The following is a 92329-nucleotide window of genomic DNA, read 5'->3' as shown; positions in this document are numbered from 1 at the left end:
TTTAATTATAGGCCAACCCCAAAAAGATAAACCTGATTATGCTAGCCTAATAGCATCAAATTTGATGTATTGGTACTCCAATACAAATTTGCCTACATTTGAGCCAAAGTGTCCAAAAACAGATATCAAAATGCCAAAAACCACTAGCAAATCGCCCCTTTGCCATGTATCATGTGGTAGGTGGATGAAGGCTTCAGGGTACCCTCTAGCAAGTGCTCAAAGGCTTGATAGGTGCGCAAGAGTATCTGCAAGTGTAGCATATAAACTTGTAGAAGAATTAAACAAATATCATGAAGGATTATATAATGAACCATTACAGTGGAATGCACAAAAAGCTGTTGGTATAAATGCGCAATTTGATTGTGTAGATTGCCATACCCATACAATACCTAGCGCACCCAAACTTAAAAGTTAAATTAGATCCACTGTGCTTTTATGTCTAAAATTGGAGTACCAAACACCATGTCGCAATTGTCAATTTTTATGTAATTTTGCCCAACTTCTAAAATTGGCACAGTTGATACCCCTATATGGTTTGGCCTTTTTGGTGAGTGAGTGGCAAACACACCATATTGAGCTTTATCTGGATTATTGTGAGGGGGCGTTGCTAACAAGTTAAAATCGTTGAACTTGTGAAAGTAAAAAATAACCATAATATATTTAAACTCATCTAATCTAAAAAGTCCTTGAGTATACTCATCAAAAATATGCAATATAGCTTTGCGTTTTTTCTTTCATACCAATTTCAAAACTTGATTCTACCCAGCCGATAGGCTTTATATCTAAAACCAGATCTTCAAACATAGCTTTCCTCATAATTTTTTTAATTTGTAAATAAAACTAAGTATTTTTGCAACGGCTTCGTATAATTCTTCTGGTATTTGACTATCAATATTTAGTTTATATAGCTCTTGTGTAAGAGCTGGCTCTTTTTTTATGTAAACGTTGTGCTTTTTAGCTGTTTCTTCTATTATAAATGCAAGGTAGCCTTTTCCTTTTGCAATAACTTTAGGTGCTTTATCTTTTTCTTTTACGTATTTTAGCGCAACTGCCTTTTTTGGCTCATCGTTTTTTGAAGACACCAATACCCCTTAGTGATAAAGTTATCCAAAAGCCTACATTTTTATTTGCTATATACGTATTACCTACTTGCTGTGGAACCGCATTTTGAAAAACATCCAAACCAAAGCCCCAGCAATCACTTGTGTAATAAAAACCTGCCCTTTTTTGTGGAAAATAACTATCAAGTATATCTCTATTTAAACTAATGTAGGTATAAAGCTTCTTTATTGGATAGAAAAAGACAGAATATGTGATACCATTACTTGTAGTATTGAAATCCAAATCTTTTGCTGTAGTATAGCCAATAGAAAAACCAAATGTATTAAAATTAAAGTTTAGGTTATCTGCTGTGTAGGTAAATGTGTGTTTTTGCCATTGGTAATAAGCCTGAGAAGAAAAATTAAAAAAAGGAAATGGTGAAATGCGCGTTTCTTCATAAATTGGACCATTCGAATAAACATATCGTGGAAAAATATAAGTATCTATTGGATCTATAGGTTTTATTGGTGCATTTGCATAATTTGCAAATCTGTATTCTTGAGTAATTTTATTATAAAAAATTTCTCTGTAATCAGCTTCGCCTTTGTCGTTTACTGTCCTTTTAATTATCGTATTTTCAAGCGTTAAATTAAGTGCACTTTTTTGGGGATACGTATTTACAAAATCTGGAAATTCCTGTTTGACCTTTGGTACAAAAGTATAGCTAACTTCTGGTGCAATAATATGCTTATATCTATTACCACTTGATAAATCGTATATTTTAAAAAATGATGTTCTAGCAGTTAAGCTAAGCTTGGGTACAACGCTTGATTGCGAACCAGTTAAGCCATTTGAATAATTAGAAAAAAGATAATGAATTCCAGCTGTTGGTAAAAAATTGACAAAACCTATTTTAAATGGGTAAGAAAAACTTGGCGAGATATCCAAAACATTTCCTCTTAAACCATCCTGTCTGTAATTGTATGAATAAAGTGAAGAAATATCCAATGACAATTTTTTGTAAATGTCTAAATTTGTTGCTCCCATAAATACTTCTGGCAGTTTTTGTAAAGTTTGAGAGTTATTTGGTGCTACTAGATCCTGGTAAAAATAATTATTTACACCTAAAAAGTATGGTCCATTTTGTATTGAGTACATTAGCTTGCTTGTAGTATAGAGGTTACTCGTAAGCTGCATATTGTCATCATTTATAACACGCAAATTGTTCTTGTTGCTTAAATAATGAATATCTGCCTTGAGATCTCCATACTTTTTAAAATCTGCGTTTTGAGTGATATCAAGATTAAGTCTTGTACGCTTTATGTCGCCTGCTGGAGGCGTTGTGTCTTTAAACAATTCTATATCCCATTGACCTTTTATGTTATCTGTCCAATAATATCTATACTGTGTATTTAAACCATAGCCAATTTTGCCATCGTATTGTGATGTAAATGTGGCATCTTGAGATTTATTAATTGCCCAATAATATGGTTGGTAATACTTAAAACCGTTTGTTTTAGAGTAACCAAAACTAGGAAACAAAAAGCCGCTTTTTCTAACAAGAGGTTCTTCTATTGCAGGAAATACAAAAACAGGGACTTTGCCAATATTGAACCACAAAGGATAGCTAAAAACATAATTGTTTTTTACAATATAGGTATTTTTTGCATGTATTGACCATTCGGGTGCATATTTTGTATCAAAAGATAGACACTCTGGGCAATCGCAACCAGTAATTGTTGTATCACTTGCGTAGTAGTGATTTTTATCATCCATAATTATGCGCTTTGCTTTTATGTATAAATGATTTTTTGCAACAAAGCAAACCGCATTATCAGCAAAACCTTTAAAAGTATCAATATTTATGACAGCTTTTGGACCTTTTACCCAATCACCTTCATTATCATAAATTTGTACATTGCCATACAGTTGAACAATGCCGTTTGTTTTATTGTAGATAGCTTCATCTGCTTTTAATACATGGTTATCTTTTTTAATTTCGCAGTTGCCTTTTGCAATATATGTAGTTATGGCTTCATCGTATGTAATATGATCTGCTTTTATAAATGTGGGCTCATCTTTTGCAGCTAATGCTATGTTGAACAGCATCAAAATGCCAGTTAAAACTAAAAAAAACTGCTTCAAAGTGCATAAACCTTGTAAGATATTTTTGGGAATATTTTGTCTCTAAATTCAACTATTTCCAAAAAGGTTTTATCTACAGCTTGTTTTTCTAAAAAATCCAAAAGCAACTCAAAGCGTTTTAGATGCAATTTTGTGCGCTTTATTGCGTAGTCAACCATAGTGCCTGTTTTCATAATAAAAGCCCAATCTGAGCTTTGTGCAAGGAGCAATTCGCGAGCCATTTGATTTAATAAACGCTTTATCTTTTTATCTTTGGTATTTTTATAAAGCGTGGCCTTTTCAACCATCTTTATGCCAGCTTCAAATAAAGGCCTATAAATCCACTCGTTTGAGCCCTCGCACCATACATCCCCATAACCTTTATAGCCCCAGCTTGACTCGCATAAATTACTCATCTGGTTTGTTGGAAACTCTCGCAGGTAATCTTTTGCACTAGTAAATTCTACACCAAATTCTTTTACACTATGCGCTTGCCTAAAAATTTCTTCTAAAAAATTTATACCTTCCCACCACCAGTGACCAAAAAGCTCGCAATCAAACATAGCGTTTACTATAGGTTTTCTATCCATTATACTATTTAGGTATTCAAACTGCTTTTGTCTGTTAAACAAAAAGTTTGCAGCATGAATTTTGACTTTATTTTGAGCCCAAAAAGGATTGTATGGCTCTTTGCTTCCTAAATCTGAAAAGCTCGAGGTTATACGGTAATATTTTAGACCAACAAAACGTCTTTGACCATCTAAATGTAAATAAGGCTTTATGTAATCGTAATCTTCGTCATAACCAATATCTCTATAAAATTCCCTGTAATCGAAATCGCCAGGGTAGCCTTCTTTGGCACTCCAAACCTGCTTTGAAGATTCCGGATCTCTGGCAAAGCATGCAACCAGACTCGGTGTATACATTGGTGCATAAACACCATATTTTGGCATTTCGTCTGCATACATAATACTGTGTGTTTCGCCAAAAAAATACTCAATATCGTTTTTTTGCAAAATTTCTTCAATGCCCCTATAATACCCGCATTCAGCAAGCCAGATACCACTTGGTTTAAAACCAAATGTTTGTTTAAAACTATCAACACCCACTTTGACTTGAGCCTCAACCAATTTTGGTAGTGCCTGCATAAAAGGCAAAAAACCATGCGTTGCATTGCATGTTATAAGCTCTAAATTTCCACTTTCATAAAATTTTTTAAAACCCTTTGTTAAATCAAAATCATACTTTTCTAAAATTTGATGGTTACTTTCAATCCAATTTTCGTACATTAGAATAGTATTATAAAAAGGTGTATTTGCCTTTTTTTGTTTTTCTTTACTAATAAGCTCTTTTAGCTTATATATCCTTTTTTCTAGTTTTCCAATCAAATAACCATCTTTCATCATGCTTGCAAGCGTTGGTGTAATGCTCATTGTTAATTTAAATGGAATATTGTCTTTGCGAAGTCTTTCAAACATAGACAAAAGTGGCATATATGTCTCAAGGCATGCTTCATAAAACCAATCTTCTTCCAAAAAATCTTCAAACTCAGGATGTCTTACAAAAGGCAAATGTGCATGTAAAACTAAATTCAAATAACCACTCATTTTATTACTCCTTGAGATGTTTGAGCTGGCTCTCTAAAATTACCAAAATAAAAATATGTAATTTTTTCTATCTTTACACTACTTTTTTCAAACTTATCGAAAACCTTTGTTGCCATTTTTATTGTTGTATTAGTAGAAATTGAATTATTTGGCATTCTAACAAAATTTGACTGCAAAAGCCTTACAAATTTATTTTCAGAAAAAACTCCCAGTTGCAATACAAAATTAGCAGATGGTATAAGACCATTAATTCTATATCTTCCACAATAATTTCCTACATATATATCTTTATACCAATTAAACTTACCTTCAAAAAAATTATCTATATTTGTAACATCAAATAGCCTTATATAAAGTTTAGAATCATACTTTTTTTCGTATTCCCAAAATGTAAAAATATCTGTAGGGTTTACAGCAAAAGCAATAAATCTTACAGTATTAAAGCATTCTCTTATGGCAGTATCTTCAACCTGTTGCCAATATGTACCACTATAGTATTTAATACTTTCTACGTATTCTTGTTCATTTAATTGAATATTTAAACCATTCATTGCTACCCTCCTATTTAGCTTTAACATACTAAAATTTAATTAAACTGTCAAATAAATACAGATTTTATCCTATCATTGCTTTAATTTTTAAACAAGTTAGAATATTTATAAAAATTGCTTCACAAAAAAACTTGACTTTATAAAAAATTCTTTTAATCTTAAAGTTTGTTTGGAGGTTGTAATGAAAGCAGAAAAAAGAAAAAAAAGTAAATTACCAGTTTTGATTACAATTTTAATAATTTTAGCGCTGATACAAATACTAAGACCTATTGGCAAACCAAAATTAAAGCTTATCATGGCCACTAACCAAACAACTAGCGGCTCACTACAAATAAACTGGCCGCAAAATACTCAGTGTGCGCTTGCAATACAAAACGAAGGATTTATTGATAAAACACCAAATCAATCACCGTTTCCAACAGCAAGTGTAGCAAAAATAATGACAGCATACATCATTCTTAAAGATCATCCGCTCCAATTTGGCCAAAATGGAGAAGCGTTAACCATAACAAAACGCGATGTTGAAGAATACTTAAAAGATAAAGCCGATGGTCAATCCGTAGTAAAAGTCGAAGCTGGTGAAAAATTAAACGAAAGACAAATGCTAGAAGCTTTGCTTTTGCCATCTGCAAATAATATTGCAACTCTGCTTGCAAGGTGGGATGCAGGCAGTGTTGAAAATTTTGTATTAAAAATGAATCAAACAGCAAAAGAACTTGGCATGACAAATACGCATTATGCTGATCCAGCTGGTATTAGTCTAAAGACTCAAAGCAGCGCCTATGACCAGGTTTTGCTGGCACAAAAAGCATTTGAACTGCACACTTTTAGATCAATCGTTGGTATGGCTCAAGCTACTTTGCCTGTTTGCGGCACAGTATATAATGTAAACTATGTCCTTAGAAAAGATGGGATTGTTGGTATAAAAACAGGCTCAATGCCACAAATTGGAGCTAATTTTGTGTTTGCTGCAGATCATTTTGTTAGTTACAAAAAAGTAACTATTATTGGTGCAATATTTGGTGCAAGCGGAAAAGAACCTCTAATGACAGCTTTAAATGGCGCAATAAAAGCTTTAGATAGCCTAAAACCTTACCTTGACTTAAAAGAAATTGTAAAGAAAAATCAGTTAATTGCTACATTGGTTTATCCAAACGGTTTTAAAACAAATTTAATTGCAAAAGATTCTCTTTCATCAATTGTCTGGCCCTCAAAAAATACACATTTACAGATAGTGTTGGACAAAAAACTAAAATTGCCAATTAGCAAAGGTCAAATAGTTGGCAATCTAATTTATAGTGACAAAAAAATACCACTTGTTGCTCAAAGCAGTATAAATAAACCAACACTAATACAGAAACTAACAAGACTATAACAATTTACTCAATCAAAACTAAACCGTACAAAACGCTTTCTGAAAAATCAATTTTTACTAGAGAATCTAACTGTATACCCACAGCATCCAGTGAATAACGTACACTTGATGGCTTTTGACAAACTTTTGTTGTTTCATACGAGCATACAGGACACAAATTGCAATTGCCTGGAAACAATGCATATGCATAAAATTTATTTTGGGAAAAAAAATACTTTTCTTTTTCAAGTAACATTTTAATCATTTCTCTTTTTTCGTGTTCAAACATTGTATTGTCAATGTAGCATTTAATAAATAGTGCCTTTTTGTAGCTTGATATCCATTTGACAGATAAAAAATAATCTGGTGAATTTGGCGGACATGAAGGATTTTTATTATACTGTGGGCAATTTGTACATTTTATAATACTTTTTGGTGAAATTTTAATTTTACTTATTTTAACAAATTTTTCGAAAATGATATGCATTTTAAGATTTTTTTAGAATTTTTGAATAGCTATCTTTTAAATCAACAGTTTTATTAAATATTAAATGGTTTTTTGTTGAATCTGGGTCTTTGCAAAAATAACCAAGTCTTAAAAATTGAAAATTTTCAAAATCTTTTGCTTCAAGTAAAGATTTTTCTGCTTTTGCAAGCTTTATTACAAGTGAATTTGGGTTCAAATTTGATGTAAAATCTTTTTCTTCTTCTGTTTCTTCAGGGTTTTCCTTTAAAAATAGCTTATCGTATATTCTAAGTTCAACATCAAGATAATCTTTTGCATTTACCCAATGAATTGTACCTTTAACCTTTCTAGCATCCAAACTCCAGCCACCTTTGGAGTTTGGATCATAAGTACACCTAACTGTCACTACATTGCCATTTTCGTCTGTTTCGTAACCAGTGCAAACTACATAGTATGCAAATACAAGCCTAACTTCTTGGCCAACTTTTAGCCTATAAAATCCTTTAGGCGGATCTATAGCAAAATCATTTCTTTCAATAAATAGTTCTTTGCTAAAAGAAACTAGCCTTTTGCCATAAGATTCATCTTCTGGATTATTAACTGCCTCAAGGTATTCTACCTTATCATCCGGGTAATTTTCAATTATAAGTTTAATTGGATCTTGCACAACCATAGCGCGTTTTGCTTTTTTGTTCAAATCTTGCCTGGCACAATGCTCAAGTAATGCATAATCTACAATAGAATTGCTTTTTGTTACACCTATTGTTTTTATAAAATCAACTATAGAATCTCTTGTAAATCCGCGTCTTTTTAAACCTTTAATTGTAGGCATTCTAGGATCATCCCACCCATTTACGTAACCATTTTCAACTAAATGCAAAAGTTTTCGCTTGCTCAATACTGTATATGTTAAATTTAGCCTTGCAAACTCAATCTGCCTTGGGTGAAATACACCAAGCTCATCTAAAAACCAATCGTACAAAATTCTGTGATCTTCAAACTCAAGTGTACACAACGAATGCGTAACTTTTTCTATAGAATCTTCCAAACCATGCGCCCAATCATATGTAGGATAAATACACCACTTATCTTTTGTCCTATGATGGGGCGTTTTGATTATGCGATACATAACTGGGTCTCGCATATTTAAATTTGGGTGAGACATGTCAATTTTTGCCCTTAATACGCACTCACCTTCTTTAAATTCTCCATTTTTCATCTTTTCAAATAAATCTAAGTTTTCTTTTACACTTCTATTTCTGTAAGGACTCTCAATACCTGGCTGAGTTAATGTGCCTCTGCTTTGTCTAATTTCTTCTGGGCTTTGGTTGCAAACATATGCTTTGCCTTTCTCAATAAGTTTTTTAGCAAGCTCATACATTTCATCAAAGTAATCTGAAGCATAATAAACTTTATCACCAAAGTCATAACCAAGCCATTTAACATCGTCTATTATGGCGTTTATATAATCAATATTTTCTTTTGTAGGATTTGTATCATCAAAACGCAAATTACATTTGCCACCAAATTTTTTGGCTATTTCAAAGTTAATCACGATAGCTTTGGCATGTCCTATATGCAAATAACCATTTGGTTCTGGAGGAAAACGCGTTTGAACATAATTAAACCTGCCATCCTGCAAGTCTTTTATAATAATTTCTTCTATAAAATTTGAAGCTTCAAATGACTTATCCATACAAACGATTATTCTACAAAATTTAGGCGCAGAAATCAATACAATTAGCGCAAAGGTATTGATTTAAATACATTTGAGTATATAAAACTTGTTAGCATTGCACTTAACACTAGCATGCTAGCGCCTTTTGCATCCAAAATACCAAAACTTTTACCAAATTGCGATACGGCAACAAGCAAAGTCAAAGGGAAAGAAATACCAATTGGTGCTATAAAAATTTCTCTCAATTTAAAATCAGAAAACAGCAAAACAAAGCTGGACATGTATCTTACCAAAACTATCACAATTGCAACCAAACAAGCATCTTTGATCATATTTAAACTCATCATTGCACTTAAGTCAAAAGACAAGCCCACATGAATAAAAAAAATAGGAATCAAAAAGCCATTGCCAATTATGCCAAAACTTGTTTTGATATTTTCATTTTCCTGTAACGATAAAGATAAAATAAGACCACTTATAAAAGCACCAAGGATTGGTTCTATGCCTAATATATCTGATAAAAATACAAAAACTATAAGATTTAAAAAATTTGTTCTGATGCCTGTTTCTGTAGTGTTACCAGTTTTAAGAAAAATTTCGCTCAAATGAGGAAACCACCACAAAAAAAGCCTAAGAAGCCTTAAAAACAAAATAGAAAGTATCACAAATACGGCAAGCTGTGTTAGTTTTATCAAAGATTCTAAACTAAAGCCAAACTTAAAATAAAGGTTAAAAATTATTATAGCAAATAGACTCATAATTTCACCGATACTTCCAAGTATCAGTATCTTTAAACCAAACGGCTTATTAATCATATTATGCTCTTTTAAAACAGGGTACAACAAACCAATAGAAGTAACACTAAATGCCAGTGCATAAATTGCAGGTTTATTCATTTGTTTTGCAATAAAAAAAGCAAAACCGATAACTACAAAAAAATACAAAACAAATGCAAATGCATCTTTTTTTGTAACATTCTTGAGCGTTCTTATATCAAGCTCAAGCCCAGCCATATACATGAGCACAATAAAGCCAAACAATGATAAAAAATTTACAATAGCAGAATCATGCCAATTAATAGGAAACGTATTTTTAATTAAAATTCCATAAAGTATCTCGCCAACCGCAAAAGGTATGTTTATTTTTTTTGATATGAAAGGCATTATAAACATTCCAAATATTATAAGTAACAGTCTAAAAACATCCAGATCGCTCATAATGGCACTGCTAAAGCGCTATTTTTTATTTTTTTTACAATTAAATAAGCTATATGAGGCTTTAAAAAAGATATTTTTGAATTTTTTTTATAATTTAGCACCACAAGATGATTTGGGAAATGCTTTGTAAACTCAATTGTGCCCACAACAGGATTTTTAACCTGCGTTTTAAAATTTATCTTTGTTTTATACACACTTTCAAAATCACGAACCAAAGCGGCAGCTTTCCTAATCTGGATTTTTTCGCTCAAAGTAGACAGGCTATCTGGCATAACATTTAACAGTACTCTATATTCAACATTGAATATTTTTGATAATTCAATTGTGGTCTCAAGAACACCAAGCATATCAAAAGAATTCATTACGGCTATTATGCCTTTGTACGGATATGCACCTTTTGCTATTAAAAATGGCTTTGTGCATTTTTTAAAAATCGATTTCAACTTTAAATTTAAAAAATCGTCAAATTCTGGGAATATATACAAGCCTACATCTTCTTTTAAGGTAAAAATATCTTTCAATTTATCTACAATTGTATCGGGCGTACTAAGCTTTGGGTGATTTAACCTATCTGCTAAAGGAAACTTGTACGAAACAAGCGTAAATTTAGCCGATAAATTTTCTGATAAATACATTGTTTCATTGATTATGCTTTTTGGGCTGTTTTCTAAAGCTATACATTCCTGTCCATACTGTAAGGGAAACTGAGGTATGCCTTTTAGTAAAATATTTGAAATATTTTCAAGTGTTCTTGGGTTTCCTACAAGTATAACCTTATCATTTATCTTAATAACAGAATCGCCATTTGGTATAATTAACTGATCGTCTCTATAGATTGCAGCTACATGCCAACTCTTTGCTTTTAGTTTGCTTAATTTTTTGTCAGTTATGTGAGATTTTGACAAAACGCTAACTTCTATGATCTCGGACTGCCCAAGACCTATATTTATAGCTTTCGAATAATTTCTTTGCAGCCTTCCAATAACAGCCTCAATAGCCATATCGATGGGTTTTATTATTTTAGCATTGTACTGTTTAAACTCTTCCTGACGATCCTCACTGTATGATAAAACTATAATTGGTTTATCTGAGTGGAAATTAAGCCTTATTATTCGACAAACCTCAAGGTTTATATCGCTATCTGTAAATGTTGTAATAACTGCAACAAGATTTTTTAAATCCAACTTTTTCCATGTAAGAATACTGCTTGCATCCGCATGCAAAAACTCACAATCCTCAAATTGTGGTTTCAGTGAGTTGATTTTTATTGGATCTATGTCAATTGCAACTACAGGATATAATTGTGATACAGCTTCAAGTAGTTTTACTTCAAAATACCCCAAACCACATAAAATTACAAAAGGCCTATCCATAAATCTTGACCGGTTTTGGCTTCTTTATTAAAATTGAACAAATAATGGCAAAAACAGGCAATGCTTCAATAATATAAAAAACTGCACTTAATCCAAAATGATCACTAACTACACCAAATAAACTAACACCAATACCACCTGTGCCAATGGCAAAGCCTGCTGCTATACCAGAAGCAAGTGCTTTTTTATGTGGCAAAAATTCTTGAGCAAGCACTACAGTTACAGAAAATGTAGATACCAAAACAAATCCTACCAAAAATGCAAAAATAAATAGTACAGTTTCATTTTTTACATTGTTAAAAATTATATTTAAAACAAACGTCATGATCATAGTTACAAGTAAAGCATTTTTTGTACCAATTCTATCTGCTAGCATACCACCAAATATTGTGCCCACAGCACCACCAGAAAGCAAGCAAAACAACAATATTGAAACAAATGAAGGTTGATCTTTTAAATACATTGCGTATTTAAATGGCAAGTATGACATTAAACCAAAATAAATCCATGTTCTAAACATTATGTATAAGATAAGCAAAAACAAACTTAATCTGTCTATACTAAATTCAAGCGGCAAATTTATACTTTTTTTGTGCGTTTTTTTTGTTTTTTTGCTAAGAAGCAAAATCTGTATCAAAAAAATAATAGGCAAACTTATTACTAAAACACCTAGTGTACCTTTCATATCAAACCTATATATCAAAAAATAAATCAATGGTGGACCAATAGCAAAACCAATATTGCCACCCAATGAGAATATACTCATACCTGTAGCTTTTTTATCACCTGTATAGTTGCTTGCTTCATTAAAAGCCATTGGGTGAAATGCGCTAACTCCAAGCCCGCTTAGTGCAACAAGTAAAAGCAATAAATAAAAATTGCTGGTTAAACCAGAAAACCCAACACCCACGCTTGCAAGTAAAATACCCAAAACTATCAAATATCTCATGTTTTTTTATCGCCTATGTATCCAAAATATACCTGTATTACAGAAGAAAAAACATTTGTAACAAGCAAAATAATACCTGTTTGTGCATAATTTAAAGCAAACTCTTTTTTAAAAAAAGGTAGCATAGCAGGTACTGCGCTTTGATTGATATCAGTTACAATATGGCCAATAGATAGCAAAATCAAAGCAAACCAATTCACACAATGATTATAACAGATTTTTAAAAAAATGCTAATTCATTCTTTATTAGTTTGTTAATTTATGGTATAATTTTTATAATGAAAAGGCTATTTGCCAAAATAAACTATTACATAAAATACAAACTTTTGTTTTGGTTTGTAGTTTTGATTGTTTTAATTGGATTAAGTGGCTACCTTGTATTTTTTGCAATAAGTATTGGCTATTTTAACCTGCAAAAAAATTATATAAAAAGCCAAATAATTGCTCAAGAAAAACAGGCGCTAAATTCACAGCTTCTATACATAAAAAGCGAAATATACAAAAATAAAAACCAAAACCCACAACAAATAATAAATTATCTAAAACAACTAAACTTCAATAAAAATTACCACTTTTATATAAAATATGAAAACCGCATCTTTAATCTTAATACTATACCTAATGGATCTATGATAAAGCAGTCTGTTGATATATTTCCAAATATGCAAGTAATAGGCGCTGTTAAAAAAGGCTATATCAACAAAGTTCTTAATCAAAACTTATCTTATGCAAAGCAGTTGTTTTATAAATTTCTCATTAAAAGTTTTTTAATAGGACTTGTTGTTTTTATTGTATCTTTTGTAATTTTTTACAATATTTTGTCAAAATTTGACAAAAAAATTAAATTGCTTAAAAAATTATCAGAAGAATTTAAAGACTTAACCAATCCTGCTTTGAAAACCTCATGCTCAAGCGACGAAGTAAGCTGTATTATAAATAATTTTTTAGATTACTCAAACAACATAATTAAAATCCAAAAAATTAAAAATGCACTGCTACAATTTGAAGATATAGATCGAATGTATGAAGCTTTTAGAAAATTATTAAAACAAGAGTATAATCTTTTTGATGTTAATATATTTATTGTGGAAAATAACTTAATTAAAAAAACCTATGCCAATAAGATATACTGTGAAAATTGCAAAATTTCATATAACGATATATCACAGTGCAAATGTTTTCAATCTATAAAAAATGGACTGCAAAGCAACATACAATCAGAGTGCTCAAAAGACTATCATATAGTATGTTTGCCATTATTTGATAAATTTTACAAAAACAATACAACTATAATTGTTCAATTAATAGATAAAAAGCCAATAAGTGACTCAAAGGCAATCAAAAAACTATTTGAACAGGTAAAAGATGTAATAGGCTACACACTAACGATAAACATTTTTAAAAACCAAACATACAAAGATCCTCTAACAAATGCATATAACAGGCTATTTCTGGATGAATACCTATCTTTATTATTCAATGAAACACAAAGAAACAACATTAATTTTGCATGTTTGTTTATAGATATTGATAATTTTAAATCTTTAAACGACACATACGGACACAAAACAGGCGATCAATTTTTGAAAGAAATTGCCAAAATAATAAATCAAAACCTAAGAGAAAACGATGTGTGTGTAAGATACGGTGGAGAAGAATTTGTTGTAATATTAAAAAACGTGCCAAAAAATGTTGCTTTTAGCATTGCAAATCGTATTAAAAACAGTGTTGAAGCATTTACTTTAAATGGCATACGAAGAACTATTAGTATTGGTATAGCTTTTTGGCCTGATAGTTGTAAAAATTTTACAGATTGTATAAAAAATGCAGATTATGCAATGTATCAAGCTAAAAAAAGAGGAAAAAACACAGTCGTTGAATTTGAAACTTAAACATTTATTTGGTATATATTTAGGGAGGAAAGAAATGGATAAATTTTTTATTGCAGGACCTTGCGTTATAGAATCTGAAGAAATTGTATTAAAAATTGCCCAAAGGCTAAAACAAATAAGTGAAAGGTTCAACATAGAAATAATTTTTAAAGCTTCATTTGATAAAGCAAACCGCTCAAGTATTGATTCTTACAGAGGTGTTGATATTTTTAAAGGTATGGAAATTCTGGCAAAAGTTAAGAAAACTTTTAATATGAGACTCACGACCGATATACACTTGCCTAACCAGGCAGATATTGTTAAAGATACAGTTGATGTTATACAAATACCGGCTTTTCTATGCAGACAAACAGATCTTTTGGTTGCAGCTGCAAAAACTGGTAAAATTGTAAATATAAAAAAAGGGCAATTCATGGCACCATGGGATATGAAATATGCAGTAGAAAAAGTTAAAATTTCTGGCAATGACAATGTATGGTTAACAGAAAGAGGATCAAGCTTTGGGTATAATAACTTAGTGGTTGATTTTAGAGGTATGCTTATAATGAAAGAGCTTGGTGTACCTGTAATTTACGATGCTACACACTCAATGCAACTACCAGGTGGCGCAAAAAGCAGTCTTGGCACACCACAATATGCACCATTTCTAGCAAAAGCAGCAGCAAGTATTAATGTTGATGGTTTATTTTTTGAAACGCATATAAACCCAAAAGAAGCACTTTCTGATGCTTCAAACATGTTAAGTCTGGATGAATTTGAACATGCCATACCAGAAATATTAGAACACTGGTATATATCAAAAAAATATGAAACTTATTTATAATTATATCGCAAAGCGGTTTATAAAAATTTTTCTACTAGTTTTTATTAGTGCTCTTAGTCTGTTTTATGTAATTGATTTTTTTAATAATCTATCAACAATTATTTCTAATAAAGTAAAACTATCGTTTGCTTTATCTTATTACCTTGCATACACACCAAAAATGGCTTACATTTTGCTTCCTTTTATATTTAGCATAAGCACACTTATAACATTAGGATACATGGCATATACAAACGAAATTTTAGCTATGAAAAATAGTGGCATCAGTACACTTAAAATAGCAAAACCAATTTACACAATAGCTATTTTTTTGGTTTTTTTTATGATTGCGCTAGATAATTTTATTGTCCCATATACATACGATAAAGCCTTGCTTATTAGAGAAATTTATATAGAAAATAAAAATCAGAACCTCTGGGCAAAAGAAGGTGATACTTTTGTAAAAATTAATTCCATTTTTTACAATCAAAAATTGGCAAGCGATATAGAAGCATATATTGTAAGTCCAGATAGTATTAAAAAAGTAATTTTTTCTAATATGGGTAAATTTACTAAATCTGGATTAATCTTGGAAAAACCTACAATCATAGATCTGTCAAAAAGCAGTATTAATTTATCATCTAAGGACAGTTTAAGACTTAGCGAATTTAACTTTATTAGTTTTGTAAAAGGCTTAGAATATCAAACGCCAAACATTATAGAACTCTACAAAAAATACTTAAGCATAAAACACAACCGTTTTTTATATGTCTCAGAAATCGTCTTTAAGATTGTTTACGCATTAAGTATTATTGCAATTTTACCGTGCCTGATATTTATGAGTACAAATATTTCTGCAAGAAAAGACGATTTTGTACGCAAGGTTTTTTTAGGCACACTGTATTCTTTAGCTTTTTTAGGTATATTAATGCTATTTAATGCCATGGCACAGTCTAAAATTATAAACCCAATATTTCCTGTTACAGGTTTTATTTTAATATGGTTTTTCTATTTTTTGAAAAAAGTTTTGGAGAATTAGATGAAGTATATTTATGTAGTCTCTGATGGCACAGGAGAAACTGCTTTAAGATTTGTTAGAGCATTTTTGGTTCATTTTCCAAAATCAGAGATAGTGCTCAGACGTTTTGGCAATGTGAATAGCGCAAAAACAAATGAAATACTAAAAAAAGCCTTAATTGAAAAACCGCTTATTGTGGCAACGATTGCAAACAATGACTTAAGACTTAATATAACAAATATTTTTATGCAAAACAATATTGAAGTAATGGATCTATTTGGTTATTTTATAGAAAAATTTGAAACATTTCTACAGGAAAAAGCTATAAAGGCATCAGGACTCTTACATACTATTAGTGACAAATATTTTGAAAAGATAAAAGCTATAGAATACACTGTAATGCATGATGACAACAAAAGTGCAAAGGATCTTGACAAGGCGGATATTATTTTAATTGGACTCTCAAGAACCAGTAAAACACCACTTAGTATATACCTATCACAAGAAGGCTACAAAGTAGCAAACTTTGCTATAGTTAAGGACGAAAAATTACCAGATGCGCTAAATAGAGTTAATCAGGATAAAATATTTTTTTTAAGCATTAGTCCTCAACGATTGTTTGAGATAAGGCAAGAACGAGCAAAAAAACTCGGTGTTAAATCCTATGCACAAATGTCAAAAATCTACGAAGAAATAGAATACGCAGAAAATTTATACAAAAAACACCCATCGTGGAAAAAAATTGATGTTACAAAAAAGTCTATTGAAGAAGCAGCAAGCGAAATAATAGAATATTTGTCTAAAAAAATTTGATTTTTAAATGCTTTCATTATATAATTAGCTAATTAGGAGGTGAGTTAATGAATATAGGTGAGGTTTCACTAGTTATTATAGCGGTTGTTTATTTAGGTTTTGCTATATCGGGATTGGTTGCTTTAATTTTGGTTAAAAATCAATATAATAAATTACAAAAAAAAATTGATGAGATCAAACAAGAAATTCAACCATTTGTAGCTGATTCAAAAGATATGTTTTATAAAGCAACAGATATGATGAATATGTCAAAAGAAATACTTGTTAGTGTAAAAGAACTGTCAAATAAAGCAAAAGAAACACTTTCTGATATTTTAGATGGTGCAAAAGAAGCTTCAAATTCTGTTAGCAATCTTGTAATTGATACGAATAAGAAAGCAAAAGCTCACATTGAGTATGTATTTGATAGGGTAGAATCGATTGAAGAAAAGTTGGATGAGGTTTATGCATATTTGTTTGGTATAGTAAATTTTGTAAAAAAATTCAAAGGAGATAAAGATGAGTAAAAAATACTTACTGAGTATTGCATTAATTGGGGCTGCTGCAGCAAGTGCAGCAATAATATGGTTTTTGAAATCTGAAAAATCTAATGAAGCTAAAGATAAATTATCAACAATAAAAGATAGAAGTATTGAAACATTAAAACAGCAAAAGGAAAATATTGAAGAAAAAATAGAAAATCTGGCTTCAAAAATAGCCCAAAGCTCAAAAGAATTAATTGAAAAAGGTAAAGATTATATTGATGAAAAGAAGAAATTTTTAATAGAAAATATAGAAGAAGCTCAAAAAGCTATTCAGGAAGAAAAAGAACGCCTAAAAGAAATTAGGGCACGATTAAGAGAAAAACAAGAAGAAGAGGTTATATAAATTTTAATCAATAACCAGCAAAAGACTTACTTTGAGCATATAGCTTTTTTTGCCCTAATTATTGGGTTAGTTTATTTATTATTTTTTAAGGTAGTTTTTTTTACAGTAATTCTTATTTTTTCATACTTTTTAAGTGAAAGCATTTATCCTTTTGTTAAATTTACAAGTCGTATTGGCATCCCTGTGTGGGTTTCGTCACTTTTTGGTATTTTATTTGCATTATCTTTAATTGTGTTTATATTTTCTTTAATTGTACCTGTTTTAATACAACAGATAAACAAACTGGATAAATCTATACCTCAACTTATTGTAAACTTAGAAAATGTATTGAACCATTTGTATTATTCCATTCTAGCACGCTTTGGTTGGAGAAGAGAAATTATAGTTTTTCTAAATAATCTTGTTAGCAATATACAAACTTCTGCGCCAAGTTTTGCTTTGTCATCAATGTTCAGTATTATAAAGGGCTTAACTGCTCTTTCGGCATTAGTAATAACACCAATAATATCTTATTTTATGCTTGTTTCAAGAAACTACTATAGATCAAGTTTGAAAAAGTTTATATATTATGTTTTGGGTCAGCCATATCTAAATGTTTTTATACAAATTTACGAAATGAGTATAGGTTATATAAAAGGACTTTTAATTATAATATTGCTTGTTACAATTCTTACATATATTGGCTTTAAAATAGTTGGATTAGACTATTCCATTATATTTGCTATATTAAGCGGTCTCGCCTACATTGTACCATATATTGGAAGCATAGTAGCAATCATACCTCCACTTTTTCTTGCAATAGCTGTAAACAAAAGCTTACTGCTTACACTTGAAGTAGGAGTGGTTTTTATATCAATACACTTTATTATTGGAAATATCGTTGCACCCCTTATTTTTTCTAAAACAATAAACATAAATCCACTTCTTGCTTTGGTTGCTATAATATTTTTTGGCGAATTATATGGAATATTGGGCATAATATTTGCTATACCCATTACAGGCATTATTATGATTGTATATAAAAATTTTGAACCAATCCTAAAAAATCGAAGGGAACCAAATGATTAATTATAAAGATAGCGGAGTAGATATTGATAAAGGAAATAGGTTTGTAGAAAATATAAAAAAATTGTCAAAAGATTTGCCAAAAGAAGGTTTTATATCAACGATTGGGGGTTTTAGCAGTCTATTTAGCCTAAAACAGTTTGGGTGCGATTCAGTAATTGCAAGTACAACAGACGGTGTTGGCACAAAACTTAAAATTGCTTTTGCTACAAACAAACACGATAGCGTAGGTATTGATTTAGTTGCCATGAATGTTAATGATATAATAACAACAGGCATTATGCCAACTTTTTTTTTGGACTATATAGCATATAGCCACGTGGAAGATAAAGTATTGGAAGATATATTTAAAGGTATAACAGAAGGTTTAAAACAAGCAAATTGTGCTATTGCAGGTGGAGAAACTGCACAGATGCCTTCTATGTATAACGAAGGAGAGTATGATTTAGCGGGTTTTTGCGTGGGTATTGGAAAAAAAGAAGATTTATTTAAAGGTAATGTTAAAGAAGGTGATTGCTTAATAGGCATCGCATCAAGCGGTTTTCATTCAAATGGTTACTCTCTGATAAGAAAAGCGTTCTTTGAAATTGCAAAATATAAACTTGATACAATTGTAAACAATAAAACACTTGGTGAAATTTTGTTAACACCTACGCTTATTTATGTCTCTACTGTTAAACTTATAAAACAATATATAAAAGCTGCAGCGCACATCACAGGTGGGGGCTTTATTGAAAATATACCTCGCTGCCTTCAGGGGCTTGGTTGCGAAATTGACACAAAAACAATAAAAACACAGGAAGAATTTTTATTAGTTGCTGATATTGCAAAACTTTCAAAAGAAGAAATGTATAGGACATTCAATATGGGTGTTGGTTTTGTTGTAGTGGTTGATGAACATAATAAAGATATTGTACTTGAAACTTTACAATATAACAAAATAATAAGTTATCCTATCGGATATGTGGTTAAAGAAGGTGGGGTTTGTTTAAAATAGTTTGCATGTTATCTGGTAGAGGCTCAAATTTTAAAGCAATACTGGATAACATAAAAAATGGGTTTTTAAAAGCACAGATTGTTTGCGTTGTATCAGACAAACAATGTGCAGGTCTTGAAATAGCAAAACAAAATAATATCCAAACGATTTTTTTAGATCCAAAAGGTTTAACAAGAAAAGACTATGCTAAAAAATTAATTGATAACATTTTACCATATGAGCCTGATTTAATCGTGCTTGCTGGCTTTATGCGTATACTAGATGATAGTTTTGTAGATACATTTGAAGGTAAAATTTTAAATATACACCCATCATTATTGCCACTTTTCAAAGGCTTGCACCCACAAAAACAAGCGATAGAAGCTGGTGTTAAAATAAGTGGTGCAACTGTACATTTTGTTACAAATGAACTTGACAGTGGGCCCATTATAATACAAGGTGCAGTTAGTGTGCATGAAAATGATACACCAGAAAGTCTTGCTGATAGAATCTTAAAAGTTGAACACAAAATTTACTCAATGGCAATAAAATTTATTATTGAATCAAAGGTAACCTATATCAAAACACCTCAGGGTTCTAAAGCTCAGTTTAAAGATATTAAACAATCTGAAGATTTTATTATAAACCCTTATTAGAGGAGGCACTGCATGGAATTCGAACCTACAATTGGTTTGGAAGTTCATATACAGCTATTAACAGATAGCAAAATTTTCTGCTCTTGTTCAACAAAATTTGGTTTGCTTCCAAATGAAAATGTGTGTCCCATATGTATGGGTATGCCAGGCGTTTTACCTGTATTAAACAAAAAAGTAGTGGAATTTGCGGTAAAACTTGGTCTTGCTCTAAATTGCAATATAAACAAGTACTCTGTAATGGCAAGAAAAAATTACTTCTACCCAGATTTACCAAAAAATTACCAGATATCGCAATATGAACTGCCAATCTTAACTGGTGGTTATGTTGAGATTGAAGATGAGAATGGCTTTACAAAAATACCTCTTGAGCGTATACACATTGAAGAAGATGCGGGCAAAACAATACACACGCACGACTCAAGCCTCGTAGATTTTAATCGAACGGGCGTGCCTTTGCTTGAAATCGTATCGAAACCAGCCATAAGCACACCAAGACAGGCTTACGAATACTTAAGATCTTTAAGAAGGATTGTTAGATACCTTGGCATTTGTGATGGAAACATGGAAGAGGGTTCGCTAAGATGCGATGCAAACATATCAATTAAGCCCAAAGGTCAAACAGAACTTGGCACAAAAGTAGAAATCAAAAACATGAATTCTTTTAAACATGTCGAAAAAGCCCTTGAGTACGAAATTGAGCGCCAAATCCAAATAGTCATGGATAATAAAGAAATTGTTCAAGAAACCAGGCTTTTTGATGAAAAAACTTTTACAACAAAACCTATGCGCTCAAAAGAAGAAGCTTACGAGTACAGGTATTTTCCTGATCCAGACCTTGTTCCTATTGTTATTGAAGACAATTTTTTGGAGTTGATCAAAAGTGATTTGCCAGAGTTGCCTTTACAAAAATTTAACAGATTTATTAAAACTTACAATATCAAAGAAGAAGACGCAAAAACACTAATTGAGTCAAAAGAACTTGCCGATTTTTACGAAGAAGTTGCAAAAAAATCAAACCCAAAATCTGCCTTAAGCTGGGTTTTAACTGAAACATTAGGCTATTTAAATAAAGATAATAAGGATATTACACAGCTTTTAATAAAGCCCGACGACTTAGCTGAACTAATAAATTTAGTTGAAAATAATGTTATTAGTGGTAAAATAGCAAAAGAGGTCTTTGCAAAAATGTATGAAACTGGCCTTTCGCCAAAAATAATTATAGAAAAAGAAAATTTAACGCTTATTCAAGATACAGGAATTATAGAAAAAGCCCTGGATGAAGCAATAGCCAATAACCCCAAAGCAGTTGAGCAGTACAAAGCTGGAAAGAAAAATACAATAGGTTTTTTTGTAGGTGCTGTAATGAAAGCAACAAAAGGTAAAGCTGACCCCAAGATAGTCAATGAACTTATAATAAAAAAATTAGGTGAAATATGAGAACTATTATCCACTCAGGTCTCGTAATTGACCCCGCAAATAATATCCAAAAGATTGCAGATGTTGTAATAAATAACGATAAAATTGAACTTGTTGGAAATGCAAGCGGCATATCAATAGATAATGAAATTGATGCAAGTGGTCTTGTTGTCTGCCCAGGTTTTGTTGATTTACACACACACTTAAGAGAACCTGGTTTTACAAAAAAAGAAACTATCCAGACAGGTTCACTGGCTGCAGTAGCTGGTGGCTTTACAAGTATTTGCTGTATGCCAAACACAAACCCACCAATAGATAGTGAGCTTGTGGTATCCTACATTAAAAACAAAGCTTTAGAAGCAGGTTTTTGCGATGTTTACCCAATTGGGGCTATAACAAAAAATCAGGAAGGTAAACAGCTTTGCAATTATTTAAGCCTAAAAGATGCCGGTTGTGTTGCTTTTAGCGATGATGGTAAGCCAGTATTTGATCCTAATTTATTATACACTGCTTTGGTTTATACAAAGGATATTGGAACAGTTTTTGCTTTACACGAAGAAGAACTCGCCTTTTCAAAAGATGGCGTAATAAATGATGGCAAAGTAGCTTTTGAACTTGGTCTTAAAGGCATACCAAACATCTCAGAAAGCATCATGATAGCTCGAGATATAGAAATACTAAGATCAGTAAGCCAAGCTCGTTTACATATATGCCATGTTAGTGCAAAAGAATCTATAGAACTAATCAAAAAAGCCAAAAAAGAAGGTTTAAATATAACATTCGAAGTAACACCTCATCATCTTTCGCTAACAGAAGATGAGGTTTACAATTATAATACATACGCTAAAGTCAACCCTCCACTCAGGTCTAAAGAAGATTTAGATATGATTAAAAATGCATTTAAGCAAGATCTTGTAGACGCTATTGCAACAGACCATGCACCGCATGAGCTTGATACAAAAAACGTACCAATTCAAGAAGCAAGCTTTGGTATAAGTGGTCTTGAAACAGCTTTTGGTGTTGTAAATACCTATCTGGTCAAACAAAATATTATAAGCCTGCAAAAAGCTATAGAGCTTTTAACTATTAAACCTGCAAAAGTTTTTGGACTTGATGCAGGTACTCTATCTGAAGGTTCTTTTGCAAATATTGTTTTGCTTGATGTCAATAAACAATGGGTAGTAGATACAAATGAATTTAAATCAAAAGGCAAAAATACACCGTTTAATAATAAAACGCTGGTAGGAAGCGTAGAACAGACCATTTACAAAGGAAAAATTGTATATAGAAGGTGAGTTTTATGTTATTCAAAAAAAAGAAAAAAAACGAAGAAAAATGGATTAAATGTCCATCCTGTGGAGAAACTACCTATATTGATGAACTACAGCGTAATTTTTGGGTGTGCAAATGTGGCTATTATTTTAGGATATCAGCAAAAAATCGCATAAACATAACAGTTGATCCTGGCAGTTTTAAAGAATTTGATGCAAATATAAAAACAAAAGACCCCCTAAACTTTGTTGATCTAAAACCCTATAAAGATAGAATAAACGAAGCAATTGAAAAAACATCCAATAAAGAAGCCGTAATTTGTGGCACATGCACTATCAAAGATAAACCATGCGTAATTGTTGTTATGGATTTTTCTTTCCTAGGTGGCTCTATGGGCTATGCTACAGGTGAAAAAATAGTAAGAGCTATCGAAAAGGCAATAAAGCATAATCTACCGTTGGTTATTATAAGCTCATCTGGCGGAGCAAGAATGCAAGAAGGTATATTATCTTTAATGCAAATGGAACGCACTTCTTTTGCCCTAACAAAACTTGCCGAAAAAGGATTGCCTTATATATCTGTATTAACAGACCCTACAACAGGTGGTGTATCTGCAAGTTTTGCCATGCTTGGGGATATTATTATAGCAGAGCCAAAAGCATTAATCGGTTTTGCAGGTCCACGTGTTATTGAACAAACTATAGGCCACGCCCTGCCAGAAGGTTTTCAAAGATCTGAGTTTTTACTGGAAAAGGGTTTTATAGATATAATATGTGAAAGAAAAGACTTGCCTGACACCATAGCCAAATTTTTAGAATTTTTTTATAATGGACGATGAAACATTAGCTATTGAAAAAATTGACGCACTTAGAGGAATTAGCGAAAAAGAAGAAAGTTTTTATAGACAAAACAAGCAACCCCAGAAAAAACAATCACAAAAGAAAACCTCAAATAAATATAAAAAGCTTTTTTTAAAAAAATTTAAAAAAAATCTTGATAACTTTGAAATCGACCTAATTATAAAAGATGGTAAAAATATACTTAGATTTTATTCTAAAAAAAACCACAAAGAATTTTTTCAAGACTATGATTGTATTTGTGAGATTTTAAATTTTTGTCCAAAAGAAGAAAATCAAATAGGCGTAAATATTGATATTAATGTGTAATGTTTCTTTTTTGCGTATTTAAAAAATTATGGGATAGATTATTCTTAATTGAATCAAACAATAAAGAACTATTTGGTTTTGGTGCAGAAAATATTTTGCAAAAATTTTTAATAGAAAAAAATTATAAAGTGTTTTTCAATCGCATACTAAAAAGTCCTTACAACAAAAATCATTTTTTAGAAATAGATGCAATTTGTTATCATAACAACACAATATTTTGTATAGAAATGAAAAACTATAAAGGAACTGTGTATTATGCAGCAAATTTTAAAAATGATACATTCGATTCTTATAAAGAAAATAAAATTATACAACTAAAAACAGACAAACACTTAAATCAAACATATAAAGAATTACCGAATCCATTATACAAAACAATTCTTTTTACAAAACAGTTAAAGAAATATTTATTGCATTTAGATAATCGTTTTTCAACAATAAAGTTTATAAGTGTTGTTGTGTTTTTAAATTTATCAACTAATATTGATAATATAAGGTCATTTGATGATGGCGTAATATATTTATCTGAGTTAGATAAATTTTTAGATCAAAAATCAGGCAATGAAAAAAATAACTCGTGGGCTGTTCAAATATTAGAACAACTTCCCTCTTTTGACAAAATTATTACAATAAATAACCAGCCAATACAGGGAATTATTAAAAACAATATTATTGCCTGCCATAGACCAAACATAGAACTACAATTAAAAAACATTAAAACAATAAATATAAATCACACACTTACAAGTTGCAAATCTAAATTAAAAATCGAATATGTTGATTTTACAACTCGTGAGTTTGAATGCCAAAAGTTATTTATCAGTCTTGATAAATTTGGAACAATCCAAACACACAGACTATCAAATATTAAAAAAATTATAGTGGGAACACACACACTTAGACCGTTTTAGATTATCTTGGCAAAGCAAATGGTCCTACTACATAACCCCATGGATTTACATGTATTTCGTACTGTTGTTTATTTTTTCCTTCAATTGTAGCATAATAGGCAGTGCCCCTTGGGACCTGAATTTTTTGTATATTTATAATTTTATAATCTTTCATATTATTTGAATCAAGAAATTGTCTTATCATATCTTTTGCTTTTGCTTCGCCAATATTTTGGATCGGATACTGTGCTTGTCCATAACCTTTCATCATTGGACCAGGACACCCACCATAGCCAGAAGGGCCAGCAAACGCAAGACTGCAACTAAATATTACACCACTTATTGTAAGAACTAATTTCTTCATAGTATACCTCCCTGTTTATTTGTTTTTATAGTATAATAATCTATATCTAACAAATCTCAACAAAAATCACTCGTTTTTAAATTCTGGAATAAATTTTGCTAGTATTCGTAGCAGGAGGTAGGCTATGAAGTTTAAACATCTTGGTTTAATTGGTATAGCTTTTATGCTTGCTTCGTGTTCAAGCGCTCAAATTAAAGCTAATTACGAAAAGATGCCTCAATATGTAAAAGATCAACCATCCGTACAAGAAAGTGATAAAACTGCTTTGGGTTCTTTATGGAGTGATAATTCTTCGAGCCTTGTAAGCGACATCAAAGCTTCTCATGTTGGAGATTTAGTAACTGTAATTGTAAGCGAACAAACAGTAAGCAAAAATACTTCTCAAACACAAACAAGTGAATCCTCCTCGACAAATAGTGGTCTTACTACTTTGCTCGGCATGCAAAACCGTATTTTTAGCGCTTTGAATTTAGCAAGTGGTGGTGGCAACAATTTAGCTAATTTTGGTGGCTCAAATAGCTATAAAGGCTCTGGTACAAATCAATCCAGCAATACTCTGACTGCAACAATTGAAGCAAGAATCATAAAAGCATTACCAAACAATAGGTTTTTTATAAGAGGTGAAAAACAGGTATATACAAATGGTGAAGAAAATACAGTTGTATTAACTGGTATAATAAGCAAATATGATATTTCAAGCTCAAACACAATAGATTCCAACTTGATTTCCGATGCCAAGATATACTATAATGGCAAAGGTGTTGTAAGTGATACGCACAATATAGGATGGCTTGCAAAACTATGGCAACTCATAAGACCTTTTTAAAATTTTTGATTATAATAACGGTTATTTTGTATAGTGTAAACTCTTACGCAGCTGAAGTTAGAATTGGTGATATAACAAATGTTAGAGGTGTAAGGCAAAATCAACTTGTTGGATACGGTCTTGTAGTAGGACTTGCTGGAACAGGTGATGGAACAAACGCAAAGTTTACAATACAATCCGTTATTAATATGTTAAAGCGTTTTGACGTAAATTTACCACCAGCTTTAACAGCAAGTCTACAAACAAAAAATATTGCAGCGGTAATGGTAACAGCTAATCTTCCACCATTTATTAAAGAAGGTTCACGTATAAATGTAAATGTAGCTTCGATTGGAGATGCCAAAAGCTTACAAGGTGGCACACTTCTTATGACTCCATTGGTTGGAGCAAATGGTAAAGTTTATGCTGTAGCTCAAGGCCCATTATCTATTGGTGGTTTTAGTTTTGGAACAGCGGGGGGCAACGTAAGGCAAAATTTCCCTACAACAGCTATTATACCAGATGGAGCCATAGTAGAAAGACAGGTTGAAGTCGATTTATCCGGGATGGATAAATTGTATTTTGATTTGAATCATCCGGACTTCACAATGGCAAATCGAATACAGCAGGCAATTAATTCCCACTTTAAACAATATATTGCTCATGCAAATGATTCTGGAAGTGTTGTTGTTGATGTTCCTGATTTATATAAAGGCGATATAGTAGGTTTCGTATCAGCAATAAACCAATTAACAATTCAAAATGAAGTAAAACCAAAAGTAGTTATAGACGAAAGAACAGGTACAGTTGTTATTGGTGGTAATGTAACAGTTAATCCGGTAAGTGTGTCACATGGCAATCTAACCGTAACAATAAGCCCAAACAGGCAAGTTTCACAGCCTCCACCACTTTCAGCCGGTCAAACAACTGTTACACAAAATCCAACAATTACGGTTAATCAAGAACAAAGCCGTTTCTTAAATTTTTACAAAGGTGCAACAGTAAAAGACCTCGTTAATGCTTTAAATAAAGCTGGCGCTACGCCAAATGACATTATTGCTATACTAGAAGCATTAAAACAAGCAGGTAGCCTGAATGCATCACTTGAGGTAATGTAGATGAATGTTGAAAGTATTGGAACAATAAACCAAAACAATAATCATAATTTAGAAAAATTAAAACAATTATCAAAAGATTTTGAGGCAATCTTTATTGAAATGATGTTGAAAACTATGAAAATAGGAGAAGATAGCACACTTGGCAATTCGGCTGAAAATAGTATTTATAGGTCTATGTATCAAAATGCTTTGGCAAATAAACTTGCCGATACAAGTAGTTTTGGAATTGCAAATCTAATTTTCAACTCTTTAAAAAAAGCTATTGAAGAGACAAAATCTCCTAAAATTCAACAACCAATACCTCTTAATCAAAATAACTATATTCCTTTTAAAATAAACCTACCAAAAGACATTAAAGAAATTGTAAAACAGGCTTCTTTAATGTTTAAAGTACCAGAAAAGTTAATACTAAGTGTTATCAAAGCAGAATCAAACTTTAACCCAAAAGCAGTTTCTCCAAAAGGTGCAGCAGGATTGATGCAACTTATGCCCCAAACTGCTCAAAGTCTTGGTGTAACAAATGTATTCGATCCAATACAAAATATTATGGCTGGTACTAAGTACTTAAGTGATTTGATCGCAAATTTAAAGAGCATTCCACTTGCTTTGGCAGCATATAACGCAGGTATTGGCAATGTTAAAAAATTTAACGGAATACCTCCATTTAAAGAAACTGTTCAATATGTTCAAAAGGTAATTTCTTACTATGAAAAAGCTTAAATTTTTATGCTATCATCCGATATTTAGACTAAGGAGGTGAAAAATGAAAATCATAGATGTGCTTGGTTCAAATATAGAGGCTCTAACAAACCAGAACAAAATTCAAAAAAATAAAATTCAACAAAATAACCAAATTGATAGCGATAAAAGAAGTGTATCGCAAGATAGCATCGATATTTCGCAAGTAGCAAAAGTTTTAGCAAACATATCAAATATTGAAACAAACCATCAAAAACGCCTTGAAGCAGTTCAAAAAGCTTATGAAAATGGCACATATAAACCAAACCTTACTGAACTAGCAAAAAACATACTTGAGGAATTAAAAAATGGATAAACAAATTGAGTTATGCATTAATACTATAGTAACTAGCTATGAACGTTTAATAGAGATTTCACGCAAAGAAAGGGCTTGCCTTATTACAGTTGATACAGATGGAATTTTGTCAATTCTTCAAGAAAAAGAAACTTATCTAAATATTATAAATACAAATCTCAATAAACTAAAAGAATTAGGCGTTTCAAAAGCTATTATATCAAAATATGAAAGCAAAATTATTGAAATTTCAAGTAAATTTCTTTACGAAAATAGCATAAATGAGAAAATTGCAAAACAACATTTAGCTTTTTCAACTTCCATGCTAAATTTGTATGCAAGCTTCATGCAATTGAATCAAACATATAATAACAAAGCTTATATACCATACAAATCAAATTTTACAAGGACTATATAAAGATGCCTTCTATTTTTGACGGTCTCTACATTGGAGTAAGTGGACTTAATGTCTCACAAAATGCGCTAAATATAACAGGTAATAATATAGCAAATGCCAATACGCCAGGATATACTAGAGAATCACCAAATATAGTTGAAAAATACCCTCAAATAACTCAAATTGGTGCTTTTGGTTTAGGGGCACAGATTAATTCAATTACATCTGCAAGAAACCAGCTTTTAGACAATACGCTAAATCAACAATTAAATTTACAATCCTACTATCAAACATTAAATGACCAACTTACGCAAGTGCAAAATTTATTCAATGAACAAAACAATACCGGTTTAAATACAGCTCTAAATAATTTTTTTAATTCTTGGCAATCACTTTCTTCAAACCCAGATCTGGCGACAGCACGCCAGCAAGTTATCCAAAGCGGTTTGACACTTTCTCAAACTATTCAATCAACATATAATTCACTACAGCAATTGCAAAATAACCTTTACTCACAAATGACATCATATGTAAATCAAATTAATACTTTAGCTAAAAATATAGCAAATATAAACTACGAAATAAAACTAGCCACTCTTGCACCAAATCAAACTGCAAATACACTTATAGATCAAAGAAATCAGTTAATTCAGCAACTCCAAAAGATTGCAAATGTAAATGTATTTAACACATATGCTCCATCTCAGCAAAACCAAACCCTCTCAACTTCTCAAGAAGATCTTACAATATTAATTGGCGGTTTACCGCTTGTATCTGGAACCACTTATAATAAACTTATAACGAAAACCACTAATGGTCAAAATAACAATGTTTTTTTTCAAGATGCAATTGGAAACCTCACAGATATAACAAACCAGATATCCCAAGGAAGCCTTGGGGCTGTTATACAATTGGCTTCAAAAAAGCTTCCAGATTATATGAATAGTCTAAATACCCTTTCAAACTCTATTATAAACCAAGTAAATATTCTACACTCAGGTGGAAGCGGATTAAGTGCATATACACAAACGCAAAGTACATACGAGCTTAATAGTGCATCAAATTCAATTACCGAATCAGAAGAAGCGGGGGTAAATCTACCTCTAAAGAGTGGGACATTAAGTGTAAATGTCTATGATTCGAATAATAATCTTGTAAATACAGTTTCTATACCAATAACTTCAAATGATAGTTTTGATAATATAAGCAAAAACTTTAATAATATTCTTGGTCAATATGGCATTTCGATGAGTTTATCTGGTATAAATCAAGGCTATGTACAAATTATATCTAACAATGGATATACGTTTTCATTTGCTGGCGATACTTCTAACTTTTTAGCTGCTGTCGGTATAAATACATTTTTTACTGGCACAAACGCTTCAAATATAAGCGTTAATCCGGTAATTGTAAATGATCAAAGCAAAATTGCTGCAGGCAAATCTATGTTGCCTGGTGATAACTCAAATGCTTTGGCTATAGCAAACTTACAAACGCAAAACGTAATGATTTCAAACACGCAAACAATAAACCAATACTACAACGCATTTTTAGGCAAAATTGGCTCTGATGTCCAGGCAAACCAAAACCTTTTAAGTGCCCAAAACGCTCTTGTTACACAAACACAAAACTTAGTATCATCTCAAGAAGGCGTATCATTAGATGAAGAAGCTGCAAATCTAATTAAATACCAGATGGCTTATCAAGCATCTGCACGATTTATAAGTGTAATTGAACAAGTAACGCAATCTTTAATCAATATGGTGCAGTAGGAGTGTGTTATGAGAATAACACAAGATATGCTATATAGCAACTTTTTATCAAATATAAACAATGTAAATACTCAACTGTATAACACACAAACTCAAATGGCCACTGGGAAAAGTGTCAATAACCTATCAGATAACCCAATAGCACTTTCGCAAATTTTAACTATAAGCGATATACAAACACGGTTTGATCAATATAAATCGAATATAAATTATGCAAACTCTTTACTTTCAGCTCAAGATACTGCAACACAAAATATCAGCCAGCTTTTGCAAAATTCTGGTTCTTTGATTATTCAAGCTGCAAATGCTACAAACGACATAGCAAGTAATACTGCTATCGCCCAACAACTCCAGGCAGTAGAAGCAGAAATTAAAAACAGTGCAAATACAATGTTTGGTGGTAACTATTTATTTAGCGGATTTTTGACAAATACAGCACCCGTGCAAAATATTACGCAACAGGCGGCGATTATAAATAATCCTTCAAACAATGCTTTTCAGATTACTACTTCAAAAAACTTTGGAGATTTAAATCAGTTTCAAAGTGGTACTTATACAGTTAATATTACTTCAGGAAAACTCTCAATTACAGATAGTAATGGCAATGTAATATCAATAAGCTCAGACGGCATTGATAGATCAAGCGCAGGCGGCGATGTTCTATCAAATTCTGCAGACATCTCAAACCTTTTACAAACTGGAGGTTGGTTTAATACAGGTAGGGGAATAAAAATTTATATACCAAAAGGCGCAAGTGGAAGTTTTACCTTTTCTTATTCTCCAGGTGGAAACAATGTCTACGTGGGAGATAACAACAATCTAGCTATAGCTTACTCTGACGGTTTAAATACACCAATAACCATTAATGCAAAAGACATGCTCTATATGCAGCATCAAACCCTTCAATCAAACAACTTGCTGCTAAACTCTTCAAATGACCCTGCAACTGCTCAAACAAAACTTGTAGATTTGCACTTGGCAAACGCTTTATCAAATGTAGCTTTACAAACTGGACAAAGGATAGTGCTAACAGGAATAGATCACAACGGTAATATTGTTTCTGGTCCAGCTTTTTTAGTATCTGCTAATGCAACAGTATCTCAACTATTAAATTACATAACTCACCTTAGTACTCAAGAAGTTTTACAAAATAATACAACTTTAACTCTTTCAGATGGTACAATTGCAAATGGTACTACAACTATTAGCCAACTTACAAATGGTAGCGCAATCATAATTAGAGGTTTAAACCATTCTGGAATGAGCACAACAATATCATTTTCTGCTAACACCACAGTTTCTGCAATGCTTACAAGTATCGGTAGAGTATTTAATGTTACAGCTACCATAAATCATGGCATAATACACATTGCTGACAATAAAGTAGGCTCAAGCGTATTAAATATAGCAATACAAACTAAATCAAACTCAATACCAGTATTTGGTCTGTTTAACTCAATAAGCCATGGCATTTCAAATGCATTTTTGGGCACAGTATCTGCATGTATCCAGCACGGCAAAATTGTAATACAAGATCTAAGAGGTGGGACAAGTAAACTTAATTTATCCATTAATGTTGTCAGCTCAGCTAATATATTTGGTGTATTTAACACTATACAGCAAGGCGGTGGTATAGATGTATTTGATGCATTTGACAATGCCCAGGCTGCAATACTTGGGCAAAGTGTAAATCAAATCTCAAAAGCAACTGGCTTTAGTGCGGGATCTACACTTATGCCAACTATTTCTGGCTATTATACAGGTAATAATTCTCAAAATTGGACATTTAGCGTATCTGGTAGCTCAAGTGATATTACAGCTTCCCATACAATTACAATTATGGATTCAAAAAACCAAAATATCGGCAAAATTACAATGGGTGTTGCAAGTGGGATATTTAAAATAACCGTTTTAGACTCAAAAAATAATGCAATTGCTTCTTATGCAACAGCTGCAAATTCAAATGATGCTATTGCAAGCTTTTTAAATACTACACAAATTCAGTTACCAGATGGACTAAATTTAACTTTAGCACCACAAAAAATAAATGGCACCTATGTAACCCCTTTATTAAAAAATGGCGATTCGTTTTCTATTAAACTTACAAACATGCTTCAACAATCAATAACTAATATTCAAGATTCTCTATCTCAAGTAGATGCAAATCGGTCGGTTATTGGTGCCTATGAGCAGCGTATGCAACTTGCGCAAAAGCGCATTGATAATACTTCTTTATCTAATGCTCAAACATTATCCAACCTACAAGATGCAAACTATGCAAAAATAATTAGTGATTATCAAAGAGAAATTACGATTATGCAGGCTTTATTACAAAGTTTTGCTAAAATTAACCAATTAAGTTTGTTTAATTATCTCTAAAAAGTTAGGCTACTTGAAAATAACCATCAATACCTAATTTGTAGGCATAATCAAGTATATTGTTCCATTGAGAATTATTTAGTTTTTTTGATAGTTCTGGATATAAAGAAGCTTTGTATGCAGGAAAATACTGCCTCATTAAAGAAATTGTGGGTTTGTCTATATTGTCTACAATCCAATCCAAAACTTTTTTTGAATTTTCGATATTGTTTGGTAAAACCAAATGTCTTATAATCAGTCCTTTTATAGCTAAATTGTTTTTTAATATTAAAGGACCTTTTGTTTCTTGCATTTTTATAATTGCTCTTGTAGCTACCTTAAAATAATCAGACACACCAGAATACTTGTAAGATAACTCATCATCTGCATATTTTAAATCAGCTAAATAAATATCAACATAATCGTTTAGATATTCAATAACTTCCACTTTATCATAAGAGCTTGTATTGTAACAAACTGGTATGTTAAAACCTTTTTGTCTTGCAATTTCAATAGATTTGCAAATCAAATGAACAAAATGAGAAGGTGTTACCAAATTAATATTGTGAGCTTTTCTATTTTGCAATTCTAAAAAAATATCAGCAAGTGCATATTCATCAATTGTTTTATAAGCGCTTTTTAACTGACTTATTGGATAATTTTGACAAAACACACAGGCCATATTGCAACCTGCAAAAAACACAGTACCACTACCATAATTTCCGCTAATTGGAGGTTCTTCGCCAAAATGTAAATTAAAACTCGCTATTTCAATTTTATTGTTTGTTTTACACAAACCAGTTTCTATATTGCGATTTGTCTTACAGTTTCTTGGGCACAATCTGCAAGAAGTGCCTACAAGTTTTTCAATATCAAGCAAAGCCAAGCCACCTCATGTAATCTTCTATACCAGATTCTATATCGTACTTTGCTACAAAACCCATTTTACTTGCAGATAAATTCATATCAGCCAATGTTTGGTCCTGATAAAATTGAGTGTAGGGATTTTTTATATATTCTGGTTCTAAGTTTGTTTTTAAAACTTTATTTAAAACTTCCACAATTTTATTGAAAGTTGTAGGTTTACCAGTGCCCACATTATAAACACCGGATGGTGCTTCCATAGCTTGCAAGTTTGCCTCAACCACATCTTTAACATAAATCTGGTCTCTAAATTGCTCTCCAAATTCAAATATGCGCGGTCTTTTGCCTTCTTTCATTTGCAAGGCTAACTGATAAATCATACTTGCTGCTTTGCCTTTAAAAGATTCCCTGGGACCATAAACATTAAAGTATCTCAAACCCACACATTCTAAATCATAATTTTCTGCGTATTTTCTTGCTATATTTTCCATTATATACTTTGAAAACGCATATGCATTTTTTGGGTCTCTTTGAGAATTTTCACTCATAGGGATAGTACCCTTTCCATAAACACCAGCACTTGATGCATAAATAACTTTGGCTTGAGAATTTATAGCTAACTCTAGTACATTTCTAAAACCTTCAATATTGCTTCTTAGCATCTCTTTATCGTCTGGATATGTTGTATCAGTATTTGAAGCCTCATGAAAAATATAGTCTGGTTCAAAATCTAAATAATGCTCCCAATCAAAATTTTTAATAGATATATCTGCGACTACAACATCTCCTTCAAAACCTTCAAGATTTTTGTAGACACCTTTGGAAAAATCATCAACAACTGATATATTATCAGCCATTTTTTGAAGTGCAAGAGCTAAATTTGATCCAATAAAGCCAGCACCACCTGTAATTAATATATCCACACATCCCTCCATAAAAAAAGGGAGAGGTTTATTTTAAAAACCCCTCCCTTGCTAGATTTTCGCTAAACCTTAAATTACTTAATTCCTGCCCATTTCTCAAGCATATCTGTAGTAACAGATTTTGGTCTTTCAATTGCATATCCAAGTGCTCTATCCCATACAAGGTTGGCAAGAACACCTAATGCTCTTCCGATACCAAACAATACTGTGTAGAAATCATACTCTACAACACCATAATGCCATTGGATGCAACCAGAATGTGCATCAACATTTGGCCATGGATCCTTTACTTTGCCAAGTGAAGACAAAATCGGTGGAACTACTTCAAAAAGCATTGAAACAACCTGGAAGATTGGGTCATCTGGCATATGCTTAAGTGCAAATTCCCTTTGGGCCATATAGCGTGGGTCTGTTTTTCTTAGAACTGCATGACCGTATCCTGGTATTACCTGACCGCTTGCCAATGTTTCTTCTACGAATTTCTTCAATTCTTCTTTGGTTGGAACCTTTCCACCTAGTTTCTTATCTATGGTTTCTTGTATCCATTTTAATACTTCCTGGTTTGCAAGACCATGCAATGGCCCAGCAAGACCGCACATAGCAGCAGAATATGCATAGTATGCATCAGATAATGCTGATGCCACAAGGTGAGCAGTATGAGCCGAAACATTGCCACTTTCATGATCTGAGTGCAGTATAAAATACAATCTTGCAACATCATCGTATGGTTTATCAATACCCATCATATTAGCAAAATCACCACCTAAATCAAGATCAGGGTTTGATGGTATATGTGTATCACTTTTATATTTCATTCTATATATATATGCACCAAGTGAAGGTAACTTTGCCATCAGATCCATTGCATCTTCAAACATTGGTTCCCACGCTGTGTTTTTGTTAAATTTACCAGCGTTGTAGTATGCTGCAAATTTTGACTCTCTTTGCATTGCTAAAATACCAGCTGCAAACATGGTCATTGGGTGAGTATCCCTTGGCATAGCTTTTAAAGTATCTTTTACATACTCAGGCAAAGCTCTTCTCTTTTTGAACTCTTCTGCTACTTCTTTAACTTCTTTTTCTGTTGGGATATCACCTGTTAACAGTAAATAAAAATGACCTTCAACATAAGGCATCTCTGCACCTGGAACTTTTGGCAATTTTTCTAATACTTCTGGGATTGTGTAACCACGAAATCTAATTCCTTCTTCTGGGTCCAAGTAAGAAATATCAGTTACCAAACACTTAATACCTCTCATCCCACCAATAGCCTGCGAGATAGTAACCTCGTCAATTTTTACATTACCAAACTCTTTGAGAAGCCTAGTAGTGCGTGGTCTGTGCTGAGCGATTTTCTCAGCTAATTTTTCCTTTAAAAAGGACATATCAAACCTCCTTACGTAAAATTTCTAATTAACAATTTACTCTTAATAAATTGTTTGTCAATATGATTCTATCCAAATTTATATGCAACTCCAAAACCACCTCTTGGGTATCTCCAAGTAATATAATCACAGGCTATCCTGCAAGTACCACACTCCACGCATGCATCATAGTTTATAGATAACTTTTGTTCTTCTTCATCATAAGTATAAACACTGGCTGGACACACATATGTACAGGGCCTACCTTGACATTTTTTGCACGCTTCAGGATCACTCACACCTAAATGAGAACCTTCTTCGTCTACATTATAACCTACTAAATATAATTTATCTTCAATTCTCATCCTAATTTCCTCCATAATGTAAACATATCTTTTGCCAAGTTCCAGTAACCAAAATCTTTTTTCAATCTTTCTTTAATAGCTTTAATTTTATCCGGTTTAGAAACACCATCCACATTATAAATATTATACATAGAATCTATAATTAACTGTGGATATTTTGTTAATAGGTATCGTTTTTCTTCAAGAAGATGAGGTAAGTTCCTATACATCTTAAGGTCTTTTAATACAAATGATTCTTCCATTTTTGTTTGATAGGCACTGAGCGATTTAGCACTAAAATCGCCTTTTTCTCTTGCTTCCAGATATGTGCGTGCTGCAAGTTTTCCAGATTCAATTGCAAGGTTTGAACCTTCCCTGTGAACACTGTTAACCAGCATCGCAGCATCGCCTGTTACCATAAATCCATCTGTATAAAGCTTTGGTACAGCGTAATAGCCACCTTCTGGTATCATGTGAGCTAAATACTCTTTTGTTTCTCCACCAGCTATCAATGGCGCAATAGCAGGATGCGTTTTGAATTTTTCAAGCAAATCATTTGGATTTACTTTGTGTTCTATTATATCTTCAATTATAGTTCCAACACCAATGGATACAGAATTTTTATTTGTATATATAAAACCCATCGATTCCATACCTTCAAAATATGGACCTGTGATTTCAATTGTTACACCTTCTGAATCATTTGACACACCAAACCTGTCATTAATTACGTTTTCCGGTAATCCAATAATCTCTTTTACAGCTATTGCAACTTTATTTGGTGTAATTTTTTCTCTTAAACCTAAAGATTTTGCCAAAAATGAATTTACGCCATCTGCCGCTATTACACAATCGCAGTATAAGTCACCATCTGGTCTATCTGTTCTAACACCAACAACTTTACCATTTTCAACAATTGGGTCTTTCACCACAGTTTCATTTATAATTAGAGCACCTGCTTCTTGAACTTTTTGCGCAAACCATTTATCAAATTTTGCCCTAAACACACTAAAACAATTATATGGTTCTTTATTAAATTTTTCACTCCTAATTCCTGTAGAAAATACAGAATCTTCTGAGATTAACCATAATTTTTGTTCTATAATATGCCTTTCAAGTGGCGCTTCTTTGTAAAAATCTGGCATTAAATCATCAAGTGCTTTTCTATAAAAAATTCCACCCATTACATTTTTTGAACCAGGAAATGTACCACGCTCAATAATTGCTACATTAACTTTTGCTTTGGCTAAAACGTACCCTGCAGCCAATCCAGCTGGTCCTGCACCTACTATAACAACATCAAAATCCTTTTTTCTCATATCTACACTCCCTATTTAACCAACTTTTGTTTAAACATTTCTGTCATTTTTGGTAATACTTGTAAACAATCGCCAACTATCCCATATGTAGCCACTTCAAATATCGGCGCTTCTGGATCTGTATTTATTGCTATTATAATATCTGAGGATTTCATGCCAGCAACGTGCTGCACAGCACCAGAAATACCTGCTGCTATATAAATTTTTGGGTGGACAGTCTGACCAGTTTGTCCTACCTGTCTTGATTGTGGTGCCCAACCAGCCTGAACCACTTTTCTTGAAACCGCCCAGGTACCACCAAGAACATTTGCCAGATCTTCGAGCAATTTTAAATTTTCTTTTTTGCCCATACCTTTGCCGCCAGCAACAATTACTTCATAAAAACTCAAATTTACCTTTTCTTCACCTGTTTGGACTTTTTCGATAATTTTCTTTACTATTTTATCTTCTGTAATATCGTATTTCTCTTTTATTATCTCTGGTTTTGTAGGATTTTTTACAGCTTTAAAAACACCTGGTCGCACTGTTGACATTTGGGGTCTGTTATCTGGGCAAAATATTGTTGCCATAAGGTTACCACCAAATGTGGGTCGTGTCATTAAAAGGTTTTTGGTTGAAGGATCAATATCTAAAGCTGTAGTGTCTGCTGTTAAACCTGTTGATAATTTTGTTGCTACAGTACCAGCCAGATCTCTACCAAGTGTAGTGGCTCCCACTAAAGCAACTTCAGGTTTATACTTGTCAATTAAATATACTATTGCATCTCTCCACGGCTCTGTTCTGTACTCTTTCAATGCTGGATTTTCGATTATATAAAACTTTTTTGCTCCATATTCACCAACTTCTTTTGCAAATTGCTCAACTTTATCTCCAACAGTAAATGCACATACTTCGCAACCAAGATCTTTTGCAAGTTCTGCACCTTTGCTTAGCAATTCAAGAGATACTCTCTCAATTTTGCCTTCATTGTGTTCTATAAAAACCCATACATTTTTATATTGTGTTATATCTTGCTTAATCATCTATCCACCCCTTAAACTTTTCCCAACTGCTTAAGCATTGGCTCTATTTTAGCATAAACTGTATTTACAATTTCGTCTAAACTCCCTTCGATCATCTCTCCACGCTCTCTTTTTGGTGGCGTAAATGCCTTTTTAACCTTTGTAGGCGAATTTTTCAAACCGCATTGAGATGCATCTATCGTCGTATTTGAAGAATTAAGCAAAACCACAGGTGTTCTGGCAGCTTTTATAAGGTATGGCAATGGAGCAAACCTTATGTGGTTAAGTGTTTCTTCCGTTGTTATCAAACATGGCATTGGAACTTCAACGGTTTCTGTACCACCTTCAAGCAACCTTACTATTTTCATTTTTCTTGCCTGTGGGTCAACCTCTTTAATTTCAACTGCATATGTAACCAAAGGAACATCAAAGCGTGTTGCTATACCTGGGCCAGTTTGAGCTGTATCTCCATCGATTGCCTGTTTTCCTGCCCAAAATATATCAACCGGACCAACTTCTTGTATCACTTTTTGTGCACCAGCCCATAGTGCATAGCTTGTTGCCAATGTATCGGAACCTGCAAAAACCCTATCACTCAGTAAAAACACATTATCTGCACCCATAGCAAGCGCTTTTTTTAACGCTTCTTCTGCCATTGGAGGGCCCATACACAAAACAGATACACTACCACCAAATTTGTCCTTTATCTGGACTGCTGCTTCAATAGCATGCGTATCAAACGGGTTAATTATAGCTGGTACGCCTTCTCTTATAAGTGTACCGGTTTCATAATCAACCCTAACTTGAGCCGCATCTGGAACTTGCTTAATAAAAACTAATGAATGCACTCAAAACCTCCTTTTTGATTTTGCCATATAGTTATTTTATTTTTATACAAAAATAAAAATATGTCAAGCACAAAGTGGAATATTATCCGATTTTTGTAAACTTTACTCCAATATCGGCTGGTTTTGCAAAATACAACCAGGAAGTAACAATAGAATCAACACCGGTTTTTGCGTATTCTACTACATTGCTGTCGTTAATGCCGCCAGCTACAGCAATTTTTATGGAATTATTAATTTTTCTTAAAGATTCTGTGGCTTGTTTGGTTTTTTCTATATCAAATTTATCAAGTTGTAAAAATTCAATACCAGCTTTTGCCAAATAAATTGCTTCATCAAGATTTTCAACTTCAACACACACCGTTTTATCGTAAGCTTTGCGTTTAATCTCGTCTACTTTGGTAAGTAACTTTTCAAAACCACCCATAAACACGATATGCTCTTTAAAAATCAAAATACTTTCTGATAAACCAAGTCTGTGGACACTTGCTCCACCGCTTAAAATTGCTTTAATTGAAAGTTTTTTTGCAAATGGAAAGGTCTTTCTTGTTGTGGCTACTCTGATACTTGGATTTTGGCTTTTTGCCAATTCTACAAAATTTCTTGTTTTTGTAGCCAAACCACTGGCGTGTTCCATTAAATTGGAACAAATCCTGTAGCAACTCTGTGCATTTTTGAAATTTCCATATGCTGAAAGCAACAATTGACCTTTATTGACAAAACTCCCGGAAGGCACAAGTGTTTCTATCTTTAAATCAAACCTTTTCAATACACTTTTTGCTTCTTCACTTGCACAGACTACCAGATCCTGCCTTGCAATGAACTCTAGTTTACAATCACCATCAATATCTAAAATATCAGTTGTCAAATCGCTGTAGGCTAAATCATCGCTAATTAGTTTGTCTATTTCCTCACACGAAAAATAAATCATTGAAACTCCCAAAATTAAGCTTCAAAACCGTAAGTTTTTAATATTTCTTTTACTTTATTTGATTTCATAAACTCTAAATACTTAAATGCGTCATTTTTATTTTTTGACGATTTAAGTATAACCATTGCCTGGTTTATTGGCAAATATAATTTCTTATCTACAATGCAATAATTACCACTTTTTTCATTTATTACCAATGAAAGTGGCAAAAAAGCCATAGATACACTTTTTGTCTGAGCAAATTGCAACACTTGAAGCGCATCTTTTCCTTGTGCAAACCTTTTTTGAGTCTCGTATAGCAAATGTGAGTTTTCTAAAGCCTGCATTGTTGCCTTGCCATATGGACCAAGCTTTGGGTTAATTATGCCAATATAGCCTTGAAATTTACTTACGTTTTCTAAACAACTTTGTTTGTTTAGTATTTCAAGGTTTGAATATAGGGCAAGCACACCTTTTGCATATACAAAGTATGAGTTTTCTAAAGCAAAACCCTCTTCAATAAGTTTTTTGGGATACATTGTATCTGCCGATATAAAAATATCTGCAGGGTAGCCATTTTTTATCTGTTCAAAAGCTGCCCCAGCGATAATAGGTATTGCTGTAATTTCGATATTTCCATTTTGCTTTTCAAATAACGAATTAATTGTTTTTATGGGTCCTTGCATACTCGGTGTATAGACTATCACAAGCTTTGAAGCAAAACTTACATTACAAAAAAACAAAAAAGCAAAAATAACAAATAAATTATGGCGTAGCATACCCAAATCCTTTAAATATTTCTTTTGCTTGATTTGATTTAATAAAATCTACATACTTTTTAGCCAATTCTTTTTCATTTGAAGATTTTATTACAACCATTGCCTGTTTTATTGGTTTGTATAAATTTTGGTCAACTTCACAATAATGACCTACATTTGATTTAATTACCAAAGCCAATGGTATAAAAGCTATTTGAGCGCTACGCGTTTGAGCAAACTGTTGAGCCTGTGATACATCATTTGCAAAAACTATCTTATGCTTGACTTTATCGTAAATATTGGCAGATTCTAAAGCTTCAATTGAAGCTCTTCCGTAAGGTGCAAGTTTTGGGTTTGCAATTGCAATATGCGATACATTTCCATCAAGACAAGTGTTTATACAATCTTTGTCCAATTTTACATTGCTATTTGTCCAGATTACCAGTTTACCGATAGCATATATGTAATAATCATCGCCAAAACCTTTTTTTACCAGCTCTTGTGGATACTTTGCGTCAGCTGACATAAAAACATCTACAGGGTAACCATTGGTAATCTGCTGATAAGCAGCGCCAGATACAAGTGGTATGGTTACTACTTTAACACCATTATTTAACTTTTCAAACTCTGCATTGATTGGTTTTATTACTTTGTCAAGGTTTGGCGCAATCACAACTTTTAGTTCATTTGCATAAGACATATGAACAAAAAAAATAACAAATAACACAGTAAGTAACTTTTTCATCATACACCTCCTTTTTGATATATAGTATTTTATATAACGTTAATTGTCAAGCAAATATTTTTTAAATATAATATATTAAATTTTAAGCTAACGTAAGACTTGAAAACTAAATAAAACTTTTCAGTCTATCTTTAATAAATTCTTTTGGTATTACACCAGATTTTTTGCCACCTATATCAAAAGTCCTGCAGGCATAATTAACTTCTTTTGGTTTTTGCATTGTATAAATATCAACACCATCAATATATATGGATGGTGATCCCAAAAAATTTACTTCATTAGCTTTTTCAAGTGTTTCCACATCAATTTTTTCAACATTAATACTTAAATTTAATTCTTTTAACGCTTCCATCAAATTGTTATAAGTAGGCTCAGAATTTGGACAACCGCTAAAAAACAAAAATTCTATCTTTTTCATAAGCTCTCCAGTATATTTTTACATGCATGCAAAAAACTCTCAAGACTTTCTTTTAAATTTGTTAAAGATACGATCCAGAGTTTGAGTTCTGCTTTTCCTTTATCTGTTAGCGTGTAGATTTTTTTGTAATTACCTCTACCTTTATCATTAATGTCGCAAGATGAAACAATAAGGTGATCTTTTTCCATAGCGTTTAATGTTTTGTAAATATAGCCAAAGTCACCCACATCTTCATACTTTATACCCATATCCTGGAGTGCTTCTATAATTTTAAAGCCATGCCTGGGTCCTTGAGTTAAAATATACAACATAAATGCCCTCAAAAACCTGGGTGGGCGCTCTGCTGGGTAGTTTTCACACCATCTTTTGATTTTTACTGACGGTTTTGTTTCATTTTCTACATTTTTCATAGCATCATTCTCCTATTAAACGATCAAATTCTTCCTTAGTGATAGGTTTTGATAATAAAAATCCCTGCATGGCATCACAGCCTAATTTTTCTAACATATCAAGTTGCTCTTTATTTTCTATACCTTCTGCTATTGTCTTTATACCTAAATTATGTGATAAATAAATAATTGTTTCAACAATAGATTTTGCTTTTGAATCAAAAAGCATCTTTCTTACAAAAGATATATCTATCTTTATATAATCAAATGGTAGCTCACTCAAATATGACAAAGAAGAGTAACCTGTACCAAAATCATCCAAAGCTAATTTTATATTGTAACTTTTAAGCGAATTCAAAAAAACTTTATAATATGGGAAATCTTCTATAAATGTACGTTCAAGCATTTCAATCACAATCAAAGAAGGGTCAATTGAGTATAAATTTATTATAGAAGCAATTTCATCTATAAATCTTTTTTGTTTAAAACTTATTGGTGAAATGTTTATTGATATAGGTATTTTATTTTTTCTTAAGCTAATACTTTGTGCTATTTCATTTTTTAACCATTCTTCAACATTCAAAATAAGGCCCGTTTCTTCTAAAAAAGGTATAAATTCTAAAGGCGGTATAATTTTATCACCTTTTTTCCATCTCAGCAAACATTCTGCCCCTATGATTTTTTTTGTTTTTGTATCAAAATAAGGCTGATAATATACCAAAAATTCCTTATTAGAAAGTGCTTTTGTTATATTGTACCTAAGTGAGAGTTTTTCTTTTGCACTATCTTCTACTTCCTGTCTGTAAAAACCCAATGCCCCTTCTCCTTTTTCTTTAGCATCGGATACCGCAATTTCTGCTTTTTCCAAAAGTACTTTTGGGTTTTTTGAATCTTTTGGATACAAACTTACACCTGCATTAAAAGAAAGCTTAACTATAGTACCATTTATATTATAATCATCACAGAGAACTTTTATTATGTTTACCATTAAAACTAAACTATCTTCTTCAAATGAAAGATCTTTAAGCAAAACCGCAAATTTATCCGATTCAAGCTTTGCAACTATATCAATTTGCCTTACTATTTTGCCTAACCTTTCTGCTATTTTCTTAAGTAATTCATTGCCAAATTCAAAACCATACGCTTTGTTGATGTTACCAAAATTAATAGGATTTATAATGGCAATTGCTCCGATTTTATTTTCAATTTCTGCACGTTTTATAAATCTTTCAATGTAATCTATAAAAGCCTGACGTTTTGGCAGATTGGTTAAAGCATCAAAATTAGTTAAATAATTGATCTTTTCATAGAGAGTTTTTTCTTTTGATATATCTTTTGCAATACTCACATAGTACTGTATTTGATTATTTTCTATGAACGGTACAATACTAACAAGTGCACTAAAAAATTTTTCATCTTTTGTTTTGTAAGTTATAACATCGGAAAAAATCTTGCCAGAAGTTAATGTTTTATAAAAATTTATTGCAAATTCTTTGCTGTGCGTTTTAGAACTAAAAATAGAATGGTGTTTACCAATGACCTCATCTTTTGTAAAACCTGTAATTTTTTCAACAGCTTCATTTACATATACTAGTCTAAAGTTTCTATCCATAACACCAATTAAATTTTCATTTCTATCTATTGCAAGCATAACAATATCACGCCATCGTTGAGTTTCTATATTGTCCAGCGCATAGTTTATATCCAGTGTAATTTCTTTTAATAATTCGTATATATTTTTGTTGAAAAAGTTTGCTTTGTCAGATAAAGCTACAATAGCACCAATTGATTTATTTTTTTTAATAATAGGTATAGAACAGCATGAGCGCATACCAATTTTTGCAGCTTCAGTATTAAAGGGTCGCAAATCTTTTGTATTTTCATCATTTATTATGTAAACACGTTTATTTTTAACGGATTTAAAAAAGGGAAATCTATGTAGATTAAATTTATCATTATCTTGAGTTTTCAAAATATTGAACTGTTCAGATACAAAATCTAAAAAAACCTGATGGGATGGATTTTCAAAGCTTGAAGCACCTATATAAAAATTGTTGTTTTCATCAGTTAATGCTACATACGCGATTTTAAATTTTGCATACTTGATTAAGATTTCGGTTATTTTATTAAATATTGCTTCTTCTTTTTTTTCATACACAAGCAATTGATTGATTTCGGACAAAGTAGCATATATATTTGACAAATTTTCTATTGTTTGAAGATGCCTTATTTCTTTTGTTATGTCTCTTGAAAGATCAACAAACCGGCTTATTTTGCCATTAACTTTTACAGGAATAATCAAAGAATTAAGATAAAATAGCTCTCCTTTTTTATTTTTATTTACAAAAGTACATGTATAATTCTTTCCATTAAGCAAACTATCCCACATATTTTTATAAAACTTATCGCTGTGATATCCAGATTTAAAAATAGAAGGTTTTTTATTGATTAATTCTTGTAGATCATACCCGGAAATATCACTTACCGCTTTGTTTGCATACTCAATTGTGCCATCAGCAAAAGTAATTAACACCCATTCTGAAGAAGACCATATAGCCTTATCCAGGATGGTTTTGTATTGTTGATCCCTTATTTTCTGGAGCGCAAAACTTATATCAGATTTTATTTCTTCCAATATATCTAAATATTTTTCATTAAATTGGTTAATAATTTTTGAATGTAACAGTAATACATACTCAATACTTTGATTAAACATTATAGGTATTGCGCAAGCTGATAAAATACCGTGTTTTTTAAAGTATTCAATCCAATAATTCATTGATTCATCTAAATTAATATTGGCTACAAGTGTAATCTTGCCTGTTTGTATTGCTTTTGCAACAGTACCTCTACCGTATGGTAAATCCTGGTTTGCTGATATTTTTAAAGCTTTAAAATCTTCTAAAATTGATTCATTTTTAGCATTTAAATATTTTATTATAAAATCTCTATTTTCGTTTATACAACCAACACTTGCAAGCTCAAAATCCAGCTTTTCAACCAAAATTCTGCAAACGCTTTCAAATAACTCTGCTTCATCGTTTACAAAAGTAATTAGTTTATTTATCTCTTTTAGTACAAAATAAAGTTTTTCAATTAATTTTTGATCTGTAATATCAACAAGTGTGCCAAAGGCTACATACTCATTTTTGTATTTAATAGTATTTGCAGATAAATTTACATAAATAATACTTTTGTCTTTTTTTATCATTTTTATTTCGCTATAATTTGAAGAAAATTTCTCTCCACTAAAGCGTCTTTGTAAGATATCGTTTATTTTGTATCTATCTTTTTCTTCATAAAATAAGTCAATGGGGTTAATATTTTTTATTTCATCAAATGTATATCCCAATATATCTAAAGCTCTTTGGTTTACATAAATATAAGAATTTTTACCAAGCATGTAAACACCAACAGGCGATTCATCTGATAATAATCTAAACAAATCAAGTGATTGTTGCAATTGTACTTGCAAATTAAATACATCTGTTAAATTTTCTACAAAACCAATATTTTTATAGGTATTGCCGTCTTTTTCAAGTATATAGACATTGTTTTTTAAATATAAATATGAACCATCTTTTGTAAGAAACCTGTAGGTACAGCTTGTTGATTCATCGGTTTTTAAAGCGGATAATTTTTCTAAAATAGTATGCTTGTCGTCTTCGTGAATTTTGCTAAACCAAAATAATGGATCTGATAGTTCCTCTTTTGTATAGCCCGTTAAGGATTCAACATAAGTATTTTCCAGTAAATCAATGCTTATTATTTCTACATTTTCGCATTTTATACTAACTATTGATTCATAAATAATTATGGGTAACTTTTTAAACAATACATCTTTCATATTTTTGAACTTTTATTACATAACTAAATTTATTATAGCAAATTTATTGAAATGGGCAAATTTTTAAAATTTAGAGTTGCCTTTCAAAATCACCTGATTTGCCACCACTTTTTTTAAGCAGATAAATATCTGTTATTTCAATTGATTTATCTATAGATTTACACATATCGTAAATAGTTAAAGCAGCAATAGAACAGGCACACAAACTTTCCATTTCAACACCCGTTTTTGCTGTTATTTTTGCAGTAGAAATGACTCTTATTGTACAATCTTCGTCGTTTAATTCAAAATCAATGTTTATTTGCTCAATATTTAATGGGTGGCACATCGGTATCAAGTGTGGCGTTTGCTTTGCTCCCATTATGCCTGCTGTACTTGCCACAGACAATACATCTCCTTTTTTAACTGTACCTTCTTTAACTGCAATGTATGCTTGTTTAGATAGTCTAACAATAGCTTGCGCGCTAGCAATTCTAAGCGTTGCCTCTTTGTTTGATACATCTACCATAGTAGGCTTATTTTGCTTATTAAAATGCGTAAATTCCACTTTTTATCCTCCAATATTAGAAAAAGATTGATGGATATTTGTTGTAAGCAATTGATGTTGTTTTGGTTTTTTTGTTATAGACTTTTTTAGTAATTCTTTTATTTGTAATAGATCTTTTTGTTTTAAAACATCTTTAAAATTGATTTTTATATCGTGTCCAAGACACAGTATAAGATTTCCATCAGAAGAAAGTCTAATTCTATTGCAAAAAGCGCAAAAATTGTGAGATAAAGGTGTAATAAAGCCAACGCGTGTATTTTCAATTTCGCAATATTGACTTGGCCCATTTGTTTTATAGCTTGTTTGTCTAAGACTGTGTTTATTTTTAATTATACTTTTTATTTCATCTATGGATACAAAATTTTCTTTAAAATTTTCATTAAAATCCGTTGGCATATATTCTATAAATCTTATCTCGTAATTTCTTGATATAGCAAAATTCAATAAATTTTCTATGCACTCAATATTGTAGGTACGCATAATTACGCTGTTGATTTTCGTATTTGTAAAACCTGCCTTATCAAGTTCATCGAAACCTGACATTACATCGTCTAAATTGCCAAGCCTTGTAACTGATCTAAATTTATCTTTATCAAGCGTATCAAGACTAACCGTAACTCTATTGAGTCCGCTTTCTTTAAGCAATTGTGCATAGTATTTTAGCAAACTACCGTTTGTTGTAAGTGATATATCGCTATAGCCAATATCTTTTAACATCTTGATAAGCCTGTATATGTGCTTTCTAACCAAAGGTTCTCCGCCGGTTAATTTAATTTTTCTAACACCAAGATCATATGCGGCTTTTGCAAACAACACAATTTCTTCATAAGTCAAAATCTCGCTCATATCTTTGAAAGGTACACCTTCAAGCGGCATACAATACACACACCTGTAATTGCATCTGTCTGTAACGGATATCCTTAAGTAATCTATTTTTCTACCAAAAGGATCTATCAACTGTTCCACTTCTTTATCATCTCCAAAAAATGCTCATAATCATTATACAGTACATCCGATATGCTTGTAAAGCCATAAGCACCAATGCCTTTTATGCTATCTATATTGGATAACTTTATGCCACCTATAAGGTATGCTGGCTTTTTGGATAAATCAACCATTTGTTTGGCAAGTTCTGTTCCGATTACCACTGTGTCTTTTGTGCTTGTTTCAAATATTGCCCCAACACCGATATAATCTACAAAATCAACTTCCGGGCTTAAAACTTGCTCTATAGAGTGTGTTGATAAACCAATGATAAAGTTATTAGGCACGATTTTTCTCAAACTTGATGGTGGTATATCATCTTGCCCCACATGAACACCATCTGCGCCAACAATCAAGGCAATATCTACCCTATCATTTACAATCATCAAAACATTGGCCTGTTTTGTAAGACTTCTTATTTGAAAACATTCATTTAGCATTTGCTTGCTTGATAGATTTTTTGCCCTGTATTGAATCATCTGTACGCCAAAATTTAATAGCTTTTTGCATGTGCCTATACTATCTGTTTCAAGCGTTATACCATAGAAACCTTTTGGTAAATCCATAGTGCTACCTCATATAAATTTTTAAATATGTAAGATGCTTTTGTTGTTGATTTATACTTTTTGCCTTCTCCAGTTAATACCAAAATTGGCTCAATATCCGCATTTAAGCCTAGCTCAATATCCGATTCTTTATCACCTATAACATATGAGCCTTCTTTTTTTATATTAAAATCAGCAATTGCTTGATCGATTAAAGCTGTTTTTGGTTTTCTGCAAGCACAATTATCTTCAGGTAAATGCGGGCAATAGTAAAAAGCATCTATCAAATTCGAACAACGTTTGTTTATTATCTCGTGGGTTTTTATTACAAATTCTTCGCTAAAATAACCGCGCGCAATACCTGATTGATTTGTAACTACTATAATTTTATAATGCATCTTGGCAAATAACTCAAGAGCTTTTTTTGTGTAAGGCAAAAGTCTAATATCACTAAAGCGCTTCAAATACCCTGCGTCTTTAATAATTGTACCGTCTCTATCCAAAAAAACTGCTAGGTTTTCCATCTATTGTGCATCCATAAGTATTTTGTTGGCTCTTTTTTTATCCAATCTTCAAATTCTGCGTAAATGCTACACATTATTGTATATACGGCTTGCCTAAATGGCTCATCTTTTGGATATATAGGTTTTTTTATAACTATCTTGTATGTTTTGCCTTCTTCTTTTAAATATGCTGGTAAGATTGGCGTTTTATTTTTGTATGAAAGTATAGCTATGCCTTCTGATGATTTTGCCTTTTTTCCAAAAAAATCCACTTCTAAACCTTTTGAGCCTCCATACTGATCTGCAAGTATTCCAAGTATCTGATTTTTTTTAAGCATATTTAAAAATTCAAAAGTTGAAAGCCTGGATGATACAATATTATTGCCACAAGACTGTCTTAAATTTAAAACAAGCCTGTCAAGAGCCATATTATCAAGTGGTCTTACCATTACATTAATTGATTGCTTTAATACAGCAAAACCACACACAAGCATCTCAAAATTGCCAAAATGGGCAGTTGTAAAAATAACGCCTCTATTATGCGCTAAGGCTTCTTCAAAGTTTTCCAATCCTTCTATTTTAAAATGTTTTTCTATGAATTTTTTATTCCCCAGATATTTAATGTTTATCGCAACCATTTTAGCAAAATAAAGGTAAGTTTTAAAAAGTATATTTTTTGCTTTTGCTCTATCAACACCTAAGGCTAATTCAATATTTTTCAAACCAATTTTTCTTCTGCTTGTCAAAATAAAATACAGCAAAATACTTATAATGCTAAAAAAACAAACTAATATATGATATGGTAAAGCTCTAAATAATCTAAAAATAAATTTCATTTTAAAATAAGCCTTTCATACAAGCTTTCCAATTTATCTATTTTTTTTTCTATCGTCAAATGTTCTGTTGCAAATTTATAAGCATTATTTATCAAATTGCTATCTTTGCCAATATAGGCTTTAATTAAGCCATCTGATAAGCTTTTTTTTGTAGGCTCAACCAAAATTCCTCTGTGGTCTTCGAGTAGTTCTGGTATAGCACCAATATTTGTACCAATAACAGGTACTTTTCTAAAAAATGCTTCTATTATAACATTGGATAGAGCTTCTTTTAAAGATGGCACAACCAGATAATCAAAAGCGCTCATAAAGCGCCCTGCATTTTCAACAAGACCATATATTTTTACTCTGTCTAATATACCAAGCTTTTTGCATTTGTCTAAAAGATTGTGCGTATCTTTACCTATTATTGCAAGTGTGGCATTTAATTTTGAAACAGCAAAAGATTCAAGAAGCAAATCATGGCCTTTGTAGCTTGAATAATTTGCAATAATACCAAATACAAAACCATCTAAACCAAGATATTGCCTTGCAGCTTTTCTATCTATATATTCAAGTGAGTTTTGATCTATGGCGCTATAGATTATATGAATCTTTTTTTTACTTATAAAAATCTTTCTTAGTGAGCGTTCAACTGCCATAGCATTTGCAATATACGCATCAATTTTTGGGTTTAGATATTTGAATAAATTTTGTGGCGTAAAAATAACACCGCGTTGGACAACTAGTTTTTCTTTTTTCTGAAACCCAACAGATTTTAAACCTATTGCATGACCTTTTGGGTGGTGTGTATGAATTATATCAATGTGTTGCTTTTTTAAAAAATCCTTTATGATTTTTGCAGATCTGTTATTATCATCAAAAATTTCTACAATTTCACAATATCCATCAAGATTTTTGTAAACATAAGAATCTTTAATTGTTGCTACAAAAACTCTATGGTTTCTTCTAATGAGCTCTTTAGTATTTAATACAACCTGATTTGCACCACCAGAAAGAGAAAATGCTGGTTCTATTTGCAATATATTCATTTTTTCATTTTCGAAACATGCTCGTGGTGTTTTATAAACTCCACAATGCCTTTGTAGTCATCAATGTGCCTTGTTGGTACACCAAAGTGCCTTTGAGGCTCATCTGTTACAACAAGTATAACATTTTCTATACCACTTTGTACAAGGGGCGTATAGCTAAATTCGCTTCTGTAGACTTCAATTTTTGGTATATCCTCAAGCTTATAGCCTTCTACAAATACATAATCGCAATAATCAAAAAAAGATAAAATCTCTTTGAGCGCTTTTTCTTTATCAACATCTTGAATTAATGCCCATTTATTTTGAGAAGATATAGCAACACAACTTGCCCCAGCCGATTTTAATCTATATGTATCTTTACCCTTGTGGTCTATCTCAAAATCATGCGCATCATGCTTTATAGCTCCTATCAATTTATTTTCTTTTTTAAGCTCAGCTATAATATGCTCTATTAAAGTGGTTTTTCCCGCATTAGAATGTCCAATTACGCCTAACACATAACTCATTTTGAAACCTCCAAAAATCATTATATGAGTTAATAAAGATTAGTCAAACTTTAGCTTTTGCTGTGTTGCTAATGTTAATTACAATGAGATTTTTCTTGCAAATTTGTATTTTTTGTGTATATTACCTTAATCTAAGAGTGACATTTGAGGAGGTTTTAGACAATGTCAAACTTATTGAGCAAAAGCTTTAAAACAGCAGCATTAGCAGTGGTAGTAGCATCAAGCTTAACACTTGCGTCTTGCCAGAAAAAACAGGCAACAAACGCAACTAACACTACAAACACTACCAATGTAACTAATGCAACACACGCAACAGCTGCACCAGCTAATGCAACAAACGCAACAAACGCAACAGCTGCACCAGCTAATGCAACAAACGCAACAAACGCAACAAAATAAGTTGCGTGAAACTTTTTGTGCACAAAAGGTGTCAAGCAGGGCAGCTTTAGGCTGCCTTTTTCTTTTTAATAATAGCTATTGAAAGTAAAATTCCAGTAAAAATTAAATCAAATAAACCAAAAAAGTGTCCAAATTTATCAAAAATAGTTATTTTTTTGTCATCAAATACAATATCAGCCTTTAGTATGCCAAAAGTATAAGGCTTTAAATTTGTTATCATTTTGCCTTGTGGACTAACTATCATACTAAAACCAGTATTAGCACATCGCGCAACATATATATTGTTTTCTACAGCCCTGTAAAAATCATCCCTATAAAACAAATGAAATGTAGGCGTATTGCCAAACCATGCATCATTTGTTATAACTACAAGCAACCTTGCTCCTAAAGTCTTGAAAGTTCTTGCAATATTTTCAAAATCTTCCTCATAGCAAATGATAGCCGCAGTTTTAAGGCCATCAACATCAAATAATGTAAATCTCTTACCATGAGTAAAACTACCAAATTTCGTAACAGTGGGTATAAAGCTTAGATATTTCCTTAGTGGTATAAATTCTGCAAATGGTACAAGCTCGTGTTTATCATAATAGTCGTATTTTCTATTATTAAAAAAAACTGCAGAATTATAATAATTACTGCCCCTTTGGGTTTGGGCGCCAAAAATTATAGGTGTTTTATAATAACCAAGTAGGTTATCAAAATCTTGCGGTTTAAATAAAAATGGATAAGCACTTTCTGGCCAGACTACAAGATCAGCGTTTGTTTTTTTTGTAGCATTTACATAAACATTTAAATTATTAATCAACATAGCATTGTCCCACTTTTGAGATTGTGAAATATTACCCTGAATTAATGCTATGGATTTTTTCATTGAACCATTTTTTGCTGGAAGATTAACAACAAAAAATAAACAAGCAATTACACCTAAAATTATGAGGGCATGCTTTATTTTATTTTTGTACAAATAATATATTGCTACATTAACAAATAAAAGTTTTAACCCCACAAAATAAGAACCAAACCAAGTTGCATCTTTTATAAAAAATGGCATATTGTAAACAAACATACTCACATTTCCAATAGGATCTCCATATAGCACAATGGAACGCAAATATTCGAAAGCTATGTAAAAAACAGGCAAAAGCAAAAAGCTGATATTAAATTTTTTTATTAAATAAAACGGTACTATTGTATATGCCAACTGGTATATACAGACACCAAAATACATAGAAAAAGCTAAAAAAAACGGTACATGATTGTAAACATAAATACCTTTTAATAAACCAATATACAAAAAAAGGAAAAAAGGTAAAAAAGAAATACTGATTATCAAAAAAACATCTAAAAATACTTTTGCGCTTTTTTGTGAATTTAGAGAAATTAAAAGCGGCACAAATGCAAAAAAAGAAATAAAAGAATAATAAAAAGATAGAATAAGCAAAAATGGTGCTAAAATAAAAGCAAAACGCTCTATGTTATTTTTTGACCACATTGAAATTTGTGTCCTGCTAAAAATGCTTCAATTGACATTGCATTCTTACCTTCGGGTTTAATTTGCTCTATACTAATGCTTTTGTTTTTACAAGCTATTATAAGTGAGTTTTTGCTTACTTTCACAACAGTTGCTGGTGTTGCGCTAAGATCGCAAACACTTGCTTTTAATATTTTATAAATTTTTGAATTGTAGTAAAAAAAAGCATCCAGATAACCAGCAAAAGCTTTTACCTTTCTAACTGCAAAACAGGCGTCATCAGTTTCAAAATTTATTAAAGCATCATTTTTGTTAAATTTTTTAGTGTATGATATATTGCCTTTTTGGGGTTTTGGTTTTAATAAACCATCTTTATAAAACTCAATAGCGCAAATAATCATCTGGCTTGCCAGGTAAGAAATTCTATTTGACAGTGTAATATTATTGTCGTCTGGTGTTATTTCAATAATCTTTTGCATTAAACAATCACCTGCATCCAGATCTTTGGTAAGCTTTATTATGCTTATGCCTGTGTATAAATCACCGTTTAAGAGCGCGCTTATGATTGGAGAAGCACCCCTGTATTTTGGTAATATGCTTGGATGTATATTCAAAATGCCGTATTTAAAAGCATCAATGACATTTTGAGGTATTATTTTGCCATAAGAAAACAATATACCCATCTGGCAGTCTTTTATCTGGCTTAAAAAATTATCATCAAACTTTTCTGGTTGAAAAAAATTAAGACCGAGCTCAATTGCCTGTTTTTTGATAGGGCTTTCAATTAGAATTTTGTTACGTTTGCCTTTTTTATCTTTTGTTGTAATAACTGCTTTTACGGAAAAATGCTCATTTATACTTTTTAACGTTTCAATGCCAATATCGCTTGTACCAAAAAAAGCTATATTCATTTATTTTCTTTTAAAAATTTTTTAAATCTTAATTTTTCAACAAAATTAATCCTGTCAACAAACAAAATGCCATTTAAGTGATCTATCTCATGTTGAATAACAACCGACAAAAAATTATCGAACTCAACTTCTTGCACCTGTTCTTTTAAATCAAGGTATTGAACTTTTATATATCGCCTGCGATCGTTTACTTTTCCGTAAAAACCAGGAACACTCAAACAACCTTCATCATGTTCTTCATAAAAACTCTCATATGAAACAATTTTAGGGTTAACCATTGCTATTATGTTACTATTTGCACCAATTGCCCTTTCATCCACTATAATTATTCTTTTTTTTATACCTATTTGAGGTGCTGCAAGACCGATACCATTGTTTTTTAACATGATCCGGCCCATAGAATCAATAAGCTCTAAAATACTATCATCAATCTTGTCAACTGCACTTGAAACTTTTTTTAGCTCTTTATCTGGATAAGTTAATATTTTATAGTCCATAAAACTGTCTCCTTTTTTTAAATTATACTTTTTTGTCTATCTAAGTCAAGAAAACATTTTTAAATAAATAATATATAACAGTTGACTGATATTTAAATTTATGGTATATTTAATTTGACGTTTACGTAAAAAGAGGAGGAACAGAATGTTTGAAACACAATTTACAAAAGATTTTAATGTAGAATACCCTATTATGCAAGGTGGCATGATGTGGATTTCAAAAAAAGAACTTGTTAGCGCTGTATCAAATGCTGGAGGTTTGGGTATACTTTCTGCCCTTAGTTTTGAAACTCCAGAGCTACTTGCAAATGAAATTGAACAAACAAAAAAATTAACCACACGGCCTTTTGGTGTAAATCTTACATTTTTACCCACACTAAAGCCAGTAAATTACGATGCCTACATTGATGCTATAGTCCAAAGTGGTGTAAAAATAGTAGAAACTGCTGGCAGAAACCCTGCTGATTATATTGAAAAATTAAAAAACAATAATGTAAAAATTATACACAAATGTACATCAATTAGACATGCTATAAAAGCACAAAATATAGGCTGTGACTATGTCAGTATTGATGGATTTGAGTGTGCGGGTCACCCTGGTGAAGATGATGTAACTTCTTTAATCTTAATACCAAGAGCAAAAGATGAACTTAATATTCCTATTATAGCTTCAGGCGGTTTTGGCGACGCAAGAGGATTTGTTGCTGCATTATCACTAGGCGCTTGTGCAGTAAACATGGGTACAAGATTTATGATGACTAAAGAAGCACCTGTGCATGAAAACATTAAACAAGCATTACTTAACGCAAAAGAAACCGATACGGTTTTGGTAGAACGTAGTTTAAAAAATACACTGAGAGCTTTCAAAAATAAACACGCTTTAAAAGTTTTAGAATTAGAAAACAATAAAGCTACACTAGAAGAATTAGCTCCATATCTAAGCGGACTAAATGGTAAAAAAATGTTAGAAGAAGGTTCAATTGACAATGCTTTACTTGCATGTGGCCAGGTAATTGGGTTAATAAATGATATACCAACTACAACAGAAGTTATAGTGAATATAATTAACCAGGCAAAGCAAATTATCGAGCAACAAGCCAGACTTATTTAGCCTGGCTTTTTTATCCCTTCATATATGACTTCTATTGGGTGCATAACTTTGGTATCTAAGTTTTCTTTTATTAAAACATCACTAAGCTGCATAGCACACCCAGGACATGGAGTAAAGAGTTTCTTAAAACCTTTTTCTTTAATTTCCTGGGTTTTTGATTTCGGGATTTCACCTGAATCTTTATAATATTTTATGTTAAATGTTCCGCCAAAGCCACAACAACTTTGATTTTCTAAACTTGAAAAGTCTTTTGCTATATTTTTGCTCATAAATTCTTTTAGCATATTGTCTTTTTCTCTTTCATAATGGCATGGTATGTGAAGTGTGGATTTTTCTTCTTCTTGAGGTTCTATGTCTATAGAAAGCACTTCTTTTAAAAACACAACTATATCCATCATAGGAACTTTTGCTTTTCTTTTGGTAATTTTTTGCCCCATATCATTTAAACCATACTGACATGTAGGACAGGCTGTTATTATGTAGCTTGCGTCTTCAATTGAGTCAAACCAATCTAGGTTTTTGTTTACCATCTGTTTGTATAGATCAAGATCTCCCATAGTGGCAGCAGGTATACCACAACATTTATTTGTTTTTGGTACATAAACACTTACACCGTAATAATTCAATACCTCTACTATAGCTTCTCCCCAGTTGGTATAAATGTATGTTATTGCGCACCCTGGATAGAATATTACACGCATTTTTTCTTCTTTTGCTTTATTCAATCCACCATATTTGGAAGTAAAAGGTCTTGATTTTATAGATACTATGTTTCTTTGCGAAAACTCTTTAAATAAGGGCTTGAACACATCTTCTTTAACCTGTTTTGAGCCAAATTTCAAACCAATGTGCATCAAAGGTGCTGTTTTTGCTACAAGAGTAGGTTTCTGCATGATAATTTTAAGCACAGCTTTCTGCCAGTTTGGGAGTTCTTTTATTTTTCGCAATATTGATTTTGCCCTTAAAAATATTTCATCTGTAGATACACCGCTTGGGCAGTACTGTTTGCACCTTGTGCACATTACACAGTAATCTAGATGTTTAAATATCCTTTGTGCTTCTTCTATACGCCCTTCATATATCGCTTCAATTAAGGCAAGCTTGCCTCTTGCTACGGAAGTTTCAATTAAATCTTTATCGTATATGGGACAAACTGATTGGCATGTACCACACTTTGAACATTGCATTATCAAAGGCTCTAGCTCTTTTAGTTCTTTTACTATTTCATCTACTTTATTATCCTTCATAACACGCCTTCTTATAAACTCATTTTGTGAGGATTTAAAATATTTCCTGGGTCAAGCCCAAATTTTAGCTTTTTCATAAAAGCAATTGTGCTTTGTCCCACTTCGCTTTCCAAATACTTTGCCTTGGCTATGCCAATACCGTGTTCACCGCTTAGTGTACCTTCGAGCTTAAGGGTTATTTCAAAGATTTCATCTATGGCTTTTTCTACCCTTTTCATTTCTTCTTTATTGCGCTTATCCGTTAGGATTGTTGGGTGAAGGTTGCCATCACCTGCATGACCAAATGTACCAATAAGCAAATTATACTTTTTGGCTATCTCGCTAATTGCCTGCATCATAGCTGGTACTTTGCTTCTTGGTACCGTTGCATCTTCCAGTATCAATGTAGGATTAAGCCTTGCAAGAGAACTTAGCGCATCACGCCTTGCCTGCCATAAGCTGTCGCGCTCTAAGTCATCCTTTGCTATATAAATCTGGCCGCCTAAAGATTTGCATATATCTGCTACCTTTTTGTACTCATCTTCTACTGCAGCTTCATGTCCGTCTACTTCTATTAAAAGTATTGCTTGAGCGCTTGTTGGAAGGCCCAGGTGGTGGTATTTTTCTACTGTTTGTATGGTAAAGTTGTCCAATATTTCAAGCGTTGCAGGTACAATCTTTGAACTTATAATATCTGAGACAGTTTGAGAAGCTTTTATTAAATCATCGTAAACAACAAGCAGCGTTTTTCTTGATTGAGGTGGCGGTACAAGCTTTAGTATAAACTCAACCATTACACCAAGCGTACCTTCACTGGAAAGCATCAAACCAGGTAGATTGTAGCCTGTTACAAGTTTTACAGGTTTTCCGCCACCTTTTATTAAATTGCCTTCATTATCAAAAAACTTTACACCCATTAAATAGTGGCTTGTTACACCATACTTTAGAGCTCTTAGACCCCCTGAGTTTTCTGCTACATTTCCTCCAAGTGTGGATACCTTTAAGCTTGCAGGGTCTGGCGGATAGAGCAGGCCTTTTTTGGCTACAGCGTCTGCAAGCTTTTGCGTTACTACACCTGCTTGAACTATAGCGTATAAATCATCTGTGTTTATATCAAGTATTTTATTAAAGCCAGTCATTAACATTACACAACCACCACTAACAGGCAATGTCCCTCCGCTTAAGTTTGTGCCACTGCCCCTTACAATCAAAGGTATAGAGTTTTCATTGCAAAGTTTTATAATCTGGCCTATTTGTTCATAATCATTGGGCTTAACCACAATATCGGGCGCTTTTGGCTCTTCTGGAAAAGCATCATAACTGTAGGCCATCGTATCTTCTATTTCACTAAAACAGTTTTGTTTGCCAACAATACGCTCAAACTCTTCAATCAAAACTTTCTGCATAGGCTAGCCCTCCTAAAACCAACTAATAAAAAAACCAAAGGCTTAGACTATTATAGCCTAAGCCGATAAAATTAATATTGTTTTGCGCCTTGAGTTGCTTCTTTTGGCAACAGAGCAAGCAAGATAACAGAAATCAACAAAGACACGCCTACAGTTGCTAATCCATAATAAACATTGCCAGTATGAGATTTTATAAAACCTATTATGTAAGGTGCAAAAAATCCACCTAAATTTCCTATAGAATTTATTACTGCAATCCCAGCTGCAGCTGCTGCTCCTGATAAAAACTTGTTTGGCAGTGCCCAAAATGGTCCAAACGCAGCATATGCTCCAGCCGTAACTATTGATAAGACAATTATTGAGGTAGCAGGTGTTTTTATAAATAACATTGCAAAAATTGCTATAGAACTTACGAGCAAAGGAATTTGAGTATGATAGCGCCACTCTGCTTTTTTATCCGCTGATGAGCCATTAACAACCATCATTATAGCTGCAAATAAAAATGGTATCATAGCTAAAAACCCAACTGTCTGAGCACTATAAGACTTTGACAAACCTTTTATGATTTGTGGCAACCAGAAACTTATTGAATATAATCCCATAATCAGTCCAAAAAAATAAATAAAAGCAAGCAACCACACACGTCCATTTTTCATAGCTTCGCCCACTGTCATTTTTTGTTGTTTGGCTTTTTCTGCTTGCTCTTGAGCTATCTCATTTGTCAGCCAATCTCTTTCTTGTTGAGTTAAAAATTTTGCCTCAGATGGTTTGTTTGGCAAAATAAAGAAAGTTAATATGCCAAATATAACAGCTGGTGCTCCTTCTAATATGAATAGCCATCTCCAGCTTTCAAGCCCAGCCCAATGGACATGATCCAATATGATACCTGATATAGGAGAGCCAATAACACTGGAAAACGCCAAAGCAGTCATAAATAGAGCCACAGCCTGTGCAAGCTCACGCTGTGGGAACCAGTATGTTAAAAACAAAATAACACCAGGAAAAAATCCAGCTTCTGCAAGACCCAATAAAAATCTAGCAATATACAGATGCACTGGTGAATTTACAAAACCAGTTAAAGTAGCAACAAAACCCCAAATTACCAAAATTAATGATATCCAAACCCTTGCGCCAATTTTGTGTAACATTAAATTGCTTGGCACCTGAAATATCAGATAACCTATAAAAAAAATACCAGCAGCAAAACCGAATTGTTCAGCGCTTAATCCAAGATCCTTGTTCATTTTTAAAGCGGCAAAACCTAAATTAACTCTGTCTAAAAAATTAATAACATACAACAAAAACATGTACGGTATTAAAAACCGTTTTACCTTTGAAATAGCACTTTTTGCAACGGCTTCGGCCATACACACCTCCTAAAAATTGGTCTAATAATCAGACCATTGTCTAAAATTATAGTATTTTTTTATTAAATGTCAACTGAATTTTTAAATTATTAACTCATATATTGATCTTATAATTTATGAAAGTTAAAATAAAAACAGAAATAAATTATCATTAAATGTTTTGCTTGTTAAATTTGTCAAGGTAATTTTTAAATTCTTGGTCTATAAAAGAAAGGTGTTTTGACATACTTTGTTTTGCAAGAAAAGGATCATTTTGTAAAATTGCATCTAACACAGCTTTATGTTCAAGTAGCAACTCTCTTTTTGATAAGCCTTTTATTTTTGTGACGTATTCTCTGCCTACTTTTACAGTATCCTTTAGCAGGTTAAAAATCGACATCATCATATGGTAAAGTACAGTGTTTTTTGAAGCTCTAATGATAGATAAATGAAACTCTGCATCTTCGTATTCACCAGAATTTGATTTATTGCTTATTTTTTCTAATTCTAAATAAGCTTCGCTAACACATTTTTTTGACTCTTCATCGGCATTTTTTGCTGCCATCTCAACTGCCCAAACTTCAAGTGTTTTTCTAATTTCCATAAGCTCCCAGGTTAACCTTGGGTCTTTAACAAGTAAATTGTCAATACCCTTTAGTATATCTTCGCCAACAGATTTTACAAATGTGCCATCACCCTGAATACTTTCAATCAAACCTTTTGCTTCTAAAATATTTAACGCTTCTCTAACAGAACTTCTGCTTACTTCAAACATCTTAGCCAAATCACGTTCTGAAGGTAATTTTTCATTAGGTTTTAAAATACCATCTTTTATATAAAGCTCTATTTGATCCACGATTTCTTCTGAGATTTTTTTTTGTCTAATTGGTTTGAAAATCATACCATTATCTAATTTATTCTTTTTTTGTTATACATAATTTACATATTGTTTGAGCCAATTCTTCGGACCTTGACGACAAAGAATAAGATTTATTACTTAAACGCCATTTAAGTCCGTTGAAAATTATACTACCCAAAATGATATCAGCAATAACCTGATTTTGTGGGCAATCATTAATTAATTTAATAATATTTTGCCTATAATCAAATACAATTTTTTGCAATTTTTCTTTTTTTTGAATATCACCAATATGAATTTCATCAGAAAAAACCATTACGGGAAGAACTTCGTTGTTTTCAACCATTTTAAAATGCTCATTTATAAGCTTAAAAATTCTTTCATACAAATTATCTTCTTTTTCTGCTGTTTTTATAATATTATTCAAAAGGATTTCTATATTATCCAGAAAATACAATATTAGTTCGTCTCTATTTTTAAAGTATTTATAAATTGCTGGTTGCGAAACTTGCAATATATCAGCTACCGCTTTTGTTGTTACATTATTAAAACCTTTTTGAGCTGCAATTTTACCTATAGCTTTAAATACTTCATTTTTTCTTTCTTGTTTTGACTTTCTCACATGATTAATTATAAACTTTTTTTAACCTCTTGGCAAATGTTTTTTAATCGCCTTTTAATTTAAATTCCCATTTAATCATCTCATCTTTTACTGATTGAGCATCATTTGCATTTGGTAGCAACGCAAGATAGATGTTCATATGAGAAATTGCTTTTTGATAATCTTGAACTTGAGCATACAACAAAGCTATATCGTGATGTAGATTTGGATTAAATGGATTACTTTCTATCACACTATTTAATTGTTGTATGGATTTATCTAACTTGTTTTCCTGATAATACACTTGAGCGTGTATAACAGTTTTTTTAGAATTTTCATTAAGTTCTACTGATGAGGGGCTTTCTTGAACAATATCGTTAAGCCTATTTTCAATAAAAATCGGTATTTCATGGTTAAAATCAAATTGACTTTCACTTTGAGCCAAAGATACATTTTTAACATCCTGCGCACTAACTTTGGTTTGCCATGCGGGTTGTAGGCTAGAAGTTGGAGTGTTGAAAAAATTTTTAAAGGCTATTGGTGGGTTTTGGGTTTGTGGGTTTTGAGCGTTGGAAGAACTTGATTGAGTGCTACTTTGGATCGCGTGCCATTTGTTTAGCGCATTTTGCTTTTGGAGCATTAGTTTTTTTTGTTCTTCTTCGTAAGCTTTTTGCTTTTGAGCCTGCTCATAATCGTAATCATTGCTTGAAAAATCTCCAATGCCACTAAACAAACCGCTTAGCAGACTGCCAAATATACCTATCGTCATGCTTTGAGAAGGGCTTAGTGCAGGTGCTTTTGGTTTTGTATATGAACTGGGTTTTGGATTAGAGGGTGTAGTTGAGTAGCTTTTGTCAATAGAAGGCGTAGGTGTTGGTATATTGTAGTTGCAGTTTCCACCACTTGATTTGCAAAGTTCTTGGGCTTGCTCCCATGCTCCAGCATATGTTTTGGCAGGTAAAATTAAAAAAATTACTAAAATTATGCAAACAAATAAGTTTTTCATGTTAGTCTTGCCACCTCATGCTTTTTATTGGAAAGTTGTATTTTCTTAATTCATCAATGTTTGTTAAGCCAATTATGCCCATATTGAATGGAAACATTACATAAAGCACATTATCTTTTAAAAATATCATGGAATTTTTTGCTTTTACAAAATCCATAGCTTGAGCATTCTGTATAAAACCTACAGAATCGTTTGTAGTATAAAAAATCCCATAGCCACTGTAAATTATTTGTTCAAAATTTTTATTTGGGTTGGTATAATAAAGTAATCTTTGGCCGTTTTTTACCATATAAATTTTATTTTGCGAGCTAATTAAAATATTGTCTTTATCGCCTGTTGCGCTACTTATGGGCTCCCTTTGAGAGTAAACTTCAAAAAACCCATGTGATGGGCCTTTTTTAAAAATGTAGACTTTGTAAAAATGCGTTTTGTTATCAAAGCCAATAAAATAAAGGGTGTCTTTTAAGCCAGTAAAAAGTTTAGCATCTTTGATTGGAAGACTGGCAAATTTTTCTATTTTAGCTTTTGGTGTATTTTTTGGTTCAAGAAAAATTTTCAGATAACCAAGATAGCCTTTATTTTAAAAAGCCAAGGTTTGATCGCCAAAACATACAAACCCTTTATGTCCACCATCACCCTGGACTATTGAGTTATGGTTTGGAAAAAATACAAATTTTTCCATATAGCCAACTACTGCCTGATTCGTAATGCAAAAGCCAGCGTTTTCTTTTGAAGCAAAATCGATAGGATTTACTACCCAGTACGAGCTAATTGAGCTATTTTTTGGCAAAATAAGAGCAACATTTGGAATAACATAGATTTCATTTGCTAAAACCTGATATAAATCAATATAAAAGAAAACTACAAGACACAAAATAGCTTTTTTGATCATCTAAACCTCGCGGGTATTGGGTTTATTGGTGTATCTGGGCGAACTTCTTCAATAAATTTTTCAATCACTCCAAATTCGTTTTTAGCATCAAGCCACAGCCACTGACCGTTTGGGTTAACTTCTAAAAAATAATAGTCTTTGTCATCATAGAGAAAATCTAACCTTCCAAAATGCAACTTTAATTCATCCATAAACTTAAATATATTTTTTTCAGTATCATCTCTTAGCTTGTGAACTCGCCAATTTTGAGCAGTTTTGTCAACAGAAAGCTCTCTATAGTCAACTGTTTTGCTTAAAAAGTTACTTCTTTCTAACTCAAACGCAAACATTTTATCTCTAATAAACACAACAGTTACATCATATAAAGCTTCAATGTAGTCTTGTATAAACCACGGCTCACTTTCGCTAAGCTCATTTTCTTTTGTTTTTGTTGTATATAAAACTTTGTAATTGTCTTTATCTATTGGTTGCATGGTTAAACTTTTAATTACAATTTCATTGTTAAAGACTTTTGATTTTGCTTTGTATCTAAATTCGTAATCTGCTATTTTAAAGTACTTTTTTGCAATATTTAACTGCACAAACTTACCAATCCTAAAGTCCACCAATGGCTCAATAAGCACAAGTTTTTCATTTAACCATGCCAAATTTACTATTTCTCTTGCAACATACCAAAATTCTTTTTCAATATATTCTTCATAATCTGATAATTTTTCTTGCTTTATCAATAGATCATGTTTTAATGAGGGCTTTCTCCATAAAACCTTTTTAATGTTAGAACTATTCGCAATTCTGCCAACTGGGTCTTTAATTTCAAAACCGCTATTATTTAAAATAATATTGTAATTTTCAAAACAATCTGAGTTAAGTCTAAATAAATTATTCTCTCCAATATAATAAATCAGCATATCAATTGTCGTATCAAATATAGTAGAATAAATTAATAGATTAAAACAAGCCAAGCCCAATAGCTTGGCAATAATTTTAAGTATCTGCTTTGCTTGTAGAACTTTCGCCGTCAAACATTGTTGAGCTTTTTGTGCTCCAATTAATCAAATCAAAATTTGACCCTATAAAACGTCTTTGTTTTTTGAAATTGTAATCGCCCGTTTCTTTAACCAAAGTTTTAACACTAACATTCTCTTTCTGCCTTGCAAAATATTTTAAGGTTTTCATATGAGCCTCCTAATTTATTACTTAAATAAATTGAAATTTAATTCAGGTCAAATTATTTTTTTTATTGTAATTTCAACTTAAATTAATTTTTTTAATCATAAATATATAATATATGGTTAACTATTTTTTTTAAACTTAATTATTAACTTTTATTTTAAATTTTTTTAAAAAAATTTCTTGACACTAAAAATAAATTCTTATATTATTTCAAAAGAGAAATATAAAATTATACAAAGGGGGGATAGAATGAACGGTCAAACTTCAAAAGGTGACGATTTATTAATCAAAACATCAGAAGAGTTTCTTCAAAAAGCTAACTTAAATCCGAAGCTTTATGAAGAATACATTCAGTGGGCCAAAAACGATTGGGAAGGCTTTTGGGATTATTTTGGAAAAAATGAAATTACATGGTTTGAACCTTTCAAAAAAGTATTTGATGATTCAAATGCTCCATTTTATAAATTTTTTGTAGGTGGAAAGTTAAATATTAGCTATAATTGCATAGATAGGCACCTTTCTACATGGAAAAAAAACAGAGCCGCAATCATCTGGGAAAGCGAAATTGGCGAAAGCAAAACAATAACATACAGAGAACTCTATTATCAGGTTAATAAATTTGCAAATGTTTTAAAAACTTTAGGTGTTAAAAAAGGCGATAGGGTTGTTCTTTATATGCCAATGATAGTAGAGCTTCCCATTGCTATGCTTGCATGTGCAAGGATTGGAGCCATACACAGTGTAGTTTTTGGCGGTTTTTCGCCAGCTGCACTAAAAGAGCGCATACTTGATGTAAACGCAAATGTAATAGTAACAGCAGATGGCGGAAGAAGAGGTGGTAGAGCCATACCGCTAAAAGATAGCGTAGACGAAGCAATTAAAGATTTAAAAAACATAAAATATGTGGTCGTTGTAAAACACATAGGCAGAGATGTTTTTATGAAAACGCTCAGGGATTTCTGGTGGAATGACCTCATGAGTGACCCGGATTATGCTAAAAACTATTGCGAACCCGAAGTTATGGACTCTGAAGATCCGTTTTTTTTGCTTTACACTTCAGGATCAACTGGAAAGCCAAAAGGCGTTTTACATACAACTGCTGGTTATTTAATATGGAGAATTCTAACAGCTAAATGGGTATTTGACTTAAAAGACGAAGATACATTCTGGAGTACAGCCGATTTAGGTTGGATATCTGGGCATTCATATACATTGTATGGTCCATTGTCAGTAGGTTCAACAACATTAATTTACGAAGGGATTCCTACTTATCCAGATCCAGGCCAATGGTGGCGCTTAATTGAAAAATATAGTGTAAATGTCCTATACACAGCACCAACTGCCATCAGGGCACTTATGAAATATGGTGAAGATTACCCTAAAAAATACAATTTATCTTCTTTAAGACTTTTAACAACAGGCGGAGAAAGGCTAAATTCTGCTGCCTGGTTGTGGTATTACAAAAATGTAGGTCAAGAAAAATGTCCTATAATAGATGCATATGGCCAAACGGAAACAGCAGGCCACATGCTCTCATCTTTGCCAATAGTACCACAAAAACCTGGTTCTGTAGGTATTCCCGTACCTGGTGCGTTCCCGGAAATTGTTGACGATGAAGGCAATATAATAACTGAACCATACAAAACAGGCAATTTAGTATTTACAAAACCATGGCCATCAATGGTCAGAACACTCTGGCAAAATGACGAATTATACAAAAAAACTTACTGGAGCGCATTTGATGGTAAATATTACTTAACAGGAGATATTGCATACAAAGATGAAGATGGCTATTTCTGGATGGAAGGCAGAATTGATGATGTTGTAAATGTTTCGGCCCATAGAATAGGGTGCGCTGAAATTGAAAATGCACTTACAAGCTATCCAGCCATTGCTGAAGCTGCTGTTGTCGGTGTACCAGATGATGTCACAGGCGAAGCGATTTTTGCATATGTAGTTCTAAAAGAAGGCGTAGATTTAACACATCATGATGAACTTGTCCGAGACATCAGGGATCATGTAGGCAGACAAATTGGACCAATTGCCAAGCCATCAGAAATTGTGTTTGTTGACCAGATGCCAAAAACAAGATCTGGAAAAATCGTTAGAAGGCTTTTAAAAGCCCTTGCAACAGATAAACCCATAACACAAGATATTTCAACTTTAGAAGACACAACAGTAATAGAAAAACTCAAAAAAGCTCTCAAAGAAAGAAACGATTAAGATATATCTGGCTGGCTATTTTGCTAGCCAGATATCTACTCAATCAAATCTTTACAAATTTTTTTCATATTCTTGAAGATTTATTTACACTTTAAATTATACACTTTCAACAAATAAAAAAAGGAGGAAAATATGGCTGAATTTAGCCGCAGAGAAGCAATTGAAATATTTGGGGCAACGCTTGCCACACTTTTAATTAACCCAAAAGTTTATTCAAGCCAGATTGATCAGATAGGACAGCCAATTACATTTGAAAAAACTGACACACCAGGTATAATATTTATAGTAGGCGATGGAATGCCCATTTCTACGCTTACAGCCCTGCAGAGCCTAAGAGATAGCATTAACAAAACAACAACTTTTTATAGTAAGTTTCAAAGCAATGACGCTACAATCGCATATATGGGCACAGAATCTCTAAGCAGTATTGTAACAGACTCAGCACCTGCAAGTGCTGCATGGGCAACTGGCACAAAAACAGTAAATCATTTTTTAAGTGTATTGCCAAATGATAAAATTCTTAAAACAATAGCGGAACTTGCAAAAGAAAATGGCTATGATGTTGGTTTTGTAACAACAACAGGCGTTACACACGCAACGCCTGCTGCATGGTATTCTCATAATAAAGACAGAGATGATGAAGCAAATATTGCGCTTGAAGCTTTAATGTTAAAACCTGCCGTGCTTATGGGTGGTGGGTTAAAGTATTTTAGTAAAGAAGCAAATCCTAAACTAAAAAAAGATACATTGTCAGATTTTAAAAAAGAAGGTTATGCTGTATATACAGATAAAAAGCAACTAAAACAAATCGATTACAACAAGCCAATACTTGGTTTATTTGCAAAATCTCATATTGACCATTACATTGATAGGTTAAATGATAAAAATCTTGAAAGTCAACCTTCTCTTGCTTTAATGAGTGCAATTGCCCTAAAAAAACTACAAATGGCAAAAAAAGGCTTTGTACTGCAAATTGAAGCTGGCAGAATTGACCATGCAAATCATGCAAATGATTGCATGGGCGCGTTAATGGAAACAGCAGAGCTTGACCAAGTTTTAGATGTGGTTGATGAGTATTTAAAAACTAACGCAAAAACGCTTGTTATTGTTACAAGCGACCATGGCACTGGAGGGTTTAATGTATTCGGTACTGGCGCAGATTATAATGACTCAACAGAAGCCTTTTTAAAATATAAACAAGTAAAAGCAAGCATACCCTATATTACAAAAAAAATTGAAAATAAAGGCTTAAAAGAAGTCCAGGACATTGTAGAATACTACACTGGCTTTAAAATTGAACCGTCCGAAGCTCAATTAATAATTGACTCACGAAGCCCAGATTTTACAGGAATTACTGGAAATTATCTGTATAGAGCCTATGATTCATGCGCGCTTGGTGCTGTGCTTGCAAAATGCGCATATCCACTCTCAAAAGATGGAGATCAAACTGGTAAAGCAAATTTGCGCAGGGGTAATGTGTATTTTGTTTCAACAACACACACAGGTGAAGACCAAGTAATTTTATCTTACGGATTCCGCTCAAGGGAGCTAATTGCTTCAAAAAGGATTGAAAACACTGACCTATTTAACGCCATGGCATCTTTTTTAAATATAAAACCCTACAAAAATCCCACTATGACAAAAAAAGAAGCAAAAGCTATTATGCAAGCCTATTACAAAGACTACACATATGAAAAATTAGCTAAAAGCTTTCAATTGCATGTAACTTAAAGATTGGATTTGGTAAATATAGTTTTTGTAATTACTTTGGCTTAAAGCCAAGGAGCAAAATATGAAGGAGACAATAAATAAAATGCTTGATAGTCTAACACATGCATACCAGCCAATAGTAAATATTCATACAGGTAAATCCATAGGTTTTGAAGCACTATTGAGAAACTTTTTAGAAAGTGGTTTTGAAAATATTGATGCGGTATTTAACTATGCATACGCAAACGATAGCTTGTTTACGCTGGATATTAATTTAAGAAAAAAAGCTATACAAAAAATCAAAAACAGCGATATTTTTCAAAATGATACTTTGCTTTTTTATAATCTTGACAATAGAACATTAACTTCAAAAGATTATGAATTTGGAAAAACAATAGAATTCTTGGACGAGCTTAATATATCACCATCAAATATTTGTTTTGAGGTTTCTGAGAAACATTATCTTGAATGTTCTGAATATTTAATCAATCTTTTAAATAATTATAAAAAACAGGGCTTTAGCATATCGATTGACGATTTTGGCGTAAAGTTTTCTGGTTTAGAGTATGTTTATAACTTTGAACCAGATTATGTAAAAATTGACAGATTTTTTATAAGCGATATAAATAAAAATCATAAAAAAAGATTATTTGTAGAGCATATTATAAGCTTGTGCTCAAAACTTGGCATAAAAACCATAGCAGAGGGCATAGAAACACTTGAAGAACTAAAAGAATGTAAAGAAATGGGTTTTAATTTTGCCCAAGGCTATTTTATAGAAAAACCGCAGATTGATCTATCTTCATTAAAATCTGTTTATGAACATATAAATGAGATAAAAAGCACAAGATCGCAAACAGACACAGATCTAATTTTACAAAATTTAAAATCAATAGAACCCATAAACATTAATGAAAGCATAATAAATTGTTTATACAGATTTAAAGACGCTTCCGTAAATTTACTGCCTGTAGTTGACAATAAAATGCGACCCATTGGTGTTATAACAGAAAAAGATCTTAAAAATTACGCTTACTCACCTTATGGAAAAGATTTGTTAACAAATAAAACATACAATAAACCCCTATCTGCGGTTATTACAAAAGCTCCAATCGTATGCGCAACAAGCAAAATAGAAGATATAATTGAAAGTTTTGTACAAACAGGATCTGTTAATACAAAAGAAATACCGCCAGTTTTAGTAGTACAAAATGAAAAATACATAGGTTGTCTTGATGCTGCAACTATAATAAATATTGTCCATAAGTATAATTTGGTACGCGTTTCAAACCAAAATCCGCTTACAAAACTACCTGGTAATAATCCTATAAAAGATTATATACAAGAAGTTATAAACAAATCCAATCAGGCAGCTTTTATTTATTTTGATATAGATAAATTTAAAGTTTACAATGATACGTTTGGTTTCAGACAGGGAGATAGAATTATTTTATTCTTATCAGATATTTTACAAAAAACCTTTTCTCAAAAACATTATTTTGTAGGTCACATTGGGGGCGATGATTTTTTTGTAGGTTGTGATTTATCAAAAATTAGTTTTGAAGAGGTTTTTGAAAAATGCATAAAAGCACAAGATGATTTTAAATATGGCAGCAAGGTGTTCTATCCAAAAGAAATTATTGATCAAGGCTATATCAAAGCAAAAGACAGGGATGGAATTGTTAAAAACTTTGGTTTTGTAAGTGTAAGCTTTGCTATTTTGCACATTGCAAAACAAAGTGGCAACCCAGATGAAGAAAAAATTTCCAAATTGCTTGCTCTTTTAAAAAAACAGGCCAAATCTCTAAGCGCATTTAGTATAGCAACATTGCTTGAGCCAAATATTAATTTATTTGATTTTTACGAATTTAAAAAATCGCATGATTTTAGTATTAAACAAGCTAAGTGAGGTGTAATATGAAAACAATAAATGAGATCTTAAACTACCACAAAGAAATTTTGAAAACAGCCACAGAACAAGAAAAAGGGGCTTTATACAATAGCATTGGTCAAATCTACTACTATAAAGGAAAAATAAAAACAGCTATAAAGTCTTTTAACCTCGCTGTAGAAATTGATAAAAAATACGATTTAAAATCCAATTTAGCCGTAGATTATTTAAACCTCGGTAATGCATATAGGGTTATTGGTGATTTTGAAAAAGCAAAGGAAAAGATAAAAAAAAGGTTTGCATATTGCATTAAATCTTAAAGATGTACACTGGATTGCTTTGGGTTATAAATACTTAGCTTTATATCACCAAGCAAAAGGCAATTTAGATATGTCCAAAGCCTTTTTAGATAAATCAAGTGAATTACTTGCTACAATTGGCGAACTTGCTGTAAAAAGAAAAATCCACAAATACCTTTACTTAGAATAAAATAAAAGAAAGGGCTTCAATAAACCCTTTCTTTTATTAAGGTTTAAAAGCCGTTGTTACTTAAATATTTAAGTATTAAATTTTTTGTAGATTTAGGCAGAGGTATATAGCCTAAGCTTTCAGCTGCTTTGTCGCCATGTTCAAAAGCCCATTTAAAAAATTCTACAGCCTGTTTTTGTTCTGCTTTTTTTGTATTTGGGACAAGCACAAATGTACCAGAAACTATTGGCCATGTTTTTGCTCCGCCTTGGTTTATCAATACTTCACAAAAACCATTTTTTTCCTGCCAGTTAGCTTTTGCTGCAGCCTCTTTAAATGCCGCTACACTTGGCTCTACCCATTTGCCTTCTTTATTTTGCAATACTACGCTTGTTAGGCGATTTTGTAACCAGAATGCATATTCAACATATCCAATTGCACCAGAAATTTGTTTTACATAGTTTGCTACACCCATGTTACCTTTGCCACCTACGCCTACTGGCCAGTTTACAGATAAGCCGTAATGAATTTTTTCATCCCACTCTTTGCTTACCTGGCTTAGCCAATAAGTAAAATTCCAGTTCGTTCCAGAACCATCTGCCCTGTGTACAATGGTTATTGGCAAATTTGGCAATTTTAAGCGGGGGTTATCCTTTTTAATTAGAGGATCATCCCAATTTTTAATCTCACCCATAAAAATTTTGGCTATGGTATTATTTGAAAGTCTAAGTTGATTATCCTTGATACCTGGTATGTTTACAACAACCAAAATTCCGCCTACAAGTGATGGGAATTGTAATAGATTCTTTTCTTTTAATTCATCTGCTTTTAGACACATATCGCTTCCACCAAAAGCAACAACTCCCTGCGTTACCTGTTTAATGCCAGCACCTGATCCTACCCCTTGATAATTCACTTTGTTGCCTGTAGCTTTTTCAAAATCAAAAGCCCACTTAGTATAAACTGGGTAGGGAAATGTCGCGCCTGCTCCATTAATTGACCAGCCTGCTTGCGATACCTTTGCATCAAATAAAATACAACTAACCAAAAATACTGCAAGCATTAGCAGTTTTAACCACCTTTGTGGTTTTAACATAAACACCTCCTACAAAATAATGACTTTTTTGTCATCTTTTTTTATTATGCAATTTTTTTGTTAAATAATCTTCAAGATAATGTTAAATATTTGTAATGTGTTATTTTGATTCGATTAGGAGTGTGTTTTTGCCCATTAGATATTTTTTACCACGCCAATAAACTTTTGTATTAAAAAATGGCACAAACCATATAAAACCTATTATTATGTCTTTTATTGGAGAAAAAAAATAATATATAGATTTTATATCAGAGCTAACTAAGTATCCTGTATAATAATCAAGCATGGCTTTAAAGATAGCTGAACCAACAAATAAATATAAAAAATCTTTTGAAAAACCAGAAATAATAAATCCAACTAAGGCTAAAAAGACAGGGTTTGATAATAGCTCACTCAAGTAATAAAACCTGCCAATTTTATATCTCATCTTTGCCCAGCGCGTGTGTCTGTTTAAAAATTTTTTTGTATCCCAAAACTCATTTACATTATCAACAAAATAATTTGATATTGCTACTTTTTTATTCTTATCAGTTGCAAGTTTTCCAATCATAAAATCTTCTGCTAAATAATCTTTTAAATGCCAGAATCCTCCAGATTCTTCTAAATCTTTTTTTCTAAAAAGAATGGATTTGCCAATTACGCATGGTATATTTGTTTTTGTATTCAAAAAAGCCATACCACAAACTACAAATGTGTTTAATTGAAGATTTTCAAGCAATGATCCAAAAGTAAGTGCTCCTTTTCCTCTAACCAAATTTGTAACAACACTAACTTCATTATTTTTTAAGTATTTTGCCGTTTGTTGAATATAATTTTTATCTACAATCACGTTGCTGTCACTTATGATTACAAAATCATACTTTGAGTTCATATAAGCTTTAAACATATTGTTTATTTTTGGGTTTAATCCTACGCTGGTATCATCTATTACAATTGAAATGTCACAATCTTTGTACTTATCTTTGATTTTTTTTGCAACTTTATATGCAGGATCAGTGCACGATGATAAACAAAAAATTAACTCATATTTTGGGTAATCCAGGCTACAAAAGCTTTCAAGATTACTAAACAAATTATCATCAATTCCCTTTAGTGGTTTAATTATAGAAACACCTTCGGTAAATGAAAATGATAGCTTTTGCTTAACTAAAGAGGCAAGTGCAAGAATTTCTATAAAATATGCAATAAAACCAATAGCAACCAAAACCAAAACCACATAAAGCATTTTCACACCTCCTTACTTTCTAAAAAATTTTATAGCAACTTTTGTATTATCTTTGATGCATTTTTTCACACACTCAATTTCTTTTTTGCAATAAAGCAGCGTGCGCCATGAGTGTATATGTGAAGGTTTATGAAAATCACTATTTGCAACAAAAGGGTACGATTCAAGACTTACCACATTGAACAAGTCTTTGTTGCAACCAATTTCCCATGCATCAATATACTTTGAAAAATATTTTCTATTATTCCAAAGATAAAGCGTTTCTTTGTCTAAACCCAAAACATGATAGGGATGAGCCGCTATTATTAAAGCATTTTGTTTTTTTGCTTCTAAAAATAGTTTTTTATAGCTTAACTCTGGCGGTATATATTTTTTAATATCAATAAGCAAAATATGCGCTGATTTAGCGGCACTTATGTGATTTTTTGTTATTTCAACACCAGGTATAACAAGCATATCATATTTATCCAGAGCCCTTTTTGATTCATACGCTATGTTTTCTAAATAATCTTCAAAGTTTTCTTCGCTTAAGCTTGCATTGATTGTATGTGCAGCCATGCCCATAAGATTTGTTTTATCTACCAGGTGATCTGTAATTGCAATGATATCATGACCTGTCTGGCCATAAATGTCTACAACTTTGCGTAAATTAAGAGATCCGTCTGAATAATTTGTATGAATATGAAAATCGCACAAAAGACTTTCTTCTTTACAATTATCCATCAAACATTCTCCAGTTTTTGACAATGTACGCATAAAAGGATGCAGATAGGGTTGGTTTTCTTTTAAGCGTTTTTTCATCAACTCTAAAAAGTCCAAATTTGGCATTTAAACCTACAAACCATTCATAATTATCAATTAAAGACCAGTAAAAATAACCTTTTATGTTGATCCCATCAGCAATTGCTTCTTTTATTTTTTCAAGATGTGCTCTTATGAACTGAATTTTTTGAAAATCATTATTTGTTGCAATGCCATTTTCTGTTATTATAAGCGGTACTTTCAGTTTTGAAGCATATTTTAAAACCTTTAATATACCTTTTGGATAAATTTCCCAGCCCATATCAGTTATTCCTATACCTTCTTTGTTCTGGTATATAATATCAACAAACTTATTTTTAAAATTAAATGGATTAAATTTTAGAAAAATTCGTGTATAGTAATTTATGCCAAAAAAGTCTAGCTTATCTTTTATGGGTAAATCTATTTCAAAAGATTTTGAAAAAGGTAAATTAATAGATAAATGTCCACTTAAAAAAGCGTTAATTATTGAGAAATTATAAAAATGTTTGGCAACTTTGGTTAGCAACATATCAAATTTATTTTTTCTATATGGTTTAAAGACTGCCATATTGTGGGCTATACCCACATAAGGTTGATCTATGTAAGTGTGTATAATATCGTAAACTTTTGCATGTGATAAAAGTATATTTTTTAGAGCTTTTTGAGCTAATTCTTTGTTTTTAATATTTGGTGGCATACAACCGTCCAAATAACCACCAAGCAATAAAATATACGGTTCATTAAATGTAATCCAGTACTTTACATTTTTTATCGTTTTTACCAATTTCTCAACATAAAAACAAAATTTATCTACACTATTATCATTATGCCATGGATAGTTTTTAATAAACCATACAGGATGCGTAAAATGATGTATTGTAACAAAAGGTTCTATATTGTTTGATAATAATTCATCAATAATTTCCTGATAATGGGCAATACTTGCTACATTAAATATATCCTGACTTGGCTGAATCCTGCTCCACTCAATTGAAAATCTGTATGCATTTACACCAAGCTTTCTTATCAAATGCAAATCCTGCTCATACATAGAATAATGATTTACAGCTTCTGGTTTTTCTTCAAAAAAGCTATCAAAAAGATGCCAATCTGCATAAGGGCTACCTTCTAATTGGAATGCACTTGTTGCAACGCCCCAAAAAAATGTTTTAGGATTTTCTAAAATATAAATGCCACACACTCCTTTTGTCATGAATGGATATCATAGTTATTGTTAAATAATCTTCTGATTTTGGTAAAAAAAATGTAAAAGAAAGATCCTTTGTTTCATTCAGTATGGCCGACTCACTTGCGCTTTTTGGATACATACCCTATTGTCATTCTAAGAAGCGAAAGTGTTGCGGGGAATCTCCCTTGCTTGCTGCTGCCGTCATTGTAAGCACACGAAAGTATGCGAAGAATCCTATTACTTACTGCCCGCCTGTCATTCTGAAGCGTTAGCGAAGAATCTCTACTCTTGAAAATACATATCAAATATTGTGCTAACTTTATCTTGTAGTTTTTTAATTTTAAATTCTAAATTATCTTGTTTTAGCAAAAACTTTAAAACTACCAATTTATCTTTTATGTCATTTGGTATGAGTCTTGTTAAATTAAGTATTTTTGTAAAATATTCGTAGGTAGCTTTTAGAAATCTAACTTCTTTTATATAGGAAATTTTATCAATCATCTCTTCAATGCTTTTTCCAAATTCAAAACAACTATTTTTAACGCATAAGTATTGCAAAATGAATTCTATGTCTACTATACCACCTCTTTCATTTTTTATATCAAAACCTTTATGTTTTTCTATTAATTCTTTCATTTCTCTTATGCTCTTTTTATCAATAAAGCGAGCAAATTCATTAATTGAATCTGTTAAATCACAATCGATATCACTATAAATTATTCTGGCTTTTTGAATGGCAAGCTTTTCCCAATCTTTAGCATATTTTGCCAGGTAACTTTTAAAATAATCAACCTCACTAACAATCAAACCTTTTTCTCCAAACGGCCTCAATCTTAAATCAACACTATAGATTTTATTAAGCTCTCTTACGAGATTTGAAACCTCATAAATTTTTTTATCATCAACGGTTTTTGCAAGAAAAACCAAATCTAAATCACTATTTACAAACAACTCTTCAATACCAAGTTTGCCATATGCCAAAACAATCAAATCTTTTATTTGCAACTTTGTTATTGTGTGTTGTATATACTTTTGTGCAAAAACCGATAGAATTTTTTTATTTTTTTTATCTAAATTGCCGCTTAAAAGTTTTAGAATCAAATTAAACTCTAATCTTTCTTTTTCTTGTTTTGAAAGCTGAATTATTTCTAAAGGCTGGTCTATATAAAAAAACTCGTCAATTAAAAACGGATATTGATTTAATTTTTGATACAACCCAATAGAAAATGCCAAAAGTGCTGTTTGAAAAATAAAATCACTACCAAAAAAAGTATCGTAATAGTTTGGCAATATACTGTTAAAACCTGAAATTACATTTAAAAAAAGTTTACTGTTTAGGCTTTTTGGCATATTTTTTAATTGAAAATAAGCTTTTTCTATAGAATTAGTCAAAAATGTTGGATTGGTTTTAGCAAACTTTGATTTCCTTGCAATATCGCTCAATTGAATAGCTATCTGTTTATAATCGCTAAATTCCTCTTCAAAGAAATCTTCCAAAATTTCCATCGGTGAAAAAATAGGTATATTGTGTGCATAAAAAATTGATTTATAAATTTCATGTACAGAATCTGTTATTTGATTGTATATTCTTAAAAATTCGTCCGCCTTCAAATTAAATTTTTTTGCAAAAATTTCTAGCTCCTCTTTATTTAATGGTAAATCTGCTGTTTGCTTCTCATCTTTTAGCTGTATTTTGTGTTCAACTAATCTTAAAAACAAATAGCAGGCTTTGAGTTTTTTAGCTTGTTTAAGGTATTTTTTAGTGTATAAAATATCCAAAACCTCAAGCGTTGAGCTAGTTTGCAAATCAGTATCCTTACCAGCATATATAAGCTGAAAATATTGGGCTATAAACTCAATTTCCCTAATTCCACCAAGTCCTAATTTTACATTTATTTTTAAAGGATTTATAAGATTATTTTTATAATTGGATAATTTTTCATGTTTGATTTTGTAGCGCATTGAGCGCACTTCTTCAATATAGTTTATATCTATATTTTTAGTATATACGAAAGGTTTTATAACTGAAAAAAACTTATTAGCTGTGTTTTTATCTCCAGCTGAAAATCTAGCTTTAGTTAAGGCAAACTTTTCCCAAACCTGTCCAAAACTAAAATAATAATTTTCATATTCATCAATACTTAATGATAAACTAGAGTTATTCCCAAAAGGGCGCAGTCTCGTATCTACCCTAAAAACAAAACTACCAAATTGCACATCAGAAATAATTGATACAATGTTTTGGGCAATTTTATTGTATTCTTGGGCGTCATCAAAATTATAATGAACAAACATTATGTCTATATCACTAGAAAAATTTAGTTCTTTCGCACCCAACTTTCCCATGCTTATTATACAAAACTTTTTTTCTTTAAGCTTTTTTTGGCAAAAAGCAATATCTAAGGCTATTTCTAAACAGGCATCAGCTAGTTCAGATAGCTCTAAATACACTTCTTGGGATTTGCATACTTTTGCAATTTCTTTTGAAGCAATACGCAAATATTCCTTTTTTCTGTATTCTCTCAATATGTATTTTTTTTCATCCAAGGTTTTCTTTGACCTTATAAGCTTATATATCTCTTGTATAAATATCTGCTTTGTTTTATTGGTTACCAAATCTTCTAAAAGCCAGTAAAAGTATTCACTGTGGTTAATTAATAGTAAAGAAAGACTATTGCTTTGGGCGAATATGTTAAAAAGCAAATTTCTATAAAATTTGGAGACTTTTATTATCTCAAATAAAGTAGATTTAGCAGTCGTATTTTCCAGAAACCTCTGGAAAAAATCAAACGCCTGATCTGGATCCGCACAAACACTTAAAGCATCTTTTATTTCTTCTATACAATTATAAAAATTCTCCAAAACTCCTAACTTTGAATTTATATATAGAAGTGATTTGTACGCTTTGCGTTTGTTTTTAAAAAGAGCTAAAAAATTTTCAAGACTAATCACTCAATTTTATAGGAACGTTTAAACATTTCTTCAGATGCAACTTCTTGCTTTTTGGCTTCTGGTAGTAATGGTCCCTTGAATAAAAACAAAACTGGTGGTGCAATAAAAATAGACGAGTATGTACCAGTAATAAAACCTACAAGTAATGCAAATGACATACCTCTAAGCACACTTCCGCCAAATAAAAATAAAATTAACGTTACCACAATAACAGTGCCTGATGTTATTATAGTTCGGCTTAATGTTTCGCTAATACCCATGTTTATAGCATCAATTTTGCTAAGCTTAGGATTATTTCTTAGTTTTTCTCTTATCCTGTCAAATATAATAACGGTATCGTTTACAGAATATCCTACAATGGTAAGCAAGGCAGCAATTACATCCAGTGTTAACTCATAATTAAATAAAGATAAAAAACCTAATGTAATAAGCACATCATGAACTAAAGATACAACTGAAGCTACAGCGAAATTAAACTTAAACCTGATTGCAATATAAATCAATATACCCAATAAAGAAAGTACAACAGCTATAATTGCTTTTTTTGCAAAATCACTACCAATTTTTGGACCAATTACATTTACTTTTAGTATTTGGTACGAGCCAGGACCATACTTTTCAAAAGCCTTTGCAATTTCTGCATTTAAGATATCGTTATTTACTTTACTAATAGGTATTTCTATCAGATATTGACCGTTTGTGTTACCATAATTTTCTATTGTCATGTGTTTAAAATAATTAGATTTTTCTAATAAAGACCTTACTTCACCCGTACCCAAATTATTTTTTACTTGCAGTATTAGAGCTGTTCCACCTTTAAACTCAATACCTACTTTAAATCCATTTTTTACAATTAATGAAGCTAAACCTAAAAAAATTAAAAATAAAGAAAAGAAAATTCCCCATTTAAACTTCGATACAAAATCTATTTTTAAGTCTGGTTTAAAAATGTGCAGCATTATTTACTCCTAAATACTCAACTTCTTCAACGATTTATTAGAAAATAGTGCATCATAAATAACTTTGGTAAATGTTATTGCTGTAAACATGTTTGCAATAAGCCCTATTGCTAGTGTTATAGCGAAACCTTTTATGGTTTCTGTTCCAAACTGGTAAAGTATAAATGCAGTAATTAGAGTTGTTATATGTGTATCAATAATCGTAATTAAAGACCTATCGTAACCAAGTTCCACTGCATCTTTTGGTGTACGACCATGAAACAATTCTTCCCTTATTCGCTCAAATATAAGTACGTTTGTATCTACACTCATACCTACAGTTAGCGCCATACCTGCAATACCAGGTAAAGTAAGCGTAGCACCAAGCATTGCAAGAGTTCCAAGAATTATAAGTAAGTTAAACATTAAAGCAAAATCTGCAAGCAATCCAAATAGTCTATAGTAAACTACCATAAATAAAAACACCGCAATACTGCCAATAATTATTGCAAGCGTTGCACTTTTTATTGAGTCTTTTCCAAGTGTAGGACCTATTACAGTTTTTTCCAATACTTTAACAGGTGCTGGCAAAGAACCACTCCTTAAAACAATAGCCAGGTCATGCGCCTGTTTAACAGTAAAATCTCCGCTTATTTCACCACTGCCATTCAAAATAGGCTCTCTAATGACGGGTGCTGAATAAACAGTGTTATCCAAAACAATAGCCAATCTTTTACCAACGTGAGTTGAAGTAAACTGTGCAAATGCCTGAGAACCTTGAGAGTTTAGCTCAAAAGACACTACAGGTTGATTTGTTTGGCTACTAAAACTTACATTAGCTTTTTTTATCATACTTCCTGTAACTACAGGTGCTTTTTTTACAACAATAGGCACTTTTGTTATTTCACCAGTTGTAGGATTTTTAATGATTTGATACAAAACTTCATCATCTGGGGGTAATTGACCATTTAAGGCGTTTTCTACATTTACAGAATCATCAACTAAATGAAGCTCCAAAACAGCCGTCTGCCCAATAAGTTTAATTGCACGCTCTGGATCTGAAATACCTGGCAATTCAACAACAATATCTCTTGATCCACTTGTTACTACTGTGGGCTCTGCTACACCAAATTGGTCTATACGGTTTCTAATAACGCCAACTGCTTGATTTACAGCTTCTTTTTGCATACTTAAAGCTATTTTTGGCTTAAGCGTCATTATTATAGAGTTATTGACGGTTTTTGTTTCAAAATTACCAAAGTTACTTTGTATTAAATCCAATGCCCTATTAATATCATTTGGATCCATTAAAGTAACATCTATAGAGGTTTTTTTTGCATTTACTTCAACTGTATTATAAGCTATTTTGGAATTATCAAACTGCTTTTTAAGGTTATCTGCAGCTTGCTGTAAAATACCTGCAATTGCTTTATCTGTTTCTACTTCCAGTGTTAAGTGCGTACCACCCTTTAAGTCAAGACCTAAATTTATAACCTTCTTGGGCATAAAACTAGGCAGATTCTCAAGTGTTTGTTGTGGTAAAAATGCATCAACCGCGTATGCACCAAATATTACAAAAACAACAATAACTAGAAAAAGCTTGAACCAGTCTGATTGTTTCATATCTTAAACCACTCAAAATTTACGCTTTTGAGATGATGTTGTCTTTTAGAATTTTAATGTTTACATTTTCAGCTATTTCAATAGTAAAATCTTTTTCGCCTATATTTTTAATTTTGCCATAAATACCACTTGAGGTTATAACTGTATCGCCTTTTTGTAAACTTTCTATAAACTCTTTGTGCTTTTTTCTTTGCTTTTGCTGTGGTAATATAAGAAATAAGTAAAAAACAACAATAATTATAGCAAATGGTATAACAGTAGATAAAATAGGGTTTGGTGGCTGTGCAGGCTGTGCTGCATATGCAAGAGAAATAAAATGCATGATGTCCTCCTTAACGTTTGTTCAAAAAATACATAATAACTGTAAGTATTATACTTAAAAGTATACTTGTTGCAAGCGGAAAATAAAATGTAAAGTTACCTTTCTTTATAATAATATCTCCTGGCAGTTTTCCAAAAGGCAACTTTGAAGAAAAACTAAATAACAAACCAAACAAAATAAGCATCACGCCAGCAAAAATCAAAAGCTTTCCAATTGGTTGCATTTAGCCCTCCAACAAAACAACTACATAAGATGCGATAGCTAAACTTTCTCCAATTTCTCCAATTTTCTCATTTGTTTTAGCCTTTATATTGACCAAATGCTCGCTGATATTAAGCAAGTTTGCAATATTTTTTTTTATAATCTGCTTATAATTGACAAGTTTAGGCCTTTCAAGCAATATTGTTGCATCCATATTTATTATTTTAAAGCCGTTTTTATTGATTAAATCTAGCGTTTTTGTTACAAAAAAGCTACTACCTACATTTCTAAAGCGCTCATCTGTATCTGGAAAATACTCACCAATATCTCCAAGGCCAGCTGCACCAAGCATAGCATCTACTAAAGCATGCAACAAACAATCACCGTCTGAGTGAGAATATGCGCCAAACTCGCTATTTATTTCAATACCACCAATAATTAACCTGCAATTTTTTTTAAGTCTATGCAAATCATAACCTATACCTACTCTAATCATAAGTAATATTATATCATTTTAAAAACTAACTGTAAAACTCTTTGGTAAATTTTCATCTTTTTTTATTTTAATTATAGCCCTTGTAAAATATAAACCTTCCTCTGATACAATTAAGTTAGGTAAGTCAAGTTGTTTAATTTCCGGTATATTCAAAAAAGTCTCACTGAGTCTTTCAAATAAGTCTCTTAATTCATTTTTAATATGCAATTTTAATATTTTTTTGTTATCTATTGCGTCTATTATTTCATCAATATCCCAAAGCGTTAAAGGTAAAATTCTAACAATTGGAGACTTGTACGCAATATTATTTTCTAACGGATAATAAGAAACTCCAATAATCGCACCAAAAATTTTATCATACGCAATTCCAATGCTTATGTTATATAAACCCTCTTTGACGGTAGAAGTTTTTACACCAATCATCTCAAATAATGTCTTGGCTTCTATTTGCGTAAGTTGATATTGTTTTGAACCATACAATAAACTTCTAATATAATTGCGTGCTTGTTTTAAATTAAAGTTTTGCAAATCTTGTGCGTAAAATTCAGGCTTTTTTTTGTAATTTGCATACCATATGAGTTTACCTAAAGCTCTAAGCGACCGCTCGACAAATGGAAATACGGCTATCTTTTTTTTAAACCCAGCTTTTTCTAACACTCGATTTTTATAATGAAGGTAAGATAGCACATTTACTATAACAGTTTTATCGTGATCAATTGAATTTACGATATATAAAATTTCATTTAAAAAATTATCTAAAAATTCGTACGTAATATCTTTATACGGTGCAAAAATTACTACAATATAGTATGATTTTGAATTTTTCAAAACCTCAATTAAAGCTTTTTTATAAAAATCAATATCCGTACTATCAATATAAACGATTTTGTCAAGCATCAAATTGTTTGCTTCAAATGTGTCAGTTGCCATAAGGTTTGCACCAATAGAGTTTGATATCAACGATACATAGTTGGATTCTGATAAAAAGTCACATGCATATGCAAGTAACACATCGTCTAAGAGTTCTTCCAATGTTTCTGCCCTTATAATGCCCGTCTGCTTAAATAATCCATCTACTGTAAAATCTGTATTTGAAAAAATAAGACTCTCGTGTCTTGAAGCACTTAAACTGATTAATGTTCTTCCAGCTTTAACGGCAAAAATAGGTTTATGTTTGGAAATTTTTCTTGAAAGCATTGAAAACGTTATGGGATCGCCAAAAGAATCAAGGTATAAAACTATGATATCAATATTATTATCATCCTGCCATACATAAAGCAAATCGTTTGCAGACACATCAGCTTTATCCCCAACACTAACAAAACAGCCTACACCCAGGCCAATATAATCAAAATAGCCCACAAGGCTTATACCAAGCAAATTAGAGTGCGTAGCAATCGCAATACTGCCTTCTTTTGGTATAACAATAGGACTGATGTTTATTTTATTATCTTTAGTGTTATAAAATAAACCCGTAGAGTTTGGGCCAATTAATCTAATACCCTGTTTTTTAACTAGATTTACGACTTTAGATTTAATTGGTTCATTTAGTTTTGCTGTAATGATAAGCACTTTTAGGGTTTCCAGTTCAGTAATGTGAATTATATTTTCACAATCAACAACATCAACAATAATCAAATCAGGTTTTATAGCTCGTATATTTTTAATTACATTATTATCTTTTGCCAATATAACAGCATCATTACGAAATTGTTTAATATTTTGCCAAAGTACATTATCCTCGCCAATATAAACAATCTTTTTTGGTTTAAATGCAGCAACCAAAGAAGCCTGTGTAGCTAGTTTTTCTCTTAGTAAATGCTCAGACATCACTTTGCTAAACTTAGCAAGTGGTAATTTCAAATGAATACTTGTTAAATCAAGCTTTTCATGCACTATTTCAAAACCGCTATTTTTAAAAACGCTAATCATATTGTAATTGTCTGATAAAACAAATGCTTCAAGCTCTTTTATTCCCCTAAGCCACGCATGTTTTGCAAGCTCTTCAAGCAGTAGAGTCCCTATGCCTTTGCCTTGAAACTCATCCTTAACCATAAAACTAACTTCAGCAGATTGCAAGTCCTCTGTGGCATTGTAATTTGCAATACCTACAATACTGCCCTTTACTATACACACAAGCGAAACATTGTAGGCATCATTTTTTATCAATGAATTTAGCAACTTATCATCCAACTGGCTTGTTGCACCAAAAAATCTGTAGTAACGGCTTTCTGGTGAAGTTTGCAAAAACAATTCTCTTACTTTTTCTTTTTCGCTTAATTTGACTTTTCTAATGCTACATAGTGTACCATCTCTTAAAATCAATTTTTTCATGCAACTTTATCTTTTATAAATTCTAAGATATATTAATGCATACTTATTTTTATTTGTCAATTAATTAATGCTAAAAGGTTTAGCTTGATAAATTTGATAGATAAAACTATAATGTTTGTTTATAAGGAGGTGTTTAATGGATTACAAAATAACGCAAATTTCTGTATTTATAGAAAATAAAAAAGGCAGGTTTTATAATGTAACAAAAATTCTCAAGGAAAATAATATAAATATAAGGGCTTTAAATCTTGCAGATACAAACGATTTTGGCATATTGAGGTTTTGCGTTAATAAGCCAGAAGTAGCATACGAAGCTTTAAAAAAAGAACATTTTATTGTTAAAAAAAACGAAATACTTGCAGCTTTAATGGAAGATAGACCCGGTGGTTTAATGGAATTACTTGAAATTATAAATGAAGCCGACTTAAATATAGAGTATGTTTATACTTTTGTAAATGCAAAAGCAGGTCACGCTGTTATATTATTAAAATTTGAAAATATTGATGAAGCATATGAAAAATTAAAAAACAAAATACATTTTTTAGACCAGGAATACTTTATTGAAAATTAAAAGGAGTTAATCTTATGTTTGAACCCGAATTTGAATTGTTAAATAGAGAACAAATTGAAGAGCTTCAATTAGAAAGATTAAAAAAAACGGTTCATTATGCTTATAATAATGTAAAAGCTTACAAAGAAAAATTAGACAGCATCAAAATAAAGCCACAAGATATAAAAAGTTTACAAGATATTATTAAACTGCCTTTCACAACAAAAGAAGATTTTAGGCAAAATTACCCTTACGGTATGTTTGCCAAAGATGTAAAATCACTTGCAAGGATCCATGCTTCAAGTGGCACAACAGGAAAATCAACAATAGTTGGCTATACAAAAAAAGATCTTGATACTTGGAGCAACCTCGTTGCAAGACTAGCTGCATGCGCAGGTGTAGGCAGCGATGATATTGTTCATATAGCTTTTGGATATGGTTTATTTACAGGTGGCTTTGGGCTTCATTATGGACTTGAAAAGCTCGGTGCAACCGTTATACCTGTCTCAAGTGGCAATACAAGAAGGCAGATTCAGCTTATAACAGATTTAAAACCAACTGTGCTTGTATGCACACCAAGTTATGCTTTGCATATCGCTGAAACCTTAAGGAAAGAGAATATTGATCCAAACAGTATTAGTTTAAGAATAGGTCTATTTGGTGCAGAGCCTTGGAGTGAGCAAATGAGAAAAAAACTAGAAGAAGCTTTGCCAATTAAAGCATACGATAATTACGGTTTAAGTGAGGTTATGGGTCCTGGTGTTAGTGCTGAGTGCACCTATCAAAACGGTATGCATATTTTTGAAGATCACTTCCTGGTAGAAATCATAGACCCGGACACTCTTGATCCAGTAAAAGAAGGAGAATATGGAGAACTTGTCATTACTACACTTACAAAAGAGGCTTTGCCTGTTATAAGATACAGAACAAGGGATATTACAAAACTGGATAAGTCAAAATGTGCCTGCGGTAGATACATGGCTCGAATGTCAAAACCAATAGGAAGAAGTGATGATATGATGATAATAAGAGGCGTCAATGTTTTCCCTACACAAATAGAAGAAGCATTGTTTAATATTGAAGGTGTTATGAGTGCTTACCAGATAGTTTTAGAAAAAGAAGAAGCTTTGGATAAAGCTACTTTACTTGTAGAAGTAAATGAAAATATCTTTTTTGATGAAATGAAACAACAAAGACTTATGCTCGAAAAAATAAAATATGAACTTAAAACTATACTTGGTATAGAACTTGATGTAAAACTTGTAGAACCATACAGCTTGGAGCGCAGCGAAGGAAAAGCAAAACGTATTATTGACAAAAGAGGTATATAAAGTTATGAAAACACTATGGGCTCCCTGGAGAATGGCTTATATTTTAAGTGAAAAAAAACCAGGAAGTTGTGTTTTTTGCGATGCTTTAAACCAACAAAAAGATGAAGACAATTATATATTATACAGAAGCAAACATTGTTTTGTTATTATGAATATATTTCCATACAATCCGGGACATATCATGGTAGTTCCAAATAGACACATAAACCACATAAAATTATTAACCAATGATGAAAGTATTGATGTTTTTAAAACTGTTCAAAATTTTTGTGATATTCTAGAAAAAGCATTTAAACCAAATGGCTTAAATATAGGAATGAATTTAGGTAGCGCATCAGGAGCTGGTATAGCAGATCATATACATTTTCATATAGTGCCACGATGGATTGGAGATACAAATTTTATGAGCACAGTTTGCGATACAAAGGTAATATCCGAAGGTTTACGTGCTACATATAACAAAATTAAGGAGTTTATTTGAAATTACTCAAAAACTTGAGTTTTCTGGTTATTGGTGCTTTTGCTTTTATAATTAGCTATTATAACAAGCAAATTGAAGTTAATTTAAATATATTTGGTTTCGTAATACAATGCCCTATATGGCTTGTAATAGGTGTATTTTTTTTATTAGGATTAATTGCAAGTCAAATTGTATGCCTCATTGATGATATAAGCTACACAAAAAAGATAAAAGAATACAAAAAAGAAATAAAACAGCTAAAAGATGAGGTTCTAACACTAAGAAAACTTACACTAAATAAAGATGAATAACTTTTTTAAATTTAACGACATAGTTCTGATAAGCGCTGTAATAATGTTAGCAATAGTTGTATACTATATAGTAAAAGAACAGAAAAGAAAAATTGAAAAAAAGAAAATTACCGCTTATTTAAAAGGCATAAACTATATAATTGAAGACAAAACAGACAAAGCAATAGAAGAGCTCACAAGCGCAATAGAGCTTGAACCAGATATTGTGGATGTATATATTAGTATTGGTAATCTTTTTAGAAAAAAAGGAGAAATCAATAGAGCTTTAATTATCCATAAAGGTTTACTTGCAAGAAAATTAGATAGAGAAAAAAAAATTGAAGTTTATGTAAATATAGGTATAGACTATAAAAAAGCAGGACTCTACGATAGAGCAAAAGAAACATTCAAAAATGCTTTATCTTTAGACCCAAAAAATAATACATTAAAAAAGTACTTAGAAGAGGTGTATGAGGATTCAAAAGATTGGGAAAGTGCACTTGTATGGCAAAAAAGATTTGGTGAAGATAAAAAAATCACGGCACATATTTACTGTGAGCTTGGCAAAAAAGCTCTAAGAGAATCAAATGATTACAATTTAGCTTATGATTACTTTAAAAAAGCATTTGTTGAAGATAAAAACTGTTTTGATGCTTTGCTTAATCTGGGTAAAATATCTTATGCAAATCAAGACAAAAAAAGAGCTTTTCAATTTTGGTTTGATGCAGTAAAAGTAAAAGATGAGTTTTTTAATCTTATTTTAGACAATATAATAGACAAGAATGATTTATACGAATTTTTAAAAAGCATACTCGTTTACAACCCTAAATCATACTACATACTTTTTTTTAGTTCAATGTATCTTTTAAAACTTGGAAAGTATAAAAAAGCTTTATCTATTTTAAATATTATTTTAAAATCAGGTCACTATACACAAAGCGCTATTGTTTTAGCTGTTAAGTGTCTTTCAAATCAAACTGATAATAAAAAACTTCAAATACTTGCATCCAAATTACAGGTTAATATAAAATACACATGTAAATCGTGTGGTTACTCAACACATTTATTTTTCTGGAAATGCCCAAAATGCAGAAATTGGGACAGTGCAAAAGTGGAGCTTTAGATGTTTTATGCATTAGAAGGAAAAATAACCGATAAAAAAAATGGTTTTGTTGTAATGAACATATGTGGTATACATTTTACTATAATAGTAAGTTTACTCACCTATTTTAATCTCAAGCTTGGAGAGAAAGTAAAGCTATTTGTGGAGTTAATCGCAAGTGAAACTGGTTTTAGGTTGTATGGTTTTTTAAACGAAGAAGAAAAATATTTATTCAACGAACTAAGAAAAATATCAAAAATTGGTGCAAAAACAGCTATATCAATATTATCAAAATTTTCACCTCAAGAATTTAAACATATCATTGCAAATAAAAAAGTAGAGCAACTCATAAGCGTGCCAGGCATTGGTAAAAAAACAGCCAGTGCAATTATATTTGAATTATCAGATAAGGTACTTGAAACAGATGAAAAGCTTATTGAATTGTTGGATGTTTTAACCAATAGTTTAGGTTTTTCAAAACATCAGGTTTTGCCTGTGTTAGATAAAATATACAGACAAAATCCGAATTTAGATACAGCTGAGCTCATCAAAATTTGTCTTAAAAATTTGCGACAATGAAACCTTTAAGTGTTTTTGAACTAACAAAACAAATTAAAGATTTGCTTGAGTGGAATTTTAACGAAGTATTTGTAGAAGGCGAAATATCAAACTTGAAAATTTCAAGCGCTCAACATGTGTACTTTAATTTAGTTGACCAAAAAGCCAGATTAATGTGTGTCATCTTTAAATCAAATATTGATGAAAATGTTAAAAAACAGCTGGTAAATGGTCAAAAAGTTATAGCACTTGGAAGAATCAGCCTATATGAGCCTCATGGACAATACCATTTAGTAATTTCTTATATTCAAAGCATTGGTGATGGCCTAAAGTACAAAAAACTTGAAGAAGACAAAAAATTCTTACTTGAAAAAGGCTACCTTGAAAACAAAAAACCGCTACCATTTTTTCCTAAAAAAGTAATTATAATAACAAGTCTTCAAGCTGCTGCACTAAAGGATATTTTAAATATACTAAAAAGACGCAGCCCTGGACTCGAAATACTGATATATCCTGCAACAGTACAGGGTGAAAATGCAAAAAAAGAAATACTAAAAGCAATTGAGTTTGTCAATGAAAATTATGCCAAACTATCTCTTGATGTATGTATTCTAACACGTGGCGGCGGTTCTGTTGATGAATTGTGGATATTTAACGATCTGGATATTGCAATCGCATTTAAAAATTGTAAAATCCCTACCATAAGCGCTATTGGCCATCAAATAGATCAAACATTATGCGACCTTGTAGCAGATAAAATAGCAGAAACCCCATCTGCGGCTGCAGAAATTTTAACAAAAGCTTACGTAGATCTACATAAAACCGTATTAATGCTAAAAAAATCCATTTTTTCAAATTTTTACAGGATTTTAAATTCAAAAAAAGCAAATTTTGAAAGCTTAAAACTTACAAAAATAATTAAATTAGTAGAAAATTATATAGAAGTTAATATGTTAAAAATCGATAATTTTAGTGCTTTACTTGAGCACAGAATACAAAACATTATATTCAACAAAAGTAAAAAAATTAAATCTCTAGAAAACAGGATAAAGCTTCAAAATCCAATAGCAAAGCTAAATACACAAAAAATTGCTTATTTAAAGTTTCAAAATTTAATTGTTTCTAATATGCAAGTACTGCTTGAGAAAAAAAAACATACACTTTTAAACTTAACCGCTAAAATTACAGCTTTAAGCCCAAAAAATGTTTTAAAAAGGGGATTTTCGATAACATACACAAAAGATAAAAAAATTATAAAAAGCATAAATGACGTAAAAGAAAATGACTATTTATATACAGTTTTATACGACGGCAAAATTGAGTCAGTTGTATCAAAAAAACTTTAATTAGTGCACACCAAAATACACGCTAAAAATTAGTATTAATAAAACTAAAATAGAATAAAAACAAAAGCGCAAATCACCTTCTATAAAATATCCAATCGCCAAAAACAAAACTCTTACAACTGGTGTTAACATTAAAATTACAATGCCTGAAAACAACGTAGCATTGGGATCAAGCGCTATTAATCCATTCATTATACCAAAAAAACTTCTATCCAATACATTGCTTTTTTTGAAAAAACTTTCAATTATTGCAACACAAAACAAAAACATGCTTGAGTAAACACCAACTGCAAGCGTTTTTGCAATAAATTTATTTAAATCAAATTTCATTTTACACCTTTCACAAACATTTCAATTGCCAAATATATCAAAAAAAGAATAAAAATATTTTTTACCCTTGCAGGTGGTACTTTTTTAATTATAGGCATAGAAAGCTTTGAACCCAATATAACACCAAAAACGATCAAAGCCACATAAAGCGGTTTTTCTATGTATCCTTTTCCAAAATATATAAAGGCGCCAGCAGCTGCTGTAACACCAATCATGAAGTTACTAGTTGCAGCAGCAACTTTTATGGGTACTTTACAAAATGCATTCATAGCAGGCACTTTTAATACACCACCACCAATACCCAACATACCAGAAAAAGCACCGGCAAAAGCACTTATAGCCAATCCTGCGCCTAAATTTTTAACATCATACTCTATATTTTTATTTAACGCATAATCAAAATAACTGCTTGCATAAATACTTTTTGTTTGAACGATGGATGTAGCCTGTTCATTGTCTTTGTGAAAATACATAAAATAAGCAATAAATGCCATAACAAAGGAAAAAATGAGGGCAATTACATTGCCTTTTAAAAAAGTTCCAATAAAGCTACCTGCAATAGCACCAAGCGTTGTAGCTAGCTCTAATGTTATTCCAAGCCTCATATTTGTTATTTTATTATAAACATTTACACTTGCAACAGAACTACTTGTTGCTATTATAGAAATAAGACTTATTGCTACAGCCTGATGTATGGGATAATGCAAAAAAATAACAAGAAGCGGAACAACAAATGTGCCGCCACCAATTCCCAATAAAGCGCCAAAAATACCACTTAGCATACCCATTAAAACAAGAGCTATTTCAAACATAAAGTTTTTTCCTATACACTATTTTAGCCACAAAATAAGAAAAAAAAGCAAGCAACAATCCACAAACATCATCTATAAAATAATGGTATCTAAGAGCAAGCGTTGAAACAATTAATACAATAACTATTAACAATACAGCATATCCAGCATTTTTTCTAATATCAAATATTAGCATATCCGTCAAAACAGATATTGCTACATGTCCACTCGGAAAACAATCTTGTTTAATATGCTCAAATCTATCCAAAAATGTGGATATAAAATTATATACAATACCTCCCTGGATAGGCTGGCTAAATACAATAGAGTATCTAGGTCCAATTGCAGGTACAAGTATGTAGCCAATGTATGAAATATAATAAGCCAAAGAAAGGGCAAATAAAGAATATTCAAGTTTTAAATAGTATTTTTTCTTATACAAAAAATACAGTAAAATTAACGGCAAAAAATAATAAAAAGTATAAAAAATAGAAAAAATATCGTTGAAAATTGGTTTGTTAAATATATAAAAATATTCTGCAATAGGTTTTGAAAAAAACATTTTATCAATCCCAATCAAATAACTGTCTTTGTTTCTTGGTTGTATAAAAGGTACAATTAATGCAAGTGATTCAAATATAAAGCCTAAAAAAACTACAGGGTAAAAATACCTGAATATAGATAAAAAGTAGCTTTTATCTGGCTTTAATAATATAATAATAACAATGATTATAATAAAAATATATGAAAAAATTAAAAATAGATAAGATGGTATTTGAGATCTGAAAATAAATACCAGACATATTATAAAAAAATAATAGGTTAAATTTACAACATCAAACGGTTTTATATCAAAACTTTCACGCATTTTTTGCTAGCCTTTATCTTTGCTGGAGAAAAACCTGCAAAATCACCATCTACCTGTATTGGTATATCAAAAGTATCAATAGAAATTTCATCAGCAAAAAAACATTCATGCAAATTTGAATTAATGTCAAAAAACAAAAAAATTGCAGTTTTTGTCATATTCCATAGACTTTTTTTTGTGTGAAACAAGCAAACATATAAATTTTTCTCAAAACAATTTGCTTTCTTGAAAATAGGAAAATTACCACCGTATTTTTTAGCATTTGTAGCTATTACACTGTAACAGCGCTTTTCTTCAAAAGCCGTTTTAACACTTATTAGTTTATCAAATGATTTTACACTTTTTATGCCACTTAAAATATAGGAAAGTTTTCCTGAGTATTCTTTAAGAGAATGATTTACATCAAGTACAGCAGCAGCATCTATACCAACACCTGCCATTAATATAAAATACCTATTATTTAACTCTCCCAAATGAACATTAACATAATTTTGCTTTAAATAACGCTTTGCACATTTTAGGGCATTTCTTGGTAAACCAAGCTCCAGTGCAAATACATCGGAAGTCCCACAAGGCAACACACCAAGTTTAATATCTTTATCTACAATACCATTTACAACTTCATTTAGCGTACC

97 protein-coding genes (2 of these 97 only partly in view) are annotated in these 92329 nt (G+C 31.6%); 37 read left to right on the top strand and 60 right to left on the bottom strand.

Annotated elements, in window-relative coordinates:
• Positions 1 to 415: the 3' portion of a C-GCAxxG-C-C family protein gene (locus tag BLQ93_RS02000; protein ID WP_092127830.1), read on the top strand. 341 nt of this gene lie to the left of the window's left edge; only the last 415 of its 756 coding nucleotides appear in the window; its start codon lies beyond the left edge, outside the window; its stop codon occupies positions 413 to 415.
• Between the two features lies 1 nt (position 416).
• Here BLQ93_RS02000 and BLQ93_RS01995 read toward each other — a convergent pair whose 3' ends face one another.
• The 5 genes from BLQ93_RS01995 to BLQ93_RS01975 form a co-directional block, all read right to left on the bottom strand.
• On the bottom strand, positions 417 to 713 hold the full coding sequence (locus tag BLQ93_RS01995; RefSeq protein WP_159427471.1) for a TrmO family methyltransferase domain-containing protein: 297 nt from the start codon (positions 711 to 713) through the stop codon (positions 417 to 419).
• 99 nt (positions 714 to 812) lie between these two features.
• Entirely contained in the window at positions 813 to 1082 is a 270-nt protein-coding gene (locus BLQ93_RS01990; RefSeq protein ID WP_025392609.1) for an EscU/YscU/HrcU family type III secretion system export apparatus switch protein, read from the bottom strand.
• Positions 1063 to 3186 (bottom strand): LPS-assembly protein LptD, encoded by a 2124-nt coding sequence (locus BLQ93_RS01985; protein ID WP_092127827.1) that lies wholly within the window; start codon positions 3184 to 3186, stop codon positions 1063 to 1065. The genes BLQ93_RS01990 and BLQ93_RS01985 overlap by 20 nt, the downstream gene beginning before the upstream one ends.
• Entirely contained in the window at positions 3183 to 4772 is a 1590-nt protein-coding gene (locus BLQ93_RS01980) for a glycoside hydrolase family 57 protein (protein ID WP_025392611.1), read from the bottom strand. The genes BLQ93_RS01985 and BLQ93_RS01980 overlap by 4 nt, the downstream gene beginning before the upstream one ends.
• Positions 4769 to 5323 (bottom strand): DUF4912 domain-containing protein, encoded by a 555-nt coding sequence (locus tag BLQ93_RS01975; protein WP_159427470.1) that lies wholly within the window; start codon positions 5321 to 5323, stop codon positions 4769 to 4771. The genes BLQ93_RS01980 and BLQ93_RS01975 overlap by 4 nt, the downstream gene beginning before the upstream one ends.
• Positions 5324 to 5504: 181 nt before the next feature.
• On the opposite strand from BLQ93_RS01975, the gene BLQ93_RS01970 reads away from it, so the two are divergent.
• Complete coding sequence (locus BLQ93_RS01970; protein ID WP_092127823.1) at positions 5505 to 6698, top strand: D-alanyl-D-alanine carboxypeptidase family protein; 1194 nt, start codon at positions 5505 to 5507, stop codon at positions 6696 to 6698.
• 4 nt (positions 6699 to 6702) lie between these two features.
• Here the strand turns inward: BLQ93_RS01970 and BLQ93_RS01965 are convergent, their stop codons facing one another.
• From BLQ93_RS01965 to BLQ93_RS01940, 6 genes are read right to left on the bottom strand one after another with little or no spacing between them, the layout of a single operon-like run.
• On the bottom strand, positions 6703 to 7164 hold the full coding sequence (locus BLQ93_RS01965) for a DUF2284 domain-containing protein (protein WP_092127821.1): 462 nt from the start codon (positions 7162 to 7164) through the stop codon (positions 6703 to 6705).
• A 1-nt stretch (position 7165) separates the two neighbouring features.
• A complete protein-coding gene (locus BLQ93_RS01960) occupies positions 7166 to 8839 on the bottom strand; it encodes a glutamine--tRNA ligase/YqeY domain fusion protein (RefSeq protein WP_092127819.1) in 1674 nt (557 codons plus the stop codon).
• Positions 8840 to 8883: 44 nt separating this feature from the next.
• Positions 8884 to 10038, bottom strand: coding sequence for a cation:proton antiporter (locus BLQ93_RS01955; protein ID WP_092127817.1), 1155 nt, complete (start codon positions 10036 to 10038; stop codon positions 8884 to 8886).
• The gene (locus BLQ93_RS01950; protein WP_092127815.1) at positions 10035 to 11411 is read right to left on the bottom strand and encodes a potassium channel family protein; all 1377 of its coding nucleotides are present in this window, start codon (positions 11409 to 11411) and stop codon (positions 10035 to 10037) included. Before BLQ93_RS01950 ends, BLQ93_RS01955 begins: the two co-directional genes overlap by 4 nt.
• A complete protein-coding gene (locus tag BLQ93_RS01945; RefSeq protein ID WP_092127813.1) occupies positions 11404 to 12360 on the bottom strand; it encodes an MFS transporter in 957 nt (318 codons plus the stop codon). The genes BLQ93_RS01950 and BLQ93_RS01945 overlap by 8 nt, the downstream gene beginning before the upstream one ends.
• Positions 12357 to 12560 carry a hypothetical protein gene (locus BLQ93_RS01940; protein WP_051438163.1) on the bottom strand — a complete coding sequence of 68 codons (204 nt, stop codon included), beginning with the start codon at positions 12558 to 12560 and terminating at the stop codon, positions 12357 to 12359. Before BLQ93_RS01940 ends, BLQ93_RS01945 begins: the two co-directional genes overlap by 4 nt.
• Positions 12561 to 12638: 78 nt before the next feature.
• Here BLQ93_RS01940 and BLQ93_RS01935 point away from each other — a divergent pair, with 78 nt between their 5' ends.
• Genes BLQ93_RS01935 through BLQ93_RS01870 form a run of 14 tightly spaced genes read left to right on the top strand, consistent with a single transcriptional unit; the run spans position 12639 to position 25214 of the window.
• Positions 12639 to 14252 carry a GGDEF domain-containing protein gene (locus BLQ93_RS01935; RefSeq protein WP_092127809.1) on the top strand — a complete coding sequence of 538 codons (1614 nt, stop codon included), beginning with the start codon at positions 12639 to 12641 and terminating at the stop codon, positions 14250 to 14252.
• 34 nt (positions 14253 to 14286) lie between these two features.
• The gene (gene kdsA, locus BLQ93_RS01930) at positions 14287 to 15075 is read left to right on the top strand and encodes a 3-deoxy-8-phosphooctulonate synthase (RefSeq protein WP_092127807.1); all 789 of its coding nucleotides are present in this window, start codon (positions 14287 to 14289) and stop codon (positions 15073 to 15075) included.
• A complete protein-coding gene (locus tag BLQ93_RS01925) occupies positions 15059 to 16093 on the top strand; it encodes an LptF/LptG family permease (protein WP_092127805.1) in 1035 nt (344 codons plus the stop codon). The genes kdsA and BLQ93_RS01925 overlap by 17 nt, the downstream gene beginning before the upstream one ends.
• Positions 16094 to 16885 (top strand): pyruvate, water dikinase regulatory protein, encoded by a 792-nt coding sequence (locus BLQ93_RS01920; protein WP_092127803.1) that lies wholly within the window; start codon positions 16094 to 16096, stop codon positions 16883 to 16885. It begins immediately after the preceding gene.
• 47 nt (positions 16886 to 16932) lie between these two features.
• Positions 16933 to 17391, top strand: coding sequence for a LapA family protein (locus BLQ93_RS01915; RefSeq protein WP_025392622.1), 459 nt, complete (start codon positions 16933 to 16935; stop codon positions 17389 to 17391).
• On the top strand, positions 17384 to 17752 hold the full coding sequence (locus BLQ93_RS01910) for a hypothetical protein (protein ID WP_092127801.1): 369 nt from the start codon (positions 17384 to 17386) through the stop codon (positions 17750 to 17752). The genes BLQ93_RS01915 and BLQ93_RS01910 overlap by 8 nt, the downstream gene beginning before the upstream one ends.
• Positions 17753 to 18820, top strand: a complete 1068-nt coding sequence (locus BLQ93_RS01905) for an AI-2E family transporter (protein ID WP_092127799.1) — start codon at positions 17753 to 17755, stop codon at positions 18818 to 18820.
• The gene (purM, locus tag BLQ93_RS01900) at positions 18816 to 19814 is read left to right on the top strand and encodes a phosphoribosylformylglycinamidine cyclo-ligase (RefSeq protein WP_092127835.1); all 999 of its coding nucleotides are present in this window, start codon (positions 18816 to 18818) and stop codon (positions 19812 to 19814) included. Before BLQ93_RS01905 ends, purM begins: the two co-directional genes overlap by 5 nt.
• Positions 19802 to 20449 (top strand): phosphoribosylglycinamide formyltransferase, encoded by a 648-nt coding sequence (purN, locus tag BLQ93_RS01895; protein WP_216818719.1) that lies wholly within the window; start codon positions 19802 to 19804, stop codon positions 20447 to 20449. Before purM ends, purN begins: the two co-directional genes overlap by 13 nt.
• Positions 20450 to 20461: 12 nt before the next feature.
• A complete protein-coding gene (gene gatB, locus BLQ93_RS01890; protein WP_092127797.1) occupies positions 20462 to 21886 on the top strand; it encodes an Asp-tRNA(Asn)/Glu-tRNA(Gln) amidotransferase subunit GatB in 1425 nt (474 codons plus the stop codon).
• Positions 21883 to 23160 (top strand): dihydroorotase, encoded by a 1278-nt coding sequence (locus tag BLQ93_RS01885; RefSeq protein WP_092127795.1) that lies wholly within the window; start codon positions 21883 to 21885, stop codon positions 23158 to 23160. The genes gatB and BLQ93_RS01885 overlap by 4 nt, the downstream gene beginning before the upstream one ends.
• A 5-nt stretch (positions 23161 to 23165) precedes the next feature.
• On the top strand, positions 23166 to 23975 hold the full coding sequence (gene accD / locus BLQ93_RS01880; protein ID WP_025392628.1) for an acetyl-CoA carboxylase, carboxyltransferase subunit beta: 810 nt from the start codon (positions 23166 to 23168) through the stop codon (positions 23973 to 23975).
• Positions 23965 to 24303, top strand: a complete 339-nt coding sequence (locus BLQ93_RS01875) for a hypothetical protein (RefSeq protein WP_092127793.1) — start codon at positions 23965 to 23967, stop codon at positions 24301 to 24303. Before accD ends, BLQ93_RS01875 begins: the two co-directional genes overlap by 11 nt.
• Entirely contained in the window at positions 24303 to 25214 is a 912-nt protein-coding gene (locus BLQ93_RS01870) for a nuclease-related domain-containing protein (RefSeq protein ID WP_092127791.1), read from the top strand. The genes BLQ93_RS01875 and BLQ93_RS01870 overlap by 1 nt, the downstream gene beginning before the upstream one ends.
• Before the next feature lies 1 nt (position 25215).
• On the opposite strand, the gene BLQ93_RS01865 is transcribed toward BLQ93_RS01870, so the two are convergent.
• Complete coding sequence (locus tag BLQ93_RS01865; protein ID WP_025392631.1) at positions 25216 to 25557, bottom strand: hypothetical protein; 342 nt, start codon at positions 25555 to 25557, stop codon at positions 25216 to 25218.
• Positions 25558 to 25681: 124 nt separating this feature from the next.
• Here BLQ93_RS01865 and BLQ93_RS01860 point away from each other — a divergent pair, with 124 nt between their 5' ends.
• Genes BLQ93_RS01860 through BLQ93_RS01830 form a run of 7 tightly spaced genes read left to right on the top strand, consistent with a single transcriptional unit; the run spans position 25682 to position 33061 of the window.
• Entirely contained in the window at positions 25682 to 26383 is a 702-nt protein-coding gene (locus BLQ93_RS01860) for a flagellar basal body L-ring protein FlgH (protein WP_092127789.1), read from the top strand.
• A complete protein-coding gene (locus tag BLQ93_RS01855; RefSeq protein WP_092127787.1) occupies positions 26359 to 27480 on the top strand; it encodes a flagellar basal body P-ring protein FlgI in 1122 nt (373 codons plus the stop codon). The genes BLQ93_RS01860 and BLQ93_RS01855 overlap by 25 nt, the downstream gene beginning before the upstream one ends.
• Entirely contained in the window at positions 27481 to 28200 is a 720-nt protein-coding gene (locus BLQ93_RS01850) for a lytic transglycosylase domain-containing protein (protein ID WP_216818718.1), read from the top strand.
• Between the two features lie 43 nt (positions 28201 to 28243).
• The gene (locus BLQ93_RS01845; protein ID WP_025392635.1) at positions 28244 to 28534 is read left to right on the top strand and encodes a flagellar biosynthesis anti-sigma factor FlgM; all 291 of its coding nucleotides are present in this window, start codon (positions 28244 to 28246) and stop codon (positions 28532 to 28534) included.
• On the top strand, positions 28527 to 28931 hold the full coding sequence (locus BLQ93_RS01840) for a flagellar protein FlgN (RefSeq protein WP_025392636.1): 405 nt from the start codon (positions 28527 to 28529) through the stop codon (positions 28929 to 28931). Before BLQ93_RS01845 ends, BLQ93_RS01840 begins: the two co-directional genes overlap by 8 nt.
• 2 nt (positions 28932 to 28933) lie before the next feature.
• A complete protein-coding gene (flgK, locus tag BLQ93_RS01835; RefSeq protein WP_092127785.1) occupies positions 28934 to 30682 on the top strand; it encodes a flagellar hook-associated protein FlgK in 1749 nt (582 codons plus the stop codon).
• Between the two features lie 9 nt (positions 30683 to 30691).
• Positions 30692 to 33061 (top strand): flagellin N-terminal helical domain-containing protein, encoded by a 2370-nt coding sequence (locus BLQ93_RS01830; RefSeq protein WP_092127783.1) that lies wholly within the window; start codon positions 30692 to 30694, stop codon positions 33059 to 33061.
• A gap of 4 nt (positions 33062 to 33065) precedes the next feature.
• Here BLQ93_RS01830 and BLQ93_RS01825 read toward each other — a convergent pair whose 3' ends face one another.
• The 20 genes from BLQ93_RS01825 to mobB form a co-directional block, all read right to left on the bottom strand.
• Positions 33066 to 33920: a radical SAM protein gene (locus tag BLQ93_RS01825; protein ID WP_216818717.1), complete on the bottom strand. Its 855-nt coding sequence runs from the start codon at positions 33918 to 33920 to the stop codon at positions 33066 to 33068.
• On the bottom strand, positions 33913 to 34827 hold the full coding sequence (gene rfaD / locus BLQ93_RS01820) for an ADP-glyceromanno-heptose 6-epimerase (protein WP_092127781.1): 915 nt from the start codon (positions 34825 to 34827) through the stop codon (positions 33913 to 33915). Before rfaD ends, BLQ93_RS01825 begins: the two co-directional genes overlap by 8 nt.
• A 74-nt stretch (positions 34828 to 34901) precedes the next feature.
• The gene (locus tag BLQ93_RS01815; protein WP_092127779.1) at positions 34902 to 36212 is read right to left on the bottom strand and encodes a citrate (Si)-synthase; all 1311 of its coding nucleotides are present in this window, start codon (positions 36210 to 36212) and stop codon (positions 34902 to 34904) included.
• A gap of 68 nt (positions 36213 to 36280) precedes the next feature.
• The gene (locus BLQ93_RS01810; RefSeq protein WP_025392642.1) at positions 36281 to 36556 is read right to left on the bottom strand and encodes a ferredoxin family protein; all 276 of its coding nucleotides are present in this window, start codon (positions 36554 to 36556) and stop codon (positions 36281 to 36283) included.
• Positions 36553 to 37854 (bottom strand): FAD-dependent oxidoreductase, encoded by a 1302-nt coding sequence (locus tag BLQ93_RS01805; RefSeq protein ID WP_092127777.1) that lies wholly within the window; start codon positions 37852 to 37854, stop codon positions 36553 to 36555. The genes BLQ93_RS01810 and BLQ93_RS01805 overlap by 4 nt, the downstream gene beginning before the upstream one ends.
• Positions 37855 to 37865: 11 nt before the next feature.
• The gene (locus BLQ93_RS01800) at positions 37866 to 38876 is read right to left on the bottom strand and encodes an electron transfer flavoprotein subunit alpha/FixB family protein (protein ID WP_092127775.1); all 1011 of its coding nucleotides are present in this window, start codon (positions 38874 to 38876) and stop codon (positions 37866 to 37868) included.
• An 11-nt stretch (positions 38877 to 38887) separates the two neighbouring features.
• Positions 38888 to 39703, bottom strand: a complete 816-nt coding sequence (locus BLQ93_RS01795; RefSeq protein ID WP_092127773.1) for an electron transfer flavoprotein subunit beta/FixA family protein — start codon at positions 39701 to 39703, stop codon at positions 38888 to 38890.
• A gap of 82 nt (positions 39704 to 39785) precedes the next feature.
• Complete coding sequence (gene modD, locus BLQ93_RS01790; RefSeq protein WP_092127771.1) at positions 39786 to 40631, bottom strand: ModD protein; 846 nt, start codon at positions 40629 to 40631, stop codon at positions 39786 to 39788.
• A gap of 14 nt (positions 40632 to 40645) precedes the next feature.
• The gene (modA, locus tag BLQ93_RS01785) at positions 40646 to 41389 is read right to left on the bottom strand and encodes a molybdate ABC transporter substrate-binding protein (protein ID WP_092127769.1); all 744 of its coding nucleotides are present in this window, start codon (positions 41387 to 41389) and stop codon (positions 40646 to 40648) included.
• Positions 41376 to 42113: a molybdate ABC transporter substrate-binding protein gene (gene modA / locus BLQ93_RS01780; RefSeq protein ID WP_159427468.1), complete on the bottom strand. Its 738-nt coding sequence runs from the start codon at positions 42111 to 42113 to the stop codon at positions 41376 to 41378. Before modA (BLQ93_RS01780) ends, modA (BLQ93_RS01785) begins: the two co-directional genes overlap by 14 nt.
• 106 nt (positions 42114 to 42219) lie before the next feature.
• Positions 42220 to 42531 carry a DF family (seleno)protein gene (locus BLQ93_RS01775; RefSeq protein WP_092127765.1) on the bottom strand — a complete coding sequence of 104 codons (312 nt, stop codon included), beginning with the start codon at positions 42529 to 42531 and terminating at the stop codon, positions 42220 to 42222.
• The gene (locus BLQ93_RS01770) at positions 42528 to 42941 is read right to left on the bottom strand and encodes a PadR family transcriptional regulator (protein WP_092127763.1); all 414 of its coding nucleotides are present in this window, start codon (positions 42939 to 42941) and stop codon (positions 42528 to 42530) included. The genes BLQ93_RS01775 and BLQ93_RS01770 overlap by 4 nt, the downstream gene beginning before the upstream one ends.
• A 4-nt stretch (positions 42942 to 42945) precedes the next feature.
• Complete coding sequence (locus BLQ93_RS01765) at positions 42946 to 46767, bottom strand: EAL domain-containing protein (protein ID WP_092127761.1); 3822 nt, start codon at positions 46765 to 46767, stop codon at positions 42946 to 42948.
• A gap of 70 nt (positions 46768 to 46837) precedes the next feature.
• Positions 46838 to 47314: a cyclic pyranopterin monophosphate synthase MoaC gene (gene moaC, locus BLQ93_RS01760; protein ID WP_025392651.1), complete on the bottom strand. Its 477-nt coding sequence runs from the start codon at positions 47312 to 47314 to the stop codon at positions 46838 to 46840.
• 3 nt (positions 47315 to 47317) lie between these two features.
• The gene (moaA, locus tag BLQ93_RS01755) at positions 47318 to 48280 is read right to left on the bottom strand and encodes a GTP 3',8-cyclase MoaA (protein WP_092127759.1); all 963 of its coding nucleotides are present in this window, start codon (positions 48278 to 48280) and stop codon (positions 47318 to 47320) included.
• Positions 48268 to 48864, bottom strand: coding sequence for a thiamine phosphate synthase (gene thiE, locus BLQ93_RS01750; RefSeq protein ID WP_092127757.1), 597 nt, complete (start codon positions 48862 to 48864; stop codon positions 48268 to 48270). The genes moaA and thiE overlap by 13 nt, the downstream gene beginning before the upstream one ends.
• A complete protein-coding gene (locus BLQ93_RS01745; RefSeq protein ID WP_092127755.1) occupies positions 48834 to 49367 on the bottom strand; it encodes a D-glycero-alpha-D-manno-heptose-1,7-bisphosphate 7-phosphatase in 534 nt (177 codons plus the stop codon). The genes thiE and BLQ93_RS01745 overlap by 31 nt, the downstream gene beginning before the upstream one ends.
• Positions 49355 to 50182 (bottom strand): lysophospholipid acyltransferase family protein, encoded by an 828-nt coding sequence (locus tag BLQ93_RS01740; protein ID WP_092127753.1) that lies wholly within the window; start codon positions 50180 to 50182, stop codon positions 49355 to 49357. Before BLQ93_RS01740 ends, BLQ93_RS01745 begins: the two co-directional genes overlap by 13 nt.
• A complete protein-coding gene (locus tag BLQ93_RS01735; RefSeq protein WP_092127752.1) occupies positions 50179 to 51213 on the bottom strand; it encodes a glycosyltransferase in 1035 nt (344 codons plus the stop codon). Before BLQ93_RS01735 ends, BLQ93_RS01740 begins: the two co-directional genes overlap by 4 nt.
• Positions 51210 to 51719, bottom strand: a complete 510-nt coding sequence (gene mobB / locus BLQ93_RS01730) for a molybdopterin-guanine dinucleotide biosynthesis protein B (RefSeq protein WP_159427467.1) — start codon at positions 51717 to 51719, stop codon at positions 51210 to 51212. The genes BLQ93_RS01735 and mobB overlap by 4 nt, the downstream gene beginning before the upstream one ends.
• A gap of 162 nt (positions 51720 to 51881) precedes the next feature.
• Between mobB and BLQ93_RS01725 the strand changes: the two genes are divergently transcribed.
• Positions 51882 to 52118 carry a hypothetical protein gene (locus tag BLQ93_RS01725; RefSeq protein WP_092127748.1) on the top strand — a complete coding sequence of 79 codons (237 nt, stop codon included), beginning with the start codon at positions 51882 to 51884 and terminating at the stop codon, positions 52116 to 52118.
• Positions 52119 to 52164: 46 nt separating this feature from the next.
• Here BLQ93_RS01725 and lnt read toward each other — a convergent pair whose 3' ends face one another.
• The 3 genes from lnt to def are packed head-to-tail and all read right to left on the bottom strand — an operon-like array spanning position 52165 to position 54997.
• Positions 52165 to 53610, bottom strand: a complete 1446-nt coding sequence (lnt, locus tag BLQ93_RS01720; protein ID WP_092127746.1) for an apolipoprotein N-acyltransferase — start codon at positions 53608 to 53610, stop codon at positions 52165 to 52167.
• The gene (gene fmt / locus BLQ93_RS01715; protein WP_092127744.1) at positions 53589 to 54500 is read right to left on the bottom strand and encodes a methionyl-tRNA formyltransferase; all 912 of its coding nucleotides are present in this window, start codon (positions 54498 to 54500) and stop codon (positions 53589 to 53591) included. The genes lnt and fmt overlap by 22 nt, the downstream gene beginning before the upstream one ends.
• Entirely contained in the window at positions 54497 to 54997 is a 501-nt protein-coding gene (gene def, locus BLQ93_RS01710; RefSeq protein WP_025392661.1) for a peptide deformylase, read from the bottom strand. The genes fmt and def overlap by 4 nt, the downstream gene beginning before the upstream one ends.
• A gap of 145 nt (positions 54998 to 55142) precedes the next feature.
• Between def and BLQ93_RS01705 the strand changes: the two genes are divergently transcribed.
• Positions 55143 to 56108 (top strand): NAD(P)H-dependent flavin oxidoreductase, encoded by a 966-nt coding sequence (locus tag BLQ93_RS01705; protein ID WP_092127742.1) that lies wholly within the window; start codon positions 55143 to 55145, stop codon positions 56106 to 56108.
• Here the strand turns inward: BLQ93_RS01705 and BLQ93_RS01700 are convergent.
• The 10 genes from BLQ93_RS01700 to BLQ93_RS01655 form a co-directional block, all read right to left on the bottom strand.
• The gene (locus BLQ93_RS01700; RefSeq protein WP_092127741.1) at positions 56105 to 57355 is read right to left on the bottom strand and encodes a (Fe-S)-binding protein; all 1251 of its coding nucleotides are present in this window, start codon (positions 57353 to 57355) and stop codon (positions 56105 to 56107) included. The genes BLQ93_RS01705 and BLQ93_RS01700 overlap by 4 nt on opposite strands.
• An 11-nt stretch (positions 57356 to 57366) precedes the next feature.
• Positions 57367 to 58740, bottom strand: a complete 1374-nt coding sequence (locus BLQ93_RS01695) for an FAD-binding oxidoreductase (RefSeq protein ID WP_025392664.1) — start codon at positions 58738 to 58740, stop codon at positions 57367 to 57369.
• Between the two features lie 71 nt (positions 58741 to 58811).
• Complete coding sequence (locus BLQ93_RS01690) at positions 58812 to 60107, bottom strand: MFS transporter (RefSeq protein WP_092127739.1); 1296 nt, start codon at positions 60105 to 60107, stop codon at positions 58812 to 58814.
• Positions 60108 to 60258: 151 nt separating this feature from the next.
• Positions 60259 to 60987 (bottom strand): FadR/GntR family transcriptional regulator, encoded by a 729-nt coding sequence (locus BLQ93_RS01685; protein ID WP_025392666.1) that lies wholly within the window; start codon positions 60985 to 60987, stop codon positions 60259 to 60261.
• Positions 60988 to 61000: 13 nt separating this feature from the next.
• Entirely contained in the window at positions 61001 to 61567 is a 567-nt protein-coding gene (locus BLQ93_RS01680; protein ID WP_159427466.1) for a TetR/AcrR family transcriptional regulator, read from the bottom strand.
• Positions 61568 to 61610: 43 nt separating this feature from the next.
• On the bottom strand, positions 61611 to 62552 hold the full coding sequence (locus BLQ93_RS01675) for a tetratricopeptide repeat protein (protein WP_092127735.1): 942 nt from the start codon (positions 62550 to 62552) through the stop codon (positions 61611 to 61613).
• A gap of 1 nt (position 62553) precedes the next feature.
• Positions 62554 to 62841: a hypothetical protein gene (locus BLQ93_RS01670; RefSeq protein WP_092127733.1), complete on the bottom strand. Its 288-nt coding sequence runs from the start codon at positions 62839 to 62841 to the stop codon at positions 62554 to 62556.
• Between the two features lie 291 nt (positions 62842 to 63132).
• Entirely contained in the window at positions 63133 to 63444 is a 312-nt protein-coding gene (locus tag BLQ93_RS01665) for a hypothetical protein (protein WP_092127731.1), read from the bottom strand.
• Complete coding sequence (locus tag BLQ93_RS01660; protein WP_143338656.1) at positions 63441 to 64352, bottom strand: MvdC/MvdD family ATP grasp protein; 912 nt, start codon at positions 64350 to 64352, stop codon at positions 63441 to 63443. Before BLQ93_RS01660 ends, BLQ93_RS01665 begins: the two co-directional genes overlap by 4 nt.
• Positions 64353 to 64428: 76 nt before the next feature.
• The gene (locus BLQ93_RS01655; RefSeq protein ID WP_092127727.1) at positions 64429 to 64620 is read right to left on the bottom strand and encodes a hypothetical protein; all 192 of its coding nucleotides are present in this window, start codon (positions 64618 to 64620) and stop codon (positions 64429 to 64431) included.
• Positions 64621 to 64866: 246 nt separating this feature from the next.
• Between BLQ93_RS01655 and acs the strand changes: the two genes are divergently transcribed.
• The 5 genes from acs (at position 64867) to BLQ93_RS01630 (ending at position 70930) form a co-directional block, all read left to right on the top strand.
• A complete protein-coding gene (acs, locus tag BLQ93_RS01650; protein WP_092127725.1) occupies positions 64867 to 66840 on the top strand; it encodes an acetate--CoA ligase in 1974 nt (657 codons plus the stop codon).
• A gap of 132 nt (positions 66841 to 66972) precedes the next feature.
• The gene (locus BLQ93_RS01645) at positions 66973 to 68571 is read left to right on the top strand and encodes an alkaline phosphatase (RefSeq protein WP_092127723.1); all 1599 of its coding nucleotides are present in this window, start codon (positions 66973 to 66975) and stop codon (positions 68569 to 68571) included.
• A 61-nt stretch (positions 68572 to 68632) separates the two neighbouring features.
• The gene (locus tag BLQ93_RS01640; RefSeq protein ID WP_092127721.1) at positions 68633 to 70459 is read left to right on the top strand and encodes an EAL domain-containing protein; all 1827 of its coding nucleotides are present in this window, start codon (positions 68633 to 68635) and stop codon (positions 70457 to 70459) included.
• 8 nt (positions 70460 to 70467) lie between these two features.
• On the top strand, positions 70468 to 70761 hold the full coding sequence (locus BLQ93_RS01635; RefSeq protein WP_092127719.1) for a tetratricopeptide repeat protein: 294 nt from the start codon (positions 70468 to 70470) through the stop codon (positions 70759 to 70761).
• On the top strand, positions 70739 to 70930 hold the full coding sequence (locus tag BLQ93_RS01630) for a hypothetical protein (RefSeq protein WP_092127717.1): 192 nt from the start codon (positions 70739 to 70741) through the stop codon (positions 70928 to 70930). The genes BLQ93_RS01635 and BLQ93_RS01630 overlap by 23 nt, the downstream gene beginning before the upstream one ends.
• Before the next feature lie 43 nt (positions 70931 to 70973).
• Here BLQ93_RS01630 and pstS read toward each other — a convergent pair whose 3' ends face one another.
• From pstS to BLQ93_RS01575, 11 genes are all read right to left on the bottom strand, one after another.
• Positions 70974 to 72005, bottom strand: coding sequence for a phosphate ABC transporter substrate-binding protein PstS (gene pstS, locus BLQ93_RS01625; protein ID WP_092127715.1), 1032 nt, complete (start codon positions 72003 to 72005; stop codon positions 70974 to 70976).
• Positions 72006 to 72105: 100 nt separating this feature from the next.
• Positions 72106 to 73230: a ceramide glucosyltransferase gene (locus BLQ93_RS01620; protein WP_092127713.1), complete on the bottom strand. Its 1125-nt coding sequence runs from the start codon at positions 73228 to 73230 to the stop codon at positions 72106 to 72108.
• Between the two features lie 12 nt (positions 73231 to 73242).
• The gene (locus BLQ93_RS01615) at positions 73243 to 73953 is read right to left on the bottom strand and encodes a PHP domain-containing protein (RefSeq protein ID WP_025392676.1); all 711 of its coding nucleotides are present in this window, start codon (positions 73951 to 73953) and stop codon (positions 73243 to 73245) included.
• Positions 73946 to 75226, bottom strand: coding sequence for a glycoside hydrolase family 1 protein (locus BLQ93_RS01610; protein WP_092127711.1), 1281 nt, complete (start codon positions 75224 to 75226; stop codon positions 73946 to 73948). Before BLQ93_RS01610 ends, BLQ93_RS01615 begins: the two co-directional genes overlap by 8 nt.
• 258 nt (positions 75227 to 75484) lie before the next feature.
• Complete coding sequence (locus tag BLQ93_RS01605) at positions 75485 to 78064, bottom strand: [protein-PII] uridylyltransferase family protein (RefSeq protein ID WP_159427465.1); 2580 nt, start codon at positions 78062 to 78064, stop codon at positions 75485 to 75487.
• 86 nt (positions 78065 to 78150) lie between these two features.
• Entirely contained in the window at positions 78151 to 79113 is a 963-nt protein-coding gene (gene secF / locus BLQ93_RS01600) for a protein translocase subunit SecF (protein WP_092127707.1), read from the bottom strand.
• Between the two features lie 9 nt (positions 79114 to 79122).
• Positions 79123 to 80715 carry a protein translocase subunit SecD gene (gene secD / locus BLQ93_RS01595; RefSeq protein ID WP_092127705.1) on the bottom strand — a complete coding sequence of 531 codons (1593 nt, stop codon included), beginning with the start codon at positions 80713 to 80715 and terminating at the stop codon, positions 79123 to 79125.
• A gap of 19 nt (positions 80716 to 80734) precedes the next feature.
• Entirely contained in the window at positions 80735 to 81037 is a 303-nt protein-coding gene (gene yajC, locus BLQ93_RS01590; RefSeq protein ID WP_025392681.1) for a preprotein translocase subunit YajC, read from the bottom strand.
• Between the two features lie 10 nt (positions 81038 to 81047).
• Positions 81048 to 81260, bottom strand: a complete 213-nt coding sequence (locus BLQ93_RS01585) for a DUF2905 domain-containing protein (protein ID WP_025392682.1) — start codon at positions 81258 to 81260, stop codon at positions 81048 to 81050.
• On the bottom strand, positions 81261 to 81734 hold the full coding sequence (gene ispF / locus BLQ93_RS01580) for a 2-C-methyl-D-erythritol 2,4-cyclodiphosphate synthase (protein WP_092127703.1): 474 nt from the start codon (positions 81732 to 81734) through the stop codon (positions 81261 to 81263). It lies immediately after the preceding gene.
• An 18-nt stretch (positions 81735 to 81752) separates the two neighbouring features.
• On the bottom strand, positions 81753 to 84068 hold the full coding sequence (locus BLQ93_RS01575) for a GNAT family N-acetyltransferase (protein ID WP_092127701.1): 2316 nt from the start codon (positions 84066 to 84068) through the stop codon (positions 81753 to 81755).
• Positions 84069 to 84204: 136 nt separating this feature from the next.
• On the opposite strand from BLQ93_RS01575, the gene BLQ93_RS01570 reads away from it, so the two are divergent.
• From BLQ93_RS01570 to xseA, 7 genes are read left to right on the top strand one after another with little or no spacing between them, the layout of a single operon-like run.
• A complete protein-coding gene (locus BLQ93_RS01570; RefSeq protein ID WP_025392685.1) occupies positions 84205 to 84639 on the top strand; it encodes an amino acid-binding protein in 435 nt (144 codons plus the stop codon).
• Between the two features lie 14 nt (positions 84640 to 84653).
• On the top strand, positions 84654 to 85949 hold the full coding sequence (locus tag BLQ93_RS01565) for a phenylacetate--CoA ligase family protein (RefSeq protein ID WP_092127699.1): 1296 nt from the start codon (positions 84654 to 84656) through the stop codon (positions 85947 to 85949).
• A 4-nt stretch (positions 85950 to 85953) separates the two neighbouring features.
• A complete protein-coding gene (locus BLQ93_RS01560) occupies positions 85954 to 86430 on the top strand; it encodes an HIT family protein (protein ID WP_025392687.1) in 477 nt (158 codons plus the stop codon).
• A complete protein-coding gene (locus BLQ93_RS01555; protein ID WP_092127697.1) occupies positions 86427 to 86720 on the top strand; it encodes a lipopolysaccharide assembly protein LapA domain-containing protein in 294 nt (97 codons plus the stop codon). Before BLQ93_RS01560 ends, BLQ93_RS01555 begins: the two co-directional genes overlap by 4 nt.
• Before the next feature lie 43 nt (positions 86721 to 86763).
• Positions 86764 to 87822, top strand: coding sequence for a tetratricopeptide repeat protein (locus tag BLQ93_RS01550; RefSeq protein WP_159427464.1), 1059 nt, complete (start codon positions 86764 to 86766; stop codon positions 87820 to 87822).
• Positions 87823 to 88380 (top strand): Holliday junction branch migration protein RuvA, encoded by a 558-nt coding sequence (ruvA, locus tag BLQ93_RS01545; RefSeq protein ID WP_092127693.1) that lies wholly within the window; start codon positions 87823 to 87825, stop codon positions 88378 to 88380.
• Complete coding sequence (xseA, locus tag BLQ93_RS01540) at positions 88377 to 89705, top strand: exodeoxyribonuclease VII large subunit (protein WP_092127691.1); 1329 nt, start codon at positions 88377 to 88379, stop codon at positions 89703 to 89705. Before ruvA ends, xseA begins: the two co-directional genes overlap by 4 nt.
• Here xseA and BLQ93_RS01535 read toward each other — a convergent pair whose 3' ends face one another.
• The 4 genes in view from BLQ93_RS01535 to BLQ93_RS01520 are tightly spaced (each overlapping or abutting the next) and all read right to left on the bottom strand, a layout consistent with a single transcriptional unit that may run on beyond the window.
• Positions 89706 to 90035 (bottom strand): DUF1634 domain-containing protein, encoded by a 330-nt coding sequence (locus tag BLQ93_RS01535; protein WP_092127689.1) that lies wholly within the window; start codon positions 90033 to 90035, stop codon positions 89706 to 89708. It abuts the gene before it with no gap.
• Positions 90032 to 90847 (bottom strand): sulfite exporter TauE/SafE family protein, encoded by an 816-nt coding sequence (locus BLQ93_RS01530; RefSeq protein ID WP_092127687.1) that lies wholly within the window; start codon positions 90845 to 90847, stop codon positions 90032 to 90034. Before BLQ93_RS01530 ends, BLQ93_RS01535 begins: the two co-directional genes overlap by 4 nt.
• The gene (locus BLQ93_RS01525; protein ID WP_025392694.1) at positions 90840 to 91694 is read right to left on the bottom strand and encodes a phosphatase PAP2 family protein; all 855 of its coding nucleotides are present in this window, start codon (positions 91692 to 91694) and stop codon (positions 90840 to 90842) included. The genes BLQ93_RS01530 and BLQ93_RS01525 overlap by 8 nt, the downstream gene beginning before the upstream one ends.
• On the bottom strand, positions 91673 to 92329 hold the 3' portion of the coding sequence (locus BLQ93_RS01520) for a diacylglycerol/lipid kinase family protein (RefSeq protein ID WP_092127685.1). The gene runs 189 nt beyond the window's last position; only the last 657 of its 846 coding nucleotides appear in the window; its start codon lies beyond the right edge, outside the window; it ends in the stop codon at positions 91673 to 91675. The genes BLQ93_RS01525 and BLQ93_RS01520 overlap by 22 nt, the downstream gene beginning before the upstream one ends.

This window comes from Desulfurella multipotens, assembly GCF_900101285.1.
GTDB classification, from domain to species: domain Bacteria; phylum Campylobacterota_A; class Desulfurellia; order Desulfurellales; family Desulfurellaceae; genus Desulfurella; species Desulfurella acetivorans.
This window is presented reverse-complemented; position numbering and strand designations above follow the sequence as displayed.

What these genes read in the sequence shown, in the direction of transcription:
- BLQ93_RS01980 (WP_025392611.1), bottom strand. Translation starts at nt 4,772, where the DNA reads ATGAGTGGTTATTTGAATTTAGTTTTACATGCACATTTGCCTTTTGTA.
- BLQ93_RS01975 (WP_159427470.1), bottom strand. Translation starts at nt 5,323, where the DNA reads ATGAATGGTTTAAATATTCAATTAAATGAACAAGAATACGTAGAAAGT.
- BLQ93_RS01970 (WP_092127823.1), top strand. Translation starts at nt 5,505, where the DNA reads ATGAAAGCAGAAAAAAGAAAAAAAAGTAAATTACCAGTTTTGATTACA.
- BLQ93_RS01965 (WP_092127821.1), bottom strand. Translation starts at nt 7,164, where the DNA reads ATGCATATCATTTTCGAAAAATTTGTTAAAATAAGTAAAATTAAAATT.
- BLQ93_RS01960 (WP_092127819.1), bottom strand. Translation starts at nt 8,839, where the DNA reads ATGGATAAGTCATTTGAAGCTTCAAATTTTATAGAAGAAATTATTATA.
- BLQ93_RS01955 (WP_092127817.1), bottom strand. Translation starts at nt 10,038, where the DNA reads ATGAGCGATCTGGATGTTTTTAGACTGTTACTTATAATATTTGGAATG.
- BLQ93_RS01950 (WP_092127815.1), bottom strand. Translation starts at nt 11,411, where the DNA reads ATGGATAGGCCTTTTGTAATTTTATGTGGTTTGGGGTATTTTGAAGTA.
- BLQ93_RS01945 (WP_092127813.1), bottom strand. Translation starts at nt 12,360, where the DNA reads ATGAGATATTTGATAGTTTTGGGTATTTTACTTGCAAGCGTGGGTGTT.
- BLQ93_RS01935 (WP_092127809.1), top strand. Translation starts at nt 12,639, where the DNA reads ATGAAAAGGCTATTTGCCAAAATAAACTATTACATAAAATACAAACTT.
- kdsA (WP_092127807.1), top strand. Translation starts at nt 14,287, where the DNA reads ATGGATAAATTTTTTATTGCAGGACCTTGCGTTATAGAATCTGAAGAA.
- BLQ93_RS01925 (WP_092127805.1), top strand. Translation starts at nt 15,059, where the DNA reads ATGAAACTTATTTATAATTATATCGCAAAGCGGTTTATAAAAATTTTT.
- BLQ93_RS01920 (WP_092127803.1), top strand. Translation starts at nt 16,094, where the DNA reads ATGAAGTATATTTATGTAGTCTCTGATGGCACAGGAGAAACTGCTTTA.
- BLQ93_RS01915 (WP_025392622.1), top strand. Translation starts at nt 16,933, where the DNA reads ATGAATATAGGTGAGGTTTCACTAGTTATTATAGCGGTTGTTTATTTA.
- BLQ93_RS01910 (WP_092127801.1), top strand. Translation starts at nt 17,384, where the DNA reads ATGAGTAAAAAATACTTACTGAGTATTGCATTAATTGGGGCTGCTGCA.
- gatB (WP_092127797.1), top strand. Translation starts at nt 20,462, where the DNA reads ATGGAATTCGAACCTACAATTGGTTTGGAAGTTCATATACAGCTATTA.
- BLQ93_RS01885 (WP_092127795.1), top strand. Translation starts at nt 21,883, where the DNA reads ATGAGAACTATTATCCACTCAGGTCTCGTAATTGACCCCGCAAATAAT.
- accD (WP_025392628.1), top strand. Translation starts at nt 23,166, where the DNA reads ATGTTATTCAAAAAAAAGAAAAAAAACGAAGAAAAATGGATTAAATGT.
- BLQ93_RS01875 (WP_092127793.1), top strand. Translation starts at nt 23,965, where the DNA reads ATGGACGATGAAACATTAGCTATTGAAAAAATTGACGCACTTAGAGGA.
- BLQ93_RS01870 (WP_092127791.1), top strand. Translation starts at nt 24,303, where the DNA reads ATGTTTCTTTTTTGCGTATTTAAAAAATTATGGGATAGATTATTCTTA.
- BLQ93_RS01865 (WP_025392631.1), bottom strand. Translation starts at nt 25,557, where the DNA reads ATGAAGAAATTAGTTCTTACAATAAGTGGTGTAATATTTAGTTGCAGT.
- BLQ93_RS01860 (WP_092127789.1), top strand. Translation starts at nt 25,682, where the DNA reads ATGAAGTTTAAACATCTTGGTTTAATTGGTATAGCTTTTATGCTTGCT.
- BLQ93_RS01855 (WP_092127787.1), top strand. Translation starts at nt 26,359, where the DNA reads ATGGCAACTCATAAGACCTTTTTAAAATTTTTGATTATAATAACGGTT.
- BLQ93_RS01850 (WP_216818718.1), top strand. Translation starts at nt 27,481, where the DNA reads ATGAATGTTGAAAGTATTGGAACAATAAACCAAAACAATAATCATAAT.
- BLQ93_RS01845 (WP_025392635.1), top strand. Translation starts at nt 28,244, where the DNA reads ATGAAAATCATAGATGTGCTTGGTTCAAATATAGAGGCTCTAACAAAC.
- BLQ93_RS01840 (WP_025392636.1), top strand. Translation starts at nt 28,527, where the DNA reads ATGGATAAACAAATTGAGTTATGCATTAATACTATAGTAACTAGCTAT.
- flgK (WP_092127785.1), top strand. Translation starts at nt 28,934, where the DNA reads ATGCCTTCTATTTTTGACGGTCTCTACATTGGAGTAAGTGGACTTAAT.
- BLQ93_RS01830 (WP_092127783.1), top strand. Translation starts at nt 30,692, where the DNA reads ATGAGAATAACACAAGATATGCTATATAGCAACTTTTTATCAAATATA.
- BLQ93_RS01815 (WP_092127779.1), bottom strand. Translation starts at nt 36,212, where the DNA reads ATGTCCTTTTTAAAGGAAAAATTAGCTGAGAAAATCGCTCAGCACAGA.
- BLQ93_RS01810 (WP_025392642.1), bottom strand. Translation starts at nt 36,556, where the DNA reads ATGAGAATTGAAGATAAATTATATTTAGTAGGTTATAATGTAGACGAA.
- BLQ93_RS01805 (WP_092127777.1), bottom strand. Translation starts at nt 37,854, where the DNA reads ATGAGAAAAAAGGATTTTGATGTTGTTATAGTAGGTGCAGGACCAGCT.
- BLQ93_RS01800 (WP_092127775.1), bottom strand. Translation starts at nt 38,876, where the DNA reads ATGATTAAGCAAGATATAACACAATATAAAAATGTATGGGTTTTTATA.
- modD (WP_092127771.1), bottom strand. Translation starts at nt 40,631, where the DNA reads ATGATTTATTTTTCGTGTGAGGAAATAGACAAACTAATTAGCGATGAT.
- modA (WP_092127769.1), bottom strand. Translation starts at nt 41,389, where the DNA reads ATGCTACGCCATAATTTATTTGTTATTTTTGCTTTTTTGTTTTTTTGT.
- modA (WP_159427468.1), bottom strand. Translation starts at nt 42,113, where the DNA reads ATGAAAAAGTTACTTACTGTGTTATTTGTTATTTTTTTTGTTCATATG.
- BLQ93_RS01775 (WP_092127765.1), bottom strand. Translation starts at nt 42,531, where the DNA reads ATGAAAAAGATAGAATTTTTGTTTTTTAGCGGTTGTCCAAATTCTGAG.
- BLQ93_RS01770 (WP_092127763.1), bottom strand. Translation starts at nt 42,941, where the DNA reads ATGAAAAATGTAGAAAATGAAACAAAACCGTCAGTAAAAATCAAAAGA.
- BLQ93_RS01765 (WP_092127761.1), bottom strand. Translation starts at nt 46,767, where the DNA reads ATGAAAGATGTATTGTTTAAAAAGTTACCCATAATTATTTATGAATCA.
- thiE (WP_092127757.1), bottom strand. Translation starts at nt 48,864, where the DNA reads ATGGATTTACCAAAAGGTTTCTATGGTATAACGCTTGAAACAGATAGT.
- BLQ93_RS01745 (WP_092127755.1), bottom strand. Translation starts at nt 49,367, where the DNA reads ATGGAAAACCTAGCAGTTTTTTTGGATAGAGACGGTACAATTATTAAA.
- BLQ93_RS01740 (WP_092127753.1), bottom strand. Translation starts at nt 50,182, where the DNA reads ATGAAATTTATTTTTAGATTATTTAGAGCTTTACCATATCATATATTA.
- BLQ93_RS01735 (WP_092127752.1), bottom strand. Translation starts at nt 51,213, where the DNA reads ATGAATATATTGCAAATAGAACCAGCATTTTCTCTTTCTGGTGGTGCA.
- mobB (WP_159427467.1), bottom strand. Translation starts at nt 51,719, where the DNA reads ATGAGTTATGTGTTAGGCGTAATTGGACATTCTAATGCGGGAAAAACC.
- BLQ93_RS01725 (WP_092127748.1), top strand. Translation starts at nt 51,882, where the DNA reads ATGTCAAACTTATTGAGCAAAAGCTTTAAAACAGCAGCATTAGCAGTG.
- lnt (WP_092127746.1), bottom strand. Translation starts at nt 53,610, where the DNA reads ATGTGGTCAAAAAATAACATAGAGCGTTTTGCTTTTATTTTAGCACCA.
- fmt (WP_092127744.1), bottom strand. Translation starts at nt 54,500, where the DNA reads ATGAATATAGCTTTTTTTGGTACAAGCGATATTGGCATTGAAACGTTA.
- def (WP_025392661.1), bottom strand. Translation starts at nt 54,997, where the DNA reads ATGGACTATAAAATATTAACTTATCCAGATAAAGAGCTAAAAAAAGTT.
- BLQ93_RS01705 (WP_092127742.1), top strand. Translation starts at nt 55,143, where the DNA reads ATGTTTGAAACACAATTTACAAAAGATTTTAATGTAGAATACCCTATT.
- BLQ93_RS01700 (WP_092127741.1), bottom strand. Translation starts at nt 57,355, where the DNA reads ATGAAGGATAATAAAGTAGATGAAATAGTAAAAGAACTAAAAGAGCTA.
- BLQ93_RS01695 (WP_025392664.1), bottom strand. Translation starts at nt 58,740, where the DNA reads ATGCAGAAAGTTTTGATTGAAGAGTTTGAGCGTATTGTTGGCAAACAA.
- BLQ93_RS01690 (WP_092127739.1), bottom strand. Translation starts at nt 60,107, where the DNA reads ATGGCCGAAGCCGTTGCAAAAAGTGCTATTTCAAAGGTAAAACGGTTT.
- BLQ93_RS01685 (WP_025392666.1), bottom strand. Translation starts at nt 60,987, where the DNA reads ATGATTTTCAAACCAATTAGACAAAAAAAAATCTCAGAAGAAATCGTG.
- BLQ93_RS01675 (WP_092127735.1), bottom strand. Translation starts at nt 62,552, where the DNA reads ATGAAAAACTTATTTGTTTGCATAATTTTAGTAATTTTTTTAATTTTA.
- BLQ93_RS01670 (WP_092127733.1), bottom strand. Translation starts at nt 62,841, where the DNA reads ATGGTAAAAAACGGCCAAAGATTACTTTATTATACCAACCCAAATAAA.
- BLQ93_RS01665 (WP_092127731.1), bottom strand. Translation starts at nt 63,444, where the DNA reads ATGATCAAAAAAGCTATTTTGTGTCTTGTAGTTTTCTTTTATATTGAT.
- BLQ93_RS01660 (WP_143338656.1), bottom strand. Translation starts at nt 64,352, where the DNA reads ATGCTGATTTATTATATTGGAGAGAATAATTTATTTAGACTTAACTCA.
- BLQ93_RS01655 (WP_092127727.1), bottom strand. Translation starts at nt 64,620, where the DNA reads ATGAAAACCTTAAAATATTTTGCAAGGCAGAAAGAGAATGTTAGTGTT.
- acs (WP_092127725.1), top strand. Translation starts at nt 64,867, where the DNA reads ATGAACGGTCAAACTTCAAAAGGTGACGATTTATTAATCAAAACATCA.
- BLQ93_RS01645 (WP_092127723.1), top strand. Translation starts at nt 66,973, where the DNA reads ATGGCTGAATTTAGCCGCAGAGAAGCAATTGAAATATTTGGGGCAACG.
- BLQ93_RS01640 (WP_092127721.1), top strand. Translation starts at nt 68,633, where the DNA reads ATGAAGGAGACAATAAATAAAATGCTTGATAGTCTAACACATGCATAC.
- BLQ93_RS01635 (WP_092127719.1), top strand. Translation starts at nt 70,468, where the DNA reads ATGAAAACAATAAATGAGATCTTAAACTACCACAAAGAAATTTTGAAA.
- pstS (WP_092127715.1), bottom strand. Translation starts at nt 72,005, where the DNA reads ATGTTAAAACCACAAAGGTGGTTAAAACTGCTAATGCTTGCAGTATTT.
- BLQ93_RS01620 (WP_092127713.1), bottom strand. Translation starts at nt 73,230, where the DNA reads ATGCTTTATGTGGTTTTGGTTTTGGTTGCTATTGGTTTTATTGCATAT.
- BLQ93_RS01615 (WP_025392676.1), bottom strand. Translation starts at nt 73,953, where the DNA reads ATGGATAATTGTAAAGAAGAAAGTCTTTTGTGCGATTTTCATATTCAT.
- BLQ93_RS01610 (WP_092127711.1), bottom strand. Translation starts at nt 75,226, where the DNA reads ATGACAAAAGGAGTGTGTGGCATTTATATTTTAGAAAATCCTAAAACA.
- secF (WP_092127707.1), bottom strand. Translation starts at nt 79,113, where the DNA reads ATGCTGCACATTTTTAAACCAGACTTAAAAATAGATTTTGTATCGAAG.
- secD (WP_092127705.1), bottom strand. Translation starts at nt 80,715, where the DNA reads ATGAAACAATCAGACTGGTTCAAGCTTTTTCTAGTTATTGTTGTTTTT.
- yajC (WP_025392681.1), bottom strand. Translation starts at nt 81,037, where the DNA reads ATGCATTTTATTTCTCTTGCATATGCAGCACAGCCTGCACAGCCACCA.
- BLQ93_RS01585 (WP_025392682.1), bottom strand. Translation starts at nt 81,260, where the DNA reads ATGCAACCAATTGGAAAGCTTTTGATTTTTGCTGGCGTGATGCTTATT.
- ispF (WP_092127703.1), bottom strand. Translation starts at nt 81,734, where the DNA reads ATGATTAGAGTAGGTATAGGTTATGATTTGCATAGACTTAAAAAAAAT.
- BLQ93_RS01575 (WP_092127701.1), bottom strand. Translation starts at nt 84,068, where the DNA reads ATGAAAAAATTGATTTTAAGAGATGGTACACTATGTAGCATTAGAAAA.
- BLQ93_RS01570 (WP_025392685.1), top strand. Translation starts at nt 84,205, where the DNA reads ATGGATTACAAAATAACGCAAATTTCTGTATTTATAGAAAATAAAAAA.
- BLQ93_RS01565 (WP_092127699.1), top strand. Translation starts at nt 84,654, where the DNA reads ATGTTTGAACCCGAATTTGAATTGTTAAATAGAGAACAAATTGAAGAG.
- BLQ93_RS01560 (WP_025392687.1), top strand. Translation starts at nt 85,954, where the DNA reads ATGAAAACACTATGGGCTCCCTGGAGAATGGCTTATATTTTAAGTGAA.
- BLQ93_RS01550 (WP_159427464.1), top strand. Translation starts at nt 86,764, where the DNA reads ATGTTAGCAATAGTTGTATACTATATAGTAAAAGAACAGAAAAGAAAA.
- ruvA (WP_092127693.1), top strand. Translation starts at nt 87,823, where the DNA reads ATGTTTTATGCATTAGAAGGAAAAATAACCGATAAAAAAAATGGTTTT.
- xseA (WP_092127691.1), top strand. Translation starts at nt 88,377, where the DNA reads ATGAAACCTTTAAGTGTTTTTGAACTAACAAAACAAATTAAAGATTTG.
- BLQ93_RS01535 (WP_092127689.1), bottom strand. Translation starts at nt 90,035, where the DNA reads ATGAAATTTGATTTAAATAAATTTATTGCAAAAACGCTTGCAGTTGGT.
- BLQ93_RS01530 (WP_092127687.1), bottom strand. Translation starts at nt 90,847, where the DNA reads ATGTTTGAAATAGCTCTTGTTTTAATGGGTATGCTAAGTGGTATTTTT.
- BLQ93_RS01525 (WP_025392694.1), bottom strand. Translation starts at nt 91,694, where the DNA reads ATGCGTGAAAGTTTTGATATAAAACCGTTTGATGTTGTAAATTTAACC.